The sequence below is a fragment of the Brachymonas moutaii (nom. illeg.) genome (assembly GCF_049977365.1).
Classification (GTDB): domain Bacteria; phylum Pseudomonadota; class Gammaproteobacteria; order Burkholderiales; family Burkholderiaceae_C; genus Brachymonas.
In genome coordinates this window covers 57,326-170,373 of the sequence record NZ_JBNGEN010000001.1, presented here as the reverse complement: position 1 = coordinate 170,373, position 113,048 = coordinate 57,326, and the positions used below count along the sequence as shown (strand labels likewise).

Sequence of the window (113,048 nt, the reverse complement as noted above, 5' to 3'; positions counted from 1 at the left end):
GCCCGCCTGCCCGTCCACTGGACAGGACTGTCGTAGCGTAACAGCTCGCGCACCGCCTGCGGCGCCAGGGAGGGATCGGCACAGAGAGCCTGCCACTGATCACGGTGCGTCATGAATGCATGCATGCCATTGCCAAGCAGGTTGCGCGTGGTTTCGTAGCCTGCAAAGAGCAGCATGGCGCACTGGGCCAGCAGTTCCCCATGGCTCTGGATCGTGCCATCGGCCTCGGCCGCGAGCAATGTCCCCACCAGGTCATCCCGTGGCACGAGCCTCCGGCGCGGCAGGAGATCTTCCTCGAAATAGCGCAGCATCTCGGTCAGGCAGCCCTGCGCCACAGCCAGCTGGCGCGCCGTGGGACGTGCTGCCCCGATGAAGGCTGCAAGTCCCTCGGCCCACTGCATGAAATCGAGCTCCAGACTGGCATCCACTCCCATGAGATGGGAAATGACGCGGGCCGGCAGCGGACGGGCAATGCGTTCCATGAAGTCGAACTGCCCCTGCAAGCCACAGGCCAGCTCGGTGCACCACTCTTCGAGCAGGGGCTGCAGCCGCAGAAGGCGATCCTGCCGAAAGGCGGGCATCATGACCTTGCGTAGCCGGGGATGGTCTGGCGCATCGAGAAACAGCAGCGCACGAGCGAAGAAACGCTGGAAGGCACGCTGCGCGAGCCGGCTCTCTGCGTCATCGGCTCCCTCCACCTCGTTCACCCAGCCCCCCGTGCGCTGCGCCGACAGGCGTGGATCGCGCAGGGCAGGCTCGACATCGACATGCCGGCTGACCAGCCAGGCCCCCTGGAAGAACTCGTCACTCCACTGCACCGGGTGCTCCTGACGCAGATGGGCATAGACCGGATAAGGATCCTGCAGAAAGGCCGGAGTGACGATGGGAGCGTGTTCCTGTTCCATGACGGCGTTCATTCCGTGCAATCTCCTGAATCAAGTGCAAAAACCCGGCGCAGCCGCGCCGCATCCAGATGCCCAACGGCAGCAACCGGCCCCGCCTGGCCCAGAGAAGGAATTCTGCCCAGACACGGCGTCTGGTGTTCGCGTTCGAGAAAAGCCTGAAGCGTATGGAAATTTTCTTCCAGATAGGGCATGTCGGCATGGACGGAGTTGGCAACCCATCCGGCGAGGCGCAGTCCCCGCTGGGCCAGCACATCGGCCGTCAGCAGCGCGTGGTTGATGCATCCCAGCCGCATGCCCACGACCAGCACCACCGGAAGATCGAAGTCGACCATCAGATCGGCGCTGTCCCAATCCTCACCCAAGGGCACACGCAAGCCCCCTGCTCCCTCGATGACAAGGCGATCCACCAGTCCTCCCAGGACATGGGCCCCGCTCACCAGGGCCATGCGGTCGATGGGGCGCTGCTCCAGCGCAGCTGCAATGTGCGGCGCGCAGGCTACCCGAAACTGAAAGGGCCCGATCAGGCCCGGAGGAATATCCGCACTGCCGGCTGCGTGCAGCCGCATCACATCCTCGTTGTACCAGCGGCCATCGGTCGCCTGCTCCATGCCCGATGCCACGGGTTTGTATCCTGCTGCACGCAGGCCCCGCGTGGTGAGCCAGTGCACCAGCGTGGAACTGACCAGAGTCTTGCCCACTTCGGTGTCGGTTCCTGTCACCAGGCAACCTTGCAATCCTTTCATGCGGGACCTCCTCCTTGCAATGCAATGTCCATGTCTGCCAGCGCCGCCGTGAGCGTCTGCACCTGATCGAGCGTATGGGCAGCGCTCAGGGTCATGCGCAGGCGGGCGGTTCCCATGGGAACCGTGGGCGGGCGGATGGCCGGAACCCACAGCCCCTGATCCTCCAGCCTGCCGGCAAGGGCCAGCGCATCGTCATTGCTGCTCACGATGAGCGGCTGGATGGCCGTGCATGAAGCGGGCAGACTCCAGCCTGCATGGCGCTCGACCATCTGCCCTACCCCTTCTCGCAGGGCGGCGATGAGATGCTGCAGATGCATTCGGCGCGCTGCCCCCTCTGCCCCTTCGATGAGATCCATGCTCACCCCGAGCACATGGGCAAGTACGGGAGGCATGGCCGTGCTGTAGATGTAGGGACGTGCACGCTGGATCATTCCCTCGATGAGGGTGCGATGCGCCACCACGACAGCTCCCGACACTCCAACTGCCTTGCCCAGAGTGCCCATCCAGATGAGTCGCTCACTGCGCAGGCCCGCATGCTCCAGCGAGCCATGTCCCTTCGCGCCAAGAACGCCCACACCATGGGCGTCATCGACCACCAGCCAGGCATCGTAACGCTCGGCCAGAGCCAGCAGAGCGGGCAGATCCGCGACATCCCCGTCCATGCTGAACACGGCGTCGGTCACGATCAGCCGGATGGGCGCTGCGGACTGCTGCAACATCTGCTCAAGCCGGTCGAGCCGACCATGGGGATAGCGCTGCATGCGGGCCTGTGCCAGCAGACCCCCATCGATCAGGGAAGCATGGTTGAGCTTGTCGGCAAGGATCACGGCCTGATCGTCCCCCAGCGCCGTCATGAGTGCCATGTTGGCCATGAATCCGCTGCAGAAGAGCAGCCCCCGCGCTTCGGGAATGTGAGCCTCCTGCCAGCGGACAGCACGTTCCTCGACAGCCGCATGGGCCTGCGAATGGCCGCTCACCAGGTGCGAAGCCCCACTGCCTACCCCCCAGCGCCTGGCCCCTTCTGCCACAGCCTCGACCAGAGCAGGATGCTGGGCCAGGCCGAGATAGTCGTTGCTGCAGAAGGTGAGCAACGGCGTCTCGCGCCCTTCCAGCTGCTGAACCGGGCCACAGGGCGACAGCACGGTGCGACGTCTGCGGCGCAGGGCAGCCGCATCGGCCTCATGCAACTGCCGGTTCAGATGTTGCATCAGCATCGTCGCTCTCCCAGACATCGTTGAGGGTCATCTGCAGGGCATGTGCAAGCCAGCTGCACACGCCTTCATCCAGCAGATAGGGGGGCATCAGGTACACCGTCGATCCAATCGGACGAATCAGCAGCTCATGGCGGCGCCCTGCCAGATGCACACGTTCGGCAAACCGCCCGCGTGCATGCTCGGGCTTCACATCGAAGGCCCAGATCATGCCGCGCCGGCGCCAGTGCTGAATCCGTTCATCCTCCCGAAGAGAGGCCAGTGCCGCATCGAGCCATTCGGCCTGCCGCACATTGCGATGCAGCACATCATCCTTCTCGAAATGGTCAAGCACCGCCAGTGCAGCACTGCAAGCCAGCGCGTTGCCAGTGTAGGAGTGTGAATGCAGGAATCCGCGTGTCACATCCTCCGACAGAAAGGCCGCATAGACGGTATCGCGCGTCATCACCAGCGACAGCGGCAGATACCCCCCCGTGATTCCCTTGGACAGACACAGAAAATCTGGCCATATGCCTGCCTGTTCACAGGCGAAGAATGTCCCGGTACGGCCGAAACCCACGGCGATTTCGTCGGCGATCAGATGCACGCCATACTGGTCACACAAAGCACGCACCTCCTGCAGATAAAGAGGATCGTGCATGGCCATGCCTGCAGCACACTGGATCAACGGCTCCACGATCACGGCAGCAATGCGGTCATGCTGTTCCTGCAGCAGTTTCTCCAGATCGGCTGCCGCACGGCGGGCCACATCGACCGCCGTTTCTCCGGCTCCCGCCTGGCGTGCATCAGGCGAAGCCACCTCGTGGCCCTGCAGCAGCAGGGCATCATAGGCATCGCGGAATACCGCCACATCGGTCACCGACAGGGCCCCCAGCGTCTCGCCGTGATAGCCATGGCGTACATGAACAAACTCGCGCTTGCCCGGCTTTCCGGTGTTCTTCCAGTAGTGGAAGCTCATCTTGAGGGCGATCTCGATGGCAGATGCTCCATCACTGGCAAAGAAGGCGTGCCCCAGGACTCCCTGTGTGCGCGCAGCCAGGCGCTCCGCCAGCACCACCGCCGGTTCGTGCGTGCATCCCGCCAGCATGACATGCGGCAGGGTATGAAGCTGATGCGTCACCGCCTGCTGAATGCGCGCGTCGGAATGCCCAAACAGGTTGACCCACCAGCTGCTGTTGGCATCGAAGTACCTGTGACCGTCCTCATCGAACAGCCAGGGCCCCTCTCCCCGCACCATGGGCAGCGGAGGCACGGCATCCGTCCGCTGCATCTGCGTGCAGGGGTGCCACACGCTGGCGATGCTGCGCATCTGCCAGGGCCCATTTCTGCTGTCCACGCGCGCCGCGTGTGCTGCGCTTCCCGCTCCAGCATGGTCCACGGCCATGGGCGTTTTTTGATTCATCGAAAAGAACTCTTTTGTCATTCCTGATTTCCTCCGACCCTACGGTCGGCTGTCCTCTCTCTATCCCGTGCATGATTCGGCTGCAGCTGGAGCAATGCTCCCCTTCAGGTACTGCTGCCCGGTGCACCATGACAGAGTTGCTGCAACCTGAGTCTGGCCTGCTGCAGCGCATGCTCGTCTGCGCACTGCACCGCCAGCACTTTCTGTCGCCCTGCCGCACCATGCAGCAAATCGACCTGCCGCCTCGGCACTCCGAAGACGTCAGCAGCCCAGGTCAGCAGCGCTTCGTTGGCCTTGCCGTCGACAGGAGGAGCCGCAAGACGCACCTTCAGCGCATTTCCATGCATGCCTGCTGCCTCCGTGCGGCGCGCCCCCGGAGTCGCATGGATCGATACCTTCAATACCCAGGACATTTCACTCCATCACCCCATTTGATGTCCCATGGACCCGCTCCTACCATATCTTTTCAACGGGAATGGCTCGCTGCAAAGGCATCCAGATTGACCCATACGGTTTCCAGATGTTCCTCGCAGCCCTGCCAAATGACAGAGGCCTTGTAGACTTCACCAGTTGCTATTCCTTCAGACGCATCCCAAGGCAGCTCTCCAGCTACCGCACCATATGCAGCCCCTCCGCTTGCATCGGCCAAGACCGTACAGCGCGTGGCCAATGCATCGAGCCGTTCCTGCAGGCCTCTTGGAGGAAGTCCGTTTTCAGGCTGCTCGGTACTCTTGCGCAACCCATCTCCCAACGCTTCCGCTAAAAGCAAGGTCGAAGCATACAGACGATTGCCGCGCCGATCATAACGCGCTGCCACCTCATGCACCGCATCGGCCATCCAGCGCCCCCGCAAGGACCACCGTGCCGTCTTGCGCGCCTCAGTAATCGCGGCATCCAGGACCTGAACCGCGCCATAGGCTGCCGAGATACGGCGCATGGCCACCTCTGCTCGATGCCAGTCACCCTCTCGCAAGGCTTCAGCCGACAACGTCAGTCCTTGCGCCAATTGCCAAAGCAATGCATGCACGGCACGGTTGACGAGACGTACCGGATCAGGGGTCAGCAGCACTTGGCTGAACAGCAGCCCCACGCCGCATCCCACAAGCACATCCAGAAGCCTGGACACCCCTGCTGTCTCCGGCCCGAAAGCAAGAATGAGAATGGCGGAAACACCGGCTTGAATAGGCACGACTGCAGCAAAGCCGAAGGATGAAGCCACCAGCATCGATGCAAAGGTGGCCACGGCCACCTTGAACAGCATCGGCTCCACAGGCGCCATGAGCGTCAACTCGCCCAGCACCATGCCGATGACCACGCCCAATACCACGATGATGCTTTGCTGCCCATGATTGGGCAGCCCAGGCGCCAGACACACCACCGCCGTGACGGCGGCAAACAAGGGCCGTGGCTGTCCATAGAGGTATTGAGCCAGCATCCATGCCAGGGCGGCTGCGCATGCAGCGGTCAAAGCATCGCGTGCGGCAGGCCTCATGCGGGACAGCCACAAGGTCCACCAGGAAGAAAAGGCCATAGAAGTCATGCGTACCCCATGAACAAGGCGATGCTGCTGCCGGCATTCTGCAGGGCTGTCTTCACGACAGCCTGCATCATGCTGGCACGCAAGCATCGCCCGCTGTTTCCTGTGAGAAGCAGGTCTGCTCCCACAGGAATGTGAATCACGCCTTATTCGAATTCAACGATAGGCTGATCCACAGCCAGGCTCTCGCCCTGCTGCGCCATGATGTCCTTGACCACCCCATCGGCTGCCGCAAAGAGAATGTTCTCCATCTTCATGGCTTCGATGACGGCCACACGCTCACCCGCCTGGACCTTCTGTCCGGGCTTGACCGCCACCTGCACCAGCAGGCCCGGCATGGGGGAGAGCACGTACTTGCTCATGTCCGGCGGTGCCTTGTAGGGCATGAGACGATGCAGCTCGGCCGTGCGGGGATGCATGACGATGGCATCGAGCTGCGTCCCGTTGTTGATCACGCGGATGGCCAGCGGATTCTTGGTGCGGCCACGTTCCATCTGCACCGTGAAGGGTTTGCCGTTCGAGGAACCATGAATGGCGCTGCCGCCCAAGAAGTGGTCGAGCTCCATGTCGTATTCACGATCGCCGGCAGCATCGTGCACCACCACCTTGGTGGGCTTGCCGAGCTCGACTTCACCCAGGCTGACATTGACATAGCGGTTGTCGCCTTCGTTGCCCAGGGCACAGACGGTGAACTCGCGACGCGGCAGACGCTTGTAGCCTTCCCAGAACTTGCCCTGGAGCCCTTGCGCACGGTTGCGATACCACATGTGCAGGCGTGCAGCGAGCGCCACGAGGAAATCGGGATCTTCGTGGGGCACGTCTTCGGCACGGAATCCATGCGCATAGTGCTCGGCGATGAAGCCGGTGTTGAAGTCGCCTGCCATGAACTTGGGATGTGCAAGCAGTGCAGCCTGGAACGGAATGTTGCTCTGCACGCCCTTGATCACGAAGCCATTGAGAGCTTCGCGCATGCGGGCAATCGCGTCGGCACGATCAGTACCATGCACGATCAGCTTGGCGATCATCGAGTCATAGTACATGGAGATCTCGCCCCCATCGACCACCCCTGTATCCACGCGCACACCGAAGTCGGTCGTGGCCTGTCCGGCAAAAAGGGTCTGCTCCGGCGGCTGGAAGCGCACCAGACGACCGGTGGAGGGCAGGAAGTTGCGGAACGGATCCTCGGCGTTGATGCGGCACTCCATGGCCCATCCGACGCGCTTGACCTCGGCCTGGGTGAAGGACAGCGGCTCGCCAGCCGCAATGCGGATCATCTGCTCGACCAGATCCAGGCCGGTGATCAGTTCGGTGACCGGATGCTCCACCTGCAGGCGCGTGTTCATTTCCAGGAAGTAGAAATCCTGGTTCTTGCCCACCACAAACTCCACCGTACCGGCAGACTGGTAGTTCACAGCCTTGGCCAGTGCCACAGCCTGTTCGCCCATGGCCTTGCGGGTTTCATCGCTGATGAAGGGAGAGGGAGCCTCTTCGATCACCTTCTGGTGACGGCGCTGAATGGAGCACTCGCGCTCGTTCAGGTAGACCACATTGCCATGCGCATCGCCGAGCACCTGGATTTCGATGTGGCGGGGCTGTTCGACGAACTTTTCGATGAAGACACGGTCATCGCCAAAGCTGTTGCGAGCCTCGTTGCGGCAGGAGCTGAAGCCCTCATAGGCTTCCTGGTCGTTGAAGGCCACGCGCAGGCCCTTGCCACCGCCGCCGGCAGAGGCCTTGATCATGACGGGATAGCCAATGTTCTTGGCGATCTCGACGGCATGCTCGGGCGTATCGATCGGATCGTTGTAGCCGGGAATGGTGTTGACCTTGGCCTCGTTGGCCAGCTTCTTAGAAGCGATCTTGTCGCCCATGGCCGCAATCGCAGCGTGCTTGGGACCGATGAAGGTGATGCCGTGCTCTTCGACCTTGCGCGCGAACTCCTCGTTCTCGCTCAGGAATCCGTAGCCGGGATGCACTGCCTGTGCACCGGTCTGCTGGCAGGCCTCGATGATCTTGTCGGCCAGCAGATAGGACTCGCGGGAAGGCGGCGGGCCAAGGCGCACGGCCTCGTCGGCGAGCTGCACGAAACGCGCATCCTTGTCGGCATCGGAATAGACCGCCACGGTCTTGATGCCCATTTTCTTGGCAGTGGCGATCACGCGGCAGGCAATCTCGCCACGGTTCGCAATCAGAATCTTGGTGAACATATTGGGTACTCTTGAATTCGATAAGCTAGTCTGTACGGAAGGCACACGGTGCGATTTACAGCGGAATGTTGCCGTGCTTGCGCCACGGGTTTTCCAGCTTCTTGTCCTTGAGCATGGCGAGGCTGCGGCAGATGCGCTTGCGCGTTTCGTGCGGCAGGATCACATCGTCGATGAAGCCACGGCTGCCGGCCACGAACGGGTTGGCAAAGCGTGCCTTGTACTCGGCCTCGCGGGCAGCGAGCTTCTCGGGATCATCCTTGTCCTGACGGAAGATGATTTCCACAGCACCCTTGGCCCCCATCACGGCGATTTCCGCATTGGGCCAAGCCAGGTTGACATCGCCGCGCAGGTGCTTGGATGCCATCACGTCGTAGGCACCACCGTAGGCCTTGCGGGTGATGATGGTGATCTTCGGCACGGTGCATTCTGCATAGGCGTAGAGCAGCTTGGCGCCATGCTTGATGATGCCGCCGTATTCCTGGCTCGTGCCGGGCATGAAGCCGGGAACGTCCACGAAGGTCACGACGGGAATGTTGAACGCATCACAGAAACGCACGAAACGTGCGGCCTTGATGGAGGACTTGATGTCCAGGCAGCCGGCAAGCACCAGCGGCTGGTTGGCCACGATGCCGACCACATTGCCGTCCATGCGCGCAAACCCGATCACGATGTTGGCCGCATAGTCAGGCTGCAGCTCGAAGAATTCACCATCGTCAACGGTCTTGACGATGAGCTCCTTCATGTCGTAGGGCTTGTTGGCATTGTCCGGCACCAGGGTGTCGAGGCTCATGTCGGCACGATCGACCGGGTCGAGCGTGGGACGATAGGGAGCCTTTTCGCGGTTGTTGCTCGGAATGTAGTTGTACAGACGGCGCAGCATCAGCAGCGCCTGCACATCGTTGTCGAACGCCAGATCGGCCACACCGCTCTTGGAGGTATGGGTCACGGCACCACCGAGCTCCTCGGCAGTCACGGTTTCGTGCGTCACGGTCTTGACCACATCAGGCCCGGTCACGAACATGTAGGAGCTGTCCTTCACCATGAAGATGAAGTCGGTCATCGCAGGAGAGTACACGGCGCCGCCGGCACACGGGCCCATGATCATGCTGATCTGGGGGATCACGCCAGAAGCAGTCACGTTGCGCTGGAACACCTCGGCATACCCTGCCAGCGAGGCCACGCCTTCCTGAATGCGTGCGCCGCCCGAATCGTTGAGACCGATCACGGGAGCACCCACCTTCATGGCCTGATCCATGAGCTTGCAGATCTTTTCCGCATGGGCTTCGGACAGGGCACCGCCGAAAACGGTGAAGTCCTGGCTGAACACGAACACCAGACGGCCGTTGATGGTGCCATAGCCCGTCACCACGCCATCGCCGGGAATGTGGTTTTCCTCCATCCCGAAATCGGTGCAGCGGTGTTCGACGAACATGTCCCATTCCTCGAACGAGCCGTGGTCAAGCAGCACCTCGATGCGCTCGCGAGCCGTCAGCTTGCCCTTCTTGTGCTGGGAATCGATGCGTCGCTGTCCACCACCCATGCGGGCGGCTTCGCGCTTCTGCTCCAACAAATCAAGAATATCTTTCATTGCCTATCCTTCATGAAGTTTGAAAACTGAAAATCCTGGCCACTCTCACCGGGCCTGAAACCTTTCGAGCAGCTGGCGTGCAGCGGTGGATGCTGCAATTTGACCATGCCGAACCTGATCGGTGGTCGCACCCAGTTGCTCGCGTATACCCGGATGTTCCCGGAATGCCTGCTTGAGCCCGGCATCGATGCGCTCCCACATCCAGGACAATGCCTGCCGCTGCCGCCGCTGATCGAGCTGGCCGTTGGCTGTCTGCAGACCACGGTACTGTTCGACTGCCGACCAGAAGTCGGGGACGCCTGCATTCTGCAGGGCACTGATCTGGAGCACCTGCCGCTGCCAGACTGCAGGATCATGGGTGGCGTGATGGGGATTGCCGTGCAGACCGAGGAGCCGAAGGGCACTGGTGATCTGCGCCTGTGCGCGCGTGGCGGCTGCGGGGTCTATGTCGGCCTTGTTGATGACGATCAGATCGGCCAGCTCCATGACGCCCTTCTTGATGGCCTGCAGGTCGTCGCCTGCATTGGGCAGCTGCAGCAGCACAAAAAGATCGGACATGTTTGCCACGGCCGTCTCGCTCTGTCCCACGCCGACGGTCTCGACAATGATGACGTCGTATCCGGCCGCCTCGCACACCAGCATGGCTTCACGCGTCTTCTCGGCCACCCCTCCCAGCGTGCCTGCGCTGGGGCTGGGACGGATATAGGCAGCTTCCTGTACGGACAGCTGCTCCATGCGTGTCTTGTCGCCGAGAATCGATCCGCGCGACACCGTGCTCGATGGATCGATGGCCAGCACTGCCACACGGTGCCCCTGAGCAATCACATACATGCCCAGCGCCTCGATGAACGTGGACTTGCCCACGCCCGGCACTCCACTGATACCGATCCGCAGCGAGCGACCGGTATGCGGCAGCAGAGCCGTGAGCAACTCATCCCCCTGGGCACGATGATCGACCCGGGTGGACTCCAGCAGCGTGATCGCCTTGGCGATGGCCCGGCGCCGAGTGAGCGTCGAGCCCCCCAGGATATGTTCCTGGATGGTTGCAATCGCTGGGGTCATGGGCGGATCAGGCGGCGCGGGCCTTCTTGATCTGCTCCAGCACATCCTTGGCGCTGGCAGGAACCGGTGTGCCGGGACCATAGATCCCCTTGACGCCGGCTTCGTACAGGAAGTCATAGTCCTGACGCGGAATCACGCCGCCCACAAAGACGACGATGTCATCTGCCCCCTGCTTGCGCAGCTCCTCGATGATGGCCGGCACGAGGGTCTTGTGCCCAGCGGCAAGAGTCGACACTCCCACAGCATGCACGTCGTTCTCGATGGCCTGACGTGCACACTCCTCGGGAGTCTGGAACAGGCTGCCGATGTCCACGTCGAAGCCCAGATCGGCAAAGGCGGTAGCCACGACCTTGGCGCCGCGGTCATGTCCATCCTGGCCCAGCTTGGCGATCATGACACGGGGACGACGCCCTTCTGCCTCAGCGAAGGCATCGATTTCCTTCTTGAGGGTTTCCCAGCCTTCGGCCGAGTCATAGGCCGCAGCATAGACGCCGGTGACCTTTTGGGTATCGGCACGGTGGCGGCCAAAGGCCTTTTCGAGTGCGTCGCTCACTTCGCCGACGGTCGCACGCAGGCGGATGGCCTGAATGCTCAGGTCGAGCAGATTGCCCTGGCCGCTTTCTGCGGCAGCCGACAGTGCGTCGAGTGCAGCCTGTACGGCGGCGGCATCGCGCGTGGAACGGATCTGCTGCAGACGTGCAATCTGCGATTCACGCACCTTGACGTTGTCGACTTCCAGGATCTCGACCGGATCTTCCTTGGCGAGCTTGTACTTGTTGACCCCGACGATGACATCCCGGCCGCTGTCGATGCAGGCCTGCTTTTCGGCAGCTGCCGCCTCGATCTTGAGCTTGGCCCAGCCACTGTCGACAGCCTTGGTCATGCCGCCCATGGCATCGATTTCCTCGATGATCTTCCAGGCGGCATCGGCCATCTGCTGCGTCAGGGTTTCCATCATGTAGCTGCCGGCCCAGGGATCGATCACATTCACGATGTGCGTTTCTTCCTGGATGATGAGCTGCGTGTTCCGGGCGATGCGTGCCGAGAACTCGGTGGGCAGGGCGATGGCCTCGTCGAGAGCATTGGTGTGCAGCGACTGGGTACCGCCGAACACGGCCGCCATGGCTTCGATGGTGGTACGAACGATGTTGTTGTAGGGATCCTGCTCTGTGAGGGACCAGCCGGACGTCTGGCAGTGTGTGCGCAGCATGAGGCTCTTGGGCTTCTTGGCATCGAAGCCCTTCATGATGCGGCACCACAGCAGACGGGCCGCACGCATCTTGGCGATTTCGAGATAGAAGTTCATGCCGATCGCCCAGAAGAACGACAGACGGCCTGCGAAGTCATCGACGTCCATGCCCTTGGCGATGGCGGTCTTGACATATTCCTTGCCATCGGCCAGCGTGAAGGCGAGCTCAAGTGCCTGATTGGCACCGGCTTCCTGCATGTGGTAACCAGAGATGGAAATCGAGTTGAAGCGCGGCATGTGCTTGCTGGTGTACTCGATGATGTCGCCGATGATCCGCATGGAGGGTTCCGGCGGATAGATGTACGTGTTGCGGACCATGAACTCCTTGAGGATGTCGTTCTGGATGGTGCCGCTGAGCTTTTCCTGGGAGACGCCCTGCTCCTCTGCTGCCACGACGTAGCCTGCCAGCACAGGCAGCACGGCACCGTTCATGGTCATGGACACGGACACCTTGTCGAGCGGGATGCCGTCGAACAGGATCTTCATGTCCTCCACGCTGTCGATGGCCACACCGGCCTTGCCCACATCACCGGTCACACGCGGATGGTCGGAGTCATAGCCACGGTGCGTGGCCAGATCGAAGGCTACGGAAATGCCTTGTCCCCCGGCAGCCAGCGCCTTGCGATAAAAGGCGTTGGATTCTTCGGCCGTGGAGAATCCGGCATACTGGCGGATGGTCCAGGGGCGGCCTGCATACATGGTGGCCTGCGGACCGCGCACAAAAGGCTCGAAACCCGGCAGGGTATTGGCATAGGGAAGCCCATTGGTGTCTTCGGCCGTGTACAGCGGCTTGACCACGAGATGATCCGGTGTCACCCAGTTGAGTGCCGACACATCACCATGCGGGGCGGACTTGGCAGCAGCCTTGAGCCAGTCTTCCATGGTGGCGGTTGCAAAAACAGGAGCTTTGGGATTCTGGTCTGTAGACGACATGAAATTTTGTCCTCGAATGATGCAATATGTGCCGGCAGGTGAACGTATGTGCACACATGTGCATGCATGTATCCACCTTGCGTGAATCTCATAATTATGAATGCGAAACCATGCGTTCAGCTTACATGAAACTGAATGTGAAGCCGAACTCTTCTCTCTGAACGGAATATGGCCCCCATCCACTCACGCTCCACCGAGAATCCTGCGCGCGCCACGCGGCTGAAACTGCCTTCTGCCCTGTATATCCAGGTGGCTGATGTGCTGCGTCAGCGCATCCTGAAGCAGGAGCTGCTGCCGGGGACCTGGATCGATGAGATGGCGCTCTCGGAGGAGCTGGGCATCAGCCGTACGCCCATGCGCGAGGCGATCAAGGTGCTGGCAACCGAAGGTCTGGTGACGATCAAAGTCCGTCGCGGCGCCTATGTCACGGAAGTGCCCGAAAGCGAAGTGCGGGAGATCTATCACCTGCTGGGCCTGCTCGAAAGCGACGCTGCCACGGATGTGGCTCTGCATGCCAGCGATGCCGAACTCGACGCGCTGCAGGAGCTGCATGTGGGTCTGGAAGAGTGTGCCGAGCGCTTGCAGCAAATGCCCGGAGACAGTGTGCTGGTGGACGAATTCTTCAGTCTCAATCAGCGGTTTCATGCCCATATTCTGGAAGTGAGTCGCAACCACTGGCGCACACAGATCGTGAACGATCTGAGGCGCGTGATGCAGCTGGGCCGACACCATTCGCTCTTCAAGCAGGGACGCATCCACCAGTCGCTGCGGGAGCATGCGGCCATCATGCAGGCGCTGCTCGCGCGGGATGCCAACCGGACTCGCGCAGCCATGCTGCACCACTTCGCGCAGGGACTGCTGGCAGCCGGATGACCTCCAGCACATGACAGGGGATGTGGACGCGGTGTACCCAGCCTTCCGGGGAGCCCCCCTACAATCGGCACATGGCCATCCCGCACGGATTCATTCAGGACTTGCTCAGCCGCGTCGACATCATCGATGTGGTGGGGCGCTATGTGCAGCTCAAGAAGACAGGGGCCAATTTCAGCGGACTGTGTCCCTTTCACAGCGAGAAGTCGCCCTCTTTCACGGTAAGCCCAAGCAAGCAGTTCTATCACTGCTTCGGCTGTGGCCAGCACGGAGATGCCATCGGATTTCTGATGGCGCACAACGGCCTGTCCTTCGTGGAGGCGGTACAGGAGCTGGCGCAGCAGCAGGGCCTGCAGGTACCAGACGACCACCTGAGTCCCGAAGACCGTGACCGCGCGGCAGAACAGCGCCGTCAGCGGCTCACCCTCACCGATGTGCTGGAAAAGGCCGTCGACGATTATCGACAGCAGCTCAAGTCGAGTCCTGAAGCGATTGCCTATCTTCAGGGGCGGGGGCTGAGCGGACAGATTGCCGCGCGTTTCGGGCTCGGATATGCCCCCAACAGCTGGCGACATCTGGCCAGCGTGTTTGCCGACTACACAAGCCCCCTGCTGGAAGAGACGGGACTGGTGATCCATTCAATGCCGGAAGGAGCCACTGCCGGCAGCAACTCCCATGCGTCTTCCCCGACCGAGGAAAAGCGCTACGACCGGTTCCGCCACCGCATCATGTTCCCGATCCGCAATGTGAAGGGGGAATGCATCGGTTTCGGAGGACGAGTGCTGGGCAATGAAAAGCCCAAGTATCTCAATTCGCCCGAAACGCCTCTTTTCAGCAAGGGACGGGAGCTCTATGGCCTCTACGAGGCACGCGATGCCCTGCGCGAACGGGGCTATGTGCTCGTCACCGAGGGCTACATGGATGTCGTCGCTCTCGCACAGCTGGGATTTGGCAATGCCGTGGCCACCCTGGGCACCGCCTGTACTCCAGACCATGTCCACAAGCTTTTCCGCTATACGGACGAGGTGGTCTTCAGCTTCGACGGTGATGCAGCAGGTCGCCGAGCCGCCCACAAGGCCATGGGGGCTGCGCTGCCCTACGCTACCGACACCCGCACCATCAAGTTTCTCTTCCTGCCGCCCGAACACGATCCTGACAGCTACGTTCGCACCCACGGGCCGGAGGCATTCGAAGCCCTTGTCAAGCAGGCCACGCCACTGAGCCAGTTTCTTCCGATGGCTGCCGCAGAAGGCTGCGATCTCGATACCGCCGAAGGACGGGCGCACATGGCCAGCCACGCGCGACCACTGTGGCAGGATCTTCCCGAGGGAGCTCTCAGGAGTCAACTGCTGGGAGAACTTGCCAGGCAGGTCCAGATTCCACTCGACGATCTCAAGGCTCTGTGGGACAAGCCGGATCCTGCCCGCAGATCACAGACACAAACTCCGCCGCCCTCCTCCTCTTCTTCAGGAGGATCAGCCCGCGAATCCCATTTTCCCCACGGAGGCAGGCCGGCATGGCGTAGCGATCGCGTTGCGGCATCCCCAGGGTATGTCGCCCCCGCGTCCTCTCCCAAACGCGGACGTTCCGCTCCGAGCACCAAGGCAGACCATGCACTGCGTCTGCTGCTGCTGAACATGCCGCTGTGGGAAAGCCTGCCGCCCGCTACGCAGACCATGCTGTGCGAGCTGCCGGCGCCGCATGGCCCGCTCTTTGCGTGGCTCGATGCACAGTACCAGGAATATGGAGCACTCGGCTGGGGGGCCCTGCAGGAATCACTGCCCGCAGCCCCCGGAGGCACGGAGGCACTTGCACTGGTACAGCGGTTCCAGGCCATGGAACTGCATCCCAGTTCCCAGGAAACCCAGACCGAGCTCCGCTCGGTACTCAAGAGACTGGAACTCGATGAGCTCGGCCGCGCCATCGAGGAAGCCATCCGCACTCAGGACATCGAGCGTTTCAAGACCCTCGACGCGCGTCGCACGGCGCTCAGGATGCACTGAAACCCCGGGGGCACTGCAGAGCGCCATGCCTTGCATCACCCTGTGCATCCCTGCCGCCCTTCATGCCTCGGTACAGGACTGCGAAACGGGAGCAGAGGCCTCCATTCTCAGGAAATGGGTGCGGTAATAGACCAGCTCCTCGATCGATTCATCCACATCGGCCAGGGCCGTGTGCTTTTGCTTCTTGCGAAAGCCGTCATGCAGATCGGGACGCCAGCGCCGTGCCAGCTCCTTGAGCGTGCTCACGTCGAGGTTGCGATAGTGAAAATAGGCTTCGAGCTTCGGCATGTATTTGACAAGGAAACGCCGATCCTGGCCAATGGTGTTGCCACACATGGGGGACTTGCCCTTGCTGACGTAACGACGGAGAAAGGTCAGCAGCTGCGACTCTGCATCTGCCTCGCTGAGCGTACTGGCCTTGACCTTGTCGATGAGACCACTGCGTCCGTGGGTACCCTTGTTCCAAGCATCCATCTTGCCAAGGAGCTCGTCACTCTGGTGAATGACCATCACAGGACTCTGCGCCCGCACCGACAGATCGGGGCTGGTCACAATGATCGCGATTTCCAGCAGACGCTCCTTTTCAGGATCCAGTCCGGTCATTTCGCAGTCGAGCCATATGAGATTGTCGTCGTGCTTGGCCAGTGCCGGCACTGCAGCTGGCTCCTGACCGACGACGGTTTCTGAGGGAGAGGGAGAAGAAAAGTTCATTGTTCTATTGTCGCGCAACTCCCGCACCCTCAGGATGCACCCCACTCGCCGCCAAGTCCCCACGAAGCCAGAGCCGGTACACTTGCGAGATGGATGCGCAACTCTTTACCGACATCAGTTATCTCAATCTTTTCACCGGGCTTTTCGTGGTCGCCCTGCTCGGCGGGCTGCTTATCAAGTTCTGGCTGGCCTTGCGCCAGATGCGCCATGTGGCGTGGCGCCGTGACCGCGTACCAGACATGTTCGCCCATATGGTCAGCCACGATGCCCACCAGAAGGCAGCCGCCTACACGATCTCCAGGAATCAGTGGGACATCTGGGCTTCGGTGTATGCCGCAGCCGTGCTCGTAGGCTGGACACTGCTGGGTGGTCTGGCTGCTCTCAACTACGCGCTGCTTGAGAAGCTGCAGCACCCCATGGCACAGCAGCTGGCCCTCCTCGCCTGTTTCTTCCTGATCAACGGTGCACTGGAGCTTCCGCTGGGCTGGTACCAGACCTTCCGACTCGAACAACGCTTCGGCTTCAACACCACTACCACCGCCCTTTGGATAGGGGACCTGCTCAAGGGCATTGTGCTCTCTGCCATCATCGGTCTGCCGCTGGCAGCACTGTTCCTCTGGCTGATGCAGAAGGCAGGCATCTGGTGGTGGCTGTGGGCATGGGCGGCATGGGTGGCCTTCAATGTGCTGCTGATGGTGATCTATCCCACCTGGATTGCCCCCCTGTTCAACCGATTCAAGCCTCTGGAGGATGCACAGCTTGCGGCGCGCGTACAGGCCCTGATGGAGCGCTGCGGATTCCGCTCCCGCGGACTCTTCGTCATGGACGGCAGCCGCCGCAGCGCGCATGCCAACGCCTATTTCACGGGACTGGGCCATGCCAAGCGTGTGGTGTTCTTCGATACGCTGCTCAACAAGCTCAATGCGGAAGAAGTCGAGGCCGTGCTGGCGCATGAACTGGGGCATTTTCACCATCGCCACGTCATCAAGCGCATGCTCGTGCTCTTTGCTCTCAGTCTGGCAGGCTTTGCGCTGCTAGGCTGGCTCTACAACCAGGTATGGTTCTACACCGGACTCGGGGTGATCCCGAACATGATGTCCCCGAATGCCGCTCTGGCACTCATCCTGTTCATGCTGGTCACACCGGTATTCGGATTTCTGCTTTCCCCCTTCCTGTCGGCCCTGTCACGCAAGCAGGAATACGAAGCGGACGCCTATGCCGTTGCCCAGACGAACGGCAAGGCCCTGGCTTCGGCCCTTCTCAAGCTCTACGAAGACAACGCCAGCACACTGACGCCCGATCCCCTCTACGCACGCTTCTACTATTCGCACCCCCCGGCGGTGGAACGTCTGTCACACCTTGGCTTTCCTCCCCTGAACTCCTGACCCATGCCCCCTCCTCGCCCATCTTCAGGGAAAACAGGCAAGCGCCCTGTCCCTGCCTCCACCAGCTCTCCAGGCCTGTCCACACTCCATGAAGCGCGTGTGGTTTCCAGTCACGGAAGGCACATCGTGGTGGAATCCGACGACGGTACACGGCGCATCTGTCACCCTCGTGGCAAGAAAAACCTGTCTGTGGTGGGAGACCGCGTGCAATGGGCTGCCCCCCCTGCCGGACAGGGACATGAAGGCACCATCGAACAGATTCTCCCGCGCCGCAATCTGTTTTATCGCCGAGACGACATGCGGACCAAGGCATTCGCCGCCAATCTGGACCAGATCCTGATCCTGCTCGCTGCAGAACCCGAGTTTTCACACCGGCTTCTGGCCCGGGCACTGCTGGCGGCAGAAGCTGCCCAGATTCGCCCCTTGATTGTCCTGAACAAAGCCGACCTCGAGGCCGCCCATGCCCGCGGTTGGGAACGGCTGGCGCCCTACCGCGCCATGGGCTACCCCGTGACCGCCGTATCGCTGCACCTCGCTGCAAACCATTCCGCCCACGAAAATGGAACAGAGGCATTGCGCATGGCCCTGAGCGGACACCACACCCTGGTGCTCGGTCCATCGGGCACGGGCAAGAGCACTCTGGTGAACCTGCTGGTGCCCGGGGCCGGTGTCCAAACGGGCGCCATCTCCCAGGCACTCAATTCAGGCCGGCACACCACCACGGCCACCCATTGGTACTGGGTGGACCGCGCCTCCAACACCGCCATCATCGACTCGCCGGGATTCCAGGAATTCGGCCTGCATCACCTTGCTCCGGCCGAACTGGCCCTGCATATGCCGGACTTCAGTCGCCATGCCACCGCCTGCCGGTTCTACAACTGCAGCCATCTTCATGAACCTGGATGTGCCGTACTTGCACAGGTCGGCAAACCACTCGATCAGGGCGGCATAGATCCCGGCCGACACCGCTTCTATGCCGAACTGCATGCAGAATTGGGGCAGTCCCGCTACTGACCGCCGGCCCCGGAGCAGAATTTCGCCATTCCGCACAGACCGCAAGGCCACCCCCCGGAGGCCACCACAACCTCGGGTTCATCCTGCCTGCAGGAAGTGATACAGATCCCGCAGAATGCCCGCTGTCACCCCCCATATATAGCGCTCCACTCCCTGTTCAGGATCGTCATAGGGCATGGAAAACCATTCCCGTCGTTCCCCGGTGGGCGCATGCCAGACATGCTTGCGATGGTTGCGTGGATCCATCAGAAAGCCCAGTGGCACCGTAAAGATATCCGCCACCTCGGCCGGATTCGGATGCCGTGTCCATACCCTGGGCAAAAGCGCCACCACAGGCAGAATCCGATACCCGGTATGGGTCACGTAGGGGCGCAGTGCGCCCAGCACCTGGATGCCTTGTCTCTCAAGCCCAACCTCCTCGCGAGCCTCGCGCAACGCTGCATCCACAGCATCTCTGTCCTGTGCATCGATTTTTCCACCGGGGAACGCAATCTGTCCGGCATGTGCACGCAGCTGAGCGGTACGCTGGGTCAGCAGCACTTCCAGCCCTGCAGACCTGTCAGAGGTGGAAGCCGCTTCCTGCCCCCGCTGCAATCCAATCAGCACGGCTGCGTCTCTCTGCCCTGAAGGCACAAGCTGCAGATCATGTCGTTCTTCCTGTCTCCAATCCAGAGGCTGAAGAAAGCGCCTGCGCAGCGCATCGGACGTAAGTCGATCTGGCGTCACGGCCGGTTGATCATGCAGACGATTCGTGGCGTCCTGCCATATCGACACGGCATGTGGATCGGGAACACGTTCGGATACAGAGGCAGCAGGCACAGGGACTGCATGCGGGACAGGAGACATCATCGCGATCTCTGAATGGACAAATCACCGGGCAGATACGCCTTGATTATCCACATTCGATTTCGAGCACACTGCAGTCAGGCGTCAGGCATGAAAAAAGCCGCTCCATCACAGAGATGGAAACGGCTTTTTTCATGCCGAGGTCCCGCAGCAGAGCTGCCGGACCTGCGTCGAAGCAATCTGCCTTACTGAGCAGCGACTTCCTTGACGCGGGAAGGCAGCTTTTCCTTGATGCGGGCAGACTTGCCGCTGCGACCACGCAGGTAGTACAGCTTGGCACGACGCACGTCGCCGCGGCGCTTGACTTCGATGCTGGCAATCAGCGGGCTGTAGGTCTGGAACGTACGCTCCACGCCTTCGCCGCTGGAAATCTTGCGCACGGTGAAGCCGCTGTTGATGCCACGGTTACGCTTGGCGATCACGACGCCTTCATAAGCCTGCACGCGCTTGCGGGTGCCTTCAACCACGTTCACATTGACAATCACCGTGTCGCCAGGAGCGAATGCAGGGATGGTCTTGCCAAGGCGTTCGATTTCTTCTTGTTCCAGGGTCTGGATGAGATTCATGGGGAATTTCCTCAGAATTTCCGATCGTATTCAAGCTGCACAAAAGGCCTCTTCACAATGTTCCCACACACGGAAACACGCTGCTGCTGGCCGATGCACTGCATGCATCAAGAGCCCAGCGAGGCGGCTAACAGAGGATCAGAACCGTTGATTATAAGATGATTCTTTTGCTTTATGCAAGCAGTTCAAGCACTTAGGACCGTCATAGGCCCCTGATGGACAAATGCCCCACCAAGCCAGGAGGCCTTGCGGGGCATTCATTCTGCAGACATCGATTCAGGCTGCGCGGCGCTTAATTGGCAGGATGCCGACGTCCACTGCGTGCGCCGGACATGCCATCAGGACGTCCCTGCCCCGAGCGTACGTTTCCACGCTCGGCACGGAATCCCCCATCACGCGAAGGCGCAGGTGCATGGCGAGGCTCCCGACGCCCGGTCGGCGCCGGATGTCCGCTCTCGCCAAATTCGCCGAAGCCGCCAACGCGCCCTCCTCCAAAGCCCTTGCGGCGATTGGCACCACCACCCCAGGCACCCTGTCCGCCCTTGCCACGACCGCCCCGGCCATCGCCAGTACCGGCACCACGTCCTCCCTTGCCGCGCGGCGGATGCCGCGTGGGAGTACGCTGCTCAGGCTCCATGCCCGGAACCACTGCGGTCATCAAGGGCTGGCGCGTGTAATCCTCGATGTCCCAGACGCGATTGCGGTCACGGAATTCCGCAAACGTGATGGCCAGACCCGAACGTCCCGCGCGCCCTGTACGACCGATGCGGTGCGTATAGTCCTCTGCCTTCATCGGCAGGCCGAAATTGAAGACGTGCGAAATGGTCGGTACGTCGATTCCGCGCGCCGCCACATCGGTTGCCACAAGAAACTGCACCTGCCCCTGACGCAGCGCCATGAGACGCCGATTGCGCAGACCCTGACTCAGGGCACCGTGCAGTGCGACGGCGGCAAAGCCTGCCTGCTGCAGATCCTCGGCCAGACCATCGCACTCGATCTGGGTGCTGGCAAATACAATCGCCTGATCGATCGAAGGATCACGCAGCCAGTGGTCCAGCATGGCACGCTTGTGCGCGAAATTGTCGGCCCAGTAAAGCCGCTGGGTGATCTGGCTGTGGCGATCCTGAGGTGAATCGATCTGGATGCGCTGTGGATCCCGCATGACGCGGGCAGCCAGCTGCTGAATGCGGGGCGCAAAGGTCGCGCTGAACATCATCGTCTGGCGCCGGTTGGCCGTAAGGGCATGGATCTCTGCCAGATCCTCCGCAAAGCCCAGATCCAGCATCCGGTCGGCTTCGTCGACCACCAGAAACTGTACCTTGTCGAGCTTGATCTGCATGCTGCGCTGCAGGTCCAGCAGGCGCCCAGGGGTCGCCACCACGAGATCGGCGTTCTGCAGGCGCGCAATCTGCATGGCGTAGGGCATGCCACCCACCACATGGGCAATGCGCAGTCCCTTGCAGTGGCGAACCAGGTCGATGGCGTCATGCGCCACCTGCTGCGCCAGTTCACGCGTGGGACACAGCACCAGAGCACCAGGCTCGGCTGCACGGAAATGGCGGCGATCGGTGGGATTGCGACGACGGGGACGACGCGGCGCAGGTTCACCCTGCGCTTCGGCCTCATCGATCTTGCGCTGCCACTCAAGACGCTCTGCCTCGGCAGCTGCTTCGCGCTGCGCAAGCAGGGTATGCAGCACGGGAAGCAGGAAGGCAGCAGTCTTGCCACTGCCAGTCTGGCTGGACACCATCAGATCCACGAACCCCGGCGCCGATTCTTCGGAATCAGCCTCTGTGGCCAATGCCATGGGAATGGCGCGCGCCTGTACGGGAGTCGGTTCGGTATAGCCCAGATCGATGCAGGCCTGCACCAGCGGCTCTGCAAGATGCAGCAGTGCAAAACCGTTCGGCGCCACCTCGGCAGCCTGCGAGGGCTGTTCGGTACCGGACTGTTCGGTCGCTGCCGGAGAAGATGCCTCCACCTCGTCGGTGGAAGGCAACACAGAAGCGTCTGTCGAAGGCACCTGTGCCTCATCGGCAGGCGAAGTCATGCCGGGCTGCAGCTGTGCAGCGTCATTGGAAAAAGAAGGAATCATGAAAAACACGCACGCCAAGCTTGGCGCCTGGCGCGTCATCAGAAGGAAGGAGGAAATGTGCATCCACCTTCTGACGATTTTTCACCGCAACAGAGGTTGCGGGCTCCCACGGCGTGGGACAGGAAAGAGGGAAGATGTACGCGAATGCCCGATACATTCACCGCAAGGTGATGCTGCGCCAAATCATGTCAGCGCAGCGTCTGGACATGGGACGCTTATTATGCGGCATTCATCAAAAATTGCCAAGCATCCCATGATCGATGCATCATTCGGTGCGCCCTGCTTCGGCACTTATGCCACACAGGCGCTGACGACGCGCCTCATACAGGCAGACCCCGCTCGCCACGGACACATTCAGGCTTTCCACAGCGCCCAGCATGGGAATGCTCACCAGTTCGTCGCACGTCTTGCGCGTCAGCTGACGCATGCCGGGACCTTCCGCACCCAGCACGAGAGCCGTGCCTTGCCGCATATCCACGTCATAGAGCGTGGAGGAGGCATCCCCGCTGGTGCCTATGATCCAGATGTTGCGCTCCTGCAGATCACGCAGGGTGCGTGCCAGATTGGTCACCATGAAATAAGGCACGGTTTCGGCCGCCCCACTGGCCACCTTGGCCACTGTGGCATTGATTCCCGCAGCATGGTCCTTGGGGGCAATGACGGCATGGGCCCCTGCCCCATCCGCCACCCGCAGGCAGGCTCCAAGATTGTGAGGATCCGTCACGCCGTCGAGCACCAGCAGAAGAGGCGGCTCCTGGAGAGTGTCGAGCAGATCATCGAGCGAGTGCTGCACAGGCAGATCATGCACACGTGCCACCACGCCCTGATGGCCATGACCACCACTCAGTCGCGAAAGACGCAGGCCATCGGCTTCGATCACCCTGATTTCCGCTTCCTTGGCACGCTCGAGAAACTGCCGCATGCGCGCATCGCGTCGACTGGCGTCGATATAGACCTCAATGACCGAGGAAGGAGCCGTCTTGAGCCGGACGCCCACCGCATGGAATCCGAAGATGATCTTGTGATGTGTAGTAACCATGCGGCCATTATCGCCGCCCCTGCCAGTTGTGCAGCTCCTGTCCTTTGCCCCGTCCTGACGACTCACAATTTTGTTGCCTGGCTGAATCGAAAAACAGATTTTTTCCGCTATACTTTCGGCTTCAGCGCGGGAATAGCTCAGTTGGTAGAGCGCAACCTTGCCAAGGTTGAGGTCGCGAGTTCGAGTCTCGTTTCCCGCTCCAGATTCCTTCAGGGAAGCATCACAAAAGCTTCCCTTTTTTGTCGCAGAAGCTGATTCTGCGACAAAGCCCTGTTCAAGGCGCGATAGCAAAGCGGTTATGCACCGGATTGCAAATCCGTGAAGGGCGGTTCGACTCCGCCTCGCGCCTCCATCCATTGTTTCGCACAAGCTTCTCAAGGCCCTCATTCGAGGGCCTTTGTTTTTTTCACTCCCTTTCCAAAGACCGACCAGAAAAAATCCCGGAAGGCGGCTGGAATGCCCACCTGTCCGGGATGATCGGCCTTTCGGTCTCCCTACTACGGCATCACATCAGTGCTTGACTGCTCCCTTGCGGGGCCTCGCAGTCGCTCTGTCGGACTTGACGACCACGTCTGCCGCTTGTGCCACGGGAACTTCTTCCGTTCCGTGGCCTGCTCCTGTCGCTTGAGGCAAGGGTTGGGGGACATGTTCCAGCGCAATGCCAAGTACCTGGTCAATCCAGCGTACGGGAATGATCTCCAGACCGGTCTTGACGTTGTCGGGAATTTCCTGCAGATCCTTGACATTCTCTTCCGGAATGATGACCTGACGGATACCGCCACGCAGCGCAGCCAACAGCTTTTCCTTGAGGCCACCGATGATGGTGACCTCTCCGCGCAGGGTGATCTCACCGGTCATGGCCACATCGCTGCGCACCGGGATGCCGGTAAGCGCGGACACCATGGCCGTCGTCATGGCGGCCCCTGCACTGGGTCCATCCTTGGGTGTTGCACCATCGGGCACATGAATATGAATGTCGCGCTTCTCGAAGACTTCATCCGGGATACCCAGCTGGGCCGCACGGCTGCGCACCACAGTGCGTGCCGCTTCCACCGACTCCTTCATCACGTCGCCCAGCGACCCTGTGCGCTGAATGACCCCCTTGCCCGGCATGGTGGCCACTTCGATGGTCAGCAAATCGCCGCCCGTCTCGGTCCAGGCCAGTCCCACCACCTGTCCTACACGGTTGGCCGTTTCCGCATGGCCATAGGTGAAGCGCCTCACCCCCAGAAGATCGTTCAGATTGTCCGGTGTGACGACCACCTTGCCGCTGGACTGCTTGAGCAGCACGGCCTTGACCACCTTGCGGCAGATGCGGGAGAGCTCCCGCTCCAGGGACCGCACGCCTGCCTCCCGCGTGTAGAAACGCACGATGTCACGGATGGCGGCCTCGGTCACCTCAAGCTCGGAATCCTGAACCCCATTGTTCTTCATCTGCTTGGGCAGCAAATACTGGATGGCGATATGGACCTTTTCGTCTTCGGTGTATCCGGAAAGCCGGATGACTTCCATGCGGTCGAGCAACGCAGCAGGAATGTTCATGGAATTGGAGGTGGCCACGAACATCACATCACTGAGGTCGAAATCAAGCTCGACATAGTGATCGGCAAAGACATGGTTCTGCTCGGGATCCAGCACCTCCAGCAGTGCACTGGAAGGGTCACCCCGGAAGTCCGCACCGAGCTTGTCGATCTCGTCGAGCAGGAAGAGCGGGTTGCGCGTACCTACCTTGGAGAGATTCTGGAGCACCTTGCCGGGAAGTGCCCCGATGTAGGTGCGGCGATGCCCACGGATCTCGGCCTCGTCGCGCATGCCGCCGAGCGCCATGCGGACATACTTGCGCCCTGTCGCCTTGGCGATGGACTGCCCCAGAGAGGTCTTGCCCACTCCAGGCGGCCCCACGAGACAGAGAATGGGCGCCTTGACCTTGTCCACGCGCTGCTGGACTGCAAGATATTCCAGAATGCGATCCTTGACGCGTTCCAGCCCATAGTGATCGGCGTTCAGGATCTCTTCGGCATGGGCCAGATCGTTCTTGACCTTGGTCTTCTTGCTCCAGGGAAGATCCACGAGCACATCGAGATAGTTCCGCACGACGCCCGCCTCTGCCGACATCGGCGACATGAGCTTGAGCTTGCGCAGTTCGGACTCGGCCTTGGCAAGAGCTGCCTTGGGCATGCGAGCCTGCTTGATCTTCTTTTCGAGCTCCTCGATGTCGGCCCCCTCCTCGCCTTCACCGAGCTCCTTCTGGATGGCCTTGACCTGTTCGTTGAGATAGAAGTCGCGCTGGTTCTTCTCCATCTGACGCTTGACACGGCTGCGGATGCGCTTGTCCACATTGAGAATGTCCACTTCCTGCTCAAGCTGGGTGAACAGCTGGTCGAGCCGGGTCTTGACATCCTGCTGATCGAGAATGGCCTGCTTTTTGTCGAGTGTCAGCGGCAGATGGGCTGCAATGGTGTCTGCCAGACGTCCTGCCTCGTCAATGCCGGAAATGGAGGTGAGTATTTCCTGGGGAATCTTCTTGTTGAGCTTGACATACTGTTCGAAGGACTGCATGAGGGCACGACGCAGTGCCTCCGTCTCGGACTGGGTTTCTCCCGGCACCGTGAGATCGGATTCCTGCTCGACGGGAGCGGGCTCGATGTGTGCAGAAAAATAGTCATCTCCCTCCACGATCGCATCCACACGCGCACGCTGACGGCCTTCCACCAGAACCTTGACAGTTCCATCGGGAAGCTTGAGCAGCTGAAGAATGGAGGCGATGCATCCGGTCCCGAACATGTCTTCGGTCGTCGGGCTGTCCTGGGCTGCACTTTTCTGCGCCACGAGCACAATGGAACGCCCGGCCTGCATGGCCGCCTCCAGCGCAGCGATGCTTTTGGCACGGCCGACGAACAGAGGAATGACCATGTGCGGGAACACGACGACGTCGCGCAGAGGCAGCATGGGCAGATCCACCGCCTCGGGTGGAAGATAGGTAAATTCAGACATGGGAGGCACTTTTCTCCATCTTGGGCATCAAGCCTTGTTTATGAGGGCAGCAGAAGGCTTTTCAAGCAGGGCACCCTGGGAAGGTGGCTGAATTCAGAGGTGCAGCGGTCACCGCGAACTCCGCATGAAAATCCCGAAGGCCGGCTGCAGGCACTTCGGGATAGAAAATGAACACAGGCAGAAGCAGCTCATGCCGTCAGCAAGGGAGCGAGAGGAGGAAGCTGCAGCGCAGCCGCAACTCTGCTCTCCTTCACCTTGCCGCCCACTGTACGGCAGACGCCGGGTGGATCAGGCCTGTTTTTCCTGCTCGGGAACACGATAGACCAGCATGGGACGCTCTCCCTTGGAAATCGTGGCCTCTTCGAGCACCACCTTCTCGACGTTGGAGAGCGCGGGCAGCTCGAACATGGTGTCGAGCAGTGCCTGCTCCATGATGGAGCGCAGCCCCCGTGCGCCGGTCTTGCGCTGCATGGCCTTGTTGGCAATGGCCTCAAGTGCCTTGGGCTGCACTTCCAGCTCAACCCCTTCCATCTGGAAAAGGCGCTGGTACTGCTTGACCAGGGCGTTCTTGGGTTCGGTGAGAATGCGCACCAGGGCTTGCTGATCGAGCTCGGAGAGCACCGCCACCACCGGCATGCGTCCGATGAGTTCGGGAATGAGGCCGTACTTGATCAGATCCTCGGGCTCGATCTGGTCGAAGATTTCGCTGAGTGTACGGTTTTCCTTGCCACGCACCTCGGCACCGAAACCGATGCCAGATCCTTCGGTACGCTGCTCCACCACTTTTTCGAGTCCTGCGAATGCCCCACCACAGATGAACAGCATATTGGTGGTATCGACCTGCAGAAAGTCTTGATTGGGGTGCTTGCGCCCTCCCTGCGGAGGAATGCTGGCGATGGTCCCTTCGATCAGCTTGAGCAGTGCCTGCTGCACACCTTCGCCCGACACATCGCGTGTGATGGAAGGGTTGTCGGACTTGCGGGAAATCTTGTCGATTTCATCGATGTAGACGATGCCCTTCTGCGCACGCTCGATGTCGTAATCACAGCTCTGAAGCAGCTTGGTGATGATGTTCTCGACATCTTCGCCCACGTAGCCTGCTTCGGTGAGTGTGGTGGCATCCGCCATCACGAAGGGCACATTGAGCATGCGGGCCATGGTCTGAGCCAGCAGGGTCTTGCCCGATCCAGTGGGACCTATGAGCAGAATGTTGCTCTTGCTGAGCTCGACATCATCCTTGCCAGGCTGCTCCTTGTGACGCAGACGCTTGTAGTGGTTGTAAACCGCCACGGCCAGGGTCCGCTTGGCCACTTCCTGACCGATCACGTAGTTGTCAAGGTTGGCCTTGATCTGCGCAGGAGTGGGCAAGGCATCGGCCGCAGCGGTGTCGCTGCTCCCCTGATCGAGATCTTCCTTGAGGATGTCGTTGCATTGCTCGATGCATTCGTTGCAGATGAAGACGGACTGCCCGTTGTAGCTGCCCGAAACCATTTTCTGCACTTCATCCTGGGACTTGCCGCAGAACGAGCAGTGCATGGTCTTGCTGTGGGACGAGCCTTCTTTGTGCGTGGTCATGAATCATGTGCGACCGGCAAAATGCCAATCGACTGGAGAAGACGGAAAAAATGCGAGAAATGCCAGAACCAGAAATGCCCGGCACCAGTGTGGCCGACGGTCTCGCTGAGATCGTTGGCCACACCTGCAGGAAGGAGGTCGGTCAGACGGCCTGGCTGCGGTGCGTGATCACCTTGTCGACGAGGCCATAGTTCTGGGCTTCCTCGGCAGACATGAAGAAATCCCGCTCGGTATCGCGTTCGATCTTGTCGAGCGGCTGTGCGGTATTGGAGGCCAGGATATGGTTCAGGTCCTTGCGCAGGCGCAGGATTTCCCGGGCATGGATCTCGATATCGGTAGCCTGGCCCTGGGCCCCGCCCAGAGGCTGATGGATCATCACGCGGGAATTGGGAAGGCTGAAACGCTTGCCCTTGGCACCGGACGACAGGAGGAATGCCCCCATGCTGGCTGCCATCCCCATGCAGAGGGTGGAGACATCCGGCTTGATGAACTGCATGGTGTCATAGATGGCCATGCCAGCGCTCACCGACCCACCGGGAGAGTTGATATAGAAGGAAATGTCCTTCTCGGGATTCTCGCTCTCCAGGAACAGGAGCTGCGCCACCACCAGACTGGCTGTCTGGTCGTTGACGGGCCCTACCAGAAAGACCACCCGCTCACGCAACAGGCGGGAATAGATGTCATAGGAACGCTCCCCCCGTCCCGACTGCTCGATCACCATGGGGATGAGGCCAAGCGCCTGGGCGTCCAGTGCACCGGTACCGCTGAATTGATTCTGCATGACTTGCTCGCTCCGATAGGATGGATCAGACACTGCACTCACCTGACAGCAGATACAGAAAACAGTGTCGACCTGCAATAAATAAGGCCTGTGAAGGGGACTGCAAGCCCACCCGCACAGGCCACCCGTTCAAGGGCTGACGTCGCCGCCGATCAGGCCTGAGGGCCCATCAGTTCGTCGAAGGACACCTTCTTGTCAGTGACCTTTGCCTTGCCCAGTACATAGTTGGCTACGTTGTTCTCGGTGACGACCGCTTCGATTTCGGCCATGCGCCCTTCGTCGCCATAATACCAGCGGGCCACGTCCTCGGGCTTCTCGTAGCTGGAAGCCAGCTCTTCGACATGGGTCTTGACCTGTTCGGGCGTAGCGAGCAGGTTGTTGGCACGCACGAGCTCTGCCACGATCAGGCCCAGACGGACGCGGCGCTCGGCCTGGTCCTTGAACAGGTCGCCGGGAATGGGCGCCTTGTCCGCATCCTTGATGCCGCGCTGCTGGAGATCGGCACGGGCGTTCTGCACCATGTTGTCGATCTCGGCCTGCACGCTGGCCTTGGGCAGGTCGAGCTGGGCATGGGCCAGCAGCGCTTCCATGACCGCAGACTTGTTGCGGGCCAGCAGACGGTACTTGACCTCACGAGCCAGATTCTTGCGGATGTCGTTGCGCAGGGCTTCGACAGTGCCTTCGGCCACGCCGAGCTGCTTGGCGAATTCGTCATCGACTTCCGGCAGGTGCGCAGCTTCGAGCTTCTTGACCGTGACGAGGAAGTCGGCGGTCTTGCCTGCCACATCCTTGCCGTGATAGTCCTCGGGGAAGGCCAGGGGGAAGGTCTTGCTTTCGCCCAGCTTCATGCCGCGCACGGCATCCTCGAACTCCTTGAGCATCTGGCCTTCGCCGACGAGGTACTGGAAGTCCTCTGCCTTGCCGCCCGCGAACACTTCACCGTCGATCTTGCCCTCGAAATCCACAGTCACGCGGTCGCCATCCTGGGCCGGCTGGTCGTTGCCACGCTGGCTGAAGGTGCGGCGCTGCTTGCGCAGGATGTCGATGGTGCGATCCACGGCAGAATCATCCACCTCGGCTTCCAGCTTCTCGATCTCAGCGTTTTCCAGGCCTTCGATCTTCACTTCAGGGAACACCTCGAAGACAGCGTCGAACTGAAGCTCGCCCTCGGGAGCGCCTTCCTTCTCGCTGATGGCAGGCTGGCCAGCCACGCGCAGGCCAGCTTCGCTGGCTGCCTGGTAGAAGGCCTCGCCGACCTTGTCGTTGATGACTTCGTACTGGACAGCAGGACCATACTGGCGCGCCACCACGCTCATGGGCACCTTGCCGGGACGGAATCCATCCATCTTGACGGTACGGGACAGACGCTGAAGGCGCTTGCCGACTTCGGTCTCGATGTCCTTGGCAGGGACGTTCAGGGTGATCTTGCGTTCCAGCTTTTCCAGCGTTTCAACGGTCACTGTCATTGAGATTTCCTTTGTGATGACGTGCATGTCGCAGCGGGGGCTGCGGCATGGCTGCAGAATCGTGTGGTGCGCGGGGGGGGACTTGAACCCCCACGCCATTGCTGGCGTCAGGACCTAAACCTGGTGCGTCTACCAATTTCGCCACCCGCGCTGCTCCCGGTCCATGGGGCACCGCACGGCGGTGTTCCGGACGAAAACAGGTAACATGTGATTCTACCTTGCAAAATGCACCGCACGGGCCACGCGCCGGACAAACGGCCGCTTTGGCCCGCGTGGCGCCCTTCCCCACAGGGGATCTGCGCCCTTGGATCACACCGTGCCCCCATCTCCCTCCTCCGTCGATCATTACGAGAACTTTCCCGTGGCCAGCCTGCTGTGCCCGGCTGCGCTGCGCCCTGCCATCGTGGCGATCTATCACTTCGCGCGCACAGCCGATGATCTGGCAGACGAAGGCAGCCACACAGCCGATGCACGGCTGCAGTCTCTGGCCGCGTATCGGCTCGCCCTCGACCGCACCCTGACTCGTGCCTCCGAGAATGCGGACGACGGTGCCCCCTGGGCGTCCGTGATGCAGCCGCTCAGAACGGCCGTGATCCGGCATGCACTGCCGGTGTCGTGGCTGCATGATCTTCTCAATGCCTTCGAACACGATGTGGAGGCCTCCCGAGATGGCAGCGTGCACGCCGACCTGCGCAGCCTGCAGGACTATGCCCGTCTGTCGGCGAATCCGGTGGGACGACTGCTGCTGCACCTCTATGGTGTTGCTTCCGAAACGGCCCTGCAGCAAAGCGACGCCATCTGCACGGCGCTGCAGCTCTTCAATTTCTGGCAGGACCTTTCGGTGGATGTGCCCCGAGGACGCTACTATCTCCCAGCAGACCTGTGCGCACAGTTCCATGTGGATCCGCGGTGTCCGCAGCAAGCCCATGCCATGGATCTGCAGATGCTGATGGAGGAATTGCTGGCGTTCAGCACGACATTGATGCGCAGCGGGATGGGCCTGCCGGGTGTCGTGCGCGCCGCAGCGGGCTGGAAGGCCGGGCTGGAACTGCGGCTGGTGATCGAGGGCGGACTGCGAATCGGTCGCCGAACCCGCGCCCTTGGAGCCAGCATCGCGCAGCACCGCCCTGCGCTGGGTGCTGGAGATCTGCCGGGGCTGCTGCTGAGCGCCCTGCTCCTGCCGGCGCGGTGAGGCTTCCATGGGACAATAGGCGCATGTCTTCGCCTACCGCCAGTTCTCCCCAGGATTACGTTCAGCAGACCGCTGTATCTTCCGGCAGCAGTTTCTATTACGCCTTCCTGTTCCTCCCGGCCGAACGCCGTGCCGCCATCACGGCCTTCTACGCCTTCTGCCGCGAGGTGGACGATGTGGTGGATGAGGTCAGCGATCCCATGGTGGCACAGACCAAGCTCGCATGGTGGGAGCGCGAGGTCGAACAGGCCTACGCGGGAGAAGCGACCCACCCCGTGATGCGTGCGATCATGCCGCTGGCTCCGCGCTTCGGCATCGAGAAACGCCACCTGATGGCTGTGATCGAAGGCTGCCGCATGGATCTGCAGCAGACACGCTATCTGGATTTTCCGGGCCTGCAGCGCTATTGCCACCTCGTGGCGGGCATCGTCGGTGAAGTGTCGGCACGCATCTTTGGGCAATCGGAAGCCGGGACCACCGACTACGCCCACAAGCTGGGACTGGCGCTGCAGCTCACCAACATCATCCGCGATGTGGGCGAGGATGCCATGCGAGGCCGCATCTATCTCCCCGTGAACGACATGCAGACCTTCGGGGTGCGTGCAAGCGCCATCCTCGACAGGCAATACAGCCCCGAGTTCCGGGCCCTGATGCAGTTTCAGGCCCAGCGTGCCCATGCCCTCTACGAGGAGGCACTGGCCGCATTGCCGGCAGCGGATCGCCGCAGCCAGAAGCCGGGGCTGATGATGGGCAGCATCTATCGCACGCTGCTGCGCGAAATCGAAAGAGAAGACTTCCAGGTTCTGCACCAGCGCATTGCACTCACTCCCCTGCGCAAGTTCTGGCTGGCGTGGAAAGTGCAGGCGCTGGGGGCACGCAGGATATGATCCCGACGCTTCTTTCCCTCACAGACTGGGAGGCCAAGCTCCTGCAGTGTCGGAATCTTACCTATGCCTGAGGCCCTGAGGCGCTTCGACATCGCCATCATCGGTGCCGGCTGGGCAGGATGTGCCGCCGCCGTGACAGCGGTGGCAAGGGGACATCGGGTCACGGTATATGAAGCAGCCTCGGAACCCGGTGGGCGTGCGCGCACGATCGCAGGCCGAAACGACCTTCCGCTGGACAACGGCCAGCATATCTTGCTGGGTGCCTACCGGGAAACGCTTGCGCTGATGCGCGAGGTGGGCATCGAACCGGACACCGTACTGCAGCGGCTTCCCCTGGATCTGCGCTGGCCCGACGGCACGGGACTGGCCCTGCCCTGCAGCAGCCGCTTTCCGAGTCTTGCCACGGCCTGGGGCATCCTGCGTGCCAAGGGATGGACCTGGGCGGACAGATGGCACCTGCTGCAGACCGCCATGCACTGGCAAAAAACCGGATTCACATGCTCCGAGGAGGTCACGGTACAGACCCTGTGCGCCAGCCTGCCTCCGATCATCCAACGCCACCTGATTGAGCCCCTGTGCCTGTCGGCCTTCAACTCTCCACCGGAAAACACCAGTGGACCGATGTTTCTGCGCGTGATTCGAGACGCCTTGTTCTCCACGCGGGGGAGCGCCGACGTGTTGTGGCCCATGGTTCCTCTGGGCGCCGTACTGCCCGCTCCCGCTCTGCAATGGGTATCCCGCCATGGTGGACAGGTGCACCTTGCCAGCCGCGTGCGCAGCCTGTCGCGCCATACAGACACCGCCCCCTGGGAGCTGGAAGTGACCCCGAAGGGGACCAGCACCGTGAGCGCCCGGCATGACCGTGTCATTCTGGCCTGCCCCTCCTGGGAAGCGGCTAGGCTGGTATCGACTCTGACTGCTGCTGAGGTTGTCCCCGCCGATCTGTCCTGGGCACAGGATGCCCATGCACTTGCGCAGGCCGCCATCGCAACTACGTACGTGTGGTGCCCCGCTCGATCCTGCGCCGGACTGCCTGCAATGCAGGCCTTGCCCGACTCGGACAGCGCTCCTGCACAGTTCGTGTTTCATCACGCCCACCGCACGCGTCTGATGGATGGGCAACCGCACCATCTGCTGGCCTTTGTCTGCAGCCATGCCATGGAAGAGCGGCAGGTGATGGAGGCTCGTGTGCTGCAGCAGGCCACCGACCAGCTGAATCTGACTGAACTGATCCTGGAGCGCACCTTGATGGAAAAACGGGCGACCTTTGTCTGCGCCCGGGAACTGCGCCGCCCATCCCCACGCGTCCTACCGGATCTGTGGGCATGTGGCGACTATGTGGAAGGCCCCTACCCAGCGACGCTGGAAGGTGCCGTATCCAGCGGTCGTGCGGCCGGCATGGCCGCCACTGCCGCAACCGACGGGGCCGATCAGCTCTTGTCGACGTAGGGGTTGTGCGAAGTCTTCATCTCGATGCGCAGCGGAGTGCCGATCAGATTGAAGTGCTTGCGCAGGCGTCCTTCCAGATAGCGCTTGTAGGCATCGGTGACACCTTCGAGCGAGTTGCCATGTACCACTACCACAGGCGGATTCATGCCCCCCTGATGCGCATAACGCAGCTTGGGGCGGTACATTCCGCTGCGCCTGGGCGCCTGGAACTGCACTGCCTCATGCAGCAGCCTGGTCAGCACCGGCGTGGGCATCTTGCAGTTGGCTGCTGCATGTGCGTCGGCGATGGACTGCCACAGAGGGCCGAGCCCCTGCCGTTTCTTGGCGGAAATGTAGTGCAGCGCCGCGAACTTCAGGAAGGCCAGACGACTCTCTACCGACCGCAGCACCAGCTCACGCTGGTATTCGTCCACGGCATCCCATTTGTTGATGGCGAGCACCACGGCGCGGCCGGATTCCAGGATATAGCCTGCAATGTGGGCATCCTGGTCGGTCACGCCCTGCGTGGCATCGAGCAGCAGCAGCACGACATTCGCGGATTCGATGGCCTGCAGCGTCTTGACGACGGAGAACTTCTCGATCGCCTCGAACACCTTGCCCTTGCGGCGGAGCCCTGCGGTATCGATCAGCTCGAACTTCTGCCCGTTGCGCTCGAAAGGCACCGAAATGGCGTCGCGGGTGGTGCCGGGAAGATCGAACGCCACCAGACGCTCCTCTCCCAGCCAAGTGTTGATCAACGTGGACTTGCCCACGTTCGGGCGGCCTGCCACCGCCAGCCGGATCACGTCATTCGCAGGCTCTGGCGCATCTTCATCGGGCTCTGGAATGCCGATGAGATCGAGCGCCAGATCCACCAGACCGCGCACCCCCTGTCCGTGGGCCGCAGAGATGCCATGCACCTCACCCAGCCCCAGTTCGTAGAACTCGGCGAGCTGCCGCCCCTCCTTCATGCCTTCGGCCTTGTTGCCCACCAGCACGGTAGGCTTGCCGAGACGACGCAGGTAATTGGCGATCTCGTAATCCTGGGCAGAGAGCCCTTCCCGAGCGTCCACCACGAAGATCACCACATCGGCTTCTGCCACGGCCTGCTGGGTCTGCCGCGCCATTTCCCGGTAGATGCTGCCGTTGCCCGCATCGGGCTCGAAGCCCCCGGTGTCTATGACGATGAACTCCCGCCGACCCTGACGGCCATTGCCGTAGTGACGGTCGCGCGTGAGACCGGCGAAGTCGGCGACGATGGCGTCGCGGGATTTGGTCAGGCGGTTGAAAAGTGTCGATTTGCCGACATTGGGCCGTCCGACCAGTGCAATGACGGGCTTCATCGTGACAGGTTCCTATGAATAAAGAGGATGGGGAAGATCACTGGAGACGAATGGCCGATACGGTGCCCTTGGCCCCCACGACCACTGCAAGATCGCGGCCTACTGCCACCGGTGCAACCTGAATGGGCGCGCCATCGGTGGCCACGCGGTTGCGCAGCTCTCCGTCTGCTGCGTCGAGCACGTGCACATAACCCTGGGCATCTGCCACCAGCACGTTGTCCCCTATCACCAGCGGGGCCGACAGGCCACGATGGCGGAACGTCGTGTTCTTCCAGAGCTGCTTGCCATCGGCACGGGACCATGCCACGACATCGCCAAGGGAATCGGCGCCGACGACGATGCGTGCATCTCCGGAAATGCCAGAAGTGCCATCGCTGGGCTGACTCCAGGCAATGGCTGACTTGCCGTAGTCGGCGCAGGCCACATTGGCCTGGAAGGTGCGGGCGCACAGACTGTTGCCCACGCGCGAGGCGGGCGCCACCACATCGGACATGCGCGCCACCTCGTCGACTCCGCGCGGAATGGCCAGCGTGACCTCTCCCAGCGGGGCTCCATTGTCCGGATTGAACGCAACGATGCGTCCTGCGACTCCCACCAACAAGCCACCGCCTGCCGCCATCAGCAGGGAATCCTGCTTGAGCACGAGGTTGTCCTCATTGCCTGCACGAGCCTTCTGCTGCCAGATGCGATAGCCATTGCCCGCATCATAGGCGGCAATGCTGCGATCGGCGTTGACCACGAACACGCGCCCCCCTGCCACCAGGGGAGCTGTGTAGGATTGCGACGCAAGAGGAACCTTCCAGGCCACCATGCCATTGCGAATGGCAATGAGCTCGCTGCTGCCGCTGACCACGGCGCTCGTGGTGCCGTCGGTGCCGACCCCAGCCACGAGGCTCGAAGCGACATGGGTGCGCCAGGCCACACTTCCCGTGGTGGCATCGAGTGCCATGACATCTCCGCTGGCATCCGCCATGATCAGGCGGCCATCGACAGCGGCCACATGCAGGGGAAAGTTCACCCCACCTGCCAGGCGCTGCGTCCATGCTGCATGGGCAGCCACCGTGGCCGGATTCGGCTGCAGGGGCGACGGAGGCGGCGGTTTGTAGCCAGAGCAGGCCGACAGCATGGCCGCCACCGCGAGAGATACGGCACAGACCGTCCGGTGCAGGCCGCGGGATGCATGTCGAGAGGTTGCGGAACTGTCCGCGGGGAGGAGAGACCTCATGGAATTTCCTTGCACTCAGGCGGAAAAGAAGAAAAAGATGACAGATCGGGCTCCACGGCTACACCCGGAAGCTCCCAGCGGAAGAACCGGCAGGAATCAGCCTGCCTGCGCTGCCGAGGATGCGGATGCAGCGCTCGATGCGGGTCCGGCTGCCGATGCAGCAGCGGCCTCCGGCGCAGACGATGCAGCTGGGGTTTCCGGGGCAATGTCGACCCCCAGTGCAGTCAGCTTGAGGGCCACCATCTGCCGATAGGGCAGTCCCGCTTCCAGGGCCTTGTAGGCGCGCGTGTAGTCCTGAATGGCCTCTGGTGTCTTGCCCTGCAGCTGGTGAATGTCTCCCTGCGCATCGGCTGCCAGACCTTCGAACGCGGGATCCATGCTGCCCGACACCTGCTGCAGCGCCAGATCGTACTGTTTCTGCTGTGTCAGGATCTGTGCAAGCTGCAGCCTCGCCATGCTCTGCAGGCCTTTGTCGGCCTTTTCTGCGATGACCTCGGTCAGTGCCGCCTTGGCCTGGTCGACCTGCCCTTTCTGGAAGAAGGTCGATGCGGCCAGAAGGCCCGCCTGCTGCGCGTAGGTGGTGCTGCCGTACTGTTCCTGCATGGTCTTGAGACTCTCGGCAAGCTTGGCTGCATCACCGGACTGGGCATCGAGACGCACCTGGTCATACAGCAGGGAAGCCTTGCCAGCCTGCTGGGACTGGTACCAGTCATAGCCGCGCCAGCCTGCAAAACCCAGCAACCCCACGATCAGCACGCCGGTGATGATGTTGCCCCACCGCTCCCAGAACTGCTTGATTTTATCGAGCTGCTCCTGCTCCTCTAGATCGAGATGTTGAACCTGGATGACCATAAATTGCCTGTGCGCGCCTGGGCGCGGAAAATGCGAATGTCAGGATTGTAGGCGCTGTGCCCACGTAGATACGTCGGCCAATGGTAACGGGCTTTGCGCCCCCGTTCCATCGCGGAGATGCTTGAGCGTGACAACTCCCTGCGCCAGCTCGTCGGAACCGAACACGAGCGCATAGCGTGCACCACTGGCATCGGCCTTCTTGAACTGGGACTTGAAGCTGCCAAGCTCGGGCGTTCCCCCCGCATGCATCTGGACCCGCACGCCAGCCAGACGAAGCTGCTGCAACGTCCGCATCGCCACCCCCAGAGCGGCGACATCGGGAATCACTGCGTACACATCCGGCGCTTCGGCTGCCGGCAGCAGATTCTGCTCGCGCAACAGCTCAAGGACACGTTCCACGCCCATGGCCCAGCCCACTCCGGGGGCAGGCTTGCCTCCCACCTGCTCGATGAGCCCGTCATAGCGCCCACCTGCACAGATGGTGCCCTGCGCCCCGAGACTTTCCGTGATGAACTCGAACACGGTGAGGTTGTAGTAGTCGAGGCCGCGCACGAGACGCGGATTGATGCGGAAGGCAATGCCGTTGGCCGTCAGGATGTCCTGCAGGGTCTGAAAGGCCGCCAAAGAGGCTTCACCGAGAAAATCCAGCAGCCGGGGAGCAGATTCGACCACCTCCTTCATGGCCGGATTCTTGGTGTCGAGAATGCGCAGTGGATTGCTGTGGAGGCGCCGGGTGGCATCCTCGTCGAGCAGCTCGGCATGGGCCTCGAAGTGGCGAACAAGGGCCTCGCGGTGCTGGCGGCGCTCGTCGGGCTGCCCCAGGCTGTTGATCTCCAGCCGCACATCTCGCACACCCAGCTCCTGCCACAGGGCCTGCGCCATCAGAATCAGCTCGGCATCGACATGGGCGCCGGCAAAGCCGAGCGCTTCGGCTCCGATCTGGTGAAACTGGCGATAGCGGCCCCGCTGGGGACGTTCATGGCGGAACATCGGCCCCATGTAGTACAGGCGCTTGCCGCCTTCGTACAGGGAATTGTGTTCCACCACGGCACGCACCACTCCCGCGGTGTTCTCGGGACGGAGCGTCAGCGCCTCGCCATTGAGCTTGTCCTCGAAGGAGTACATCTCCTTTTCGACCACGTCGGTGACCTCGCCCAGACCGCGAATGAACAGCCCCGTGGATTCCACGATGGGGGTGCGGATGTTGCGGTAGGCAAAGCGGCCCATGACGCTGCGGACCTTGGCTTCCAGCCACTCCCACTGGGCCGACTCAGGGGGCAGGATGTCGTTCATGCCCTTGATTGCGTTGATTTTCTGTGCCATGCGTATTTCCATCAAGAAAAATGCCGTGCACGAGACCTCGCGCACGGCATGCGAACCCGGGATGCGTCAATGACCTGCGGAAGGCGCAGCGTCGCCGAAGCGGTCCTCGATGTACTGCGTCACGAGCGCCTGGAACTCCTGGGCAATGCCATCCCCGCGCAGCGTGAGCGCCTTGACGCCATCAATGAACACGGGAGCAGAAGGCGATTCGCCATTGCCGGGCAGGCTGATGCCGATGTCGGCATGCTTGCTTTCTCCGGGGCCATTGACGATGCAGCCCATGACGGCCACCTTGAGCCCTTCGACTCCTGGATAACGGGCACGCCATACCGGCATCTGCGCGCGCAGGAAGTCGTCGATCTGCTTGGCCAGCTCCTGGAAGGTGCTGCTGGTGGTCCGGCCACAGCCGGGACAGGCGGTGACACTGGGCACGAAGGTGCGCAGGCCCAGCGCCTGCAGGATCTCGGAAGCGACCACCACCTCCTGCGTGCGGGATTCGCCGGGCTGTGGCGTCAGGGACACGCGGATGGTGTCGCCAATGCCCTGCTGCAGCAGGATGGAGAGTGCCGCCGTGGAAGCCACGGTGCCCTTGGTGCCCATGCCGGCCTCGGTCAGCCCCAGATGCAGCGGATACTCGCAGCGCTCGCTCAGCGCCTGGTAGACGGAGATGAGATCCTGCACGCCACTGACCTTGCACGACAGAAGAATCTGGTGCGGCGGCATGCCCATTTCAACCGCGCGAGCAGCTGACCCCAGCGCAGAGGCGATGAGCGCCTCGTACATGACCTGCTGCCCCGTCCAGGGTTCGGCCCGGCGGCTGTTCACATCCATGAGACCTGCGAGCAGCTCCTGATCGAGACTGCCCCAGTTGACGCCGATGCGAATGGGCTTGTCCCAGCGCAGCGCGGCTTCGATCATCTGCCCGAACTGGCGGTCTTTCTTGTCCCCCTTGCCTACATTGCCGGGGTTGATGCGGTACTTGGACAGAGCCTGTGCGCAGTCTGGGAAATCGGTGAGCAGGCGATGGCCGTTGTAGTGAAAGTCGCCCACGAGCGGTACATCGATGTCCATGCGATCGAGCTGCTCACGGATGTAGGGAACCGCCTGTGCCGCCTCGGGCGTGTTGACCGTGATGCGCACCAGCTCGGACCCCGCCACGGCCAGCTCCTTGACCTGGATGGCAGTGGCAATCGCGTCGGCGGTATCCGTGTTCGTCATGGACTGGATGCGCACCGGCGCATCACCACCGATGGTCACGACACGACTGCCGTGCACGACCCGTGCCTGCATCGTGGCATGACGGCGCGGCATGGCAACCGGAATGGGGAGTTCCTGATCCTGCATGAAGGGCTTCTTTGCGTTACTTGAGTTCAAACCGTGCCACGCCGGTTCTGGCGATGGCAGAAAGATCGAAGGGATGGCCCCGATCCTGGAGATGGACATTCTCGACCCGTCCCACCGTGACCTTGACAGGATAGGCGGGAATGGCCACATGGTCCTGCTGGCCAGCGGTCAAAGTCCGTTCGTACAGGCGCTTGCCGGATGCGGAACGCACCTGCACCCAGGCCTCCCCGGAGGCCTCCAGGGACAGTCCCGCCTGAGCTCCGACTGCAGCCGATGCCGGGAGCTGAGTCGACGAGGCGGTAGCCGAAACTGGGACTGCTGCCGCGACAGCGGCCGATGCCGGTGTCGTGACGGCAGCAGGCGCCAGGCGCGGGAGCCCTCCGCTCTCTCCAGCCGTGCCGGATGCATCCTGGACCACGCCCGAAGCACCTGCTGCGGACGGAAGCCCTTGCGACGCAGCCACGGAGGCATGGCTTGCCGCATCAGCGGCTCGGCTCTGCCACTTGGCAGTCAGGGTCGGGAGCAGGAACAGCAGCAGCGCTGCCAGCAGGGCCACCACGATCACCGCCACTGCCCAGCCCGGCATGGACAGGCCGCCGCCCAGTCGAGGCACCAGATCAGCCAGACGCCCGTGCGTGACGGGTTCGTTGATGGATTCGTCATCCGAGGCGATATGAGGACGCTCATCGGGCATCAGTGCAAGCACCGGCTGTGCGTCATAGCCGAGATAGCGGCAGACATTGGATGCAAGTCCGCGGGCAAAGAACACTCCCGGCAACTTGGTGAGTTCGTCGGCTTCGAGGGCACGGAGTTTCTGGGGGGTGATCTTGAGATAGGATGCCAGGCTTTCCAGCTCGACTCCGGCCTGTTCGCGCAACTTGCGCAGCACTGGGCCCGCCGTGGTCTCGCCAGCGAGCATTTCCTGAGGAATCTCTGCCACTACTTGATGGTTGCTGCTCATACGCCTGCGTGATCATTCATCCCACGCGCCGCGCTGGTAGAGCTGCGATTCATGGGAGTTGGGAAAGGAATCCTGAAGCTGCTGCCCATACCGGGCCACGCCATCGGGATGACCGAGATGCTGTTCCGCACGGATGCCCGTCCACAGCGAAGCCGCAGTGGCGGTGCCAGGACGGTTGGCCTGATTGGCATACATGGCAGACTTGCGGTAGTCACCGCGCTGATAGTAAAGATCCGCCAGCCCCGCCGAGGCCTGTGCATCCTGGGGGTTGGACTGCAGGACATCGAGCAGGGCATTTTCTGCATCGCCGCGATCTCCTGCCTTCAGGTCGCAACGCCCCTTGGCCACCCGGGTGCGTTCCTTGTTCTCGTAGTATGGATTGGCGAGCGCCTGATCGAGATACCCCATGCCTTCGGCCGTGCGGCCGTTCTCGCACAGCAGCCAGCCGAGATTGTGCTGTGCATCCCCATCGCGCGGATTGAGAGCAACGGCTCGACGGAAGCTCTCCTCGGCCATGCGCTGATCATGGAGCTGGTTGTAGATGAGACCACGCACGTTGTAGGCCTTGGAATATCCGGGGTAGGCCGTGAGCGACCGCTTGACCTCATCGAGTGCGAATTCCATCTGACCGCGCTGGAAATACCCGATCGCCAGCTCCAGCCGAATGCGCGCCCGACGTGCGTATTCGGGTTCATCGGAAGCCGTGATCATTTCCCCCTCGCCTGCCGTTGGCGCCTGCGGCGCTGCGCAGCCGGCCAGACCATGCACCGTCCCCCAGACGGCCGACAGAATCAGGCTCCACCGTCCGACACGCTGCAGCCAAGTGGCAGCCGGGCGGCCAAGAAGGAAGTGAGAAACGGGTTCAGATGCCATGCGTGCCTCCTCGCGACAACGGCGCAATGGCCGTCCCCGCAGCTTCCGGTGCATTGCGGCGCTGCCATTCGATGCGCTGCGCCACGCCGGTGCGATCCCTGATCTCGCCTGCCAGCTGGCCACAGGCCGCATCGATATCGTCGCCACGCGTCTTGCGTACGGTGGTCACGATGCCGGCCTCGGCGAGCTGACGTGCAAACGCTTCGACCGCTGCTGCAGAAGAACGGTGCAGCCCCGAAGCGGGGAACGGATTGAACGGAATGAGATTGAACTTGCACCACGCGCCCCTGCCGGAGGTGCGCACGAGGTCGATGAGTTCACGCGCATGCTCGGGCTGGTCGTTGACGCCGTCGAGCATGCAGTATTCGAAGGTAATGAAGTCGCGGGGGGCGTAAGCCAGATAGCGCTGGCAGGCTGCCATCAGCTCATGCAGGGGGTACTTGCGGTTGAGGGGCACCAGATAGTCGCGCAGGGCATCATTGGGCGCATGCAGCGACACGGCCAGAGCCACGGGCACATCCTGGGAAAGCCGGTCCATCATGGGCACCACCCCGGAGGTGGAAACGGTGACGCGGCGGCGCGACAGGCCATAGCCGTGATCGTCGAGCATGGTGCGCAGCGCGGGCACGAGGGCGCTGTAGTTCTGGAGAGGTTCTCCCATGCCCATCATCACCACGTTGGAGATGACACGCTCTGCAGTGCCCAAGTGGCCCCGCAGGAAATGTTCTGCATGCCAGAGCTGGGCGATGATCTCGCCCGTGGAGAGATTGCGGCTGAAGCCCTGGTGCCCGGTGGAACAGAACCGGCAGCCCACGGCACATCCGGCCTGAGACGACACACACAGGGTGCCTCGGTCTGTCTCGGGAATGAAAACGGTCTCGACGGCGTTGCCGCCGCCGACGTCGAACAGCCACTTGATGGTCCCGTCCGAGGAAATATGCTGCGACAGCACCGGCAGGCCACTGACATGGGCCTGTGCGGTGAGCTTGTCGCGGAGCGATCTGGCGAGATCGCTCATCAGGGCAAAATCGGACACTCCCTTCTGATGTATCCAGCGGAACAACTGGGTGGCGCGAAAGCGCTTCTCACCCAGCTGGCCACACCATGCCACCAGCGATTCCAGATCGTAGTCCAGCAGATTGACGGTGGGATGCATGTCGGGAGGTGCCTTGTTGTCCTGCTGCTTAGCGGGAATAGATGTTCATGCCGGGGAAGAAGAAAGCCACTTCGACAGCGGCCGTTTCGGGCGCGTCGGAACCGTGCACGGCGTTGGCGTCGATGCTTTCAGCGAAGTCGGCGCGGATGGTGCCCTTTTCGGCCTTCTTGGGATCGGTGGCGCCCATGAGGTCACGGTTCTTGAGGATGGCGCCTTCGCCTTCCAGAGCCTGGATCATGACGGGGCCGGAGATCATGAACTCGACGAGATCCTTGAAGAAGGGGCGTTCCTTGTGCACGGCATAGAACTTCTCGGCTTCGCCACGGGACAGATGCACCATCTTGGCAGCAATGATCTTGAGGCCGGCAGCCTCGAAGCGGGCGTAGATCTGGCCGATGACGTTCTTGGCGACTGCGTCGGGCTTGATGATGGAGAGCGTGCGTTCGATAGCCATTTGGATTCCTGTGTGGGGTTGAGAACTATATCTGTCGTTGTAACCGGGACTGCCCACAAGGCCCTCCCGTACAGGGAAGGCATTTTACGTCATGGGATGCATGCCGGGTCAGCTGCCGCCGGCCGGCCATTGCGGAAGGGGTTCCTCGTCAGCGCGTGCCCCGACCTGTGGTGCGCCCGCGAGGACCGGATGCCGGCTTGCCGCCAAGCCAGCCGCCCGGTGCACCACGCCCCGCATCCTTGCGGGAGGCACCGGGAGCAGCACGACGGCTGCCGGAGCGGTTGCCGCCGGACGCGCGCTCTTCCCGCTGGGCCGGCGGCTGATCGCCTCCGGCTTCTGCCTGGCGCCCGCGAGCGAGCGGCAGATGTTCCTGCTGATGGCGCTTGCGCGCGGAAACGGCACGATCAGGACTGCGTCTGCGGATGTTCTGGGTATTCTGTTCCTGGCGGCGCACCTGCTCGATGCGCTTGGACTCCTGCATGCCGGCCGCTTCCATGAGCGCCCTGACGTCACGTTCGCCGAGCTCCATCCAGCTGCCACGCCGCAGTCCACGCGGCAGGGCGAACAAGCCATAGCGGATGCGAATGAGCCGGCTGACTGCATGACCGACGGTTTCGAACATCCGGCGCACTTCGCGGTTGCGCCCCTCGGAAATGGTGACGCGATACCAGCAATTGGCCCCTTCGCCACCGCCCTCCTCGATGCTGCCGAACTGTGCCGGACCGTCCTCGAGCTGCACGCCATCGAGCAGCCGCTGCTTTTCTTCATCGCTCAGGGCGCCGAGCACCCGCACCGCGTATTCACGCTGGAGGCCGAAGCGGGGGTGCATGAGCTGGTTGGCCAGTTCGCCGGAGCTGGTGATGAGCAGAAGGCCTTCGGTGTTGAGGTCGAGCCGTCCCACCGACTGCCACTTGCCATGGGCAAGCCGTGGCAGGGTGCGGAACACCGTGGGGCGGTTCTGCGGATCATCGTGGGTCACGACCTCCCCCACCGGCTTGTGGTAGGCGATCACGCGGGGCAGGGGCGGAGCAATGCGCACGCGCAGAATCCGGCCGTCGAGGCGAATGACGTCTCCGTACTGAATGCGCTGCCCGACATGGGCCGGTTCCTGGTTGACGGAGATCCGTCCCTCGGTGATGTAGCGCTCCATTTCGAGGCGCGAACCCAGGCCTGCCTGGGCAAGCACCTTGTGCAGCTTGGGTGCGTCAGGCTGCGGCTGCAGCACCCGCTTGGCAGGCTGATCGGTGTCCTCCTGCTGGTCGGCGGCATTTTCTGCCCCATCGAAGGCGCCGGAAACCACCTCGGCAAAAAGGTCGTCGTGCTGAGCCTGCTCCTGTGAAAATCCGGTCGCATCGGACAGGTCCTGCGAAGCACCGGTGCGCTGCTCCTCAGGGTTCACCCGGCGTGAGCGCCCTGGAGCGGCCCCCTTTGCCGATGCGGCGCGACCCCCCTGGAACGGGGAACGGGGCTTGCGGGAAGGACGGGAAGGTTGGTTCATGAAAAGGATCTCGGGATCGGAATCAGATGGGTGAAAAGGGGAAAGTGGCGTGCTCCACCACTGTGTGGCAACCGGCACGGCCGCGCCGACAAGGACAAGACCAAGGCCCCCTGCGGGCCCTGGGCAGAAGAAAAAGGGAAACAGGAGCCCTGAATCGCGGTGGCATCCATGGCGTTTGAGACTGCCGCTCAGGCGCGGTATCAGTCTGGCGATGGAGACTCTGCGACGGATGTGCGTGCATCAGAGTCCTCTGGGACGTCCTGGCGGCTCTCCTGGGCATCATTCTGCCCGTTTGTGGGCGCCACTGCATCCTCTACGACGTCCATCTCGAGTTCCTGCTGGGCTTCCTGCTCTGCGAGGGAGGCCATGAGGGCCTGCTGGCCCGCGTCGTCGAGGGCTGGCAGCTCCTGGAGCGAGGAAATGCCCATGTCGTCCAGAAACTGCCGTGTGGTGGCAAGCAGGGCCGGACGGCCTGCCGTATCGCGGTAGCCGACGGTTTCGACCCATCCACGCTCCTCCAGCTGGCGGATGATCTGGGAATTGACTGTCACCCCTCGGATGTCCTCGATGTCGCCCCGCGTCACGGGTTGGCGGTAGGCGATGATGGCCAGGGTTTCGAGCGTGGCCCGCGAGTAGCGGGGAGGCTTCTCGGGCTGCAGGCGCTCCAGATATTCCCGCATCTCGGGCCGGCTCTGGAAACGCCATCCGCTGGCCACGCACACCAGCTCGATGCCGCGTTGCTCCCACTGCCGTGCCACGTCACGCAGGAGCTGCCGGATCGAATCGGCTCCGAGCACGTCGTCGAACAGAAGCCGCAGCTCGCGCATCTGCAGCGGCTGCGGCGCACAGAGCAGCGCGGTTTCGAGAATGCGGAGAGCTTGGACGGAATTCATGGGCGGAAAGGCATCACTCGGGGAGGCGAACCACTGTCATTTTCCGGTTCCGCACTCACTCCCTGGGCAGGTCGAGCCCCATGGCCGCAATGGCCGCCTGCATGTCGGCCGGAGGAAGTGCCTCATATTGTAAGGGGGCTCCCGTCTGGGGATGGCGAAAGCTGAGCCGGAACGCATGCAGTGCCTGGCGCTGCATGCCCAGAGCGACCGCACCGCCATACACGGCATCCGACACCAGCGGATGGCGCAGCGTCTGCATGTGCACCCGGATCTGGTGCGTGCGCCCGGTATGCAGCGTGCAATGCACCCAGCAGGCCGCCTCGGCAGAATCCATGCTGTTGCCCACCAGCCGGAAATCAGTGCGGGCGGGCTTGCCGGCCTGACGCTCCAGATCCACGGCCGCCATGCGCAGGCGATTGCGCGGATCGCGCCCGATGCCGGCCGTCACGGTGCGCTGCGCAGGCCCGCTCCAGCGGCCTGTCCCGAGGGCCCAGTATTCGCGGTGCACCTCCCGGTCGGCAATGAGCCGGATCAGCCGGTCCATGGTGATGCGATCCCGCGCCACCACCATGAGTCCGCTCGTATCCTTGTCGAGTCGATGAACAATGCCGGCACGCGGCAGCGTGGCTGCCTCGGCATAGCGGTGCAGCAGCGCATTGAGCAGGGTCCCGCTCCAGTTTCCTGGAGCCGGGTGCACCACCAGTCCTGCCGGCTTGTTGATCACCGCCAGATGCGCATCCTCATACACCACTTCCAGTGCAATGTCCTGTGCTACGAAGGCCTGTGACTGTGCCGTGGCGCGCAGGGTGAGTTCGAGCGCATCACCTGTCTTCAGTCGCACGGCTGCCTTGCCACAGGGAACGCCGTTGCGCCGCAGCAGGCCTTCGTCGATGAGCTGCTGGAGGTAACTGCGTGAAAAATCCGCGACCTGTTGCGCCAGAAAGCGATCCAGCCGCAGCCCTGCTGCCTCTGCCGGCACCGTCCAGTGACGCTCCTCGGACGCAGCCGCCCCTTCGTCCTGGAAATCCTCTCCTTCACCGCTTTCCCCCTCGATCCGGGGCCCTATTTCGGGAGACTGCACGGGGGAAATGATCGGGGGCACCTGGGAATGGGTCATGGACAGTCACGCAACGCCGCCATCGACGGCGGGAAAAGGAATAGAACCGGGGTCATGGACGTGCTGGCTATAATCAAACGCACTCATTCATCGCGCCTTACGCCACACATGCAACACATCTCACGCCACGGCAAATTATCTGGTGTTTCTGCCCTGCTGACGATTGCAGCAGCCATCTTGTCCGGATGTGCAGCACAGGATACGGTCCAGCAGAAGACAGCTTCCTGGAGTCCCAACAAGATCTATGCCGAAGCGCGCGACGAAAGCAACTCGGGTGGCTATGACAAGGCCATCCCGCTGTATGACGTGCTCGAGGGCCGTGCCGCAGGCACCCCGCTCGCCCAGCAGGCACAGCTCGACAAGGCCTATGCCCAGTACCGCAATGGCGATACGGCTGAAGCCAATGCCACGCTGAACCGGTTCATTCAGCTCAACCCGTCGAGTCCGGCACTGGATTACGCGATGTACCTCAAGGGCATCGTCAACTTCAATGGCGACGTGGGCTGGCTGGCATCCCTCGCCAATCAGGACATCACCGATCGGGACCAGCATGCCGCACGCGAATCGTTCGATGCCTTCCGTGTGCTGGTAAGCCGCTTCCCGAACTCCCGCTACACTCCCGACGCCAAGAAGCGGATGACGTACATCATCAACTCCCTGGCCAAGTCCGAGGTGTCGGTGGCGCTGTACTACTACAGGCATGGTGCCTATGTGGCTGCCATCAACCGTGCCCAGTCCGCCATCAACAGCTATCAGGGAGCTCCCGCCCAGCAGGAGGCGCTCGCCATCATCGCGCAATCCTACGATGCACTGGGTCTTGCACAGCCCCGGGACGATACCCGCCGTGTACTGGCCCAAAACTATCCGGACAGCCCCTACCTCAAAACGCCCTATACGGGCTCCGCTCACTCGTGGTGGCGGCTCTGGTAACTGCGCCGCCCTCACTCGGACGGAGCTCCGCTTCCCCTCGTGCAGCAAGCCCGGCAATGCCGGGCTTGCCCGTTTGATGGGCATGTCCCGTCTCGCGCTTGTCCGTTTGTCCGTTCGTCGATTTGTCCCTCTGGCAGGCATCGCCCCCTTGTCACAGCGCAAGGAAAGAGAGCCAGGAGCCGGCGTATGATCGCCCTCCATGCATGCCCTGACCACCGCGTTTCCTCTTCCTACCCCCCTTTTCGGCCACCTGAATGCCCCTGCGCGCATCGGCATTGCGGGGGCAGGCGTACTGGGACGGCTGCTCGCCTGGCAGCTGGCCCGTCAGGGGCATCAGGTCACGGTCATCGATCCGGCATCGTCTGCCGCTCCCGACTACGCGCACGCCCGTGCGGCCGGATTCACGGCCGCAGGCATGCTCAGCCCGCTGGCTGAACTGGATTGTGCCGACTGGAGTCTGGCCCAGCTGGGCTGGCGCAGCGTCGATCTGTGGCGCGCCCATGTCGCACGCCTGAACGAGGAATGTGGCCAGCCGGTGTACTTTGCCCAGAAGGGAAGCCTGCTGCTCGCCCATGGCAGCGACATGGGGGCCGCCCAGCGCATGCTGCAGATGCTGCACAGCAAGATTCCTGCCGGTGAAGCCATGCGCGAAAGTGCCATCCAGCCCCTGAGCGCAGCCCGCCTGCAGGAAATGGAGCCTGCCGTATCCCGCCATCTCAAGGGCTGGCTGCTCGACCGGGAAGGGCAGATCCACACCGTGCAGGCCATGCAGGCCATGGCGGCGGCGGCCGTGCAGGCAGGAGCCACCTTTGCATGGGGCCAGCATGCCACGCAGGTGGTTCCACATGCCATCGATGGCACCCCTTTCGACTGGGTCTTCGACACGCGGGGACTGGGGGCCCGTGACGGCAACGGGCATGCCGCTGCACGATCCACACCCACCTCTCCTGTTTCTCCTGACGCACCGCAGAACCTGCCTGAATTTGTCCATCCGGTCATACCGGGGACCGCATTGCCCGACCAGCCTACACGGGGGGTGCGCGGCGAGGTGTTCTGGCTGCACGCTCCTGGTGTGACACTGCATCGCCCCGTGCGGCTCATGCATCCCCGGCACCGGGTCTACGTGGTCCCCCGCCCCGGTGATCTGATCGTGGTGGGCGCCAGCGAAATCGAAAGCGAGGATCGCAGCCCCGTGAGCCTGCGCAGCACGGTCGAACTGCTGGCTGCCGCCCATGCCGTCCTGCCCGAACTGACCGAGGCCCGCGTGGTCCACACCGAGAGCAACCTCCGCCCTGCCCTGCCAGACAACCTTCCCGACATCACGGTCACGCCGGGACTCACCCGCGTGAACGGCCTGTTCCGACACGGCTGGCTCATTGCCCCGGCCATGGCCGAACGCGCCCTGGCAGTGAGCGGCCTGCTGAAAGCCTGAGCACGGTGGTTTGCGGAGGGAGGCCGCACTCCCTCTCCATGCAGACACAAAAAAGCCGCCCGGTACAGGGCGGCTTGTGGCCATGAGAGAAATCTGCACCCCATGCCGTCATGACACGGATGGGGTGCAAAGGCAAGCCTCCACTCAGCTCTGCTCGACCGAGAACTGGAACTCGCCGGGTGCCTTGACGGGGTCGACAGCCACCCGGATGGTGGTCTTGGGCGGGAAGTGCCCTTCGAGCAGCTCCCGGGCCAGCGGATTCTCGATGCGCTGCTGGATGGCCCGCTTGAGCGGCCGCGCACCGAACACCGGATCGAAGCCCACCTTGGCCAGCTCTTCGAGCGCACTCTCGGTCACGTCCAGACGCAGCTCCATCTTCTCGAGGCGCTTTTCGAGCACGTGCAGCTGAATCTTGGCAATCTCGGCAATGTGCGAGGCGTCGAGTCCATGGAACACCACAATCTCGTCGATCCGGTTGAGAAACTCGGGGCGGAAGTTCTGCTTGAGCTCCTCGAACACGGCGTCCTTGATCTCCTGCTGCTCGTGTCCCACCATGCTCTGGATGATCGGCGAACCGATGTTGCTGGTCATGACGATGACGGTGTTCTTGAAATCCACCGTGCGCCCCTGGCCATCGGTGAGCCGTCCGTCATCGAGCACCTGCAGGAGCACGTTGAACACGTCGGGATGGGCCTTCTCGACTTCATCGAGCAGCACCACGCTGTAGGGCTTGCGGCGAACCGCCTCGGTCAGATAGCCACCTTCCTCGTAGCCCACATATCCCGGAGGCGCACCGATGAGGCGTGCCACCGAGTGCTTCTCCATGAATTCGCTCATGTCGATGCGGATCAGGTGCTCCTCGCTGTCGAACAGGAACCCGGCCAGCGACTTGCACAGCTCGGTCTTCCCCACCCCGGTCGGCCCGAGGAACAGGAAGGAACCAGTGGGGCGGTTCGGATCACTCAGGCCCGAACGCGAACGCCGGATGGCATCGCTCACGGCGCGAATGGCTTCGTCCTGTCCCACGACCCGCTCATGGAGCTTTTCTTCCATGTGCAGGAGCTTGTCTTTTTCTCCCTGCATCATCTTGGCCACGGGGATGCCTGTGGCACGGCTGACCACCTCGGCGATTTCCTCGGCCCCCACCTGCGTGCGCAGCAGCTGGTTGCCCTTGCCGTGACCGTCCGCAGCGGTTTCCTTGGCCTGGGCTTCCTTGAGACGCTTTTCCAGTTCGGGAAGCTTGCCGTACTGCAGCTCGGCGACCTTGTTGAAGTCGCCCTTGCGGGTGGCCTCCTCGATCTGGAAGCGCAGCTTGTCGATTTCCTCGCGCACCTGCTGGCTGCCCTGTGCAGCGGCCTTCTCGTTCTTCCAGATTTCCTCCAGATCGGCATAGCGCTTCTCGTCGCGGGAGATTTCCTCTTCCAGCAGCTCCAGACGCTTCTGGCTCGCCTCGTCCTTTTCCTTACGCAGCGCTTCACGCTCGATCTTGAGCTGAATAAGGCGGCGGTCGAGCTTGTCCAGAGCCTCGGGCTTGGAATCGATCTCCAGCTTGATCTTGGCAGCAGCCTCGTCGATGAGGTCGATGGCCTTGTCCGGCAGGAAGCGATCGGTGATGTAGCGGTTGCTCAATTCCACAGCAGCCACAATGGCCGGATCGGTGATGTCCACCCCGTGGTGCACCTCGTATTTTTCCTGCAGCCCCCGCAGAATGGCGATCGTGGCCTCGACGGTGGGCTCGTCGACCATCACTTTCTGGAAGCGGCGCTCCAGGGCAGCATCCTTCTCGATGTACTTGCGGTATTCGTCGAGCGTGGTGGCACCCACGCAGTGCAGCTCGCCGCGTGCCAGGGCAGGCTTGAGCATGTTGCCTGCGTCCATGGCGCCGTCCGTCTTGCCAGCACCGACCATGGTGTGGATTTCGTCGATGAACAGGATGGTCTGTCCATGGTCCTTGGCCAGCTCGTTGAGAACGTTCTTGAGACGCTCCTCGAAGTCACCGCGGTACTTGGCACCAGCCAGCAGCCCGGCCATGTCGAGCGCCAGCACGCGCTTGCCCTTGAGGGTGTCGGGCACCTCGCCGGAGACGATGCGCTGGGCCAGTCCTTCGACGATGGCCGTCTTGCCCACACCGGGTTCGCCGATCAGCACCGGATTGTTCTTGGTGCGCCGCTGGAGCACCTGCAGCGTGCGGCGGATCTCGTCATCGCGCCCGATCACGGGATCGAGCTTGCCCTCGCGGGCGCGCTCGGTCAGGTCGAGCGTGTATTTCTTGAGCGCACCGCGCTGTTCCTCGGCATTGGCACTGTCCACTGTCTGTCCTCCTCGTACCGCTTCGATCGCGGCTTCGAAATTCTTGCGGGTCAGCCCGTTCTGGCGGGCCACATCACCGATGCTGCTGCGCGCATCGGCCACTGCCAGCAGGAACAGCTCGCTGGCAACGAACTGGTCACCGCGCTTGATGGCCTCCTTCTCGGCTGCTTGCAGCAGGCGCCCCAGATCAGGGCCCACTTGCACCTGTTCCTGCCCTTCGACCTGAGGCAGGCGGTCGACGGCCTGCTCGGCAGCCGCCAGCAGACCCACTACATTCACGCCCGCGCGCTGCAGAAGCGGCGTGGGGCCATCCTCCTGCCGCAGCATGGCCACCACCACATGGGCCGGCTCGATGTAGGCGTGATCCTTGCCCAGTGCCAGACTCTGTGCGTCGGCCAGGGCTTCCTGAAAATTGGTTGTCAGTTTGTCCATTCGCATAGGGGAATATCCTCCGTGTATGACTCAGAAATGGGGGAAATCACCCGCCTTTCAAGGCACTCGGCAAGGCTCCCCAGGACGAATGTGGTCAGCTGGCTGACATTCCAGGCACAGAGAGGAGGCGTTCACCTCTCAGCCTGAGTCACTGCAGTCTTATCGTCCTGCCCTATTTGCTGAGGACGTAGCGGTCGGCATCGACTCCGCGGATGCGCTGGCCGTCCTTGTCGAGCATGCGCAGGCGAGTGGGAGACAGGATCTCGAAGCTGCGGTTCTGCCCGTTGGCATCCAGCAGGATGTGGGTTTCATTCGCATTGAAGGTGAAACTTCCGCGACGTGTGAAATGCCGGTTGGTTCCCAGAATATCGGTCTGCAGCTCATAGGTGGCATCCCGAAACAGCGACAAGGCCACGCGGACTCCGGCGCAGTCATTGCAGGGCAGCATGCCCTGATAGGTTCCGGTCCAGGAAGGCTCGGCCGCGCGCACGGCCGGATGGTGCCCCCCCCGCGCCTGTCGGGACGATTCGGAAGGACCGAACACCTGTTGCGACAGACTGTCGACCGTGGTGCACCCTGCCAGAGTCACGGTCAGGGCTGCGCACAGTCCACACCACCGTGCAGCACGGAAGACTGTCTTCCGAGACGGAGAAACGGCAAGCATCATGAAAACTCCTTCGTCCTGTATACGATGGTGTCATTCTAGGCGCTGCATTCCGGGATGCGGCTCTTTCCTTCCCTGTCCACGCAGGCCGTCTCGATCCCTCTCTCTCCCCTGAAAGAGCCATGCCGCCTGGGCCACGAGAATGCAAAAGGCCACCCGCAGGTGGCCTCTCTCTGGATGGGTGAGTCGGGGCAGTGGCGTGAATGCCCCGGCGCCCCTGACGCAGGGGACGCTCTCAGGCGCAGTCGGTGGCGATGAGATGCTTGACCACCTCCACATCGGCCGGGATGACCTGCACGCGCTTGGGCAGGTCTTCGATGCCACGGAAGCGCTCGGGCACATCGGGCGCCCGTCCCAGAGCTTCCTCGATGGTGACGGCGAACTTGATGGGCAAAGCCGTTTCCAGCACGATCATGGTCTCGCCGGTCTGCGGATGCTCGCGTGCCACCTTGACGCCATCGGCGGTATGGGTATCGATCATGACGCCCAGCCGCTCGTAGCAGTCCCGGATGGTGGCGAGCCGGTCGGCATGGGTGCTCTTGCCGCTCAGGAAGCCGTAGCGGTCTGCAGCCTGGGCAAAGACCGGGTCCTGGCTCAGATCGAAGCACCCGGTGCGCGGAAGCTCTTCGCCGAACAGCCCTGCCAGCCGTGTGGCATCGCGTCCGACCAGATCGAAGATGAAGCGCTCAAAGTTGCTGGCCTTGCTGATGTCCATCGAGGGGCTGGAGGTTTCATAGGTATCAGCCCCGGCACGCACGCGGTACACCCCGGTGCGAAAGAACTCGTCGAGCACGTCGTTCTCGTTGGTGGCCACCACGAGATGGTCGATGGGCAGCCCCATCATGCGGGCCACATGGCCAGCACAGACATTGCCGAAATTGCCGCTCGGCACCGTGAAGGAGACGCGCTCCGCATTCGAAGCGGTGGCCTCGAAATAGCCGGCAAAGTAATACACCACCTGCGCCAGCAGCCGAGCCCAGTTGATGCTGTTGACCGTACCGATCTTGTAGCGGCGCTTGAAGTCGAGGTCGTTGCTCACCGCCTTGACGATGTCCTGGCAATCGTCGAACACGCCTTCGACCGCCAGGTTGTGGATGTTGGCGTCCTGCAGGCTGAACATCTGGGCCTGCTGGAAGGCACTCATGCGCCCGTGAGGGCTGAGCATGAACACGCGCACCCCTTCCTTGCCGCGCATGGCGTATTCGGCCGCACTGCCGGTATCGCCACTGGTGGCTCCCAGAATGTTGAGCTGCTCGCCACGGCGACGCAGCTCGTACTCGAACAGGTTGCCCAGCAGCTGCATGGCCATGTCTTTGAAGGCCAGGGTCGGCCCGTTGGACAGGGCCTCCAGACACAGCCCAGCTTCGAGCGGCTTGAGGGGAGTGATCTCGGGCGTGCCGAACACATCGGCCGTGTAGGTTCGCTGGCAAATGTCGCGCAGATCGGCGGCGGGAATGTCGTCGATATACAGCGAGAGCACGGCAAAGGCCAGCTCGGCATAGCCCTTCTCGGCCAGCAGCGCGCGCCAGTCGGCCAGCGTGGCGTCGTTGACGAGCGGGTAGCGCACGGGCATGTAGAGGCCGCCGTCGGGAGCCAGCCCTTCCAGCAGGATTTCGCAGAACTTGCGCGGAGTGGCTCCGCCGCGGGTGGAGATGTAATGCATCGTCTGGGCTCGGATCAGTTGAGTTCTTCCTTGCGGATGCGCACGATCGGACGCAGCACGCTGGGCAGCTGCTGCATGCTGGCCATGGCCTTGTTCATGGCGGCTTCGCGGCATTCATGGGTGAGGATGATGACGTCGGTCTGGCTGGCGTTCTCGCCATCCACCTCGTCCGCCTCGCGCTGCACGATGGCATCGATGCTGATGCCGTCATCCGCCAGGATGCTGGTGATGCGCGCAAGCACACCGGCTTCGTCGGCCACCCGCAGGCGCAGGTAGTAGCTCGTGACCACCTCGTCCATCGGCAGGATGGGCAGATTGGTCTGCATGGCATCGGGCTGGAACGCCAGGTGCGGGACGCGGCTGGAGGGGTCGGAAGTGTGCATGCGCGTCACGTCCACCAGATCGGCGATCACGGCGCTGGCCGTGGGCTCGCTGCCGGCACCCTTGCCGTAGTACAGCGTGGTGCCGACGGCATCGGCATGTACCACCACGGCGTTCATGGCGCCTTCCACATTGGCGATCAGGCGCCGCGACGGGATGAGCGTGGGGTGCACGCGCAGCTCCACGCCCTTGGCCGTATGCCGGCTGATGCCCAGCAGCTTGATGCGGTAGCCCATCTGCTCGGCGTAGCGGATGTCGGTGGAGGACAGATGGGTGATGCCCTCGATGTAGGCTTTATCGAACTGCACGTTCACCCCGAAGGCAATTGCACTCATGAGCGTGACCTTGTGTGCCGCATCGACCCCTTCGATGTCGAAGGTCGGATCGGCCTCTGCATAGCCGAGCTCCTGGGCATCGCGCAGAGCCACGTCGAAATCGAGCCCCTTGTCGCGCATCTCGCTCAGGATGAAGTTGGTGGTGCCGTTGATGATTCCCGCGAGCCACTGGATGCGGTTGGCCGTCAGTCCTTCACGCAGGGCCTTGATGATGGGAATGCCACCGGCCACTGCCGCCTCGAAGGCCACCATCACGCCCTGCTTCTGCGCCGCCGCGAAAATCTCGCTGCCATGCACGGCCAGCAGTGCCTTGTTGGCAGTCACCACGTGCTTGCCCTGGGCAATGGCCTCCAGCACCATCTCACGCGCCACGGTGTAGCCCCCGATGAGCTCCACCACGATATCGATGTCGGGACGCTTCACCAGGGAGGCGGCGTCGTCCGTCACCTCCACTTCGGAACCGACATAGGCACGCGCCCTGGCCACGTCACGCACGGCAATGGCGGCCACCTCGATGCCGCGGCCAGCACGCCCGCGTATTTCTTCCTGATTGCGGCGCAGAACGGTGTAGACGCCCTTGCCCACGTTGCCAAGACCGAGAAGGCCGATTCGAATGGGATGCATGCTGTTCATCGTGCGGAAAGTGAAGGTAGGAGAGAAAGGCTGCCTGTCGGCAGGAGTCAGGACGCCGCGCCGTGGCGCTTGCGATAGACGGCAAGAAAGTCGGCCAACCGCCCGATGGCGACGCGCAGGTCATCCTCGTTGGGCAGAAAGACGATGCGGAAATGCTGGTTGTCGGGATAGTTGAACCCCGAGCCCTGCACCAGCATGACGCGGGTGGCGCGCAGCACCTCCAGGAAGAACTCCCGGTCATCCTCGATCGGATAGAGCTCGGGATCGAGGCGCGGGAACATGTAGAGCGCAGCCTGCGGCTTCACGCAGGTCACGCCCGGAATGGCGGTGATCAGGGCATGGGCCAGGTCGCGCTGGCGGCGCAGACGCCCTCCTTCGCGCACCAGGTCGTTGATGCTCTGGTATCCCCCCAGCGCCGTCTGGATGGCCCACTGGCCGGGCACGTTCGAGCCCAGCTTGATGTTGGCCAGCATGTTCAGGCCCTCGATGTAGTCGCGTGCGGCAGACTTGTCGCCCGACACCACCATCCAGCCGGCCCGGTAGCCACAGCCGCGATACGCCTTGGACAGGGAATTGAAGGTCAGCGTCAGCACGTCGGTCGACAGGCTTGCCAGCGCCGTATGCTTGACCCCGTCGTACAGCACCTTGTCATACACCTCGTCGGCCATGATGATGAGGCCGAACTCGCGCGCAAGCGCCACGATGCCCAGGAGCAGCTCGTCGGAATACAGCGCCCCCGTGGGATTGTTGGGGTTGATCACCACGATGCCCTTGGTGCGGGGCGTGATCTTGGAGCGGATGTCGTCGAGATCGGGCATCCAGCCATGGTTCTCGTCACACATGTAGTGCACCGGGATGCCGCCCGCGAGGCTGGTGGCCGCAGTCCACAGGGGATAGTCGGGCGCAGGGACGAGCAGCTCGTCCCCATCGTTGAGCAGGGCCGTGGTGGCCATCACGATGAGGTCGCTCGCACCGTTGCCCAGGTAGATGTCGTCCAGGGTGACGCCCTTGACCCCCTGCTGCTGGCTGTAGTGCATCACGGCCTTGCGTGCGGCAAAGATGCCCTTGCTGTCGGAATACCCGGCCGAGTTGGGCAGGTTGTGGATCATGTCCTCCACGATCTCTTCCGGCGGCTCGAACCCGAACGATGCCAGATTGCCGATGTTGAGCTTGATGATCTTCTGCCCCTCGTCCTCCATCTGCCGCGCCGCCTCCACGATGGGACCTCGCACGTCGTACAGCACGTGGGCAAGCTTGGAAGATTTGAGTACGGGTTTCACAACGACTCCTGCTGAGGGTTTTTGAGGAAAAACTATAATTTGACCACATTTCCCAGGCCGCTGTCCGCCTGCATCGCGATGGGACATTTCCCCGCGCCCCGGCTCTCATGCCCTGCTGATCGACCCACAGCACAGCCCTGGCCCATGAAGATGCCAATGCACGACGATGCAGCGTCTTGGTGCCCTCTGTGTCTCCCTTCTTCCCTTCCGGACCCCTGCCATGAAGATTCAGCCCGATCACATGGATGTGCAATCCATCACCGCCTACGGCCCCGGCTGGATCGCCGTCGACGAACAGCGCCGCACGCGCAGTGTCTGGCTGGGGTCGGACGGCTTCCTGCAGGACTGGCCCTGCACGCGCTTCGAAGACCTGGCTGCAGTGGATTTTGCGCCGCTGGCCGAGCTGGACTACGAAGTGGTGATCTTCGGCAGCGGCAACCGTCTGCGCTTCGTGCCGCCGGCGTGGCTCGCACCGCTCATGGCCCGGCGCATCGGTCTGGAGACCATGGACACCGAGGCAGCGTGCCGTACCTACAACATTCTTGCCGGCGAAGGACGGCGGGTGCTGGCCGTGCTGCTGCAGGAAGAGCCCGCACAGACCGCCTGAGGCGTCTGCCCCAGAAAAACGGGGGCATTGTTATCGCTCAAAACAGGCGCGGCTTTCCGTTTTGGATTAAAATTACTACTTGGCTGTAGCATGGCAGCCACGCTCCAAGCCCTCACCAGTAGTACGAAGGAGTACATACGCAGTCACTCCTTCTTGGCAGCGCTTGTTTGTATCCCATCGTCGGCAGCGGCGTGCTCCTCCTGCACGCCACGCCCATCCGACACATCGAAAGAGAACGATTCACATGGCGATTGCTGTAGACAAACCGATCCCCGAATTCGAAGCCAACGCAACCAACAACGTCAAGGTCAGCAATACTTCTCATCATGGTCAGATCGTGGTGCTGTTCTTCTATCCCAAGGACAACACACCGGGCTGCACCACCGAGTCCATGGGCTTCCGCGACAAGTACAAGGACTTCGTGAAGGCCGGTGCCACGGTGTTCGGCGTCTCGCGCGACAACATGACGTCGCACGATGGCTTCAAGGCCAAGCTCGAACTGCCCTTTGAACTGATTGCAGATACCGAAGAGAAAATGTGCCACATGTTCGGCGTGGTCAAGAACAAGATCATGTACGGCAAGAAGGTCAAGGGCATCGAGCGCAGCACCTTCCTGATCGATCCCGACGGCATCCTGCGGCAGGAATGGCGTGGGGTCAAGGTGGCAGACCACGTCGAGGAAGTGCTCAAGGCCGTCAAGGCACTCAAGAAAACCCTGGCCGCCACCCACGCAGAAGAATAAGCCAGAACACCGCGCACCCTCTGCGAGAAGGGCGCGCTGGTCGCTGGCCATGCTGCACACCAAGGCTTCCCTTCGGGAAGCCTTTTTCATGCGGGTGGCATCCACATCGTCCTGCCGCAGCGCGGCAACGCAGCTCCTCTGCACGCAGGCGAGCCATTGGTGCAACCAGGCGTTCCGCTCGATGCAAGAAGAAAGATGCCACACCTCTCCGACACGGAGAGGCCATGCCGCAGCGGTTCGGTTCAGAAGGACTGCTGCGCCCCGCTCTCTGCGGGGCGTACCGGCGTGGCCCGTGCGAGCGCCATCCAGACATCGAAGCGCAGCCGGACAAAGGGACGCTGGGGAGCCTCGCGCAGGCAAACCAGGTGATCCTGTGCATCCAGCCCCATGACCCCGCATTCGTCGGGAATTTCCTCGGGCGTGGCGATGGGCTTGCCTGCCGACGTGCGTCCCAGCACGTAATACAGACGGGGTGCCATGGCCAGGTAGGCGGCGCGCTTGGAGGCCTTGCGCAGGTCTCCAAGCAGATCGGCACGGCTGACCTTGATCTCGTGGATCACCGGTTCGAGGTACGCCTCGCGCGAGGTATGGCGCAGGCTGAAGACATCGGGCATCGCCACGACCCATTCGCGTGCAGCAGGGGCGATGACGTCGTCTGGCACGCACAGGAGTTCTGGGAGCTCCAGATGCTCCGGGTCATCCGGCGCTTCTTCCACTGCCAGCCTTCCCGCAGCGTCCCGCACGATGGACGCCCGCAGCGACAGACCGCGCCATGCAATGCGTCCCTGCGCATGCTGATGCTGTGCCACCTGCTCCACCAGCTGCTCGTGGGCCGAGCGAGCCTCTCGGTTGTCGGCACCGTAGGCCGCCAGCGAGTCGATGCCCGCAGCGGTCAGGCGAATAGTGGAACGGCCGTCGGCATCCCAGTGCAGGGACAACAACCCTGCCGCGATCAAATCGACCTCCAGCGTGTCCTGACAGGGCCAGCCCGAGGAACGGTACATCTGACGCAGACGGGTGAGATGGCGACGGGAGAGGTTCATGAAAAGACAGGCATCAGTCATGCCGAGCCACGAAAGAGCCGGTGACAGCCACACGATGCGAAACGCCGCATGACTGTATATGCGTACAGCATTGTAGAGGCACTCAGCCCCGCTGCCAAGCAGACTCTTCATTCCCAATGCTCTGCTGCAGCGCCGGCCACCGCACTGCCACAGAAAGCGGAGCAATGGACGACAGGCTGATTTTGAATCAGTGAATGGGTCTTTCTGGAATATCAACGGCGAAATGCCATTTCGCAAGATAAAAATACATGGAAATCACATGCATGCATGTCGTCGTCTCAGGAAATGGGAAAAAGACACCACTGGAATGCAACGACACCCCAATGTCGCACTCTTCCTGATGCGGGCCACACAGGAGAGGGGCTTGCAGCCCACAAGGGTTTTCCATGAAATGGCCGCGAATGTGACATAGGGATATTTCCCTATATTTCCCTATTTCAAGGGTAAACCCTTGATGGTTTACCCTGAATGACGCATCACTCTGTAAGTTTGCATTCAACATGCATTTTTATAAACACGCCTCGACCTTTTGAGGCCTGTTTTCTTGAAATGACATGAAAGGGAATCGATGAGCAGTGCAATTTACGAAAGAGTGCGCGCCAATCCGAAATTCCATGAGCTGGTGGCCAAGCGCGGCCGGTTTGCCTGGACGCTGGCATTTGTGGTGCTGGCGCTTTTCTACGGGTTCGTGATGGTGGTGGCCTTCACCCCCAAGGTGCTGGGTGAGCCTGTGAGTGCAGGTTCGATGCTGACGGTGGGCGTGGCAGTGGAGCTGTTCATGTTCATTCTGTTCTGGGTGCTGACGGCCGTGTATGTCCGTCGTGCCAATACCGAGTTCGACTCCATCAACCAGCAGATCCTGCGTGATGCAGCCCAGGGAGGGAAGTAATGCGTACCTTGTTCCGTCGATTCCCTGCACTGGCACTCGCTGGTGCTTCCGGTCTGGCCTATGCCGCAGGCCCCGCGCTGGAGGCCACCACCAAGCAGGCCACCAACTGGTCCGCGATCGTGATGTTCATGATCTTCGTGGGCCTGACCATGGGCATTACCTACTGGGCGGCCAGCCGCACCAAGTCGGCTGCCGATTTCTATACCGCTGGCGGCGGGATCACCGGCTTCCAGAACGGCATGGCCATTGCGGGCGACTACATGTCGGCTGCCACGCTGCTCGGGCTGACCGCGCTGGTCTACGGCACCGGGTATGACGGCTATATCTACGCCATGGCGTTCTTTGCCGGCTGGCCCATCATCCTGTTCCTGATGGCCGAACGCCTGCGCAACCTGGGGCGCTTCACCTTCTCCGATATCACGGCCTACCGGCTCGACCAGGGCAAGATCCGCACCATGGCGGCCATTTCCTCCCTGATCGTGGTGTGCTTCTACCTGATCGCGCAGATCGTGGGTGCCGGTCAGCTCATCAAGCTGCTGTTCGGGCTCGACTACATCGTGGCGATCTTTGCCGTGGGCATCCTGATGATGGTGTATGTGACGTTCGGCGGCATGGTGGCCACGACCTGGGTACAGATCATCAAGGCCGGTCTCCTGCTGTTCGGAGGCACGGTGGTGATGCTGCTGGCCATGAGCCAGTTCGGTTTCTCGTACACGACGGTGGTGGAAAAGGCCATGTCTGTGCACAAGCTCAAGGGCAAGCTGATGTATCCGGGCAGCCTGCTCGCCGATCCGGTGACAGCCATCTCCCTGGGGCTGGGGCTGATGTTCGGCACGGCCGGGCTCCCCCACATCCTGATGCGTTTCTTCACCGTGACCGACGCCAAGGAAGCACGCAAGTCGGTGCTGTACGCCTCGGGCTTCGTGGCTTACTTCTTCAACGTGATCTTCTTGATGGGCCTGACCGCCATCGTGATCGTGGGCCAGAACCCCGACTTCTTCGAAGGTGGCAAGCTGGGTGGCAAACTCATCGGCGGCGGCAACATGGTGGCCATGCATCTGGCCAAGGCCGTGGGCGGCAACCTGCTGCTGGGCTTCCTGTCTGCCGTGGCCTTCGCGACGATTCTGGCCGTGGTGTCCGGACTCGCCCTGGCTGGTGCCTCTGCCATCTCTCACGACCTGTATGCCCGCGTCATCAAGAAGGGCAACGTGAGCGAGACCGATGAGATCCGCGTCTCCAAGTACGCCACCATCGTGCTGGGTGTGATTGCCATCGTGCTGGGCATCGCCTTCGAGAAGCAGAACATCGCGTTCATGGTGGGCCTTGCCTTCGGCGTGGCTGCTGCCGCCAACTTCCCGGTGCTGATCCTGTCGATGTACTGGAAGGGTCTGACCACCCGCGGTGCCCTGTGGGGTGGCTATTCCGGCCTGGTGTCCGCAGTGCTGTTCGTGCTGCTCTCCAAGTCGGTGTGGGTGGATGTGCTGGGCTACAAGGCCGCGATCTTCCCGTATACGCAGCCTGCCCTGTTCGCCATGCCGCTGGCCTTCTTCATGGCCTGGCTGATGTCGAAAACCGATGGCAGCGTGCGTGCCAAGGCCGAGATCGCTGCATTCGATGACCAGTATGTGCGCGCACAGACCGGCTTTGGTGCAGCCTCTGCAGCCAAGCACTGAGCCACACCACCGCTCCCATGGCTGTCTCCGAGGCAGCCATGCCTCCCGGGGTACCTGTCCATCGCGGCAGGTACCCCGTGTGCATGATGGGCAGGCCCGTGCTGACGCACCATGCCTTCCCGCCCCGGCTGAGGCATGGGGGCACCGCTAGAATGGATCACCGGGCTGCCGCCGTGGCGCCCGGTTTTTTTGCGTGTGGAGTGCCGATGCCGCATGGCATGTCTGCGCGGCTCCGCACCGGTTTGCTGGAAGGCTGGTCATGGATATCTTCGATTACGACAACGTACTGCTGCTGCCCCGCAAGTGCCGCGTCACGAGTCGCAGCGAATGCGACACACGGGTGACGTTCGGGCCGCGCGCGTTCCGGATTCCGGTGGTGCCTGCCAACATGAAGACCGTGGTCGACGAGCGGCTGTGCACCTGGCTGGCGGAGCACGACTATTTCTATGTGATGCACCGCTTCGATCTGGATACGGTGGCCTTTGTGCGCGATATGCGGGGCAAGGGGCTGTATGCCAGCATCTCGGTGGGCATCAAGGCAGCAGACCGCGCCGTGGTCGATGCGCTGGCGGCCGAGCGGCTGATGCCCGAATACATCACCATCGACGTGGCGCACGGACATTCGGATGGCGTGCGGGACATGATTGCCCACATCAAGGATCGGCTGCCGGGCAGCTTTGTCATTGCCGGCAATGTGGGCACGCCCGAGGCGGTGATCGACCTGGAGAACTGGGGTGCCGATGCCACCAAGATCGGCATCGGGCCGGGCAAGGTCTGCATCACGCGCCTGAAGACGGGCTTTGGCACCGGAGGCTGGCAGCTCAGTGCCGTGAAGTGGTGCGCCCGCGTGGCCACCAAGCCGCTGATTGCCGATGGTGGCATTCGCTGCCATGGCGACATTGCCAAGTCGATCCGCTTCGGGGCCACCATGGTCATGGTTGGCTCCCTGTTTGCGGGACATGAGGAGTCTCCGGGCAAGACGGTGGAGGTCGACGGCACGCTGTTCAAGGAGTATTACGGCTCGGCCAGCGACTTCAACAAGGGCGAATACCGGCATGTCGAGGGCAAGCGCATTCTGGAACCGGTCAAGGGCAAGCTGGCCGATACGCTGGAAGAGATGCATCAGGACATCCAGAGCTCGATCAGCTATGCGGGTGGCAGGAGCCTGATGGACATTCGCAAGGTGAACTACGTCATTCTGGGCGGCGCCAACGAGGGGGAACACCTGCTGATGTAGGGCAAGGTGCCCTGCCCTTCCCTGCAGTCCAGATGGACTGCTGCACCACGATTCTTGCCTCCCATGCTGCCGATGCGTCCCCTGCCGACTGTCCTGCTGAGCCTGCGCTCCCTGTGGCTGGTGGGCATGTGCTGCCTGCTGGCGGCCTGTGCCTCAGTGCGCTATACCCCGCTTGCCACCATCGACCGGGTGCAGCCCGAGGTGGGCTACCGGCTGCGCACGGCAGTGCAGTCGCAGACGGCAGACCGGGCACGGGCCGATGACCTGTTCGTGGTGATGATGTTCTCGGGCGGCGGCTCGCGGGCGGCGGCGCTGGGATATGGCGTGCTCAAGGAGATGCGCCGGCAGCAGTTCGTCCGGAACGGCGAGACCACGGACCTGTCGGCACAGGTGGATCTGACGTTCGGCATTTCGGGCGGTTCGATGCTGTCGGCCGCCTGGGCGCTGGAAGGGCCGGAGATCTTCCAGACTTTCGAGCCGCACTTTCTCAAGCAGGACATTCAGCGCAACATCGTGCACAAGGTGTTCTCGGTGACCAACTGGTCGCGCCTGAGCTCACCGGAATTCGGACGAGGCGATCTGCTGGAGGAGCAGCTCGACCTGACGCTTTTCCGGCACGCCACCTTCGGCGATCTGGCCAGCCGCCGCAAGGGGCCTTTCTCCGTCATCAGTGCGACCGACATGTCCACCGGCTCACGGCTCGACTTCATTCAGGAGAACTTCGATGTGCTCTGTCTGAACCTGTCGAAGCTGCCAGTGGCCAGGGCCGTGGCGGCATCGAGCGCGGTGCCGCTGGTGTTTGCGCCGGTCACGCTCAACAACCACGGTGGACACTGCCACTACACCCTGCCGGAGGAAATGCAGCAGGCGCTGTTCCTTACGTCGCCCGGCAGCCTGGAACACAAGACCCGCATGGAGATCGTGCGCTCGCTCACAGGTTATGACGAAAGCCGCCAGCGCCCCTACATCCATCTGCTCGACGGCGGGCTGGTGGACAACCTGGGCATGCGCGGCCTGCTCGATGCCACCCAGCTCTACAGCAGCGAGCAGATTTACGACCAGTTCACCCTGCACCGGGCACGCCGCATCGTGGTGCTCAGCGTCAATGCGCAGAACCGTCCCGCCTCGGTCATCGACCAGAGTGCAGCCGTTCCGCCCACCCGCGAAGTGGTGCAGGCCCTGGTGAACATTCCCATCGACAGGAACTCGCAGGAATCGCTGCGGCAGTTCCGGCGGCTGATCGATCACTGGCGGGCAGGCGAGCAGGCCCGTGCCCGGCAAACGGGCGAGACACCGGTGGATCTGTATTTCATCAGCCTCGATCTTGCAGATCTGCCCGATGCTGCCCAACGCCGACAGGCGCTGAACATTCCCACCAGCCTGTACCTGCCACCCGCCCAGATCAACCTGCTGGAAGAAGCAGGCTCCGTGCTGCTGCGCCAGTCGTCCGAATTCCAGCGGCTGCAGAAAGACCTGTCCCTCACGCGCTCATGATGTCGTCCTCATCCTCTCCTGCCGCTCCATCTTCTTCCACCGCCTTCACTCCGCTGCAGCTGGCCTGGCTCGGCACCGGCGCCATGGGGCTGCCCATGGCGCAAAGACTCTGCGCTGCAGGGCATCGGGTGCATGTCTGGAACCGCACGACTGCACGGGCCGAGCCTTTGCGCGAGGCCGGAGCGGTGCTCCACACACAGGCTGCCGATGCCGTCCGAGCCGCCGATGTGGTGGTGGGCATGCTGGAAAACGGCCCTGTCGTGCAGGACGTGCTGTTCGGCGCCGCGGAGGCTGCCGCCCACATGCGGCCCGGCACGCTGTGGATCGACATGGCGAGCATCGCCCCCGACGAAGCACGCGCGCATACCGAACGGCTGGCCCGGCTGGGCATCCATGCGCTGGATGCCCCCGTCTCGGGCGGCACCGTGGGGGCCGAGGCAGGCACGCTGTCGATCATGGTGGGTGGGAGCGCAGAGGATTTCGCACGCGCCACACCGATCTTCTCGGCACTCGGACGTGCCACACGGGTGGGCCCTGCCGGCAGCGGGCAGCTGGCCAAAGTGGCCAACCAGATGATCGTGGGCACCACCATCGGCGCCGTGGCCGAAGCCCTGCTGCTCTGTGCCCGGGGCGGGGCCGACATGGCGCAGGTGCGACAGGCGCTGCTCGGTGGATTTGCCGACAGCCGCATTCTGACGCTGCACGGCGAACGCATGGTGCAGCGCGACTTTGCCCGACGTGCCCGCATGCAGGTGCAGCTCAAGGACATGCGCAACGCCCTGCACACGGCCGATGCCCTGGACTGCCAGCTGCCGATCACGGCGCTGGTCGAGCAGCTCTACGCCGATGCCATCGCTCACGGGCTCGGCGATCTGGACCACTCTGCCCTGTTTCTGGAGCTGGCCCGGCGCAACGGCATGGCGTAGCGGGCCCACAGAATCCCTGAACAGGTGCGGATGCCTTCACTCCTCCCACAGTGCCCGGCGCAGGGCGGCGGCGGCATCTGCATGGGCCTGCAGGGCTTCGGGAATGGCTCGCCCCATCTTGATGAATTCATGGATGACACCGTGGTAGACCTCCAGCGTCACGGGCACTCCTTCCGAACGCAGCCGGTCGGCCCAGAGCATGGCATCGTCATAGATCGGGTCGCACTCTGCCAGCCCCAGCCACAGGGGAGCCACACCATCCACCCGTGGGGCCAGGAAGGGAGCAAACCGCCAGTCCTCATAGTCGGCAGGGCTGTTCACCCATTGCTCGAACATCCATGCGATCTGGGGCTCTGTGAGCAAAAAGCCCTGCGCATACTTGTGTCGTGAAGGGGTGAGGGGCGCAGCTTGCATGCCGGGATAGAAGAGCAGCTGCAGGCGCAGAGGCACTCCCTCCTGCGCGGCCTGCACCGCACATCCTGCCGCCAGGGTGCCCCCTGCGCTGTCCCCACCGACGGCCATGCGCTGGGCATCCAGCCCCAGGGCCGCTGCCTTCTGCCGCAACCAGAAAATCGCATCCCACGCATCCTGGAAGGCAACGGGAAACTTGTGATCGGGGGCCAGCCGGTAGTCCACCGATACCACGGCGCAGCCACTGCCCGCACACAGCGCGCGGCACAGGGTGTCGTGCGTGGCCACGCTGCCGACCACAAATCCTCCCCCATGGTAGAAGACCAGCACCGGCAGCGGAACGGTGGCGTCCTGCTCTGCCCCCCGCAGGGGAATGTAGAGCCTGCCCGGGATACTGCGCGCATCGCGCGTGGGAATCCGAAGCTCCTCGACACGGGCCAGCTCGGGGGGACGGATCTCCAGCACCTCGGAGCCCAGCGCATAGGCCTCGCGCGCCAGATCGGCGGGCAGGCTTTCCATAGGCGGACGCGTGCGGCGGCCTATGCGTTCGAGCAGGGTGCGCACGTGAGGCCGCAGCTCGCCCCACGCCACGGGATCGACTCCCGCAGGAACCGAAAGGGGAGCAGAGAGAGAAAAAGACGAATCGGAAGAAGACATGATGGGAATGATGCAGAAACAGGCAGGCAGCGAGGTGGCCTCCACAACGGAGCGCACAGAGTGCAGGATCAGATAGGCTGCACCTGCCCCGGGTCGGGATGTTCGAGCCAGTGCGCCCATTCATCGGCCAGCTGGCGACTGGCTGCCATGGCCTGGGTCCAGGCCCGGATACGCCCCGCGTCATCGCCCAGATAGCGCTTGAAATCCTGGCGGTCTGGGAGTTTGCCATGGGGCAGGTGTGCCACCCAGTCCGGGCGCGGGGACAGCAGCAGGACATGATCAAGGGCTGCCGTGCTTGCATGGCGCCGAGTCCAGGCCTTGTCGAACCACCCGGGAATCAGGGTGCGCTGGAAGTGAGGATACAGCACGATGCTGCGGGCTGGTCCAGTGCCTGCGGGCTGCGCCGAGAGGCCCTGCAGATAGCGCAGGTGCAGATGGTAGTCGGTGATGCCCCCATCCCAGTAGGCACCGCGTGGGGCTCCCGGAATGTCATGCACGGCCTCCAGCACAAATGGAATCGAGCCACTGGCCTGCACGGCAGGCAGAAAACTGGCTGGCGTCAGGCTCACCTGCCGGGTCGGAAAGTCCCGCGCATCGAACGGCAGGGGAGACGGCTCGGGCCCACCCGCGTCCACCCCAGCCCCACCCGAAATCATCGGTGCAGAGAACACCACGCGTTCCAGCCACTGCCCCAGTGCCTCGCGCCTGCGGACGTTGCCGACATAGGCGGCCAGGTACCCGAGTGTGCTGCGCCACGTGCCTTCCTTCGCCAGCAGCCCGCTCCGCCCATGCGAGGTCATGACGTGCAGCCGATAGCGGGGATGCGCCAGCACCCGGTCCACGCTCCCGTCGAAGATTTCATGCAGGTTGGCCGCAAACGAAGCACTGATGGCAGACGGCGGGGGCAGGCGCCAGCGTCCCCACGCCCGCCGCAGCGGATAGCTGTCATGGATGTAGTGGTGTTCCAGAGCATCGAAGCCGGCCACCGGATCATCCAGACAGGCCGTGGCCAGTCGCCATGCGCCGATGGAGGCTCCGACCAGATCGATGGGACCTTCGGCCTGCGGCAGCCAATGCCCGAACAGATGCCTGTCGAGGTGCAGCAGCATGAGACCCTTGGGGCCACCTGCCGCAGCCGGCACCGCAGCGACATGGGACGGCACGAGGCCGTGTGCACGAATATGGGCCAGGGCTGCCGGCCCGGCATGCAAGGCAAGCGCTTTCATGAAAGTCCTTCGTCACCCCCCTTTGGGCATGGCCTCCGCAGACAGACCTGCGATGATCACCCCCTGGAGGCATGGCCGATGCCATCGGATGGCATGCAATTATGCAGGAGCCCCTGCATCCCCTTCTTCCCGGAAAGGGTACGCCCCCAGTCAGCCGGCCATCATTGCCATGGCTTGATACTTTCTGATTTGCCTGCATTTAACAGCTTCTGTTCCCTGTTTTGCCGTGCGCAGGGCAAAGGTATTAGACTGCCTCACGCCGCCGATGCCGGGTCCGTCACACGGGCACATCGGAATACAGGGTCGGCACCCCACGAGACCATACAAGGAGAATCCGTTCCATGCGCATCGAAGCATCCCGTCTGGCACAGGGACATCCCGAGCTGGAAGACGCCATTGTGCGTGCCCGCAAGCTGCTGCGTCGCAAGGCCCTGACGGGCGCTGTCACCAGCATGGTGCCCATTCCCGGGGTGGACTGGCTGGTCGACGCCTCCCTGATCACCCGCGTGATTCCGCAGATCAATGCCGAGTTCGGTCTCACACCCGCACAGATCTCGCGCCTTGATCCGGGGCGCCAGGAACGCCTGCAGAAAGCCATCGCCACGGTCGGCACCATGATGATCGGGCGCCTGGTCACCAAGGAAGTGGTACTGCAGGTCCTGCGCCGTGCCGGTGTGCGCATGACTTCGAAGCAGGCCGTCAAGTACGTGCCCGTTGCCGGCCAGCTGGCTGCCGCTGGCCTGGGCTATGCCGCCTTGCGCTACCTGGGCGAGCAGCACATCCGGGACTGCGTGCAGGTCTGTCTGGACTCTGAGCTGGCCAGCGAATTGCCCCCGCTCACGCGGCTCTCGGGCAGCGTGGGCCGGCGCATGCAGGGACACTGGCTCGGACGTTCGGCTGACGGCGAGTAAGCCGATGAGAAGCCGGCATCGCACTGCCGGCTCTCCCCCCTGCTGGTGACTGGAGAAGAGACCTCCGACGCACGACGGGCTCCTTGCCGTTCGGCCACCAGCCACCGGCTGCAGCTCCCGGCCTCTGCCGGAGGCTGCACACGGTTCTCATTACAATGGGTTTTTCCCCGCAGCGGTTGCCGTGCGCGGGTGTGCCCATGCAGACCCGTCAGATCCGACCATCGTTCGCGTTCTTTCCGATGATTGTCCGATTGCCCAGGAATGTCCGGTCCGCCGCAGCTCATAGCCATTCTTCTGGTGCCCCTGTTGCTGGGCATCCCCCTCACCCTGCTCCCGCACCATCTGCCGGGCCGCGCCCTGCGCAACGGCGCGCTTCCGGCTGCTGAACGGCCGGCGGCACGCCAGGCCAGTGCCGTGCTCGCTGGCCTGCTGGCCCTGGGCAGCCTGGGATGCCTGCTGAGCCTGCTGCCCGACCTGATGGCCGCCGGGGCAGTGCAGACCTCCATGCCCTGGGTGCCCGAGCTGGGGCTCGACATCTCCCTGCGGCTCGACCCGCTCTCGGCCCTGTTCGTGGGGCTGATCGACGTGATGGGCCTGCTCACCATCGTCTATGCCAGCGGCTACCTGCACCGACACGATTCCACGGCACGGTTCTACAGCCGGCTCATGCTGTTCATGTCGGCCATGCTGGGCGTCGTGCTGGCGGACAACCTGCTGCTGCTCATCGTGTTCTGGGAACTCACGAGCCTTTCCTCCTTCCTGCTCATCGGCTACTGGGGCACGCAATACGACGCACGGCGCGGCGCGCGCATGGCACTGACCGTGACCGGCGGCGGGGGGCTCGCCATGCTGGGTGGCTTCATGCTCATTGGACAGATCACCGGCACCATGCGCATCAGCGAGCTGCCAGCCCTGGCCTCCCACATCCAGGCCCATCCGCTGTTTCCATGGGCGCTGGGACTGATTCTGGTGGGCTGCTTCACCAAAAGCGCGCAGCTGCCCTTCCATTTCTGGCTCCCGAGCGCCATGGCGGCACCGACCCCCGTTTCGGCCTACCTGCACTCGGCCACCATGGTCAAGGCGGGCATCTATGTGCTGCTGCGCCTCTTTCCGGTATGGGAGGGGAATGCGCTGTTCCAGCAGATCGTGCTGCCCGTGGGGCTGTGCACCATGGCCTTCGCGGCAGCGGTGGCCATTTTCCGGCATGACCTCAAGGCACTGCTGGCCTATTCCACGGTGAGCCACCTCGGACTCATCGTGTGCCTGATTGGCATCGGCACGCCCCTGGCGATGGAGGCGGCGATGCTGCACATCCTGAACCACGCCAGCTTCAAGGCAGCCCTGTTCATGACGGCCGGCATCGTCGACCACCAGGCCGGCACCCGCGACATGCGCAAACTCGGCCAGCTCTCCCTGTATCTGCCGATGACGGCCACCGCCGCTACCGTGGCCACGGCCAGCATGGCCGGCGTGCCGCCGCTCGGCGGCTTCGTGAGCAAGGAGATGTTCCTGACTTCGGTCTGGTCGCTGCAGGCGCTCTCGCCCATGGGCTGGGTCCTGGTCGCAGTGGCCGCGCTGGGCGCCACGGGCAGCGTGGCCTATTCGGCGCGCTTTCTGCTCGACACCTTCTTCCGTCGGGGAGATGCCGCGTTTGCCGCGCAGGCCCGCCGCAATCCCCATCTGACGGATCCGGTCTGGAGCATGCGTGCCCCGGTTCTGCTGCTGGCCGCCGTGTGTGCAGCAGGTGGGTGCTTTCCCGAGGCTTTCTGGGGCGGTCTGGTCCGGAGCGCCGCCTCCACGGCGCACGGAACGCCAGTCGACGTCCATCTGGCCCTGTGGCATGGCTGGAATGTCCCGCTGCTGATCAGCGCTGTCGCCCTGATCGCCGGCCTGTCCATCTACTTCTGGCTTGTGCGGGACCGGCGGCTGCAGCTGCGTCCGGAGAGCGGATTCTGGAAGCACTGGAGCGGGCCCGAGCTCTACACCCGCGCCATAGACCATCTGTTCGCACTGGCCGGGCGTCTCACCAGCCTGACCGCCAACGGCTCGCTGCAGCGCTACCTGGTGCTGCTGCTGGGGTGCGTCGTCATGTGCGCAGCAGGAGCGGCCATCGCATGGCCCGATGCTTTGCCCGTTGCCGGCACGCGCATCCTGCTGCCCGCCACTCCGCTGGCCTGGCTGCTGTGGGGGCTGACGGCACTGGGATGCGTGTCCGTGCTCCGGTGGCATCACCGGCGCCTGTACAGCGTGGTGTTCATCTCGATCGTAGGCATGGTCACTGCACTGTGCTTCGTGTTTCTGTCGTCTCCCGACCTGGCTCTCACACAGCTGAGCGTGGAGGTGATTTCCACCGTGCTGCTGCTCATGGGGCTGGCACTGCTGCCGCCCACCACTCCGCGCGAATCTTCCGCATGGCGCAAGGCCCGCGACGGTGCGCTGGCGCTGTCCATCGGTGCCCTGGTGGCATGGCTGGCCTGGGTCATGCTCACGCGCGACCATGCGTCCATCGCCTGGTACTTCCTGCAGAATGCGCTGCCCCACGGCGGCGGCGGCAATGTGGTCAATGTCATCCTGGTCGATTTCCGTGGCTATGACACCATGGGCGAGATCACCGTGCTGTCCATCGCAGGGCTCGGAGTCATGGCCCTGATGCAGGGCCTCCGCGTGGAGCGCCCCGCACGGGATCCGCAGGGCCTTGTCTGGTCCTTTGCCCCTTCACCGCTCATGCTGCGCATGGGAGCGACGGTCATGCTGCCCTTCATCGTGCTCGTGGCACTGCACGTCTTCCTGCGCGGGCACCAGGCGCCTGGCGGGGGGTTCATCGCCGGCCTGATCACTGCGGCGGGACTGGTGCTGCAGTACATGGCCCGCGGGCAGACCGAAGCCGATGCCCTGCTGCACGTCCGCCACGGCGACCGTTTCGTGCGCTGGATTGCGCTGGGCCTGGGCATGGCGGCCCTCACCGGGCTGGGGGCCATGGTGTGGGGATACCCCTTCCTCACCAGCGCCGCCGGCCATCCGGTATGGCCCGTGGTGGGCGAAGTGCCGCTTGCCTCGGCCGCGCTGTTCGACCTGGGAGTCTACGGCGTGGTGATCGGCTCTGTGCTGCTCACGCTGTCCGTGCTGGGACAGGCCTCGCGCCATGCCCACCCTGCGTCTCTTTCTCCCGCACGTCTGCCAGACGGCATGCCGGGCCCGAACCTGCTCCCCACAAAGGGAGATCCATCATGAGCCTCGAATTCCTGCTGGCCAGCGGCATTGGCCTCGTCACCGCCAGTGGCATCTACCTGATCCTGAGGGGCCGGAGCTGGCCCGTGGTGCTGGGACTGAACCTGCTGGGCTACGCAGTCAACGCATTCATCTTCGCCATGGGACGCCTGTGGCTCGACGCCTCCCCCCTCATCGGCCATGACACGCCCTCCACGGCGCGCACGCTGGCCGACCCCATTCCCCCGGCCCTGGTCCTGACGGCCATCGTGATCGGCTTTGCCACCACGGGACTGCTGCTCGAACTGGCGCTCCGGGGCTATCACACCCACCACAGCGACCATGTCGACGGCCACGAGCCCGGGACTCCCGCGCGCGAGGAGGCACCCCATGCATGAGCTTGCTCCCGCACTGACCCTCCTGCCTCCGGCGTGGCGCCAGCACCTGCCCCTGCTGCCCGTGCTGCAGCCCCTGCTCACGGCCATCGTGCTGCTGATGGTGTCCGGACAGCGCCGTCTGCGCCTCCAGCGCGCACTGGGGCTGACCAGCCTGGTGCTCGGAGGAATCGTCGTCGTGGCGCTGCTGCAGGTCGCCGACACAGGCTCCGTCATGGTCTACCGCCTCGGCAACTGGCCCCCTCCCTTCGGCATCGTCCTGGCGGTGGACCGTCTGGGAGCCTACATGCTGGCCATGGCATGGCTCATCGCCGTCCCCATCCTCTGGTACGCCTGTCACGGCTGGGACGAACGGGGCCTGCAATTTCACGCGCTCTTCCAGCTCCAGCTCATGGGGCTCAACGGCGCCTTTCTCACGGGCGACCTCTTCAACCTGTTCGTCTTCTTCGAGATCCTGCTCATTGCCAGCTATGTCCTGCTGCTGCACGGACGCGGAGACGAACGCCTGCGCAACGGCCTGCACTACGTCATCCTCAATCTGGTCGCTTCGTCGTTCTTTCTCATCGGACTGGCCCTCGTCTACGGCATCACCGGCACGCTCAACATGGCCGATGTGGCCCTGCGTGCCATGCAGCTGGCCCAGGAATCAGCCACCCAGGCCTGGCTGCTGCGCATCACGGCGCTGCTGCTGCTGACCGTATTCGGCCTCAAGGCTGCGGTGTTTCCCCTGCACGTATGGCTGCCCGGCACCTATGCCTCTGCCAGCGCTCCCGTGGCCGCCCTGTTCGCCATCATGACCAAGGTGGGCATCTACGCCATTCTCCGCACCCATGTGATGATGTGGGGCCAGGTGCCGGGTGCTGGCGACGTGGCACAGCACTGGCTGCTGCCGCTCGGCATTCTCACGGCAGTCACCGGGGTGCTCGGGGCGCTCGCTGCCCACCGACTGGCCCGTCTGGTGGCCTGGCTCACCGTGACCTCGGTCGGCACCGTGCTCACCGGTGCGGGACTCGGCACGGTCGAGGGCCTCTCTGCCGGCCTGTACTATGCGCTGCACAGCACCCTTGTCATGGCCGCCATGTTCCTGCTCGTCGAACTCGTCGCCCTCCAGCGCGGCTCCGCCTATGACCGCCTGCAGCCAGCCAACCGCCTCGCCCAGCCCGCCACGCTGGGGCTGCTGGTGCTGCTCGGTTCGGCCTCGGCAGCGGGCCTTCCTCCCCTGCCGGGCTTCCTCGGCAAGCTGATGCTGCTGCACGCCGCAGCCGGACACATGCACCAGGGGCTGATCTGGGCTTCCGTGCTGGGTGTGGGCTTTCTCACCCTCATAGGACTGGCACGCGCAGGCAGCCTGCTGTTCTGGAGCGTAGAGCCCGCAGCGCCTGCCAGCGGTCACCTTCCCGCCTCGACCCCCTATATTCCCAGCGCCGCCTCCTGGGCCGTGCTGGCCCCGTCCTCCCTGCTGCTGGGCTGCGTCATGCTCGTGGCCGTGTATGCCGCGCCCCTCAAGCACTACACCGACGCCATGGCCCGCCAGCTCCTCGACATCCACAGCTATGCCACCCAGGTCCTGGGGCCACAGCAGCACAACGGCATCTCCCTGAGCACACGCCCCTACACCGGCCACATGCCAGCCACATCCAAGGAGGCCCACCCATGACCCCTCCCTCCGCACCTTCTGCTTCCAGCCTGCGCCGCTGGCTGCCCCATCCCTGGTGGAGCCTCTGGCTGGCGGCATGCTGGCTGCTGCTGGAAGATGCAGACAGCCCGGGCCACTGGCTCATGGCCCTTCTGTTCGCCCTGGTGCTGCCCCGGGTGCTGCACGCCTTCATGCGTCTCCCCCCACCCCCGCAGACCCCGGATGCACCCGACACCTCCACCCGCATCCGCTGGCAGCCCATCCCCCGACTCGTGGCCCATGTGCTGCAGGACATTCTCCTGTGCAATCTCATCGTGGCCCGTCAGGCCCTCGGACGCATGTCGGCCCTGCATCCGGCCTGGCTCGAAGTCCCCGTCTCCCTGCGGCACCCCCTGGCCATCGACCTGCTGGCCTCCATCATCACCAACACCCCGGGCACCATCAGCTGCACCATCAGCCCCGACAGGCGCCGCATCCTGGTGCATGCCCTGCATTGCGACGACATTCCAGGCGCGCTGGCCTCCATTCACACACGCTACGAGCAGCCGCTTGCCGCCATCTTCGACACCCCACCGGAGACCCTTCCCCATGCCCCATCCCGCTGATTACCCGATCTGGATCCTGGCCCTGCGCATTGCCATGGGGGCAGCCGGACTCTCCATGCTCCTGTGCGCCTGGCGTCTGTGGAAAGGCCCCTCTCTGCCGGACCGCATTCTGGCACTCGACACCCTCTATCTCTACACCCTGGCCCTCATCGTGCTCACAGGCATCCTGCAGCAGTCGGCTCTCTTCTTCGAAGCCGCGCTCGTCATCGCCATGCTGGGATTCGTCTCGACACTGGCCGCCGCACGCTACGTCGCCCGCGGCACCGTCATCGAATGATCCGCAGGAGAAATCCCCATGCCTCCCTTCCTCGCATCGCTCCTCGTCTGGCTTCTCTCCCTGCTGCTGCTGGCCGGGAGTTTCTTCATGCTCGCCGGCGCCATCGGCCTCGTCCGCTTTCCGGACTTCTACATGCGGCTCCACGCCCCCACCAAGGCCTCGACCCTGGGCGTCGGCAGCATCCTGCTCGCCTCCATGGGAGCCTCGGCGTTCGATCTGCACCTGCATGCCGCCGAACTGCTCATCACCCTCTTCCTGTTCCTCACGGCCCCCATCTCCTCCGGCCTGCTGGCCCAGGCAGCGCTCCACCTGCGCCAACCCGGTGTGTGCGCCCTGCCGGGTTCTCCCGAAAACGCCGAGTTGGCCGCACGTCAGCCAGACAGGGCACAATAGCGCCTGCGCTCCGGGCGGCGCCTTTTTAGCCTCTGCCCGGAGACACATACACCCTGCATGTTTTGACCCCGCACCGCAAGGAACCCCATGACCACCATCATCAAGCAGGACGATCTGATCGAATCGATCGCCGCCGCGCTGCAGTACATCAGCTACTACCATCCCGCCGACTACATCGAGCACCTGGCCCGCGCCTGGGAAATGGAACAATCCCCCGCCGCCAAGGACGCCATGGCGCAGATCCTCACCAACAGCAAGATGAGCGCACTGGGCCACCGCCCGATCTGTCAGGACACCGGCATCGTCAACGTCTTCCTCAAGGTCGGCATGGACGTCCAGTGGGGCGACTTCACCGGCAGCCTCGATGACGCCGTCAACGAAGGCGTGCGCCGCGGGTACAACGACCCTGACAACACCCTGCGCGCCTCCATCGTCTCCGACCCCCAGTTCAAGCGCAAGAACACCGGCGACAACACTCCCGCCGTCATCCACACCGAAATCGTGCCCGGCAACACCGTGGAAGTCACCGTGGCAGCCAAGGGCGGCGGCAGCGAAAACAAGTCCAAGTTCGCCATGCTCAACCCCAGCGACAGCGTCGTCGACTGGGTCCTCAACACCGTTCCCCACATGGGTGCAGGCTGGTGCCCGCCCGGCATGCTCGGCATCGGCATCGGCGGCACGGCCGAAAAGGCCATGCTCATGGCCAAGCAGGCCCTCATGGAAGACCTCGACTTCCATGAACTGCAGGAAAAGGCCAAGCGCGGCGAACCCCTCACCGATGTGGAAAAGCTGCGCATGGAACTCGTCGAAAAGGTCAACGCCCTCGGCATCGGTGCCCAGGGCCTCGGCGGCCTCACCACCGTGCTCGACGTCAAGATCAAGATGTACCCGGCCCATGCGGCAGGCAAGGCCATCGCCATGATCCCGAACTGCGCCGCCACACGCCACGCCCACTTCACCCTCAAGGGCAACGGTCCGGTCTATCTCGCTGCGCCCAGCCTCGACCTCTGGCCTAAGGTCGACTGGCATCCCGATGCCGACAAGGCCACCCGTGTCAACCTCGACACCCTCACCCCGGAAGAAGTCGCCTCCTGGAAGCCGGGCCAGACCCTGCTGCTCAACGGCCGCATGCTCACCGGCCGCGATGCCGCCCACAAGCGCATCCAGGACATGCTCGCCAAGGGCGAAAAACTCCCGGTCGACTTCACCAATCGTGTCATCTACTACGTCGGCCCGGTCGACCCCGTGCGTGACGAAGTGGTCGGCCCTGCCGGCCCCACCACAGCCACCCGCATGGACAAATTCACCGAGATGATGCTGGCTCAGACCGGCCTCATCTCCATGATCGGCAAGGCCGAGCGCGGCCCGGTCGCCATCGAAGCCATCAAGAAGCACAAGAGCGCTTATCTGATGGCCGTTGGCGGAGCCGCCTACCTCGTCTCCAAGGCCATCAAGGCAGCCAAGGTTCTGGCTTTCGAGGATCTGGGCATGGAAGCCATCTACGAATTCGAAGTCCAGGACATGCCCGTCACCGTCGCGGTCGATGCCCAGGGCGTATCGGTTCACAAGACCGGCCCGGCCGAATGGTCCCAGCGCATCGCCAGCGGCGAATTCAAGGGCGTCGGCATCATCGCCGGCTGACAGGCTGATACGCAGTCTCACGGTGCGGCAGCCCTGCCGCACCCCTCCTCGTTCTTCTCGGGTCCGCCTCCCTCGGAAGCAGCCTGAGTGGCACACAGAGTCCCCGCGCTGCAAGGCCATCTGATGCCTCCAGCACGGGCGACTTTTTCTTCCCTCTTGCTTCCGGGCACACTCCATGCCGGTCTTCAATCCCCACAGTCTCGAACCCATAGGCGTCTTCGACAGCGGGGTGGGAGGACTGAGCGTACTGCGCCAGCTGCTGCGCCTGCTGCCCCAGGAAGACTTCGTGTACCTTGCGGACACCGCCTGGGCCCCCTACGGCGAACGCAGCGAGGACGACATCCGACGCCGCTGCCTGGACATCACCCAGTATCTGGTGCGCGTCCACGCCATCAAGGCCCTCGTCATCGCCTGCAACACGGCCACTGCCGCTGCCGCATCCCTGCTGCGCGAACGTTTCCCCACCCTGCCGCTGATCGGCATCGAACCGGCCATCAAGCCTGCCGCATCGCTCACGCGCACCGGCCATATCGGAGTCATGGCCACGCGCGCCACGGTAGGCAGCGCCCGCTTCCAGCAGCTGGCCCGCACCTGGGGCACCAACCGCCACCTGCATATCCTGGCATGCAACGGCCTTGCCCTCTCGATCGAAAATGCCCTGGAAAACCATCCCAACCCCGATGGCGAAACCGTGCGCAGCCTCTGCGAGCGCTACATGCACGAACTGTCGCCCTTCGTCGGACAGGACTCCACCCACGGCATCGACACCCTGGTGCTGGGCTGCACGCACTACCCGTTTGCCACACGGCTGCTCGCGCCACTGGCCGGCCCCGGCGTCGCGCTCATCGAGCCCGGCGAACCGGTAGCACGCCAAACCGCACGTCTGCTCGGCAAGACGGGCCTGCTGCGCAGCGCCCCGGTGCCCTCGCCCGACGATGCCAACGAACACCCAGAGCGCCCCGTGCCCGGCACCCTGATCCTCGAAAGCACCGCTTTCCCGGAACGGCTCACCACAGCCGCCAGGCGCTGGCTGCATCTGCCTCACATCGAAGCCCACGCAGTCACCCTGTCCTGATCACCGTCTGCCGATCACAGCTTTCTGGGTTCTGGGGGAAGCGGGCACCGATCCCGCACTGCTCCCGCTGGGGCGCTGCTGCCAGAACACGCCCTCCCTCTGAAGGAAGGCAGTGAAGGCCCTGCCACCTTGCGCACCAGTCGCGCCTTCGCATCAATGCAGATGGCGCGGCTTGCGTCCACCGCCACTGCGGTGCCCAGTGCCTCCGGCATTGCCGCCTTTCGGCGACTTTCCGATCTCCAGCGACTCCACCAGCGCATCAAAGCGCTCGGTGAACAGCCGGTCGATCTCGCCCACCACACCAGTCAGCTCGCTGGCATCGAAATGCCGCTCCATGACATTCACCACATCCTGCACCAGCAAGTCGCGCTGGATCTGCATGATCGCCGCCGGCGTGGGACCGACGAAGACCAGAATGAAATCGTCTCGCGACTCCTCATCGCGCGATTCCTCGTCGTCCTCATCGAATTCGGTGTCATAGAACGACACCTCGATGGGCGCCCCCACACTGGCGAGCTCATTGAGGTTCATGCACATGTCGTCGATGTTCTGGCGAAAATCCTCGTCGCCGCGCAGCGTCCAGCACATGCGCAGCAGATGCTGGCGCGCCTCGTACTGGATGCCGGGCTCTTCGTCATAGATGCTCGCCGCACCGTCCTGCAGAGAACGGGCTCCTGCGTACTCCCACAACGGGCGCAGTGCCTCCTGCACATCTTCGAGCTTCACTTCGGGATGCAGAGACACTTCGCCGTGCACATGGATTTCAAAGGGGGGGTTGTAATGTGCCATGATCTTCTCTGTCTGTAGTGTCTGCCTGTCATGCGTCCGACTGTCAGGCACGTGTCCCCGGCAAGCCCGCATGCTCCAAGTGTAGCGATCTTTTCCCGCTGCCCCGTGTCCATGCCTTCCGCGCACCGGCATGGGGGTGCCCCATGTCCGTGCATCTGGGCTAGAATCAAAAGGGTTTTTCCTGTTTCACCCTCAGCAAGAGCGAGAAAGGCACATCCGGTTATGACACCGCGAACTCCGTCCTCCCCCTCTCTCGACGTCTCCCTGCAGACGTCGGGCCGCTGCTTGCACGGCCGTCGGTAAATTCGGCGGACATTCCGTTTTCAGAAGCAGGCGCGGCATCCCCCGCGCCTTTTTGTTGCCTCCTTCCCTCCTTTTTCTGATCCAGAGTCTTTCACGATGGTACGCATTACCCTCCCCGACGGTTCCCAGCGCAGCTTCGACCATCCCGTCACCGTAGCCGACGTGGCTGCCAGCATCGGCAGCGGATTGGCCAAGGCCGCCCTCGGCGGCCGCATCGGTTCCGCAGATGATTCCCGACTGGTCGACACCAGCTATCTCATCGAGCACGACACCCCGCTGGCCATCGTGACCGCCAAGGATGCCGACGGCCTGGACATGATCCGCCACTCCACCGCCCACCTGCTGGCCTATGCGGTCAAGGAACTGTTCCCCGATGCGCAGGTCACCATCGGCCCTGTGATCGAAAACGGCTTCTACTACGATTTCGCCTACAAGCGCCCCTTCACCCCCGAGGATCTCGCCGCCATCGAAGCCAAGATGACCGAACTGGCCGGCAAGGACGAACCCGTCGTGCGCCGCGTGCTCCCCCGCGATGAAGCCATTGCCTACTTCAGGGATCTGGGAGAAAAGTACAAGGCCGAACTCATCGGCAGCATTCCACAGGGCGAGGAAGTCAGCCTCTACCGGGAAGGCCGCTTCGAGGACCTCTGCCGCGGCCCCCACGTGCCGAGCACCGGCAAGCTCAAATACTTCAAGCTCATGAAGGTCGCCGGTGCCTACTGGCGCGGAGACAGCCGCAACGAAATGCTCCAGCGCATCTACGGCACCGCCTGGGCCTCCAAGGACGAGCTCAAGCAATACCTGCACATGCTCGAAGAGGCCGAGAAGCGCGACCACCGCAAGCTCGGCAAGGAACTCGACCTTTTCCACATCGACGAATTCTCGCCCGGCACCGTGTTCTGGCACCCCAAGGGCTGGACCATCTGGCAGCAGGTCGAGCAATACATGCGCCATATCTACCAGGACAACGGCTACCTCGAAGTCAAGGGACCGCAGATTCTGGACAAGGGGCTCTGGGAGAAGACAGGCCACTGGGACAAATACCGCGAGAACATGTTCATCACGGAAAGCGAGAAGCGCGAATACGCCCTCAAGCCGATGAACTGCCCCGGCCACATCCTGATCTTCAAGCAGGGCGTGCGCAGCTACCGTGACCTGCCCCTGCGCTATGGCGAATTCGGGGCGTGCCATCGCAACGAACCCAGCGGCGGCCTGCACGGCATCATGCGCGTGCGCGGCTTCACGCAGGACGATGGCCACATCTTCTGCACCGAGGCACAGATCCAGTCCGAAGTGACGGCCTTCACCACCCTGCTGCAGAACGTCTATCGCGAATTCGGCTTCGAGAACATCATCTACAAGCTCTCGACCCGCCCCGAGAAGCGCATCGGCACCGAAGAAAGCTGGGACCGAGCCGAAAACGCCCTTGCCGAAGGCCTGCGCGCCTCCGGCTGCGAATTCACCTACCTGCCCGGCGAAGGGGCGTTCTACGGCCCGAAGATCGAATACACCCTCAAGGACGCCCTGGGACGCGAATGGCAGTGCGGCACCATCCAGGTCGATCCCAACCTGCCCCAGCGGCTCGATGCCGAATATGTGGGAGAGGACGGCAACCGCCATCGCCCCATCATGCTGCACCGGGCCATCGTGGGGAGCCTCGAACGCTTCATCGGCATCCTCATCGAGCACTATGCCGGCGCAATGCCCACCTGGCTCGCTCCCGAGCAGGTGGTGGTGCTCAACATCACCGATGCACAGGCCGACTATGCCACCCAGGTGGCCGAAACGTTGCGCAGGCACGGCATCCGTGTGGCCACCGATCTGCACAACGACAAGATTACCTATAAAATACGCAGTCACGCCACCCAGAAAGTGCCGTATATCCTCGTCGTGGGAGACAAGGAACGCGACAACCACCAGGTGGCCGTACGCGCCAGAGGCAACCAGGATCTTGGCGTCATGTCCGTCGAGGATTTCATGAGCCTCGTGCAGAGTGACATCACCAGCCGGTCAGCCACTCCGCCCATTCCGCAAAAGAGCTGAGTATCCGGGCGGCAGCGGCTTTGCCTGCTCGCCGCCCGACTGGCATACAACGTATTGAAAGGACATTCACCATCGCTACCGAATATCGTGATCGTCGTCAGCGCGAGGAACGCAAGCATCGCCTGAACCGCGAAATTTCCGCACCCGAGGTGCGCCTCTCCGGGCCCAACAACGAACCCATCGGCATCGTCAGTCTGCAGGAAGCCCTGCGCATGGCTGGCGATCAGGATGTCGATCTGGTCGAAATTGCCCCCATGGCCCATCCTCCTGTCTGTCGCCTGATGGACTACGGCAAGTTCAAATACCAAGAACAAAAGAAAGCCGCAGAAGCCAAGGCCAAGCAGAAGGTCATCGAGGTCAAGGAGATCAAGTTCCGTCCTGGTACCGACGAAGGCGATTACAACATCAAGATGCGCAACGTTCGCCGCTTCCTTGAAGAGGGCAACAAGTGTAAAATCACGCTCCGTTTCCGCGGACGCGAGATCACGCACCAGCAGCTCGGCATTGAGCTGCTGCAGCGCATCCGCGACGAGCTCGGCGACACCATTGTCGTCGAGCAGTTCCCCAAGCTCGAAGGCCGCCAGATGATCATGATGATCGCTCCTGGCCGCAAGAAGGTGGTCGGCAACGCCAAGGACGCAGGCAAGCCCGCTTCCGAAAGCACCGTCGACGCGGGAGCAGAAGCCGGACAGTGATGCCTCGTCGCTGCGCGACGCATTGCCATCCGCACCCCATGGATGCAGGGCTGCCCTCACCCGGCAGCCCTGTCCATTGACCGCCTCCGGCAACGGAAGCGATCACAACAAGTGGCTCGGGGCCAGCAAGCGTGTGTGAAAGGTTGCACACCGCCTCACGAGCACAAATGAAGGAGCATCACAATGCCCAAGATGAAGACCAAGAGCAGCGCGAAAAAACGTTTCCGCGTTCGTCCCGGTGGCACGGTCAAGCGTGGCCAGGCCTACAAGCGCCACATCCTGACCAAGAAGACCACCAAGAACAAGCGCCATCTGCGTGGTGCAGTGACCGTGCATGAGACCAACATGGGTCACATGGCTCAGATGCTGCCGTTCGCCGGCCTGTAATCAGACGAATAAGGAGATAGAACATGCCTCGCGTCAAACGTGGTGTCACGGCTCGTGCCCGTCACAAGAAAGTCCTCGCCCTTGCCAAGGGTTTCCGCGGCCGCCGCGGCAATGTATTCCGCATTGCCAAGCAAGCCGTCATGAAGGCAGGTCAGTATGCCTATCGTGACCGCCGCAACAAGAAGCGTGTGTTCCGCCAGCTGTGGATCGCCCGTATCAACGCCGCCGCCCGTGCCAATGGCCTGACCTACAGCCAGTTCATCAACGGACTCAACAAGGCCCAGATCGGTCTGGACCGCAAGGTGCTGGCCGACATCGCAGTGCACGACGCTGCCGCATTTGCCGGCATCGTCAATCAGGTCAAGGCCTCTCTGGCAGCCTGATGGCACGCGGGATCGTCCCGGAATCGGTCTCTTCGAGGCCTCTTTCGGGAAAGTCCATCGCTCAAGAACAAGGGCTGGTGCTTCACGGGACCAGCCCTTGTTGCTTTTGGCAGCTTCACCCACATGCCCTGCCTGCGATTGCAGGGAGCAGGACATGCCGCTGATGCTGTCCCCCGCGGGAGACTTCCTCTCCCGCTTTCCCCGATCCGTCTTTTTTCCGTATTTGCCATGAACGATCTGGATTCCATCGTCACCCAGGCCCGGCAGGATTTCGCCGCTGCCAGCACCCCCAACGATCTGGAGAATGCCAAGGCACGTTTCCTGGGCAAGTCCGGCCAGATCACGGAGCTCATGAAGGGGCTTGGCAAGCTCCCCGTCGAGGAAAAGAAAACCCGTGGCGCCGCCATCAACCTGGCCAAGCAGGCCATCGAGGCGGCCCTGACGGAGCGTCGCCAGGCCCTGGCCGATGCCGAGATGCAGGCACATCTCCAGGCTGAACGTCTGGATGTGTCCCTCCCCGGCCGCCAGCGCGGACTGGGAGGACTGCATCCGGTCACACTCACCACGGAACGGATCGAGGCCATCTTCGGTTCCATGGGATTCGAAGTGGCGCGGGGCCCCGAGATCGAGGCCGACTGGTTCAATTTCACGGCACTCAACACGCCCGAGGACCATCCTGCCCGCTCGATGCACGACACCTTCTACGTGGAAGGCGGCAGTGCCCATGCCCCCAATCTGCTGCGCACCCACACCAGTCCGATGCAGATTCGCCATGCGGTGCAGCATGTCAAGCGGCATCGGGCGCTGCTCGATGCGGGGCAGCGCATGCCGGAAATCCGTGTCATCGCTCCGGGACGCACCTATCGCGTGGACAGCGATGCCACCCACTCCCCGATGTTTCACCAGTGCGAAGGGTTGTGGATTGGCGAAAACGTGAGCTTCAAGGACCTGAAGTTCATCTTCACCGAGTTCTGCCGCACGTTCTTCGAAAGCGATGATCTGGTCCTGCGCTTCCGCCCCAGCTTCTTCCCCTTCACCGAGCCCAGTGCGGAAATCGACATCCAGTTCCAGAGTGGCCCCCTGGCCGGCAAGTGGCTGGAAGTGGCCGGCAGCGGACAGGTGCATCCGAACGTGGTCCGCAACATGGGACTCGACCCCGAGCAGTACATCGGCTTTGCCTTCGGCATGGGGCTCGACCGGTTCACCATGCTGCGCTATGGCGTCAACGATCTGCGCCTCTTCTTCGATGGCGACGTGCGCTTCCTGAGCCAGTTTCGCTGAGCCTAGCGCTCCACCGACGGCGCAGCGCATCCCCTCCCCTTGCCCATCCTTCGACCTGCCCCCTCCGGGACAGGTCTCAGAGAACCCATCATGCAATTTCCCGAATCCTGGCTCCGCACGTTCTGCAACCCTTCCCTGTCCACCCAGGAGCTGGCCGACACCCTGACCATGGCTGGTCTGGAAGTGGAAGAGCTCCGTCCCGTGGCGCCTCCGTTCACAGGCATCGTGGTCGGTGAAATTCTGGAAGCCGTACAGCATCCCGATGCCGACCGTCTGCGCGTGTGCCGGGTGAATGTCGGACAGGACGAGCCGCTGCAGATCGTCTGCGGCGCGCCCAACGCCCGTGCAGGCATCCGTGTGCCCTGTGCCCTGGTCGGAGCCGAGCTGCCCCCCGGAGAAGATGGCAAGCCCTTCCGCATCAAGGTCGGCAAGCTGCGCGGCGTGCAGAGCTTCGGCATGCTGTGCTCGGCCCGGGAGCTGCAGCTCTCCGAGGAACATGGCGGCCTCATGGAACTGCCGGCCGATGCGCCTGTGGGAACCAGCATCCGCACTTATCTGGATCTCGACGACACCCTGTTCACCCTCAAGCTCACGCCCAATCTGGCCCACACCCTGAGTGTCTATGGCGTGGCTCGCGAAGTGTCCGCACTTACCGGAGCGCCGCTCGCGCCGCTGCCGTCCGCCGAAGTGTCCGTCGCATCCCCGGATGCAGTGCATGTGGACATCCAGGCAACCGATCTGTGCGGGCGCTTCAGCGGCCGCGTGATCACCGGAGTCGATCCGCACGTCCAGACGCCTGCGTGGATGGTGGATCGCCTGGCCCGCTGTGGACAGCGCAGCGTGTCGCCGCTGGTCGACATTTCCAACTACGTGATGTTCGAGCAGGGACAGCCCACCCATATTTTCGACCGCGACCGGATCTCTGGCGACACGCTGCGTGTGCGCTGGGCTCAGGCAGGGGAAACGCTCAAGCTGCTCAACGGCACCACCGTCACCCTGGACGGTGAAGTGGGCGTCATTGCCGATGACCGCGCCGTCGAATCCCTCGCCGGCATCATGGGGGGTGACGCCACGGCAGTCAGCGACAGCACCCGCAACATCTATGTGGAAGCCGCCTTCTGGTGGCCTCGCGCAATCGCAGGCCGCTCGCGCCGTTACAACTTTGCCACCGATGCAGGACACCGCTTCGAACGCGGAGTCGACCCTTCGCGCACCCGGGAAGTCCTGGACCGCATCACGGCACTGGTCATCGACATCTGCGGAGGCAAGGCAGGTCCGGCCAGCGACGAGCGCCCGCATGTGCCAGAAGCACGCCCGGTCACACTCCGCGTGGACCGTGCCAGCAAGGTCATCGGCATGCCCGTGACCGAAGCACAATGCCTGTCCGCCCTGCAGGGACTGGGCCTGCCCGCCACGGCCCAGGCGGGTGTCATCACGGTCATCCCTCCAAGCTACCGTTTCGACCTGCAGGGGGAAGAAGACCTCATCGAGGAAGTGGTGCGCATCGTAGGCTATGACAAGCTGCCCCATACGCCGCCCGTGGCCCCCATCCTGCCCAAGGCCATGCCAGAAAGCGAACGCAATCCCTTTGCCGTACGCCGCATGCTGGCAGCCCTGGGCTATCAGGAAACGATCAACTACAGCTTCGTGGACGCACGCTGGGAACAGGAGCTGGCCGGCAACGACAATCCCATCCGCCTGCTCAACCCCATCGCCAGCCAGATGGGTGTCATGCGCTCCTCGCTGATCGGCTCGCTGCTCAACGTCGTCAAGTTCAACCTGGACCGCAAGGCCCAGCGGGTGCGCATCTTCGAGGTGGGACGTGTGTTCCTGCGTGATCCCGATGTCGTGGAAAGCGACACCACCGTCGCGGGATTCGATCAGCCCATGCGCGTTGCGGGCATGGCCTATGGAGCCGAGAACATGCTGCAGTGGGCACTCAAGGAAACTCCCGTGGACTTCTTCGACGTGAAGGGCGATGTGGAGGCCCTGCTGTCGCCCGTGCGCGCCACGTTCGAGGCAGCCGAACATCCGGCCCTCCATCCCGGACGCTGTGCACGCGTGATGGTCGAGGGCAAGTCCATCGGCTACATCGGCGAACTGCATCCGCGCTGGCGCCAGGCCTATGCCCTTCCGCTCGCTCCGGTCGTCTTCGAGCTCGACTGGGAAGCTGTGGTGCAGCGCCCCCTGCCGCGTACGGCGCCCATCTCCAAGTACCAGGCCGTCGATCGTGACATCGCTGTCATCGTCAAGGAGTCGGTCACCCATGATGCCCTGCTCGCGGCCGTCATGGCCACTCCGGCACAGGGTCTCCTGCGCGAAGCCACCGTTTTCGACGTGTTCCGCCCTTCCAAGGGGCAGCCCGCCGACTGGCTGCAGAGCGACGAGAAAAGCGTGGCCATTCGCCTGCGCCTGCTCGACGACCAGGCCCCCCTGACCGAAGACACCATCGAAGCTACCCGGCAAGCCGTTCTGTCCCAGCTGACAAAGCAGCTGGGCGCTCGCCTGCGCAGCTGATGCGGACGGTGCCGCAGGCACCGCCCCATCTCGCTTACAATTTTCTCACTCCCTCTTCCCCGACTGCCCCTGCCATGGACATCGCGCTCGATTCACTCGAAACTCCGACCCTGACCAAAGCCCAGCTGGCCGAGGAACTCTTCGACAACATCGGCCTGAACAAGCGCGAAGCCAAGGACATGGTAGATGCCTTCTTCAATCTGGTGGTGCAGGAACTGGTGGATGGGCGAGATGTCAAGATATCGGGCTTCGGCAATTTTCAGCTGCGCGCCAAATCGCCCCGGCCCGGCCGCAACCCCCGCACCGGTGAACTGATCTCGATCGATGCCCGTCGGGTCGTCACCTTCCACGCCAGCCACAAGCTGAAATCCGTCGTCCAGGGCGAGGATCTGTCGGCACTCGATGCAGCCGAAGGCCACGAATAAGCCGGCCGCCCCTCTCTCGCGTCACCTGCCCCGCCTCGTCCAAGGCGGAAATGCTCCTCGGACACCCCCTACCGCCCATGGCAATCGGGACATCGGTGGCATGGGCAGAACCCTCTCTGGCACCTGCTGCCTTGCTGCATGGCCATGCCGGACAGGGGATCTTTTGCCGCATAATGGCCGTTCCCTATCTGTCCGTCGCCATGAGCACCCCCTCTCTTCCTCCCATTCCGGCCAAGCGCTACTTCACGATTGGTGAAGTAGCCGAACTGTGCGGCGTCAAGCCCCATGTGCTGCGCTACTGGGAACAGGAATTCACCCAGCTCAGTCCCATGAAGCGGCGCGGCAACCGCCGCTATTACCAGCATCACGAAGTGCTCATGGTGCGACGCATCAGGGCGTTGCTGTATGAGCAGGGCTTCACCATCAATGGCGCACGCCACCAGCTCGACGGCTGTCGGGGAGCCTCTGCCACCCCGGCCTCCCCACAAGACAATCAAGCTGCCCTGCAGCCATCCTCCGTGCCTTCGGCCTGCGCACCGGCAGCCTCCTTTGCCGCCCCGCAGTCCGTGCACGCCGTCTTCCCATTGGCCGACCATGCCGGTTCCCCGCTGTCCGGACATGTCGTGACGCTCTCCCAGGTCGTGCAGGAGCTGCGGGCCATCCGCGATCTGCTTGCCTGATGCCTGGTGTTTGGCCTGCCACCGGCACACCTCCACAATTTTTTCCTCCCTCTCGAAAATCATCCGAAATTACCCTATAATTCATGTCTTCGGCGTGTAGCGCAGCCTGGTAGCGCACTTGCATGGGGTGCAAGGGGTCGCGAGTTCGAATCCCGCCACGCCGACCAATAACGATAAGGGCTCCTAGCTATCAAGTTAGGAGCCCTTTTTCTATTTTTGCGATTAGCGGTACGGTTAGCGGTACGGTTTGGCAGTTGCAACCGTACCGCCAGCGTTGTTGTCATGCCGCGACGGTCACTCGCACTTCCTCCGTCGCCCGCTTCCGATAGCGTTCAAGGTCAACGCCGCTCAACTCGGGCACCTTCTTGTAATCCACGCTGCCCTGTTTCCAGAACCGCGTGACGGTGACCCCGGCGCCTTGCTCCTTTGGGTGCTGGGCCAACTCGATCAAGGCCTGACGAGCCGATTCCAGCCGTTTAGCGGCCTCATCGGCGTGCTGCTTGGCACCGGTATAGGCTTCGGCGGCCTGCGACCATGCTGCGTCGCTTCGGAGCCACGTATCGCCTTCCGCCAGCGGCGGCGGCACGTCCCGATCCAGAAACGGCTGAAACGCTTCCCAAGCCTCCCGGATGAGGGCCATCAGTGCCTCTTCCCGAGTCACCTCGGTCAGGATGCCTTTGGCTCCGTCGAACACCCACAGGTGGCCCTTCTCGGCGCCCGACACCATCAGTTGATGCTGCACCTGAACGCGGTAGTGCTCCGGCACCTGTCCTTGGCTCACGTCCTGCCACAGGTCGGATCGTGTGCCGCGCATCGGGCACTTGATTTCCAGCACCAAGTCACCGGCTAAGGTCATGCCGTCCAGACTGGCGCTGTAGGCGCCATCCTCAATCACCAGTGGCTGCATCACCAGCCCGGTTTGCTCTTCATAGGCCGCTCGTGCGCTCGGCTCCAGTTCGGTGCCGCGCTGCATGGCCTGCGTCACCTTGGCGCTGGCGCGCCCGGTCTTCTCCAGCCACAGCTGGTAGGGCGTGCTCCACGGGCTGATGCCCATCACTGCTGCCGTTTCAGAGGCATTGCGGCGGCTGCGGCGGTAGTCCAGCCATTCGGGGCTGCCTTGTGTGAGTTGAACGATGCGGCTCATGCTGCGGCCCTCCGGTTTTCCAGCGAGCGGATCACGCGCGGCAAGTCGGCCACGGCGATCTGGGCCAAGGAATCGACCCCGAAGTAACGGCACACGCGATCCAGCGACACGCCGGCCTCCATCGCCAGCTTGTGCACCTGCGCCTGCTGGCCACGGCTGAGCGTTGCCACGGTCGCACCGGGCTTGGCCGCGTCGTTGGCGGCCTCGCCGGACGGCTGTGGCAGGTCTTCGCCCGCGTAGATGTAGAGCCCCAAGCCATGCAGGGCAATGGCCTTGACCAGACAGCGTTGCAAACTGGTGTTGATATCGAATGCCGTGGGGGCAAGAATGGGGCGGTTGCGGCCATCCAGCACCGGGTGAATCTGGCTCAGGGTAACGCCTTGCACCGTGACGGCCACTTCCACGAACACGCCGGCTTCGGTTGCCAGATAGGGCAGGTCGTTGAAGCGGCGCACTTCCCACGTCGCGGTGGGATCGGCATTCCGCAGTTGCGACACCGCATAGGGCCAGCTGAGATAGGCAAAGCCGCCCTTTCGCTCGATGTGCTCGGATACGTTGATCGCCGCCAGGCGGGCGAAGTAGTTGATGGATTCGGTCATGTTGATCTCCATGGGGTAAACAAATACGCCCGCCGCTCCTGCTGGAGCCACGGGCGCGAGGGGAGGATGAAGGTGGTTCAGGCGGCCATCGCCATGGCCTGTGGGCCGGGGGCTGCTTCCGACGTGCATAGCACGAAGTCGGCGGCCTTCTGCGCCATGGACGCAGCGGTGAAGACCAAGCGCTTGTCGTGGCGCAAGGCTTCCAGCCAGTGGGCGATGTAGCCCGCGTGCTGAAGCTCGGCATCGATGCCGCAGTGACCGCACAGAAGCGCGGCGCCCATCTCGGCGACCAGTTCCTCGAAGGCGTAGGCCGTGAGGTGCTGGCGGCTCTGCATGGGGCGGTTGCAGCGGCTGGCATGGCCCGTCCAGTGCGTCAACTCGTGCAGGGCCACACCGTAGTAGCCGGTGGCCTACGGGAACGCGCTGCGCAGCGGCAACTGGATCACGTCATCGGAAGGCCGGTAGAACGCCTGATCTCCACCATGGCGAATGACGGCGCCCGAAGCGGTCAACAGGCGCTCGGCTTCCTCGACCGGGCTCCAGTCGGGCGCAGGTTCAGGCTGCGCCAACGCTAGCGGCAAGTCCTCAATCTGATCGGCATTGAAGACCGTGAATGAGCGCAGCATGGGCACGACCTTGGCCGCCGGGGCATCGTTGGCGGCGCAGGATCGCCCGGCCTCATCGACTTCCAGCATCTTGAAGAAGACGATGGGTGTGCCGGTTTCGCCCCGGCGCACGTGGGCACCCAGCATCCGCGCCTGTTGGTAGGTCAGCCAGCGATTGCGCCGGTAGCCCTCGTGCATGGCGGTCATGTTGAGCAACAGGGTGTTGATGCCGCGATAAAGGCGTCCGGTGCTCAGGTTGGCGGGCATGGCGCCGCCCGGTTCCCGCTTCCACGGAAACTGCCACGGAATGGTGCCCGATTCGAGGGCGCGGATGATGCGTTCGGTGATGGATTGGTACACGTCGGTCATGGGGATGCTCCAGAAACGACGAAGCCCGCACGTGGCGGGCTCCGATGGGTGAGGAAAAGGGGAAATCAACTACGCCGGGGTCACACATGCAGGCGAAGCAGACCGGGCGTGTACTGGCCGCGCTTGATGTAGCCGAAGCAACGCTTGGCGATGGTGGTGCCTGCGCTGGTCAGCAGACCGGCAAAGGTGGCCGCCATGACACCGGAGAAGCTACCCCAGTGGATGGCAAGCGTCAGCATCGTGACGCCGATGTCCAGCCACACGTCATGGCCGAGCATGCGCAGCATGGTGCGCCGCCCGAGTTTGATGAAGATGAAGACGAGACCGAGAAAGATGGCGAAGCCGGTTGCGAACATGGTGAGAACTCCCGAAGTGGAAAGTACATGCCAACCCGGATGAGCTGGCGCGGGGCGAGTGGATCGGTCGGGCGCGGTGGCCTTGCGATCCTCACGAAGTTGCCGAGGCAATTCGTAATGAACTCGCGACCCGACGGGCACGCGTGCGAAGCGCGCGGCTTTCTTGGGAGCGATGGAAATGAAAAAGGAGTCTCTCGCATCAGCCGCGAAGAGACTCCTTTTTGCGAATCAAGAAACCGAAACCGAACGACCCCCGGCCTTTTTGATAAGGGTGGGGGTGTAGCAGGGCGCAGTCGTTTTCGCGTTCTATGCGTTGCGAAGATGGTCGCAGGTTCGCTTGACCAAATCGACCACGAAGGATCGGTGGGGCTCCTCCAACTCGGCAAGCCATGCCGCGATCTTGGTGGCCTGATCGTCCGGCTGAGCGGATGTCTCTGCCAACATCTCGCCGATGCGCACACGCAGGCAGTGGCTTATCTTTTCGAGTGTCTGAAGGGAGGGCGTGGTCGCACCGCGTTCGAAGCGGCTGATGGTCTCTGGCTCGACACCAACGCGTTCGGCCAGATCAGCCTGAGTCCATTCTTTGGTCTTGCGCAGTGCGGCAATCTGGGTGCCGAGGCGCTGCGCCAAAGGCCTGCCCGGATGCTTCTTTTTGACCATATCTGTTGGGTTTTATGACAACAGATATGGTTGTTTTTACATGGCATTTCGACCAGAATCCAATGTGTCTAGTAAAGACAAATAAGATCCACTATGAACAGAAAAATCCGCTGGTTGATCGGGAGCGCGGTTGCTCTTGTCTGCGTTGCCTACGCGTTGGACGCCTTATACCAGCGAAAGGCAGAGCGTGCCACTCTGGCACAGCTGAAAGCGTCAGAACCAGAGCGCGTCTTCCGTGAGCTCGCTATCGTGGCATGCAAAACCGCTATAGAACGCAGCGTCGCTCCGGCCAAAGTCTTCGACTGGCCTGCTCGACCCACGGGGCAACAGGATTGGGGCTTCACGAAAACCAGCACTGGCTTCCGCAGCGATCTACTCGCGGACCTCGGAGGAACGTTCGTTAGCAAGGCGTGCTACCACGACAAGGCCGGTGCAGTAGTCCAGATCGTCGATGCGCGGACCGTCACAGGGAGTAGGTGAGCTATGTGGCAAGTTGTGTTGGTTGGATCGGTCGTCGCCTACATTTGGTGGGCAAACAGATCGTCAGATGCTTCTTCAAAAACTCAAATGCAAAAGGACTTTCCCAACTTGGATTGGGAGAAGTTGCATGAAGAACGTCGAGTACGCCGAAACTGGTCAGGCATGGCGGCCATCCTTGGCGCATTCATCGGCTCATTCATCGGCATTGCAGGGTTTGGCGGCGCGATTGCCGGGACGATACCGGGTGCCCTCGTCGGTGCCTACGTCGGATATCGAATTGGGAGCAGCAAGTAAATGGACAACGCAAAACGCCCGCGAAACTACGCTTCGCTAATGTGTCTTGGTGGCATGTTGCTGCTGTCATCAATGTCCTATGCGCAGGTCTTCAAATGCAAGGACGCCAGCGGAAAACTGGCCTATCAAAGTGCGCCCTGTGGTGCGGGCCAGCAAGAATCCCGCCCCATGATTCTCAAAGGGCCGACGCTCACGGACGAGGAGAAGTTCAATGCCGCCGCGTACTCGGTCGGCATGACGCCTGCGGAAGCTCGCCAGCGGTTGCAGTCAGCGGAGCAGGCCGCCGCACCATCCACCGGCAGACCAGAACCGGGCTCCGCTGACCGTCAGGCCCAAGTCGCCCCGAACTACTCGGCCATTGCTGAATGCGGAAAGGCGAAACGCGAGGTGGATATCGCGCGCAACAGCATCACCATGAGCGAAGGGCAACGACTCTCGAAAGTGGCCTCGCTCCAGCGACAAGCTGAAATGGCCTGTCTTGGGCCGGACGGCTATGCGAAAGCGGAAGCAGCACGCGCAGAAGGCAAGGAACGCGCTCGGCAGCGCAGGAACACCACGCCGTCAGTCATCACGTCCTGCGATGCCGGTGGCTGCTGGGACAACTTGGGAAACCGCTATAACGGAACAGGCAACGTCATGCACGGCTCGAACGGTAAGACATGCTTTCGATCAGGCACGACGTTGAACTGCAACTGAGGCAGGTTGCGCAGAGTCGAAGACATACCCCTTGGATTTTGCACATGGCGCCTTCACTGAACATCCGAAGCAAGCAATCCCGTTTCGTCCACGAATACGCCGTCGACTGCAACGGCGCGGCGGCAGCGGTGCGAGCAGGTTACTCCCCACGTTCGGCCAAGGTAACGGCCAGCCGTTTGCTAACCAAGGCTAACGTGCAGCGGGCGCTGCGGCAGATCCAGCAGGCGGATGCCGAGCGCTTGGCGCTGAGCCGCGAGGCGGTGATGGACCAGTTGCAGGACGCAATCGATTTTGCGCGGGTCAAACAAGACCCGATGGCGATGATCATGGGGCTGCGAGAACTCGGGCGGATGATGGGCTACTACGAGGCCAAAGATTGAGCGGGCAAATCTGCTTGCACCTTTTCATTCCTTGCGCTGGTTGCCGCCCTCGATGGCGGCATGCACTATATAGATCGGCCATCAAGCGTAAGTGTTTGAGTTTGTTGGTGTTTTTCGGTGTTCTGATTTGATGGGTATCGAGTCCAATTCGTTGATTTAAAAGAGATTTTGGTTCGATACGCAGCGCGTTCGATGCCATCGAGGCATCAAGGTATCGAACCGGGGGCAGAGGGGGGATTGATCGGCTTGTCCGGCATAGCAACGAGCTTTCCGCGAATGCGGCGAATCTTCGCGGTGTTCAGCAGCGCCTTGATGGCCCTCCGTACCGAGTTCATCCCAGCTTTCAGACTGCCGCCCTCGCCACCAAACGTGTTCTCGATTTGGTTGGCTGAATAGCTCTTTCCGAGAGCAGCTTCGTCGCGGATCAGTTGCATCACACGATCTTCCAAAGTCACCGGTACGCCGCCGGCACGCAGACCGACCAGATAGCCATTCGGTTTGCGGATCAAGATTTCGGCATCGACGGGTGGGCCGTAGTTGCTTTTGGTCAGTTCGGCACTGAGGTACTGCTTGCTGGCGTCCAGCCCAGCTTTTGCGTCCTTCGCAGGCGGTGCGAGATTGAGCTGCCAGCGAACGCCGTCAGTCATCGCACTGGAGCCGCGCGTTGCGGCCTGTCCACGGGTGCCGGTCATGGGGTTCATGCTGGCCTTGTTGGCATGGTGGCAAACCAACACAGTAGCTCCGGTGGTATGGCGCAGGCGCTCCAACTGCTCAATGAATCGGGTAGTGTCGTCGGCGGCATTTTCATCGCCGCCACGAAAGCGTGATGCTGGGTCGATCACGATGAGTTTCAAGTCGGGGATGCCTGCAACCGTCAAAAGCAGACGGTCAACATAGTCCGTGGCTTCCACGTCGCCACGGCGCTGTGCGCGGGTCATCAGGTTGTTGCTGGCCGTCATTGACTTGATGAGAAGCCCCTTGCGCAGATTGGCGGCCATCGCTGGATGGCTCGGGCTCAATTCCGTGATGATGCGATCAAGGCGGCGGTGTACCTCATCAATCTCATCCTCGGCCAACAGCAGCAGTGCCGTGCCACGCTCGCCACCCTGCCACACGTCGCACAGTGGGATGCCCGTTGCCACGGTCACGCCCATTTGCAGGACAAACTGGCTCTTGCCGGTGCCGCCCGGCGCGACGATCATGCCGACAATCCCCAAGGGCAACATGCCGCTCAAGAGCCAGCGACGGGCAGGCGGGCTCGTGCGCAGCAGAAGATCGATGTTGGCGTCGGCGATGTCAAACAGCGGGGTCAGCGGCCCCTTGTAGCGTTCTGGGTGGTTGCGCGCATCCGTCTTCGCAAGGCTCTCCACCGTGCGGCGCACCTTGTCCACATCAAGCGGAGGATTCTGGCGGGCGTTCCAGTCCAAGGCCATCTGGTGCACCAGATCAACAGGATGGCTCTTGGAAAGCAGATCTCCAACAACCTTCGTCAATGCATCGGTACGCTCGCCATCGGGGTACGAATTCAAAAAAGGATTGCCCTCGTGCATGGCCGGTTGCGGCGGGCGCGTACCGTGGCTGGCAGACCGGCCACCGTTCGTGACTACCAAGCGCAGTTGTGCTTTCAGGTCGCCAGATGAATAGCGGCGAGACGGATCGGCAAATTTGATCGGCAGCATTCAGGCGTCCTTCCCTTGTTGCATCAGCGTCATGAAAGGATCGGCGTCCTTCTTTTGGTGATAAAAGCCGGGGAGGCGCATCACGCGCGAGGGATCGCTGACGGCAAGGTCGCCGGAAAAACGTTTGGCCAAAGCCGTCTGAACAGCAGACGCCCACAATACCTTGTTGGATGTGGTTCAGGCAGCGCTCAATGACGTGCGGGGCCACGCCCAGATCGCCCATTCGTGATGCCATGGTGCGACGCAGGTCGTGCGGGCTCCACTCGCCACCGGACAACATCAGCACTTGGGCCTTGGCCGTGCGCTTTTTCAGCGGCACCTCGCGGATGCGGTCACGAACAGCCTTGGACAGGGCCTTGTCGGACATCGGCTGATCATTGCTGCGGCCCGCAAAAAGGTAGGCGCCATCGCGATAGCTCTGCAATACCTCCAACTGCTGAATTGCGAAATCCGACAGGTGAATCAAATGCGCACGCCCGTTCTTGGCGTTGTTCCCCGGGATGCGCCATTCGCGCGTTTCCAGATTGATGTGCGCCCATTCGGCGTTGAGAAGTTCTCCCACACGGGCACCCGTAGCAAGGATCAGCCAGAGCCCAGCTGTCATGCGGGGGTGAAGCCCCGAGCCTGCAAGACCGCGTGCCAGCTCCTTGATTTCGTCAAGGCTCAGATTGCGTTCCACCGGCGTTTCCTTACCGCCTGCCTGCTTTTTGCTCAACCCCAAAGTGGGGTCGGTTTCGACCAAGCCACGGGCCAGCCCGTGGCGGAACATCTGCCGAAGCGTGGACAGCACCATATTGGCCTTGCGGCGAACCTTGCGATCCAGCAGCTTGTCGATGACCTGAACAATGTGCGGCAGCCTGACGTCCTTGGCCTTCATCTGCCCCAAGATGGGGCGAACATCGTGGTCGTAGATGCTTTCGACGAATGCGCCACCGTCTTTGCGGTGGGCGCTGAGGTAGACGCGCTTCCAGTCGTCGAACAGGTCATTGACCGTCTTTTCCAGTTGTGCCAGTGCCTGACTGGATGTGTTCGCGGCGCGGTCGTTTGCTTCCTTGACCACGGGGTCGATGCCACTTGCCACCATTTGGCGGGCTTCATTGCGGCGTTGGCGAGCCATGGCCAGAGAGGTGTCCGGGTAGGTGCCGCAGTTGTAGCGGCGCTCCTTGCCGCCGAACTGGAAGCGGTAGTAGAAGTTGATGGCGCCGCCCTTGTCGGTAGGCATGGCGCGTACCCACAGGCCGCCGCCATCGCCAAGTGTTTTTTCGGAGGGGCCGGGCTTCAGCCCCCGAAGGTGTTTGTCGGTGAGTTTGTTCTCTGCCATGTGATGCTCCTTGGTCACCTGCGCCCGCCGTCCCCAGCGGTACGGTTAGCGGTACGGTTTGGCGCAGACAACGGACGAATCCCCCTGATGCGCCGTGAACAGCGATCATGGGCTAAGTAATTGAAAATGAATAGGAAAACCCGCGTTGATGGGTGCGCGTGAATTCCGCTGCAACGCCGCTAGGGATTCATGGGGTGCAAGGGGTCGCGAGTTCGAATCCCGCCACGCCGACCATATAGAAACGGGTTACAGAGCAATCTGTAACCCGTTTTTCTTTGCCAGCACCTCCCCATCTCACTACCCAGGAACTGGAGTAGGTTGTCCGCCCATTTCCGGCACATGCCCGTCCGGACGCCATCTCGGAGACAATCGGGGCATGAATGCTTCTCTCATCCCCTATCTCAAGGAAATCGGCCGTGGCAAGGACGGCATGCGCAACCTGACCTTCGAGCAGGCACGCCAGCTCTGGGGATGGATTCTTGACGGACAGGTCGGCGATCTGGAACTGGGAGCCTTCTGCATCGCCATGCGGATCAAGAGCGAAACCCCGGAAGAAATGGCCGGGTTTCTCGATGCCACGCATGCCCGCCTGAGAGTACCTGCTTCCCTGCATCCAGACCCAGCGCGTGCCACCACCGTGGTGCTCCCTAGCTACAACGGGGCCCGCAAGCTGCCCCTGCTCACTCCCCTGCTGGCCGTTCTGCTGCAGCGAGCCGGCCTCCAGGTGCTGCTGCACGGCATGCGCACGGAAGCTCGTCGCATCACTGCACCTGAGGTACTTGCCGCGATGTCAGCGGGGCTGAACGCAAGCGGTGACACCCTTCCCGCCTGGGTGGATACCGGCGCGCTGTGCCCCGGACTGCCCCGTATCCTGCGCGTCCGCTACAGCGTAGGCCTGCGCAATTCCGCGCACAGTCTGGTCAAGCTCATGAATCCTCTGGCAGGCACTCCTGCTGCTGCACGAACCATTGTGGTCGGCAGCTACACCCATCCCGAATACGCCGAGTCCATGGCGGCCACCATTGCACTGATGCAGGGACATGCGCTGCTGCTGCGCGGCACAGAGGGCGAACCGGTGGCCGATCCCCGCCGGCTCCCGCAGCTCAATGGCTACCTGCACGGAACGCTCGCAGCACAGCGCCCGGCCCAGGGTGGCAGTCTGGCCAGCCTCCCCGACCTGCCGCAGGAAACCACGGCAGAGGCAGCCGCACGCTACAGCCTGGCAGTGCTGCGCGGAGAACTCCCGGTGCCCCAGCCACTGACCGAGCAGGTGGATTTGCTGCGTTCCATGGCGGACGAGCTGCACTGAGAACCATGTTCTCTCACGCGCCGAAAGAAAAGTCACCCAAAAAACAAAAACGCCCCGCTTGAGCGGGGCGCTGGTGGCATATCCGCCGCCATGGGCCTGGCGGATATGCATGCCGCGTGCGTCAGATCAGTGCTGCACTGCCACATCCACGCGACGTGCCTGGGCATCGCTGCCCTGGGTATGCGGCGTGGAGGCCGGCTTCTTGAGTTCGATGGACGACTCGGCCACGCCTTGGGCACGCAGGGCATCACGCACCGCGAAAGCGCGCTTCTTGGCCAGTTCCTCGTTGAGCTTGGCACTGCCGGTGCTGTCGTGATAGCCACTCACCACCAGCTTCTTGCCGGACTTGGCGGCAGCCACGGCATCTGCCAGTGCAGCCTGTGCGCCCTGAGCCAGATCGGCCTTGCCAACGGCAAAGTAGAACTGCACAACCCCATCCACCACCTGAACAGCGGCCTCGTCGTTGCGCAGTGCCACCGGAGCGCTGGCTGCCGCACTGGCAGTGGCCTGCACGGAGGCTGCTTTCTTGCCATGCGAGAACACTCCGGCGCGCGACATGCCAACACCCAGAACCAGGGCCACCACGGCCAGGATGACGGCCCCGAGCACGATCCATACGACCGGCTTCTGATCCATATCATCATCTTGAGTCATCAAAGACATAGAAACTCCAATAGCTAAAAAAAGAGGAAAACCTGGAAACCTTGTCGGAGCGCAGCGCCCTGTACCGGCTGCGGGCGTCTCGCGCCTGCAGTCGCACTTCTGTGCACAGAGATACTGCCGATCTCGGACAGAAAAAAGGGGGATGCACGTTCAGGAAAGCGTCATTGTACGGGTTGAACCTTCTCTTGCGAACATGGTCTGTCGCCCAATACCGCAACCACACTCCGCTGTTGCGGCATGCGCGCCATAATCCACCATTGAACGTCCTTATTTTCCAAGCCATGAAATCCCACAACCCCCACATTGCCGACTTGCGCAAAAGCTATGAACGCGCAGAGTTGAATGAAGAAGCCTCCCAGGCCGATCCCATGGTGCAGTTCGATCAATGGCTGACGGAAGCCATCGCGGCTGAATTGCCCGAACCCAATGCCATGACGGTGGCCACGGTAGGCAGCGACATGCGGCCCAGTACCCGTGTGGTGCTCATCAAGGGGTATGACGAACACGGCATCGTCTGGTACACCAACTACCAGAGCCGCAAGGGCCAGCAGCTCGCAGGAGATCCCTATGCGGCGCTGCAGTTCCATTGGGTCGAGCTCGAACGGGTCGTTCGCATCGAAGGCAAGGTGCAGAAAGTGAGCGCGGAAGAAAGCGATGCCTACTTCGCCACCCGGCCCCTGGATCATCGCATTGGCGCCTGGGCAAGCCCCCAGAGTCAGGTGATTGCCAACCGGGGAGTGCTGGTGGCCAATGCAGCCCGCTATGGTGCCCAGTTCATGCTGCATCCTCCCCGTCCCCCGCACTGGGGAGGGTACCGGCTGGTAGCCGACCGCTGGGAATTCTGGCAGGGACGCAAGAGCCGCCTGCATGATCGGCTCTCTTATCGACTGCAGGCGGATGGTGTCTGGCTGCGCGAACGTCTCGCCCCCTGACACGGCCCTTGTTCCAGGCGCTCCTTTACAGAAAGGGCGCCTGGGAACTGGGAATGGCGGCATGCTCCGCACCCGCCTGGAGGCGGCCAAGGCACCTCCAGCAACCATGAATCCTTCGGTCAGCTCGCAGTGCGCTGCCACTCCGGAAAAGCCTGGCGGAATGCATCCACCTTGGGCGCCACGACCACCGCACAATATCCCTGATAGGGGTGATTCTCGAAATAGCGCTGATGGTATTCCTCAGCCCGGTGGTAGCGTTCACAGCGTGCCACCTCGGTTCTCACGGGATGCGCATAGTGCCGGCGAGCTTCGTCCAGCCACTGCATCACCTGTCGCTGCTGCGCGTCACTGCTGCAGAATATGGCGCTGCGATATTGCGTGCCGATATCCGCTCCCTGGCCATTCAGGCTGGTCGGGTCATGGGAGGTAAAGAAGATATCGAGCAACTGCTCCAGGGAGACCATGGCAGGATCGAACTCGATGCGTACGACTTCCGCATAGCCAGTCTGGCCCGTGCACACTGCATCGTAGCTTGCCTGTTCCTGAGTGCCATTGGAATACCCGCATTCCACATCCACCACACCGCGAACCTCGCGGAAAACCGCTTCAAGGCACCAGAAACACCCCCCTGCGAGCGTGATGGTTGCGTTGGCATGCTCCGTCGCGTGCGGAACCTCTCTGTGCATTGTCTCCATGGTCAACCTCATCGTCGAAAACTTCGGCCATGGACCTTGCTGCACCAACATGCAGACAGGTCCAATACCCCTAGCTTCTCTCACTGCTCTGGAAACCAGCTATTTCCGTAGGATCAATGGTGCCATATCCGCCATTGTCCACCCTTGCGTCCAGGATATAGCGTCTTTCATAGAGCATCCACAGGCCCAGCCCGGGGCACAGGCCGGCGCTCCGGATGCAACGGGAGCGTGCTGTGGCGTAAAATGAAGGTTTGACCACCAGTCACACAGTCACCTTCGGAGCACACATGAACGTCGAACAAGCCCGCTTCAACATGATCGAGCAGCAGATTCGTCCGTGGGGTGTGATGGATGCGCATCTTCTCGATCTCCTGCAACGGGTCAAGCGCGAAGATTTCTGTCCTCCTGCCTATCGCAACCTGGCCTTTGCCGATCTTCAGATTCCCCTGCCTTATGGGGAAATGATGCTGGAGCCGCGCGTACAGGCCCGCCTGGTGCAGGACGTGCAGCCTCACGGACAGGACAAGGTGCTGCAGATCGGCGCTGGTTCCGGCTACATGACCGCCCTGCTCGCTCACTGCGCGCATCATGTGCTGGCATTCGAGATTCATCCGGAACTCGCGGATCTCGCCCGCCAGAACCTGCGCCACGCAGGCATCGAGCGCGTGGATCTCAAAACCGGCGATGGCTTCGCGCTGGCAGCCCAGGCAGGCACCTTCGATGCCATCGTGCTGTGCGGATCGGTATCGCACGTGCCGCACAGCCTGCTCGAACAGCTCAACGTGGGTGGTCGACTGATTGCCGTGGTGGGCGATGAGCCGATGATGCGCGCCACGGTCGTCACCCGTGAAAGCGACACGGTGTTCCAGACGACGCAGCCCTGGGATGTGGTCATCCCGCGCCTGGAAGGTGTGTCCGATACCCCTGCCTTCACGTTCTGAGCACGCACATCATGTGGCAGGAAATAGACCCCCGTAATCTGTCGAGCTGGACCCAGGCCTGTGCCACTCAGGGCCTCACGCCCATCGTGCTGGATGTGCGGGAGGACTGGGAATATCAGACTTCCAACATCGAGCCCCTGGCAGCGACACTCGGCATCACGCTGCAGCATGTGCCCATGGGACGCATTCCCGGGGCGCTCAATGCCCTCCCGCGCGAGGGAGCATGCTTGGCCTGCCTGTGCCACCACGGTGTGCGCAGCGTGCAGGTCAGCCGCTTCCTGAGCCAGATCGGATACCGCCATATCGCCAATGTCACGGGCGGAATCGAAGCCGTGTCCGACGTGTATCCCGACGTTCCACGCTACTGACCGTCGATCCACCCTTTTGCTCGCTCCCTGCATGCACACAGAGAGTTCGAGCTGTGCGGGTTTCTGTGTGCACCGTCCCACCGCGCCCAGGTACCAACGCCTCAGGATGCTCACACATGCTTCCCGCAGGCTGCTTGGTCATGGCCGCATCGATGCCGTGAAGCGCGTACCCGTGCGCCTGCCAGTCCTGTTCCATCCCCTCTCCCACCCCCACCCTCCTTGCCATGGACGGTGACCAGGCCGATCGGCAAGGGCTTGCAATCGGACGTCCGCTCCGATACCCCATGTCAGCCAGCAGGAACTGGGCTGACGCCTGCAGACATGGAAGGACTGCCCTAGAATTCACCAAAAAATAGATTGTTTTCTTCTGGAGCGCGTTTTCACCATGCATAGCTTTTCTTTCTACCTTCCTCCCTTTCCGCAGGGATGGCTGCACTATCTTCTGGGCGGCATGATCATGGGGCTGGGAGTGGCGATTCTCTACATCCTGACCGGGCGCATCGGGGGAATGAGCTCGGTGTTCAGCAGTACATGGTCCTACCTTGTGCAAACGCCATTCTTTCAGCAGACCAAATTCACTTCGACACGTGTCTGGCGGCTGGTGTATGCGCTGGGCCTGATTGTGGGTGCCTTTCTCTGGATGCTGTTCTTCCATGACGGACAGGCGCTGGGCACCCAGATTCCCTGGTGGAAACTGCTCGTGGGCGGCATGTTTGTCGGATATGGCGCCCGTCTGGGCGGAGGCTGCACATCGGGGCACGGCATCTGCGGGCTGGCCTGGCTGCAACCGGCTTCTCTGGCAGCCGTAGTGACTTTCATGGTCACGGCCATGATCACCGCCAATCTGTTCAACCGCTGAATCAGCCGATCTGGAGAATTCTCATGCCTTCGAATTTCAAGAGCAGTCGTGCCCTCGCCACCCTGATGGGCGGCGTGCTGTTCGGTTTTGGTCTCGCACTCTCGACGATGACCAGACCCGAAGTGATTCTGTCCTTCCTGACCTTTCACGATCTGGGGCTGATGCTCGTGATGGGAGGAGCTGTGGTGGTCGCCATGGTGGGATTTCGCCTGGGCCGCACCTGCGAACATCCCGTCTGCGGCGGGGAAATGGATACCTACTGCAGCCACTGGACGCGCAACACGCTGATCGGATCGGCGCTTTTTGGTGTGGGCTGGGGTCTGGGCGGTGTCTGTCCCGGTCCGGCCATTGCAGGCTTGGGAGCGGGCAACGTCTCGATGCTGTGGTCGCTTGGAGGCATCCTGCTGGGTGCCCTGCTGCAGGGACTGGTGGCTGGACGCAGGATGTGAAGAAGTTGCCTCAAGGAGGAGCCCCTCTTCTGGGGTTCCTCCGAGTCAGGCAGTCAGGCAGGGCAATGTCGTTTCCTCGACATGACCATGACCCGTTGCATTCATTGACGGGATGATGCGACTGTTCCACCCTGCAGCAGAGCACGATGGCGACGCCCCTGCAGCCAGCGTGCCAGCATGCCTCCCTGCAATCCGAACAGCAGAGAGCACAGATACACCATGCCGCACAGCAGGATGATGGCGGGCCCCGATGGCATGTCGACGTGGTAGGACAGCAGCAGCCCCCCATATCCGCACAGCGTTGCCAGCACGCTGGACAGCAGCATGATGCTCCCCATGCGGCTGACCCACAGGCGTGCCGCGATGGCCGGCAGCATCATCAGCCCTACAGCCATGAGGGTGCCGAGAGCCTGGAATCCAGCCACCAGATTGAGCACCACCAGCATGAGAAAGGCCACGTGCCACACCGTGCCCCGTCCCCCGACCGACTGCAGGAAGACGGGATCGACGATCTGCACCACGAGGGGCCGGTACATCACGGCCAGCATGGTCAGCGTGATGCTGGCGACGATGGCCACGAGCGTGAGGGCAGGCTGATCCACGGCCAGCACGGAGCCGAACAGCAGGTGCAGCAGATCGACCTGACTGCCCTGCCGACTCACCAGCAGCACTCCCAAGGCCAGACAGGTCAGGTAGAACGCCGCGAAGTTGGCATCTTCCTTGAGGCTCGAATAGCGGCTGGCCAACCCTACGGCCAGCGCCACCAGCAGTCCCACCAGGAGACCGCCCAGCCCCATGGCCATGAGATTGAATCCGGCCACCATGTAGCCAAGCGCCACGCCGGGCAGTACCGCGTGGCTGATGGCATCTCCCATGAGGCTCATGCGGCGCATCATCAGCAGTACCCCCATGGGCGCTGCACTCAGCGCCAGAAACAGAACGGCCGCAAGGGCACGGCGCATGAAGTCGAAATCGGAAAAGGGGGAGATGAAAATATCGTGCAGCATGCGGCACCTTGAAAGTCGGAGGTCTGGTCCTGAAAGCGACACAGGAATACGGGGGCGAACACCTGACCACCACCGCGCAGTTCCCTGCGGAGCCGATGGCGGATGCATGGCCTCTTCAGAGCGGCGGCGAAGCGGGGGGCGCAGAAGAAGGAGCGAGACTCCCTGGCTCTGCATGGAGATGCACATGCGTGGGAGCCGAAAGCCCCGCATGCGCCGACGCATCGGGAGGAATGTCGCACCAGGCCACGACCGGGGCGTCCTGCCGGAACATATTCATGCGCTGCACATTGTCGGGAGTGAAGACGTCGTGGCTCAGACCTTCGGCAATCACTTCCCGCGCCAGCAGCAGCGCATGATGGAAGCAGTGTCGCGCCTGGGACTGGTCATGCACCACGGCGATCACGCCCTTGCCTGCATGCACGCATTCCTGCAACACCGTCAGCAAGGCCTGCGTGGTATGCGCATCCATGGCGTTGAAGGGCTCGTCGAGCAGCAGGAAACGGGCATCCTGCACCAGCATGCGGGCAAAGAGCACGCGCTGGAACTGTCCTGTGGACAGTGCGGCAATCTGGCGGTGTGCAAAATCGGCCATGCCGACCCGCTCCAGGGCCTGCATGACCCGTGCAGCCTGCCGGGAACGCAGACCGCCGAAGAGACCCAGCTCATGCCAGAGTCCCAGTGCCGTGAGCTCGAAGACAGTCATGGGCAGACTGCGGTCCATCTCGGATTGCTGAGGCAGGTAGGCCAGATCGCGCCGCTGCAGGCCTTCCCAGCGCACTTCTCCGGTACTGCAGGGCATCAGCCGCATGATGGTCTTGAGCAGGGTGCTCTTGCCCGCGCCATTGGGGCCATAAATGGCCCAGGAGCATCCTTCGTCGAATCGGGCATAGACGTGATGCACGGCAGGCAGGCTGCGATAGGTGACGGTGACATTGTCCAAGACGAGAGGCATGGCTATACCACCGCTCCATACACCAGCCAGATCACGAGCAACAGCACCGCCAAGCCTGCGAGGCGCCATGCCACGCTGTCCAGAAGAAGGGATTTCATGGGAAAGGATTCGGCAAGAGAACGGGAGTGCAGTTGGTGGCGGCACATCAGACACGCACACACCCCCTTGTTTTTCCGGTCCATTGTAGCCAGAAAGTGCAAGTGTGTTGCAAAAAGGACGGCTTCGCCCTGTCCCGCCATCCCGGCAGATGACGCAGAGGCCCGCCCGAGGGCATAATGCGCCCTCACCATCATGAGCTATCAGGTCAAGGAAATTTTCTATACCCTCCAGGGGGAAGGACTGCAGGCGGGACGTCCCGCCGTCTTCTGCCGTTTCGCAGGATGCAATTTCTGGAACGGCAGGGAGCAGGATCGTCCACACGCCATCTGCACCTTCTGCGATACCGACTTCGTCGGTACCGATGGGACGCTGGGGGGCCGGTTCCAGTCTGCCGAAGAGCTGGTCGCCCGCATGGCCAGCCTGTGGCCAACGCAGGACAACGGGCCCCGGTTTGCAGTGCTCACGGGCGGCGAACCGCTCCTGCAGGTGGATACCGCACTCATCGATGCCCTGCACAGGGCACGTTTCGAGATTGCAGTGGAAACCAATGGCAGCATTGCTGCACCTGCCGGCATCGACTGGCTGTGCGTGAGCCCCAAATCGCTGGCGCACTGGGTGCAGCGCGAAGGCGACGAGCTCAAGGTCGTATGGCCGCAGGCGGGCATGGACCTGCCAACCCTGGAAGCATCCCGATTCCGGCATTACCTGCTCCAGCCGCTTGACGATGCCTCTCGCGCAGCCCACGTGCAGAACTGCATTGCGCTGTGCATGGAACGGCCAACCTGGCGCCTGAGCCTGCAGACACACAAGATCACCGGCATCCGCTGATGCCCTTTCCCTGTTTCCACTGACCATGCATTACGAACTCAGCCAGTCCTTCTTCTTCGAGGCGGCACATACCCTGCGCCGCAAGCTCGACGATGCGGCCGAAGTGGCCGGCAGCCGCCGCATCCATGGGCACACCTACCACGCCGAGATCTGCGTGCGGGGCGCGCCCGAAGACGATACCGGCATGGTGGTCGATCTTGCGATCCTGCGCACGCACATTGCCGCCCTGCGCAGCCAGCTCGACCACCATTACCTCGATGAGGTTCCTGGCCTGGGGCAGCCCACCCTGGAAAATCTGTGCGGCTACATCGCCCGCGAAATCCAGGCCCGTGGCGTGCAGCCAGCCAAGGTTCGGGTCTGGCGTCCGTCGAGCGGGGATGGCTGCACCCTGACGCTCTGACCTCGTGCCTGACCGCTGCGGGCTGTACCGTCATCAGCCTCCTTGCGACGCTCCTGGCATCTGCCCCGTCTGCTTCGACGCCGTGCTCCTGCACACCAGCAGCCAGGCCACGCCCAGCGTACCACCGAGCTGCAGCCCCAGTGTGGGCCATGCCATGTGGGTGTCGAGCAGCAGCGCGGACACGCGCCCCGCACACAGGGCTTCGGCTATTGCCGCCTGGTTGTTGGCCGCATGCAGGGCTATGGCCACTTCCAGCCCTCCCGTGCGCACGGTCACCCAGGCGAACACCAGACCGAGCAGGCACCGCATCGCAAAGAGCGGGACATCCTGCTGGCCGTGCAGGGCCGCAAAGAGCAGCGAGGGCATCGCCAGCACCAAGATATGCCGCAGCCACGCACGGCCCGTCCATCGCCCGGCCCAGCAGGCCATGATCTGCTGCAGCGCGCCCCTGAAGACCAGCTCCTCGCCCGCTGCCTGCAGGGGAGTGAACAGAACCAGCACCGCCACCGCTGCCCATGGCACTGCGAAACGATGCGCAGGCAGTGCCCCCGTGATCCAGAAATCAAGAACGGCCATCCCCCCGGCCGCTGCAAGCGCCACGGCCCAGGCGCGCATCAAAAGGCCCCATCGGATGTGCCCGTACACGGACAACAGATAGCCCAGAGGACGGCGCAACCCGATATGGACAGCCCACAGGCTGCAGGGAATCCACCAGGCAATGCCCATTTCCAGCCACAGCAGCAGTTCCCAGGGCCCCGGGAGGGCCGACGGCTCCCACCAGGCTTCGCTGGCCAGCCGCAGCATCCAGATGCCCATGCCGATTCCGAGCGCCAGCAGCACCAGAACCACACTGGCATGCCACCAGGCCTGCGCTGGATGGGCGTACAGGCGCCAATAGCGTTCGGTTTCGGAAGACTCTGACGAAAGGGAGCGGCTCTCACGCAATGACACGGCTGGCTCCTCTGCAGAAAGCGCACTCCCCACTGTCTTCACACAGGCGAATCGGTGAGAGTTATGGGCAGGACATCGGTGCAAGCCCGCTCAGCGGGCAGCACGCCAGGATTCGATGAGCCTGACCAGATGGGCCTGCAGCTGGGGAGAGAGCTTTTCCTCGATCTGCTGCGACCACTGCAGCAGCATGAAAGGCAGCTGCTGCTGGAGCTCCTGCCGCACGGCGCGCTGGATGTGTTCCTGGAGCTGCCGCTGCCAGTCTGCCGGAAAGGCTGCCTCGGCGGCGCGCGCAGCAGCAGATGGCATGGGGGCAGCAGAACCTGCAGACGATGCCGGCACTGGTGCATCGGCCAAAGCGTTCCTGCCCTGGACAGAAGCGGCAGCCCCCTGCCGGACGGGCGCGGCAGCGTGTCCGGCATCCCGCGCAGCCGGGCCGCCCGTATGAGGAGCGCCCGAAACCATGGTGCGCTGGTATTCGCTCAGGGGCGGCACATGGGCGACCTTGGGCCCCGAAGTCTCCAGCTCTCCCAGATCGAGATCGAGCATGGAATCCGGCTCCTGCAGCCGACGCTGCTGCAGGTAGCGCGAATCGTCGGATACCGTACTCGGAATGTTGCCATCCGTGAGGGTTTCGGTCAGGGTAGGCACGAAGCGAGGGGGATTGGTCTGTGTCATCGAAGGCCTCCTTCCGCGATCCGGAAAATATCGGCATGCAGGTTCATGTAGGTGGAAATTATCCACCAGTTACCTGGACATCATGCCGAATGATCTGGTAGCCCCGCTGACCGTAGTAGCGCCAGCGCTGACGGGCGTCGTTGCGGTCGGAGGCATCCAGGGAAACAATCTCGATGAGCCGCTCGAATTGCTCGAATCCCTCGGCGATGGAGGCATGCAGGTTCACCAGCACCCGGTGACGATCGCTCGCACAGACCGATTCGGACAGCCACACGCGCGCCCGCTCCCTCGCCACGGCCATGGCTGCGTGTTCCGCTCCCTCCCCTTCATCCCCGCCGCTGGATGCCTCCATCCAGGCATGCCCGACGAAATCCACCGGGGACAGCTGCCAGAGCATGCGGTCGATGGCTTCGAGCTCCTCGCGGGGCCCCGTCACGAGCAGCTGGGCGCCCTTGGCCGTCGCCTTGCGCAGCAGGCGACAGACATAGGGCACCCGCTGGGGGATGTTGAAGTGGAAGGAAATCTCGGTCATGGCGGTGGGGGTTCAGGGGCAGACGGCAAGTCCTGCACTCACTTGCTGCTGGAGCGGGACGCCTTGGCCCGGGATGCCGACTTGGGCTTGGCGCCGGACGTATCTGTTCCCTTGACGGACTTGGCAGACTTGGCGGTGCGTGCCGTAGGAGCAACCGTGGCTGCCGGTGCGTCAGCGGGCGCAGCAAAGGCCACCGGGCTGGCCGCCTGCGCGAGCACGAACTTCAGGAGCAGCGGCACCGGACGCCCCGTGGCCCCCTTCTCCGCGCCCTGATCCCAGGCCGTGCCGGCAATGTCTAGATGCGCCCAGGGATAGGCAGACGTGAATTTCTCGAGGAACTTGGCCGCCGAGATGGCTCCTGCTTCCCGTCCTGCCACGTTGGCCATGTCGGCGAAGTTGGATCGCAGTCCCTTGCCGTACACGTCGTCCATGGGAAGGCGCCACAGCAGATCGGCGCTGGTGCGGGAAGCCTCCTCCAGCGCGCCAGCCAAAGCGTCGTCGGTGGTGAACAGGCCGCTGCGCAGATGGCCCAGTGCCAGCACGCAGTTGCCGGTCAGCGTGGCGATGTCGACCACGGCCCGTGGCTGGAAGCGTTCCGCGTAGGTCAGGGCATCGCACAGAATCAGGCGCCCTTCGGCATCGGTGTTGAGAATCTCGATGGTCTGCCCGCTGAGACTGGTGACCACATCGCCGGGCTTGATGGCACGCCCACTCGGCATGTTCTCGCACGAGGGGATCAGTCCCACGACATTGATGGACGGACGCGCATGGCGCAGTGCCTCAAAGAGGCCCAGCACGCTGGCAGCACCACACATGTCGAACTTCATCTCGTCCATGCCGGCGCCCGGCTTGAGCGAAATGCCGCCGCTGTCGAACGTGATGCCCTTGCCCACGAACACGAGCGGTGCATCAGCCTTGTTCGCGCCACGGTATTCCAGCACGATGAAACGCAGCGGCTCTTCAGAACCCTTTGCCACGGCCAGGAAGGCCCCCATGCCGAGCTTCTCGACCTGGGCCTGATCCAATATCTGGCAGGCAAAGCGCTTGCCGCCAGCGGCATTGCCCTGACGGACGATGTCCTGTGCCGCATCGGCCAGCTGCGAAGGCGTGGCATGGTTGGCCGGACGGTTGCCCCAGCCTCGCGCAAGCTCCACCCCTGCGACCAGTGCCTGCCCCTCGGCCCACGCCGATTCCAGGCTGTGCGCGTTCGGTGCCCCCAGGGCCACCTTCTCGATGCCTGCCTTGGCAGAAGGCTTGGTATCGCCATAGAGATAGCCACCGCGTGCCACGGCCAGCATGGCTGCCTGAAGCTGCTCGGGGTGGGCATCCTGCGCAAAGCACACGGCCAGGCTGCGCACTTCGGGGGCCAGCTCGCGGGCCAGCTTCTGGAGCGGCTCCTGAATGTCGGCCGCACGCCCACTGCCCACGCCCAGAATCACCACACGTCCGCTGGCGGCATCCTCGGGACGGTACACATCGAGTCGCTTGCCGGCCTCGGTGCGCAGATGCCCCTGCTCGGCAGCCTGTGCCATGCAGGCCGCCAGTTCGCTCGTGGAAGCGAAGGAGCCGTCGTAGCCGTCTGCCACCAGCACCACCAGTACCTCGTGGTGGCCCTTGCCTGCAGCCAGGAGGTCGTCATGGGAAAGCGTGAAAATCATGATAATGTCTGCCCTTTCTTGACGCTGTAAATCTCAGCACTAGCGCATGTTATTCCAATCATCCATTCGCCACGAGTTGACGCGGACTTTCAGCGCCACCCTGTTCGTGCTCGTGATCATCGTGATGACGATGATGCTGATCCGGACCCTGAATTTTGCCAATCAGGGAGCCATCAACCCATCGGAAGTCTCGCTGGTGCTCGGCTTCACGGTGCTGGCCTATTTTCCTACCATTCTCACCCTGAGCCTGTTCATCAGCATCGTCTACACCCTGTCGCGCATGTACCGCGACAGTGAAATGGCGGTATGGTTCTCCAGCGGGCAGGGCCTGTTCCAGTTCATCCGCCCGCTGCTGCAGTTCACCCTGCCCGTGGTGCTGGTGGTGGCCGTGCTGTCGCTCGTGGGCTGGCCCTGGGCCAATGCGCAGACCCAGGAGCTGCGCCAGCGCTACCAGACCCGGGGCGATGTGAACCGCATCGCTCCCGGACAGTTCCAGGAATCCAGCGACGGCAACCGGGTCTTCTACATCGACGGCGACGATCGCAGTGCCACGTCTGCCGCCGCCCTCTCGGGCGCCTCTGCGGCAGGGCGCAAGCTGTTCATCTTCGCTCGGCAGCCCAAGAGCGAGCAGATCGTCACGGCCCAGAGCGGACAGGTCAAGGATGTGGGCAACAGCCGGTTTGCCGTGCTCACCAATGGCCAGAGCACCGAGATCGCCGACGACCACACGCTCACGGTAAGCCGGTTCCAGGAGTACGGCATCCGCATCGGCGACCGCTCGCAGGCACTGCATGGCTCGCTCGACGATCCCCAGACCCTGGCAGCCACTCCGCCGCGCGCCATCCCCACCCTGCGCCTGCTGCAGCTCCCCGCTCCCCAGTACCAGGGCGAGCTCGGGTGGCGCATCAGCATGGCGCTCGCAGGCATCAACTTCATGCTGTTGGCGCTGGCCTCATCCAAGGTCAATCCGCGCTCGGGCCGCAGCGGCAGTCTGGTGCTGGCCCTGCTGTTCTTCACCGTCTACTACAACCTGATCAACTTCGCGCAGGACTGGATCACGCGCGGACGCATCGACATGCCCCGCATGCTGCTTCTGCTGCACGGAGGCATCTTCGCGCTCGCCATGCTGTGGATCTGGATGCGCCACAACCAGTGGAGTCTGCACCGGCTGCTGCCGCGGCGCCCCGTGCCGGCCGGTGAAGGGAGGCAGGCATGAGAGTCGCTGCCCGCTATATCCACCGCCAGATTCTCCTGGCCGTGCTGTTCGTGACGCTCAGCTTCCTGGCGCTGTTCCTGTTCTTCGATGTCATCAACGAAGTCAACTTCAGCAGCAGCAATGCAGCCGTGCGCTACACCGTGCTCAACTCGATGGTCTACGTCGCCCTGCTGGTGCCTGAACATGTGTACGAGCTGTTGCCCATTGCGGTGCTCATCGGCGCCATCTTCGTCATGGCCAACATGGCCATGACGTCCGAGTTCACGATCCTGCGCACCAGCGGCATGGGCCCGTGGCGTGCCCTGCGCATCCTGCTCGTGCTGGGGGCGCTGTTCACCGTGGGGACTTTCCTGGTGGGCGACTACGTAGCGCCCAAAACCAACAAGCTCGCCCAGCTCTACAAGGCCCGCTTCGAGGGTCGCATCACCGCGGGTCGCACCGGCGCGTGGATGAAGGAGAACCAGGCGGACCACGACCGCATCATCAACGTCCACGAACTTACCCCCGACGGCGAGATGCGCCAGATCCGCGTGTTCGACTTCAATGCACAGGGACTGCTCGCCGACACCATCGAGGCCGGATCGGGACGTTTCTCGGACAAGGGCTGGACCCTGCACGATGTGCAGCGCAACCAGCTGGTCGGGGCCGATGGCAACACGGGACATGCCCGCATGCAGCGCACCCATCTCGACAGCCTGAGCCTCGACACCAGCATCCACCAGGGCATGGTGGCCGCTGCCCTCATCGATCCCGACCGCATGTCCACCTTCGAGCTGTACCGCTACATCTCCCATCTCAAGGAAAACAACCAGTCCGCCCGCAACTACGAGATCCAGTTCTGGCGCAAGGTGTTCTACCCCCTGAGCTGTCTGGTCATGGTGATCCTGGCGCTGCCCTTCGCCTATCTTCACTTCCGCTCCGGCAACATCAGCACGGCAGTGTTCGGAGGCGTGGTGGTCGGGATCAGCTTCTTCCTGCTCAACAATGTCTTCGGCTACATCGGCAACATGCATGCTTGGATGCCCTGGCTGGCTGCAGCCATTCCGAGCCTGATCTACACCGCCATTTCCCTGACGGCCTTTACCTGGCTGGTACTCAAGCGATGACCTCCTCCCACTCCGCAGTCTCCCCTTCCGCTGGCATGTCCGCAGCAGCGACTTCTGCTTCGGACTCTGCCATCGTTCTGCTCGGACACGGATCGCGTGCCCCTGGCTGGAACGCTCCCCTGCTGGCCATGCAGACAGCCATTGCCGCACAGGATCCCGCCGTCCGCGTCACCTGTGCCTACCTCGACTATCTGCCGCCCCAGCTGCCGGACGCACTGTCTGCCCTGGTGGCTGAACATGCTCCCACGCACATCCTCATCGTGCCCGTGTTCCTGGGCGCTGGCGGGCATGTGACGGAAGACGTGCCTCGCCTGGTCGACGCAGCACGGCAGGCCAACCCGCACATCCACTTTCACCTGTCCCAGAACATCGGGGACCGTCCCGAACTGTCGGCTCTGGTCGCGCAGCTGACCCTTGGCGATCTGCAGCACTGCACCGCCGCCGCGTCCCGGTAAGACCCGCACGCCCCTGTGCGGCAGGAACGCCCCACCGGCCATAGAAAAGAAATGGGGCCATGCCTGACAATCGGCTTTTGTCAGGCTATAATTCATGGCTTCGGAGTGTGGCGCAGCCTGGTAGCGCGTCTCGTTCGGGACGAGAAGGTCGAAGGTTCGAATCCTTTCACTCCGACCAATTATTTCCCTCCGCTGTCTGCTTTTTCTGCAGCCAGCGCGTCTTCAAGAGGTACGACATGGCTCGTACCTTTTCTTTTTGGCATTTCCCTTCTGCACATTGGGTTCGATGGAATAAACCAGAGCGCCAAAATAATGGATAGTGTATAAAATCCACGGATTGGCACTTGGTATTACTTCTTCGCATTTCTGCTGGAAATGTGAATCTCCCTTATTGACCGGGACATGAACCTTCATCAATTCCGCTTCGTGCAGGAAGCGGTTCGCCGCAATCTCAACCTCACCGAGACGGCCAAAGCCCTCTATACCTCCCAGCCGGGAGTGTCCAAGGCCATCATCGAGCTCGAAGAAGAACTCGGCGTCGAGATTTTCGTGCGCCACGGCAAGCGGCTCAAGCACATCACCGAACCCGGCCGGCACATCATCCAGAGCATCGACATCATTCTGCGCGAGGTGGGCAACCTCAAGCGCATCGGCGAGGAATTCAGCAAGCAGGATGCCGGGCACCTCTCCATTGCCACCACGCACACCCAGGCGCGCTATGTGCTCCCGGACTGCATCGCCAAGCTGCGCCATACCTACCCCAAGGTGCAGATTGCCCTGCACCAGGGGACTCCCGAACAAGTGGCCCGCATGCTGCTCGACGAATCGGCAGAGATTGGCATTGCCACCGAATCGCTGGCCGATTACCCCGAGCTGGTCAGCCTGCCCTGCTACGACTGGGAGCACGTGCTCGTGGTGCCCGAACAGCACCCTCTGGCGACCCAGGAACGCATCACCCTGGAGGACCTGTGCAAGGTGGATCTGATCACCTACCACCCGTCCTTCAGCGGCCG

Annotated in this window: 102 protein-coding genes, 5 tRNA genes and 1 pseudogene (2 of these 108 running past the window's edge); 52 read left to right on the top strand and 56 right to left on the bottom strand. The window is 62.7% G+C overall.

Annotated features, from left to right (window positions below):
* From ACP2WS_RS00790 to scpA, 10 genes are all read right to left on the bottom strand, one after another.
* Nucleotides 1-905 carry the 5' portion of a cytochrome P450 gene (locus tag ACP2WS_RS00790; RefSeq protein WP_426459032.1) on the bottom strand. The gene continues 325 nt to the left of window position 1, outside the view, so only the first 905 of its 1,230 coding nucleotides appear in the window; the start codon lies at nt 903-905; its stop codon lies beyond the left edge, outside the window.
* Nucleotides 906-913: 8 nt separating this feature from the next.
* A complete protein-coding gene (bioD, locus tag ACP2WS_RS00785) occupies nt 914-1,648 on the bottom strand; it encodes a dethiobiotin synthase (RefSeq protein WP_426459031.1) in 735 nt (244 codons plus the stop codon).
* Nucleotides 1,645-2,862: an 8-amino-7-oxononanoate synthase gene (bioF, locus tag ACP2WS_RS00780; RefSeq protein ID WP_426459030.1), complete on the bottom strand. Its 1,218-nt coding sequence runs from the start codon at nt 2,860-2,862 to the stop codon at nt 1,645-1,647. The genes bioD and bioF overlap by 4 nt, the downstream gene beginning before the upstream one ends.
* Nucleotides 2,828-4,243 carry an adenosylmethionine--8-amino-7-oxononanoate transaminase gene (gene bioA / locus ACP2WS_RS00775; RefSeq protein WP_426459562.1) on the bottom strand — a complete coding sequence of 472 codons (1,416 nt, stop codon included), beginning with the start codon at nt 4,241-4,243 and terminating at the stop codon, nt 2,828-2,830. Before bioA ends, bioF begins: the two co-directional genes overlap by 35 nt.
* 122 nt (nt 4,244-4,365) lie before the next feature.
* A complete protein-coding gene (locus ACP2WS_RS00770; RefSeq protein ID WP_426459029.1) occupies nt 4,366-4,674 on the bottom strand; it encodes a DUF167 domain-containing protein in 309 nt (102 codons plus the stop codon).
* A gap of 53 nt (nt 4,675-4,727) precedes the next feature.
* The gene (locus ACP2WS_RS00765; RefSeq protein WP_426459027.1) at nt 4,728-5,801 is read right to left on the bottom strand and encodes an FUSC family protein; all 1,074 of its coding nucleotides are present in this window, start codon (nt 5,799-5,801) and stop codon (nt 4,728-4,730) included.
* Between the two features lie 143 nt (nt 5,802-5,944).
* Entirely contained in the window at nt 5,945-8,005 is a 2,061-nt protein-coding gene (locus tag ACP2WS_RS00760) for an acetyl-CoA carboxylase biotin carboxylase subunit (RefSeq protein ID WP_374492730.1), read from the bottom strand.
* A gap of 55 nt (nt 8,006-8,060) precedes the next feature.
* Nucleotides 8,061-9,593 (bottom strand): acyl-CoA carboxylase subunit beta, encoded by a 1,533-nt coding sequence (locus ACP2WS_RS00755; protein WP_426459024.1) that lies wholly within the window; start codon nt 9,591-9,593, stop codon nt 8,061-8,063.
* Between the two features lie 45 nt (nt 9,594-9,638).
* On the bottom strand, nt 9,639-10,655 hold the full coding sequence (gene meaB / locus ACP2WS_RS00750) for a methylmalonyl Co-A mutase-associated GTPase MeaB (protein ID WP_374492727.1): 1,017 nt from the start codon (nt 10,653-10,655) through the stop codon (nt 9,639-9,641).
* A 7-nt stretch (nt 10,656-10,662) separates the two neighbouring features.
* Nucleotides 10,663-12,837, bottom strand: coding sequence for a methylmalonyl-CoA mutase (scpA, locus tag ACP2WS_RS00745; RefSeq protein WP_374492725.1), 2,175 nt, complete (start codon nt 12,835-12,837; stop codon nt 10,663-10,665).
* A 168-nt stretch (nt 12,838-13,005) separates the two neighbouring features.
* On the opposite strand from scpA, the gene ACP2WS_RS00740 reads away from it, so the two are divergent.
* Both ACP2WS_RS00740 and dnaG read left to right on the top strand, forming a co-directional pair.
* Complete coding sequence (locus tag ACP2WS_RS00740; RefSeq protein WP_426459023.1) at nt 13,006-13,710, top strand: GntR family transcriptional regulator; 705 nt, start codon at nt 13,006-13,008, stop codon at nt 13,708-13,710.
* Between the two features lie 71 nt (nt 13,711-13,781).
* Complete coding sequence (dnaG, locus tag ACP2WS_RS00735) at nt 13,782-15,710, top strand: DNA primase (protein WP_426459021.1); 1,929 nt, start codon at nt 13,782-13,784, stop codon at nt 15,708-15,710.
* A gap of 60 nt (nt 15,711-15,770) precedes the next feature.
* On the opposite strand, the gene orn is transcribed toward dnaG, so the two are convergent.
* Nucleotides 15,771-16,421 carry an oligoribonuclease gene (orn, locus tag ACP2WS_RS00730; RefSeq protein WP_426459019.1) on the bottom strand — a complete coding sequence of 217 codons (651 nt, stop codon included), beginning with the start codon at nt 16,419-16,421 and terminating at the stop codon, nt 15,771-15,773.
* 89 nt (nt 16,422-16,510) lie between these two features.
* Here orn and ACP2WS_RS00725 point away from each other — a divergent pair, with 89 nt between their 5' ends.
* Entirely contained in the window at nt 16,511-17,806 is a 1,296-nt protein-coding gene (locus tag ACP2WS_RS00725; protein ID WP_426459018.1) for a M48 family metallopeptidase, read from the top strand.
* Between the two features lie 3 nt (nt 17,807-17,809).
* Nucleotides 17,810-18,820, top strand: coding sequence for a ribosome small subunit-dependent GTPase A (gene rsgA / locus ACP2WS_RS00720; protein ID WP_426459016.1), 1,011 nt, complete (start codon nt 17,810-17,812; stop codon nt 18,818-18,820).
* Nucleotides 18,821-18,898: 78 nt separating this feature from the next.
* Here the strand turns inward: rsgA and ACP2WS_RS00715 are convergent, their stop codons facing one another.
* The 4 genes from ACP2WS_RS00715 to rlmB all read right to left on the bottom strand — a co-directional run bounded on the left by ACP2WS_RS00715 (nt 18,899) and on the right by rlmB (nt 23,366).
* Complete coding sequence (locus ACP2WS_RS00715; RefSeq protein WP_426459015.1) at nt 18,899-19,426, bottom strand: NUDIX hydrolase; 528 nt, start codon at nt 19,424-19,426, stop codon at nt 18,899-18,901.
* Between the two features lie 425 nt (nt 19,427-19,851).
* A complete protein-coding gene (rplS, locus tag ACP2WS_RS00710; RefSeq protein WP_374492713.1) occupies nt 19,852-20,232 on the bottom strand; it encodes a 50S ribosomal protein L19 in 381 nt (126 codons plus the stop codon).
* A gap of 292 nt (nt 20,233-20,524) precedes the next feature.
* Entirely contained in the window at nt 20,525-22,282 is a 1,758-nt protein-coding gene (locus ACP2WS_RS00705) for a DEAD/DEAH box helicase (RefSeq protein WP_426459014.1), read from the bottom strand.
* Between the two features lie 310 nt (nt 22,283-22,592).
* Entirely contained in the window at nt 22,593-23,366 is a 774-nt protein-coding gene (gene rlmB, locus ACP2WS_RS00700) for a 23S rRNA (guanosine(2251)-2'-O)-methyltransferase RlmB (RefSeq protein WP_374492708.1), read from the bottom strand.
* A gap of 126 nt (nt 23,367-23,492) precedes the next feature.
* Between rlmB and ACP2WS_RS00695 the strand changes: the two genes are divergently transcribed.
* Nucleotides 23,493-23,568: transfer RNA gene (locus tag ACP2WS_RS00695), tRNA-Gly, on the top strand.
* A 76-nt stretch (nt 23,569-23,644) separates the two neighbouring features.
* Nucleotides 23,645-23,718, top strand: a tRNA-Cys gene (locus ACP2WS_RS00690).
* A gap of 158 nt (nt 23,719-23,876) precedes the next feature.
* Here ACP2WS_RS00690 and lon read toward each other — a convergent pair.
* The 5 genes from lon to ACP2WS_RS00665 all read right to left on the bottom strand — a co-directional run bounded on the left by lon (nt 23,877) and on the right by ACP2WS_RS00665 (nt 30,333).
* Nucleotides 23,877-26,360, bottom strand: coding sequence for an endopeptidase La (lon, locus tag ACP2WS_RS00685; protein WP_426459012.1), 2,484 nt, complete (start codon nt 26,358-26,360; stop codon nt 23,877-23,879).
* 288 nt (nt 26,361-26,648) lie between these two features.
* Nucleotides 26,649-27,935: an ATP-dependent Clp protease ATP-binding subunit ClpX gene (gene clpX / locus ACP2WS_RS00680; protein WP_374492705.1), complete on the bottom strand. Its 1,287-nt coding sequence runs from the start codon at nt 27,933-27,935 to the stop codon at nt 26,649-26,651.
* Between the two features lie 142 nt (nt 27,936-28,077).
* Nucleotides 28,078-28,716: an ATP-dependent Clp endopeptidase proteolytic subunit ClpP gene (clpP, locus tag ACP2WS_RS00675; protein ID WP_374492703.1), complete on the bottom strand. Its 639-nt coding sequence runs from the start codon at nt 28,714-28,716 to the stop codon at nt 28,078-28,080.
* A 152-nt stretch (nt 28,717-28,868) separates the two neighbouring features.
* Nucleotides 28,869-30,182: a trigger factor gene (tig, locus tag ACP2WS_RS00670; protein WP_374492701.1), complete on the bottom strand. Its 1,314-nt coding sequence runs from the start codon at nt 30,180-30,182 to the stop codon at nt 28,869-28,871.
* A gap of 64 nt (nt 30,183-30,246) precedes the next feature.
* A tRNA-Leu gene (locus ACP2WS_RS00665) sits at nt 30,247-30,333 on the bottom strand.
* Between the two features lie 153 nt (nt 30,334-30,486).
* On the opposite strand from ACP2WS_RS00665, the gene hpnC reads away from it, so the two are divergent.
* From hpnC to ACP2WS_RS00650, 3 genes are all read left to right on the top strand, one after another.
* A complete protein-coding gene (gene hpnC / locus ACP2WS_RS00660; RefSeq protein WP_426459011.1) occupies nt 30,487-31,374 on the top strand; it encodes a squalene synthase HpnC in 888 nt (295 codons plus the stop codon).
* 23 nt (nt 31,375-31,397) lie between these two features.
* The gene (gene hpnD / locus ACP2WS_RS00655) at nt 31,398-32,261 is read left to right on the top strand and encodes a presqualene diphosphate synthase HpnD (RefSeq protein ID WP_426459010.1); all 864 of its coding nucleotides are present in this window, start codon (nt 31,398-31,400) and stop codon (nt 32,259-32,261) included.
* Nucleotides 32,262-32,324: 63 nt separating this feature from the next.
* Nucleotides 32,325-33,710, top strand: coding sequence for a hydroxysqualene dehydroxylase (locus ACP2WS_RS00650; protein WP_426459009.1), 1,386 nt, complete (start codon nt 32,325-32,327; stop codon nt 33,708-33,710).
* On the opposite strand, the gene der is transcribed toward ACP2WS_RS00650, so the two are convergent.
* The 12 genes from der to ACP2WS_RS00590 all read right to left on the bottom strand — a co-directional run bounded on the left by der (nt 33,692) and on the right by ACP2WS_RS00590 (nt 46,728).
* Nucleotides 33,692-35,032, bottom strand: a complete 1,341-nt coding sequence (gene der, locus ACP2WS_RS00645; RefSeq protein ID WP_374492693.1) for a ribosome biogenesis GTPase Der — start codon at nt 35,030-35,032, stop codon at nt 33,692-33,694. The genes ACP2WS_RS00650 and der overlap by 19 nt on opposite strands.
* A gap of 37 nt (nt 35,033-35,069) precedes the next feature.
* Nucleotides 35,070-36,158, bottom strand: a complete 1,089-nt coding sequence (locus tag ACP2WS_RS00640) for an outer membrane protein assembly factor BamB (RefSeq protein WP_426459007.1) — start codon at nt 36,156-36,158, stop codon at nt 35,070-35,072.
* A 195-nt stretch (nt 36,159-36,353) separates the two neighbouring features.
* A complete protein-coding gene (locus ACP2WS_RS00635) occupies nt 36,354-37,109 on the bottom strand; it encodes a YfgM family protein (protein ID WP_426459006.1) in 756 nt (251 codons plus the stop codon).
* A 39-nt stretch (nt 37,110-37,148) separates the two neighbouring features.
* On the bottom strand, nt 37,149-38,432 hold the full coding sequence (gene hisS, locus ACP2WS_RS00630) for a histidine--tRNA ligase (RefSeq protein ID WP_374492687.1): 1,284 nt from the start codon (nt 38,430-38,432) through the stop codon (nt 37,149-37,151).
* A gap of 66 nt (nt 38,433-38,498) precedes the next feature.
* The gene (gene ispG, locus ACP2WS_RS00625; RefSeq protein WP_374492685.1) at nt 38,499-39,776 is read right to left on the bottom strand and encodes a flavodoxin-dependent (E)-4-hydroxy-3-methylbut-2-enyl-diphosphate synthase; all 1,278 of its coding nucleotides are present in this window, start codon (nt 39,774-39,776) and stop codon (nt 38,499-38,501) included.
* A 16-nt stretch (nt 39,777-39,792) separates the two neighbouring features.
* A complete protein-coding gene (locus tag ACP2WS_RS00620) occupies nt 39,793-40,737 on the bottom strand; it encodes a helix-turn-helix domain-containing protein (protein WP_426459005.1) in 945 nt (314 codons plus the stop codon).
* Nucleotides 40,738-40,749: 12 nt separating this feature from the next.
* Nucleotides 40,750-41,610, bottom strand: a complete 861-nt coding sequence (gene pilW / locus ACP2WS_RS00615; RefSeq protein WP_426459003.1) for a type IV pilus biogenesis/stability protein PilW — start codon at nt 41,608-41,610, stop codon at nt 40,750-40,752.
* The gene (gene rlmN, locus ACP2WS_RS00610; protein WP_426459001.1) at nt 41,600-42,766 is read right to left on the bottom strand and encodes a dual-specificity RNA methyltransferase RlmN; all 1,167 of its coding nucleotides are present in this window, start codon (nt 42,764-42,766) and stop codon (nt 41,600-41,602) included. Before rlmN ends, pilW begins: the two co-directional genes overlap by 11 nt.
* Nucleotides 42,767-42,794: 28 nt before the next feature.
* Entirely contained in the window at nt 42,795-43,220 is a 426-nt protein-coding gene (ndk, locus tag ACP2WS_RS00605) for a nucleoside-diphosphate kinase (RefSeq protein WP_374492678.1), read from the bottom strand.
* A 148-nt stretch (nt 43,221-43,368) separates the two neighbouring features.
* Nucleotides 43,369-44,718, bottom strand: coding sequence for a pseudouridine synthase (locus ACP2WS_RS00600; protein ID WP_426458999.1), 1,350 nt, complete (start codon nt 44,716-44,718; stop codon nt 43,369-43,371).
* Between the two features lie 200 nt (nt 44,719-44,918).
* Nucleotides 44,919-45,611 (bottom strand): SMC-Scp complex subunit ScpB, encoded by a 693-nt coding sequence (gene scpB, locus ACP2WS_RS00595; protein WP_426458997.1) that lies wholly within the window; start codon nt 45,609-45,611, stop codon nt 44,919-44,921.
* A gap of 55 nt (nt 45,612-45,666) precedes the next feature.
* Nucleotides 45,667-46,728 (bottom strand): RluA family pseudouridine synthase, encoded by a 1,062-nt coding sequence (locus tag ACP2WS_RS00590; RefSeq protein WP_426458995.1) that lies wholly within the window; start codon nt 46,726-46,728, stop codon nt 45,667-45,669.
* Between the two features lie 108 nt (nt 46,729-46,836).
* On the opposite strand from ACP2WS_RS00590, the gene ACP2WS_RS00585 reads away from it, so the two are divergent.
* A complete protein-coding gene (locus ACP2WS_RS00585) occupies nt 46,837-47,658 on the top strand; it encodes an outer membrane protein assembly factor BamD (protein WP_426458993.1) in 822 nt (273 codons plus the stop codon).
* A gap of 199 nt (nt 47,659-47,857) precedes the next feature.
* The gene (locus ACP2WS_RS00580) at nt 47,858-49,090 is read left to right on the top strand and encodes an FAD-dependent oxidoreductase (RefSeq protein WP_426458991.1); all 1,233 of its coding nucleotides are present in this window, start codon (nt 47,858-47,860) and stop codon (nt 49,088-49,090) included.
* A gap of 144 nt (nt 49,091-49,234) precedes the next feature.
* Here ACP2WS_RS00580 and clpB read toward each other — a convergent pair whose 3' ends face one another.
* The 5 genes from clpB to ACP2WS_RS00555 form a co-directional block, all read right to left on the bottom strand.
* A complete protein-coding gene (gene clpB / locus ACP2WS_RS00575) occupies nt 49,235-51,838 on the bottom strand; it encodes an ATP-dependent chaperone ClpB (protein ID WP_374492666.1) in 2,604 nt (867 codons plus the stop codon).
* A gap of 166 nt (nt 51,839-52,004) precedes the next feature.
* A complete protein-coding gene (locus tag ACP2WS_RS00570) occupies nt 52,005-52,499 on the bottom strand; it encodes a copper resistance protein NlpE (protein ID WP_374492664.1) in 495 nt (164 codons plus the stop codon).
* A 232-nt stretch (nt 52,500-52,731) separates the two neighbouring features.
* The gene (gene thrC, locus ACP2WS_RS00565; protein WP_426458990.1) at nt 52,732-54,159 is read right to left on the bottom strand and encodes a threonine synthase; all 1,428 of its coding nucleotides are present in this window, start codon (nt 54,157-54,159) and stop codon (nt 52,732-52,734) included.
* A 14-nt stretch (nt 54,160-54,173) separates the two neighbouring features.
* On the bottom strand, nt 54,174-55,499 hold the full coding sequence (locus tag ACP2WS_RS00560) for a homoserine dehydrogenase (protein ID WP_374492661.1): 1,326 nt from the start codon (nt 55,497-55,499) through the stop codon (nt 54,174-54,176).
* Between the two features lie 56 nt (nt 55,500-55,555).
* On the bottom strand, nt 55,556-56,788 hold the full coding sequence (locus tag ACP2WS_RS00555) for a pyridoxal phosphate-dependent aminotransferase (protein ID WP_374492659.1): 1,233 nt from the start codon (nt 56,786-56,788) through the stop codon (nt 55,556-55,558).
* A gap of 220 nt (nt 56,789-57,008) precedes the next feature.
* Here ACP2WS_RS00555 and ACP2WS_RS00550 point away from each other — a divergent pair, with 220 nt between their 5' ends.
* Together ACP2WS_RS00550 and ACP2WS_RS00545 are read left to right on the top strand one after the other, a co-directional pair.
* On the top strand, nt 57,009-57,395 hold the full coding sequence (locus ACP2WS_RS00550; protein ID WP_426458989.1) for an Mth938-like domain-containing protein: 387 nt from the start codon (nt 57,009-57,011) through the stop codon (nt 57,393-57,395).
* A gap of 244 nt (nt 57,396-57,639) precedes the next feature.
* On the top strand, nt 57,640-58,137 hold the full coding sequence (locus ACP2WS_RS00545) for a peroxiredoxin (protein ID WP_374492655.1): 498 nt from the start codon (nt 57,640-57,642) through the stop codon (nt 58,135-58,137).
* A 242-nt stretch (nt 58,138-58,379) separates the two neighbouring features.
* Here the strand turns inward: ACP2WS_RS00545 and ACP2WS_RS00540 are convergent, their stop codons facing one another.
* Nucleotides 58,380-59,180: a hypothetical protein gene (locus tag ACP2WS_RS00540; protein ID WP_426458988.1), complete on the bottom strand. Its 801-nt coding sequence runs from the start codon at nt 59,178-59,180 to the stop codon at nt 58,380-58,382.
* 589 nt (nt 59,181-59,769) lie between these two features.
* On the opposite strand from ACP2WS_RS00540, the gene ACP2WS_RS00535 reads away from it, so the two are divergent.
* From ACP2WS_RS00535 to ACP2WS_RS00515, 5 genes are all read left to right on the top strand, one after another.
* A complete protein-coding gene (locus ACP2WS_RS00535; protein WP_426458987.1) occupies nt 59,770-60,090 on the top strand; it encodes a DUF485 domain-containing protein in 321 nt (106 codons plus the stop codon).
* Complete coding sequence (locus ACP2WS_RS00530; RefSeq protein ID WP_426458985.1) at nt 60,090-61,763, top strand: cation acetate symporter; 1,674 nt, start codon at nt 60,090-60,092, stop codon at nt 61,761-61,763. Before ACP2WS_RS00535 ends, ACP2WS_RS00530 begins: the two co-directional genes overlap by 1 nt.
* 259 nt (nt 61,764-62,022) lie before the next feature.
* Nucleotides 62,023-63,000 (top strand): GMP reductase, encoded by a 978-nt coding sequence (locus tag ACP2WS_RS00525; RefSeq protein WP_374492650.1) that lies wholly within the window; start codon nt 62,023-62,025, stop codon nt 62,998-63,000.
* Nucleotides 63,001-63,063: 63 nt separating this feature from the next.
* Nucleotides 63,064-64,494 (top strand): patatin-like phospholipase family protein, encoded by a 1,431-nt coding sequence (locus ACP2WS_RS00520; protein ID WP_426458984.1) that lies wholly within the window; start codon nt 63,064-63,066, stop codon nt 64,492-64,494.
* A complete protein-coding gene (locus ACP2WS_RS00515; protein ID WP_426459561.1) occupies nt 64,494-65,420 on the top strand; it encodes an NAD(P)-dependent oxidoreductase in 927 nt (308 codons plus the stop codon). The genes ACP2WS_RS00520 and ACP2WS_RS00515 overlap by 1 nt, the downstream gene beginning before the upstream one ends.
* Nucleotides 65,421-65,456: 36 nt before the next feature.
* Here ACP2WS_RS00515 and ACP2WS_RS00510 read toward each other — a convergent pair whose 3' ends face one another.
* Together ACP2WS_RS00510 and ACP2WS_RS00505 are read right to left on the bottom strand one after the other, a co-directional pair.
* On the bottom strand, nt 65,457-66,488 hold the full coding sequence (locus ACP2WS_RS00510) for an alpha/beta hydrolase (protein ID WP_426458983.1): 1,032 nt from the start codon (nt 66,486-66,488) through the stop codon (nt 65,457-65,459).
* A gap of 68 nt (nt 66,489-66,556) precedes the next feature.
* On the bottom strand, nt 66,557-67,714 hold the full coding sequence (locus tag ACP2WS_RS00505) for a patatin-like phospholipase family protein (protein ID WP_426458982.1): 1,158 nt from the start codon (nt 67,712-67,714) through the stop codon (nt 66,557-66,559).
* A 341-nt stretch (nt 67,715-68,055) separates the two neighbouring features.
* Here ACP2WS_RS00505 and ACP2WS_RS00500 point away from each other — a divergent pair, with 341 nt between their 5' ends.
* The 9 genes from ACP2WS_RS00500 (at nt 68,056) to murI (ending at nt 77,854) form a co-directional block, all read left to right on the top strand.
* Complete coding sequence (locus ACP2WS_RS00500; protein WP_426458981.1) at nt 68,056-68,625, top strand: hypothetical protein; 570 nt, start codon at nt 68,056-68,058, stop codon at nt 68,623-68,625.
* A 261-nt stretch (nt 68,626-68,886) separates the two neighbouring features.
* Nucleotides 68,887-71,856 carry a hydrogen gas-evolving membrane-bound hydrogenase subunit E gene (gene mbhE, locus ACP2WS_RS00495; protein ID WP_426458980.1) on the top strand — a complete coding sequence of 990 codons (2,970 nt, stop codon included), beginning with the start codon at nt 68,887-68,889 and terminating at the stop codon, nt 71,854-71,856.
* Nucleotides 71,853-72,230: a Na+/H+ antiporter subunit C gene (locus tag ACP2WS_RS00490; RefSeq protein WP_426458978.1), complete on the top strand. Its 378-nt coding sequence runs from the start codon at nt 71,853-71,855 to the stop codon at nt 72,228-72,230. The genes mbhE and ACP2WS_RS00490 overlap by 4 nt, the downstream gene beginning before the upstream one ends.
* Entirely contained in the window at nt 72,223-73,884 is a 1,662-nt protein-coding gene (locus ACP2WS_RS00485) for a monovalent cation/H+ antiporter subunit D (protein ID WP_426458977.1), read from the top strand. The genes ACP2WS_RS00490 and ACP2WS_RS00485 overlap by 8 nt, the downstream gene beginning before the upstream one ends.
* Entirely contained in the window at nt 73,881-74,468 is a 588-nt protein-coding gene (locus ACP2WS_RS00480) for a Na+/H+ antiporter subunit E (RefSeq protein ID WP_426458976.1), read from the top strand. The genes ACP2WS_RS00485 and ACP2WS_RS00480 overlap by 4 nt, the downstream gene beginning before the upstream one ends.
* The gene (locus tag ACP2WS_RS00475; RefSeq protein WP_374492634.1) at nt 74,452-74,745 is read left to right on the top strand and encodes a K+/H+ antiporter subunit F; all 294 of its coding nucleotides are present in this window, start codon (nt 74,452-74,454) and stop codon (nt 74,743-74,745) included. Before ACP2WS_RS00480 ends, ACP2WS_RS00475 begins: the two co-directional genes overlap by 17 nt.
* An 18-nt stretch (nt 74,746-74,763) precedes the next feature.
* A complete protein-coding gene (locus tag ACP2WS_RS00470) occupies nt 74,764-75,138 on the top strand; it encodes a Na+/H+ antiporter subunit G (RefSeq protein ID WP_426458975.1) in 375 nt (124 codons plus the stop codon).
* An 87-nt stretch (nt 75,139-75,225) separates the two neighbouring features.
* Nucleotides 75,226-76,779, top strand: a complete 1,554-nt coding sequence (locus ACP2WS_RS00465; RefSeq protein WP_374492631.1) for a fumarate hydratase — start codon at nt 75,226-75,228, stop codon at nt 76,777-76,779.
* A gap of 175 nt (nt 76,780-76,954) precedes the next feature.
* The gene (gene murI / locus ACP2WS_RS00460; protein WP_426458973.1) at nt 76,955-77,854 is read left to right on the top strand and encodes a glutamate racemase; all 900 of its coding nucleotides are present in this window, start codon (nt 76,955-76,957) and stop codon (nt 77,852-77,854) included.
* A gap of 153 nt (nt 77,855-78,007) precedes the next feature.
* Here murI and ACP2WS_RS00455 read toward each other — a convergent pair whose 3' ends face one another.
* Nucleotides 78,008-78,643: a DUF6806 family protein gene (locus ACP2WS_RS00455; RefSeq protein WP_374492628.1), complete on the bottom strand. Its 636-nt coding sequence runs from the start codon at nt 78,641-78,643 to the stop codon at nt 78,008-78,010.
* Between the two features lie 399 nt (nt 78,644-79,042).
* Between ACP2WS_RS00455 and thrS the strand changes: the two genes are divergently transcribed.
* From thrS to ACP2WS_RS00410, 9 genes are all read left to right on the top strand, one after another.
* Nucleotides 79,043-80,989 carry a threonine--tRNA ligase gene (thrS, locus tag ACP2WS_RS00450; protein WP_426458972.1) on the top strand — a complete coding sequence of 649 codons (1,947 nt, stop codon included), beginning with the start codon at nt 79,043-79,045 and terminating at the stop codon, nt 80,987-80,989.
* Between the two features lie 20 nt (nt 80,990-81,009).
* Nucleotides 81,010-81,684, top strand: a complete 675-nt coding sequence (gene infC / locus ACP2WS_RS00445) for a translation initiation factor IF-3 (RefSeq protein WP_426458971.1) — start codon at nt 81,010-81,012, stop codon at nt 81,682-81,684.
* Nucleotides 81,685-81,867: 183 nt separating this feature from the next.
* Nucleotides 81,868-82,071 carry a 50S ribosomal protein L35 gene (gene rpmI / locus ACP2WS_RS00440; RefSeq protein ID WP_374492624.1) on the top strand — a complete coding sequence of 68 codons (204 nt, stop codon included), beginning with the start codon at nt 81,868-81,870 and terminating at the stop codon, nt 82,069-82,071.
* A 23-nt stretch (nt 82,072-82,094) separates the two neighbouring features.
* Nucleotides 82,095-82,454 carry a 50S ribosomal protein L20 gene (gene rplT / locus ACP2WS_RS00435; RefSeq protein WP_374492622.1) on the top strand — a complete coding sequence of 120 codons (360 nt, stop codon included), beginning with the start codon at nt 82,095-82,097 and terminating at the stop codon, nt 82,452-82,454.
* 228 nt (nt 82,455-82,682) lie between these two features.
* Nucleotides 82,683-83,735, top strand: a complete 1,053-nt coding sequence (pheS, locus tag ACP2WS_RS00430; protein ID WP_426458970.1) for a phenylalanine--tRNA ligase subunit alpha — start codon at nt 82,683-82,685, stop codon at nt 83,733-83,735.
* 90 nt (nt 83,736-83,825) lie between these two features.
* Nucleotides 83,826-86,252, top strand: coding sequence for a phenylalanine--tRNA ligase subunit beta (pheT, locus tag ACP2WS_RS00425; RefSeq protein ID WP_426458969.1), 2,427 nt, complete (start codon nt 83,826-83,828; stop codon nt 86,250-86,252).
* 74 nt (nt 86,253-86,326) lie between these two features.
* The gene (locus ACP2WS_RS00420; protein WP_374492617.1) at nt 86,327-86,677 is read left to right on the top strand and encodes an integration host factor subunit alpha; all 351 of its coding nucleotides are present in this window, start codon (nt 86,327-86,329) and stop codon (nt 86,675-86,677) included.
* 200 nt (nt 86,678-86,877) lie between these two features.
* Nucleotides 86,878-87,357, top strand: a complete 480-nt coding sequence (locus ACP2WS_RS00415) for a MerR family transcriptional regulator (protein ID WP_426458967.1) — start codon at nt 86,878-86,880, stop codon at nt 87,355-87,357.
* Between the two features lie 90 nt (nt 87,358-87,447).
* Nucleotides 87,448-87,524: transfer RNA gene (locus ACP2WS_RS00410), tRNA-Pro, on the top strand.
* 113 nt (nt 87,525-87,637) lie between these two features.
* Here ACP2WS_RS00410 and ACP2WS_RS00405 read toward each other — a convergent pair.
* The 5 genes and pseudogenes from ACP2WS_RS00405 to ACP2WS_RS00385 form a co-directional block, all read right to left on the bottom strand.
* Nucleotides 87,638-88,501 carry a YqaJ viral recombinase family nuclease gene (locus ACP2WS_RS00405; RefSeq protein WP_426458966.1) on the bottom strand — a complete coding sequence of 288 codons (864 nt, stop codon included), beginning with the start codon at nt 88,499-88,501 and terminating at the stop codon, nt 87,638-87,640.
* A complete protein-coding gene (locus ACP2WS_RS00400; RefSeq protein WP_426458964.1) occupies nt 88,498-89,100 on the bottom strand; it encodes a Sak single strand annealing protein in 603 nt (200 codons plus the stop codon). Before ACP2WS_RS00400 ends, ACP2WS_RS00405 begins: the two co-directional genes overlap by 4 nt.
* 77 nt (nt 89,101-89,177) lie before the next feature.
* A pseudogene (locus ACP2WS_RS00395) lies at nt 89,178-90,074 on the bottom strand (ArdC family protein).
* A gap of 80 nt (nt 90,075-90,154) precedes the next feature.
* Entirely contained in the window at nt 90,155-90,430 is a 276-nt protein-coding gene (locus ACP2WS_RS00390; RefSeq protein ID WP_013722731.1) for a hypothetical protein, read from the bottom strand.
* A 306-nt stretch (nt 90,431-90,736) separates the two neighbouring features.
* Nucleotides 90,737-91,090 carry a helix-turn-helix domain-containing protein gene (locus ACP2WS_RS00385; protein ID WP_426458962.1) on the bottom strand — a complete coding sequence of 118 codons (354 nt, stop codon included), beginning with the start codon at nt 91,088-91,090 and terminating at the stop codon, nt 90,737-90,739.
* Nucleotides 91,091-91,573: 483 nt separating this feature from the next.
* Between ACP2WS_RS00385 and ACP2WS_RS00380 the strand changes: the two genes are divergently transcribed.
* Genes ACP2WS_RS00380 through ACP2WS_RS00370 form a run of 3 tightly spaced genes read left to right on the top strand, consistent with a single transcriptional unit; the run spans nt 91,574 to nt 92,940 of the window.
* A complete protein-coding gene (locus tag ACP2WS_RS00380) occupies nt 91,574-91,864 on the top strand; it encodes a hypothetical protein (protein ID WP_426458961.1) in 291 nt (96 codons plus the stop codon).
* A 54-nt stretch (nt 91,865-91,918) separates the two neighbouring features.
* Nucleotides 91,919-92,560, top strand: a complete 642-nt coding sequence (locus ACP2WS_RS00375) for a DUF4124 domain-containing protein (RefSeq protein ID WP_426458960.1) — start codon at nt 91,919-91,921, stop codon at nt 92,558-92,560.
* Between the two features lie 44 nt (nt 92,561-92,604).
* Nucleotides 92,605-92,940 (top strand): terminase small subunit, encoded by a 336-nt coding sequence (locus tag ACP2WS_RS00370; protein WP_426458959.1) that lies wholly within the window; start codon nt 92,605-92,607, stop codon nt 92,938-92,940.
* Between the two features lie 206 nt (nt 92,941-93,146).
* On the opposite strand, the gene ACP2WS_RS00365 is transcribed toward ACP2WS_RS00370, so the two are convergent.
* Both ACP2WS_RS00365 and ACP2WS_RS00360 read right to left on the bottom strand, forming a co-directional pair.
* Nucleotides 93,147-94,490, bottom strand: coding sequence for an AAA family ATPase (locus tag ACP2WS_RS00365; protein ID WP_426458958.1), 1,344 nt, complete (start codon nt 94,488-94,490; stop codon nt 93,147-93,149).
* Nucleotides 94,387-95,940 carry a tyrosine-type recombinase/integrase gene (locus tag ACP2WS_RS00360; RefSeq protein ID WP_426458957.1) on the bottom strand — a complete coding sequence of 518 codons (1,554 nt, stop codon included), beginning with the start codon at nt 95,938-95,940 and terminating at the stop codon, nt 94,387-94,389. The genes ACP2WS_RS00365 and ACP2WS_RS00360 overlap by 104 nt, the downstream gene beginning before the upstream one ends.
* A gap of 376 nt (nt 95,941-96,316) precedes the next feature.
* On the opposite strand from ACP2WS_RS00360, the gene ybiB reads away from it, so the two are divergent.
* The gene (ybiB, locus tag ACP2WS_RS00355) at nt 96,317-97,249 is read left to right on the top strand and encodes a DNA-binding protein YbiB (protein WP_426458956.1); all 933 of its coding nucleotides are present in this window, start codon (nt 96,317-96,319) and stop codon (nt 97,247-97,249) included.
* A 126-nt stretch (nt 97,250-97,375) separates the two neighbouring features.
* On the opposite strand, the gene ACP2WS_RS00350 is transcribed toward ybiB, so the two are convergent.
* The gene (locus tag ACP2WS_RS00350; protein ID WP_426458955.1) at nt 97,376-97,885 is read right to left on the bottom strand and encodes an OmpA family protein; all 510 of its coding nucleotides are present in this window, start codon (nt 97,883-97,885) and stop codon (nt 97,376-97,378) included.
* A gap of 308 nt (nt 97,886-98,193) precedes the next feature.
* Here ACP2WS_RS00350 and pdxH point away from each other — a divergent pair, with 308 nt between their 5' ends.
* Nucleotides 98,194-98,844 carry a pyridoxamine 5'-phosphate oxidase gene (gene pdxH, locus ACP2WS_RS00345; protein WP_426458954.1) on the top strand — a complete coding sequence of 217 codons (651 nt, stop codon included), beginning with the start codon at nt 98,194-98,196 and terminating at the stop codon, nt 98,842-98,844.
* Nucleotides 98,845-98,963: 119 nt separating this feature from the next.
* On the opposite strand, the gene msrA is transcribed toward pdxH, so the two are convergent.
* Nucleotides 98,964-99,530, bottom strand: a complete 567-nt coding sequence (gene msrA, locus ACP2WS_RS00340) for a peptide-methionine (S)-S-oxide reductase MsrA (protein WP_426459560.1) — start codon at nt 99,528-99,530, stop codon at nt 98,964-98,966.
* A gap of 296 nt (nt 99,531-99,826) precedes the next feature.
* Here msrA and ACP2WS_RS00335 point away from each other — a divergent pair, with 296 nt between their 5' ends.
* The 4 genes from ACP2WS_RS00335 (at nt 99,827) to ACP2WS_RS00320 (ending at nt 102,156) form a co-directional block, all read left to right on the top strand.
* Nucleotides 99,827-100,480, top strand: coding sequence for a protein-L-isoaspartate O-methyltransferase family protein (locus ACP2WS_RS00335; RefSeq protein WP_426458953.1), 654 nt, complete (start codon nt 99,827-99,829; stop codon nt 100,478-100,480).
* Between the two features lie 11 nt (nt 100,481-100,491).
* On the top strand, nt 100,492-100,848 hold the full coding sequence (locus tag ACP2WS_RS00330) for a rhodanese-like domain-containing protein (RefSeq protein WP_426458952.1): 357 nt from the start codon (nt 100,492-100,494) through the stop codon (nt 100,846-100,848).
* Between the two features lie 385 nt (nt 100,849-101,233).
* The gene (locus ACP2WS_RS00325; RefSeq protein ID WP_426458950.1) at nt 101,234-101,707 is read left to right on the top strand and encodes a YeeE/YedE family protein; all 474 of its coding nucleotides are present in this window, start codon (nt 101,234-101,236) and stop codon (nt 101,705-101,707) included.
* A gap of 23 nt (nt 101,708-101,730) precedes the next feature.
* The gene (locus ACP2WS_RS00320; RefSeq protein WP_374492604.1) at nt 101,731-102,156 is read left to right on the top strand and encodes a DUF6691 family protein; all 426 of its coding nucleotides are present in this window, start codon (nt 101,731-101,733) and stop codon (nt 102,154-102,156) included.
* 101 nt (nt 102,157-102,257) lie between these two features.
* Here ACP2WS_RS00320 and ACP2WS_RS00315 read toward each other — a convergent pair whose 3' ends face one another.
* Both ACP2WS_RS00315 and ACP2WS_RS00310 read right to left on the bottom strand, forming a co-directional pair.
* Nucleotides 102,258-103,163 carry a metal ABC transporter permease gene (locus tag ACP2WS_RS00315; RefSeq protein ID WP_426458949.1) on the bottom strand — a complete coding sequence of 302 codons (906 nt, stop codon included), beginning with the start codon at nt 103,161-103,163 and terminating at the stop codon, nt 102,258-102,260.
* A gap of 115 nt (nt 103,164-103,278) precedes the next feature.
* Entirely contained in the window at nt 103,279-104,115 is an 837-nt protein-coding gene (locus ACP2WS_RS00310; protein WP_426458947.1) for a metal ABC transporter ATP-binding protein, read from the bottom strand.
* A 291-nt stretch (nt 104,116-104,406) separates the two neighbouring features.
* On the opposite strand from ACP2WS_RS00310, the gene queE reads away from it, so the two are divergent.
* Nucleotides 104,407-105,042 carry a 7-carboxy-7-deazaguanine synthase gene (gene queE / locus ACP2WS_RS00305; protein ID WP_426458946.1) on the top strand — a complete coding sequence of 212 codons (636 nt, stop codon included), beginning with the start codon at nt 104,407-104,409 and terminating at the stop codon, nt 105,040-105,042.
* Nucleotides 105,043-105,067: 25 nt separating this feature from the next.
* Nucleotides 105,068-105,442: a 6-pyruvoyl trahydropterin synthase family protein gene (locus ACP2WS_RS00300; RefSeq protein WP_374492597.1), complete on the top strand. Its 375-nt coding sequence runs from the start codon at nt 105,068-105,070 to the stop codon at nt 105,440-105,442.
* 33 nt (nt 105,443-105,475) lie between these two features.
* Here ACP2WS_RS00300 and ACP2WS_RS00295 read toward each other — a convergent pair whose 3' ends face one another.
* From ACP2WS_RS00295 to ACP2WS_RS00280, 4 genes are all read right to left on the bottom strand, one after another.
* Nucleotides 105,476-106,393: a CPBP family intramembrane glutamic endopeptidase gene (locus ACP2WS_RS00295; protein WP_426458945.1), complete on the bottom strand. Its 918-nt coding sequence runs from the start codon at nt 106,391-106,393 to the stop codon at nt 105,476-105,478.
* Between the two features lie 90 nt (nt 106,394-106,483).
* On the bottom strand, nt 106,484-107,068 hold the full coding sequence (locus ACP2WS_RS00290; protein WP_426458944.1) for a hypothetical protein: 585 nt from the start codon (nt 107,066-107,068) through the stop codon (nt 106,484-106,486).
* Between the two features lie 58 nt (nt 107,069-107,126).
* On the bottom strand, nt 107,127-107,600 hold the full coding sequence (locus ACP2WS_RS00285) for a DNA polymerase III subunit chi (RefSeq protein ID WP_426458943.1): 474 nt from the start codon (nt 107,598-107,600) through the stop codon (nt 107,127-107,129).
* 38 nt (nt 107,601-107,638) lie between these two features.
* Nucleotides 107,639-109,258: a leucyl aminopeptidase gene (locus ACP2WS_RS00280; RefSeq protein WP_426458942.1), complete on the bottom strand. Its 1,620-nt coding sequence runs from the start codon at nt 109,256-109,258 to the stop codon at nt 107,639-107,641.
* Nucleotides 109,259-109,304: 46 nt separating this feature from the next.
* Between ACP2WS_RS00280 and lptF the strand changes: the two genes are divergently transcribed.
* The 5 genes from lptF to ACP2WS_RS00255 form a co-directional block, all read left to right on the top strand.
* Nucleotides 109,305-110,474 carry an LPS export ABC transporter permease LptF gene (lptF, locus tag ACP2WS_RS00275; RefSeq protein WP_426458941.1) on the top strand — a complete coding sequence of 390 codons (1,170 nt, stop codon included), beginning with the start codon at nt 109,305-109,307 and terminating at the stop codon, nt 110,472-110,474.
* Nucleotides 110,471-111,580 carry an LPS export ABC transporter permease LptG gene (gene lptG, locus ACP2WS_RS00270; RefSeq protein WP_374492587.1) on the top strand — a complete coding sequence of 370 codons (1,110 nt, stop codon included), beginning with the start codon at nt 110,471-110,473 and terminating at the stop codon, nt 111,578-111,580. Before lptF ends, lptG begins: the two co-directional genes overlap by 4 nt.
* Before the next feature lie 35 nt (nt 111,581-111,615).
* Nucleotides 111,616-112,035, top strand: a complete 420-nt coding sequence (locus ACP2WS_RS00265) for a sirohydrochlorin chelatase (protein WP_426458938.1) — start codon at nt 111,616-111,618, stop codon at nt 112,033-112,035.
* 101 nt (nt 112,036-112,136) lie between these two features.
* Nucleotides 112,137-112,213: transfer RNA gene (locus ACP2WS_RS00260), tRNA-Pro, on the top strand.
* A gap of 224 nt (nt 112,214-112,437) precedes the next feature.
* Nucleotides 112,438-113,048 carry the 5' portion of a CysB family HTH-type transcriptional regulator gene (locus ACP2WS_RS00255; protein ID WP_374492584.1) on the top strand. 331 nt of this gene lie beyond the right edge of the window, so the window shows 611 of its 942 coding nt (coding positions 1-611); its start codon is at nt 112,438-112,440; its stop codon lies off the right edge, out of view.

Excerpts from the sequence above, each read along its gene's own strand:
- bioD (WP_426459031.1), bottom strand. The coding sequence starts at position 1,648 with ATGAAAGGATTGCAAGGTTGCCTGGTGACAGGAACCGACACCGAAGTG.
- bioF (WP_426459030.1), bottom strand. The coding sequence starts at position 2,862 with ATGCTGATGCAACATCTGAACCGGCAGTTGCATGAGGCCGATGCGGCT.
- bioA (WP_426459562.1), bottom strand. The coding sequence starts at position 4,243 with ATGGCCGTGGACCATGCTGGAGCGGGAAGCGCAGCACACGCGGCGCGC.
- ACP2WS_RS00770 (WP_426459029.1), bottom strand. The coding sequence starts at position 4,674 with ATGTCCTGGGTATTGAAGGTATCGATCCATGCGACTCCGGGGGCGCGC.
- ACP2WS_RS00765 (WP_426459027.1), bottom strand. The coding sequence starts at position 5,801 with ATGACTTCTATGGCCTTTTCTTCCTGGTGGACCTTGTGGCTGTCCCGC.
- ACP2WS_RS00760 (WP_374492730.1), bottom strand. The coding sequence starts at position 8,005 with ATGTTCACCAAGATTCTGATTGCGAACCGTGGCGAGATTGCCTGCCGC.
- ACP2WS_RS00755 (WP_426459024.1), bottom strand. The coding sequence starts at position 9,593 with ATGAAAGATATTCTTGATTTGTTGGAGCAGAAGCGCGAAGCCGCCCGC.
- meaB (WP_374492727.1), bottom strand. The coding sequence starts at position 10,655 with ATGACCCCAGCGATTGCAACCATCCAGGAACATATCCTGGGGGGCTCG.
- scpA (WP_374492725.1), bottom strand. The coding sequence starts at position 12,837 with ATGTCGTCTACAGACCAGAATCCCAAAGCTCCTGTTTTTGCAACCGCC.
- ACP2WS_RS00740 (WP_426459023.1), top strand. The coding sequence starts at position 13,006 with ATGGCCCCCATCCACTCACGCTCCACCGAGAATCCTGCGCGCGCCACG.
- dnaG (WP_426459021.1), top strand. The coding sequence starts at position 13,782 with ATGGCCATCCCGCACGGATTCATTCAGGACTTGCTCAGCCGCGTCGAC.
- orn (WP_426459019.1), bottom strand. The coding sequence starts at position 16,421 with ATGAACTTTTCTTCTCCCTCTCCCTCAGAAACCGTCGTCGGTCAGGAG.
- ACP2WS_RS00725 (WP_426459018.1), top strand. The coding sequence starts at position 16,511 with ATGGATGCGCAACTCTTTACCGACATCAGTTATCTCAATCTTTTCACC.
- rsgA (WP_426459016.1), top strand. The coding sequence starts at position 17,810 with ATGCCCCCTCCTCGCCCATCTTCAGGGAAAACAGGCAAGCGCCCTGTC.
- rplS (WP_374492713.1), bottom strand. The coding sequence starts at position 20,232 with ATGAATCTCATCCAGACCCTGGAACAAGAAGAAATCGAACGCCTTGGC.
- ACP2WS_RS00705 (WP_426459014.1), bottom strand. The coding sequence starts at position 22,282 with ATGACTTCGCCTGCCGATGAGGCACAGGTGCCTTCGACAGACGCTTCT.
- rlmB (WP_374492708.1), bottom strand. The coding sequence starts at position 23,366 with ATGGTTACTACACATCACAAGATCATCTTCGGATTCCATGCGGTGGGC.
- lon (WP_426459012.1), bottom strand. The coding sequence starts at position 26,360 with ATGTCTGAATTTACCTATCTTCCACCCGAGGCGGTGGATCTGCCCATG.
- clpX (WP_374492705.1), bottom strand. The coding sequence starts at position 27,935 with ATGACCACGCACAAAGAAGGCTCGTCCCACAGCAAGACCATGCACTGC.
- clpP (WP_374492703.1), bottom strand. The coding sequence starts at position 28,716 with ATGCAGAATCAATTCAGCGGTACCGGTGCACTGGACGCCCAGGCGCTT.
- tig (WP_374492701.1), bottom strand. The coding sequence starts at position 30,182 with ATGACAGTGACCGTTGAAACGCTGGAAAAGCTGGAACGCAAGATCACC.
- hpnD (WP_426459010.1), top strand. The coding sequence starts at position 31,398 with ATGTCTTCGCCTACCGCCAGTTCTCCCCAGGATTACGTTCAGCAGACC.
- ACP2WS_RS00650 (WP_426459009.1), top strand. The coding sequence starts at position 32,325 with ATGCCTGAGGCCCTGAGGCGCTTCGACATCGCCATCATCGGTGCCGGC.
- der (WP_374492693.1), bottom strand. The coding sequence starts at position 35,032 with ATGAAGCCCGTCATTGCACTGGTCGGACGGCCCAATGTCGGCAAATCG.
- ACP2WS_RS00640 (WP_426459007.1), bottom strand. The coding sequence starts at position 36,158 with ATGCTGTCGGCCTGCTCTGGCTACAAACCGCCGCCTCCGTCGCCCCTG.
- ACP2WS_RS00635 (WP_426459006.1), bottom strand. The coding sequence starts at position 37,109 with ATGGTCATCCAGGTTCAACATCTCGATCTAGAGGAGCAGGAGCAGCTC.
- hisS (WP_374492687.1), bottom strand. The coding sequence starts at position 38,432 with ATGGCACAGAAAATCAACGCAATCAAGGGCATGAACGACATCCTGCCC.
- ispG (WP_374492685.1), bottom strand. The coding sequence starts at position 39,776 with ATGCAGGATCAGGAACTCCCCATTCCGGTTGCCATGCCGCGCCGTCAT.
- ACP2WS_RS00620 (WP_426459005.1), bottom strand. The coding sequence starts at position 40,737 with ATGAGCAGCAACCATCAAGTAGTGGCAGAGATTCCTCAGGAAATGCTC.
- pilW (WP_426459003.1), bottom strand. The coding sequence starts at position 41,610 with ATGGCATCTGAACCCGTTTCTCACTTCCTTCTTGGCCGCCCGGCTGCC.
- rlmN (WP_426459001.1), bottom strand. The coding sequence starts at position 42,766 with ATGCATCCCACCGTCAATCTGCTGGACTACGATCTGGAATCGCTGGTG.
- ndk (WP_374492678.1), bottom strand. The coding sequence starts at position 43,220 with ATGGCTATCGAACGCACGCTCTCCATCATCAAGCCCGACGCAGTCGCC.
- ACP2WS_RS00600 (WP_426458999.1), bottom strand. The coding sequence starts at position 44,718 with ATGAACCAACCTTCCCGTCCTTCCCGCAAGCCCCGTTCCCCGTTCCAG.
- scpB (WP_426458997.1), bottom strand. The coding sequence starts at position 45,611 with ATGAATTCCGTCCAAGCTCTCCGCATTCTCGAAACCGCGCTGCTCTGT.
- ACP2WS_RS00590 (WP_426458995.1), bottom strand. The coding sequence starts at position 46,728 with ATGACCCATTCCCAGGTGCCCCCGATCATTTCCCCCGTGCAGTCTCCC.
- ACP2WS_RS00585 (WP_426458993.1), top strand. The coding sequence starts at position 46,837 with ATGCAACACATCTCACGCCACGGCAAATTATCTGGTGTTTCTGCCCTG.
- ACP2WS_RS00580 (WP_426458991.1), top strand. The coding sequence starts at position 47,858 with ATGCATGCCCTGACCACCGCGTTTCCTCTTCCTACCCCCCTTTTCGGC.
- clpB (WP_374492666.1), bottom strand. The coding sequence starts at position 51,838 with ATGCGAATGGACAAACTGACAACCAATTTTCAGGAAGCCCTGGCCGAC.
- ACP2WS_RS00570 (WP_374492664.1), bottom strand. The coding sequence starts at position 52,499 with ATGATGCTTGCCGTTTCTCCGTCTCGGAAGACAGTCTTCCGTGCTGCA.
- thrC (WP_426458990.1), bottom strand. The coding sequence starts at position 54,159 with ATGCATTACATCTCCACCCGCGGCGGAGCCACTCCGCGCAAGTTCTGC.
- ACP2WS_RS00560 (WP_374492661.1), bottom strand. The coding sequence starts at position 55,499 with ATGCATCCCATTCGAATCGGCCTTCTCGGTCTTGGCAACGTGGGCAAG.
- ACP2WS_RS00550 (WP_426458989.1), top strand. The coding sequence starts at position 57,009 with ATGAAGATTCAGCCCGATCACATGGATGTGCAATCCATCACCGCCTAC.
- ACP2WS_RS00545 (WP_374492655.1), top strand. The coding sequence starts at position 57,640 with ATGGCGATTGCTGTAGACAAACCGATCCCCGAATTCGAAGCCAACGCA.
- ACP2WS_RS00540 (WP_426458988.1), bottom strand. The coding sequence starts at position 59,180 with ATGAACCTCTCCCGTCGCCATCTCACCCGTCTGCGTCAGATGTACCGT.
- ACP2WS_RS00535 (WP_426458987.1), top strand. The coding sequence starts at position 59,770 with ATGAGCAGTGCAATTTACGAAAGAGTGCGCGCCAATCCGAAATTCCAT.
- ACP2WS_RS00530 (WP_426458985.1), top strand. The coding sequence starts at position 60,090 with ATGCGTACCTTGTTCCGTCGATTCCCTGCACTGGCACTCGCTGGTGCT.
- ACP2WS_RS00525 (WP_374492650.1), top strand. The coding sequence starts at position 62,023 with ATGGATATCTTCGATTACGACAACGTACTGCTGCTGCCCCGCAAGTGC.
- ACP2WS_RS00520 (WP_426458984.1), top strand. The coding sequence starts at position 63,064 with ATGCTGCCGATGCGTCCCCTGCCGACTGTCCTGCTGAGCCTGCGCTCC.
- ACP2WS_RS00515 (WP_426459561.1), top strand. The coding sequence starts at position 64,494 with ATGTCGTCCTCATCCTCTCCTGCCGCTCCATCTTCTTCCACCGCCTTC.
- ACP2WS_RS00510 (WP_426458983.1), bottom strand. The coding sequence starts at position 66,488 with ATGTCTTCTTCCGATTCGTCTTTTTCTCTCTCTGCTCCCCTTTCGGTT.
- ACP2WS_RS00505 (WP_426458982.1), bottom strand. The coding sequence starts at position 67,714 with ATGAAAGCGCTTGCCTTGCATGCCGGGCCGGCAGCCCTGGCCCATATT.
- ACP2WS_RS00500 (WP_426458981.1), top strand. The coding sequence starts at position 68,056 with ATGCGCATCGAAGCATCCCGTCTGGCACAGGGACATCCCGAGCTGGAA.
- mbhE (WP_426458980.1), top strand. The coding sequence starts at position 68,887 with ATGTCCGGTCCGCCGCAGCTCATAGCCATTCTTCTGGTGCCCCTGTTG.
- ACP2WS_RS00490 (WP_426458978.1), top strand. The coding sequence starts at position 71,853 with ATGAGCCTCGAATTCCTGCTGGCCAGCGGCATTGGCCTCGTCACCGCC.
- ACP2WS_RS00485 (WP_426458977.1), top strand. The coding sequence starts at position 72,223 with ATGCATGAGCTTGCTCCCGCACTGACCCTCCTGCCTCCGGCGTGGCGC.
- ACP2WS_RS00480 (WP_426458976.1), top strand. The coding sequence starts at position 73,881 with ATGACCCCTCCCTCCGCACCTTCTGCTTCCAGCCTGCGCCGCTGGCTG.
- ACP2WS_RS00475 (WP_374492634.1), top strand. The coding sequence starts at position 74,452 with ATGCCCCATCCCGCTGATTACCCGATCTGGATCCTGGCCCTGCGCATT.
- ACP2WS_RS00470 (WP_426458975.1), top strand. The coding sequence starts at position 74,764 with ATGCCTCCCTTCCTCGCATCGCTCCTCGTCTGGCTTCTCTCCCTGCTG.
- ACP2WS_RS00465 (WP_374492631.1), top strand. The coding sequence starts at position 75,226 with ATGACCACCATCATCAAGCAGGACGATCTGATCGAATCGATCGCCGCC.
- murI (WP_426458973.1), top strand. The coding sequence starts at position 76,955 with ATGCCGGTCTTCAATCCCCACAGTCTCGAACCCATAGGCGTCTTCGAC.
- ACP2WS_RS00455 (WP_374492628.1), bottom strand. The coding sequence starts at position 78,643 with ATGGCACATTACAACCCCCCCTTTGAAATCCATGTGCACGGCGAAGTG.
- thrS (WP_426458972.1), top strand. The coding sequence starts at position 79,043 with ATGGTACGCATTACCCTCCCCGACGGTTCCCAGCGCAGCTTCGACCAT.
- rpmI (WP_374492624.1), top strand. The coding sequence starts at position 81,868 with ATGCCCAAGATGAAGACCAAGAGCAGCGCGAAAAAACGTTTCCGCGTT.
- rplT (WP_374492622.1), top strand. The coding sequence starts at position 82,095 with ATGCCTCGCGTCAAACGTGGTGTCACGGCTCGTGCCCGTCACAAGAAA.
- pheS (WP_426458970.1), top strand. The coding sequence starts at position 82,683 with ATGAACGATCTGGATTCCATCGTCACCCAGGCCCGGCAGGATTTCGCC.
- pheT (WP_426458969.1), top strand. The coding sequence starts at position 83,826 with ATGCAATTTCCCGAATCCTGGCTCCGCACGTTCTGCAACCCTTCCCTG.
- ACP2WS_RS00420 (WP_374492617.1), top strand. The coding sequence starts at position 86,327 with ATGGACATCGCGCTCGATTCACTCGAAACTCCGACCCTGACCAAAGCC.
- ACP2WS_RS00415 (WP_426458967.1), top strand. The coding sequence starts at position 86,878 with ATGAGCACCCCCTCTCTTCCTCCCATTCCGGCCAAGCGCTACTTCACG.
- ACP2WS_RS00405 (WP_426458966.1), bottom strand. The coding sequence starts at position 88,501 with ATGAGCCGCATCGTTCAACTCACACAAGGCAGCCCCGAATGGCTGGAC.
- ACP2WS_RS00400 (WP_426458964.1), bottom strand. The coding sequence starts at position 89,100 with ATGACCGAATCCATCAACTACTTCGCCCGCCTGGCGGCGATCAACGTA.
- ACP2WS_RS00390 (WP_013722731.1), bottom strand. The coding sequence starts at position 90,430 with ATGTTCGCAACCGGCTTCGCCATCTTTCTCGGTCTCGTCTTCATCTTC.
- ACP2WS_RS00385 (WP_426458962.1), bottom strand. The coding sequence starts at position 91,090 with ATGGTCAAAAAGAAGCATCCGGGCAGGCCTTTGGCGCAGCGCCTCGGC.
- ACP2WS_RS00380 (WP_426458961.1), top strand. The coding sequence starts at position 91,574 with ATGTGGCAAGTTGTGTTGGTTGGATCGGTCGTCGCCTACATTTGGTGG.
- ACP2WS_RS00375 (WP_426458960.1), top strand. The coding sequence starts at position 91,919 with ATGTTGCTGCTGTCATCAATGTCCTATGCGCAGGTCTTCAAATGCAAG.
- ACP2WS_RS00370 (WP_426458959.1), top strand. The coding sequence starts at position 92,605 with ATGGCGCCTTCACTGAACATCCGAAGCAAGCAATCCCGTTTCGTCCAC.
- ACP2WS_RS00365 (WP_426458958.1), bottom strand. The coding sequence starts at position 94,490 with ATGCACGAGGGCAATCCTTTTTTGAATTCGTACCCCGATGGCGAGCGT.
- ACP2WS_RS00360 (WP_426458957.1), bottom strand. The coding sequence starts at position 95,940 with ATGGCAGAGAACAAACTCACCGACAAACACCTTCGGGGGCTGAAGCCC.
- ybiB (WP_426458956.1), top strand. The coding sequence starts at position 96,317 with ATGAATGCTTCTCTCATCCCCTATCTCAAGGAAATCGGCCGTGGCAAG.
- ACP2WS_RS00350 (WP_426458955.1), bottom strand. The coding sequence starts at position 97,885 with ATGGATCAGAAGCCGGTCGTATGGATCGTGCTCGGGGCCGTCATCCTG.
- pdxH (WP_426458954.1), top strand. The coding sequence starts at position 98,194 with ATGAAATCCCACAACCCCCACATTGCCGACTTGCGCAAAAGCTATGAA.
- msrA (WP_426459560.1), bottom strand. The coding sequence starts at position 99,530 with ATGCACAGAGAGGTTCCGCACGCGACGGAGCATGCCAACGCAACCATC.
- ACP2WS_RS00335 (WP_426458953.1), top strand. The coding sequence starts at position 99,827 with ATGAACGTCGAACAAGCCCGCTTCAACATGATCGAGCAGCAGATTCGT.
- ACP2WS_RS00330 (WP_426458952.1), top strand. The coding sequence starts at position 100,492 with ATGTGGCAGGAAATAGACCCCCGTAATCTGTCGAGCTGGACCCAGGCC.
- ACP2WS_RS00325 (WP_426458950.1), top strand. The coding sequence starts at position 101,234 with ATGCATAGCTTTTCTTTCTACCTTCCTCCCTTTCCGCAGGGATGGCTG.
- ACP2WS_RS00320 (WP_374492604.1), top strand. The coding sequence starts at position 101,731 with ATGCCTTCGAATTTCAAGAGCAGTCGTGCCCTCGCCACCCTGATGGGC.
- ACP2WS_RS00315 (WP_426458949.1), bottom strand. The coding sequence starts at position 103,163 with ATGCTGCACGATATTTTCATCTCCCCCTTTTCCGATTTCGACTTCATG.
- ACP2WS_RS00310 (WP_426458947.1), bottom strand. The coding sequence starts at position 104,115 with ATGCCTCTCGTCTTGGACAATGTCACCGTCACCTATCGCAGCCTGCCT.
- queE (WP_426458946.1), top strand. The coding sequence starts at position 104,407 with ATGAGCTATCAGGTCAAGGAAATTTTCTATACCCTCCAGGGGGAAGGA.
- ACP2WS_RS00300 (WP_374492597.1), top strand. The coding sequence starts at position 105,068 with ATGCATTACGAACTCAGCCAGTCCTTCTTCTTCGAGGCGGCACATACC.
- ACP2WS_RS00290 (WP_426458944.1), bottom strand. The coding sequence starts at position 107,068 with ATGACACAGACCAATCCCCCTCGCTTCGTGCCTACCCTGACCGAAACC.
- ACP2WS_RS00285 (WP_426458943.1), bottom strand. The coding sequence starts at position 107,600 with ATGACCGAGATTTCCTTCCACTTCAACATCCCCCAGCGGGTGCCCTAT.
- ACP2WS_RS00280 (WP_426458942.1), bottom strand. The coding sequence starts at position 109,258 with ATGATTTTCACGCTTTCCCATGACGACCTCCTGGCTGCAGGCAAGGGC.
- lptF (WP_426458941.1), top strand. The coding sequence starts at position 109,305 with ATGTTATTCCAATCATCCATTCGCCACGAGTTGACGCGGACTTTCAGC.
- lptG (WP_374492587.1), top strand. The coding sequence starts at position 110,471 with ATGAGAGTCGCTGCCCGCTATATCCACCGCCAGATTCTCCTGGCCGTG.
- ACP2WS_RS00265 (WP_426458938.1), top strand. The coding sequence starts at position 111,616 with ATGTCCGCAGCAGCGACTTCTGCTTCGGACTCTGCCATCGTTCTGCTC.